At 67.7% G+C, this 115343-nt stretch carries 105 protein-coding genes and 1 tRNA gene (1 of these 106 running past the window's edge); 50 read left to right on the top strand and 56 right to left on the bottom strand.

The genetic code is table 11. The annotated features are described in order from the left end of the window. The 3 genes from FS787_RS17115 to FS787_RS17105 form a co-directional block, all read right to left on the bottom strand. Positions 1 to 280, bottom strand: the 5' end (the start) of a protein-coding gene (locus tag FS787_RS17115) for a vWA domain-containing protein (RefSeq protein ID WP_144674309.1). 389 nt of this gene lie to the left of the window's left edge; 280 of the gene's 669 nt are visible here — the first part of the coding sequence; its start codon is at positions 278 to 280; its stop codon lies beyond the left edge, outside the window. A 149-nt stretch (positions 281 to 429) separates the two neighbouring features. Beyond that, entirely contained in the window at positions 430 to 900 is a 471-nt protein-coding gene (locus tag FS787_RS17110) for an NUDIX domain-containing protein (protein WP_144674307.1), read from the bottom strand. 75 nt (positions 901 to 975) lie between these two features. After that, positions 976 to 1536, bottom strand: coding sequence for an A24 family peptidase (locus tag FS787_RS17105; protein ID WP_144674305.1), 561 nt, complete (start codon positions 1534 to 1536; stop codon positions 976 to 978). Positions 1537 to 1595: 59 nt separating this feature from the next. Between FS787_RS17105 and FS787_RS17100 the strand changes: the two genes are divergently transcribed. The 5 genes from FS787_RS17100 to lepB all read left to right on the top strand — a co-directional run bounded on the left by FS787_RS17100 (position 1596) and on the right by lepB (position 5896). Then, positions 1596 to 2423 (top strand): hypothetical protein, encoded by an 828-nt coding sequence (locus tag FS787_RS17100; RefSeq protein WP_186329232.1) that lies wholly within the window; start codon positions 1596 to 1598, stop codon positions 2421 to 2423. A gap of 44 nt (positions 2424 to 2467) precedes the next feature. Continuing rightward, a complete protein-coding gene (locus FS787_RS17095; RefSeq protein ID WP_144674304.1) occupies positions 2468 to 3118 on the top strand; it encodes a GNAT family N-acetyltransferase in 651 nt (216 codons plus the stop codon). 69 nt (positions 3119 to 3187) lie between these two features. Continuing rightward, the gene (locus FS787_RS17090; protein WP_186329231.1) at positions 3188 to 3718 is read left to right on the top strand and encodes a hypothetical protein; all 531 of its coding nucleotides are present in this window, start codon (positions 3188 to 3190) and stop codon (positions 3716 to 3718) included. An 85-nt stretch (positions 3719 to 3803) separates the two neighbouring features. Then, positions 3804 to 5408, top strand: a complete 1605-nt coding sequence (locus FS787_RS17085; RefSeq protein WP_144674302.1) for a multicopper oxidase family protein — start codon at positions 3804 to 3806, stop codon at positions 5406 to 5408. A gap of 5 nt (positions 5409 to 5413) precedes the next feature. Next, the gene (gene lepB, locus FS787_RS17080; protein WP_260982622.1) at positions 5414 to 5896 is read left to right on the top strand and encodes a signal peptidase I; all 483 of its coding nucleotides are present in this window, start codon (positions 5414 to 5416) and stop codon (positions 5894 to 5896) included. 347 nt (positions 5897 to 6243) lie between these two features. On the opposite strand, the gene FS787_RS17075 is transcribed toward lepB, so the two are convergent. After that, a complete protein-coding gene (locus FS787_RS17075) occupies positions 6244 to 7686 on the bottom strand; it encodes a PhoH family protein (protein WP_144674300.1) in 1443 nt (480 codons plus the stop codon). A gap of 233 nt (positions 7687 to 7919) precedes the next feature. Beyond that, positions 7920 to 8681: an isoprenyl transferase gene (locus FS787_RS17070; protein WP_144674498.1), complete on the bottom strand. Its 762-nt coding sequence runs from the start codon at positions 8679 to 8681 to the stop codon at positions 7920 to 7922. A gap of 214 nt (positions 8682 to 8895) precedes the next feature. Here FS787_RS17070 and FS787_RS17065 point away from each other — a divergent pair, with 214 nt between their 5' ends. Continuing rightward, the gene (locus FS787_RS17065; RefSeq protein WP_186329238.1) at positions 8896 to 9558 is read left to right on the top strand and encodes a hemolysin III family protein; all 663 of its coding nucleotides are present in this window, start codon (positions 8896 to 8898) and stop codon (positions 9556 to 9558) included. 161 nt (positions 9559 to 9719) lie between these two features. Here the strand turns inward: FS787_RS17065 and FS787_RS17060 are convergent, their stop codons facing one another. Then, on the bottom strand, positions 9720 to 10046 hold the full coding sequence (locus FS787_RS17060) for a hypothetical protein (protein ID WP_144674298.1): 327 nt from the start codon (positions 10044 to 10046) through the stop codon (positions 9720 to 9722). 111 nt (positions 10047 to 10157) lie between these two features. Continuing rightward, entirely contained in the window at positions 10158 to 11063 is a 906-nt protein-coding gene (gene mca, locus FS787_RS17055; RefSeq protein ID WP_144674296.1) for a mycothiol conjugate amidase Mca, read from the bottom strand. A 137-nt stretch (positions 11064 to 11200) separates the two neighbouring features. Here mca and FS787_RS17050 point away from each other — a divergent pair, with 137 nt between their 5' ends. Then, positions 11201 to 11659 carry a DUF4307 domain-containing protein gene (locus FS787_RS17050; RefSeq protein WP_144674294.1) on the top strand — a complete coding sequence of 153 codons (459 nt, stop codon included), beginning with the start codon at positions 11201 to 11203 and terminating at the stop codon, positions 11657 to 11659. A 194-nt stretch (positions 11660 to 11853) separates the two neighbouring features. After that, a complete protein-coding gene (greA, locus tag FS787_RS17045) occupies positions 11854 to 12348 on the top strand; it encodes a transcription elongation factor GreA (RefSeq protein ID WP_056433100.1) in 495 nt (164 codons plus the stop codon). A 107-nt stretch (positions 12349 to 12455) separates the two neighbouring features. Here the strand turns inward: greA and FS787_RS17040 are convergent, their stop codons facing one another. From FS787_RS17040 to FS787_RS17025, 4 genes are all read right to left on the bottom strand, one after another. Further along, positions 12456 to 13079 (bottom strand): rhomboid family intramembrane serine protease, encoded by a 624-nt coding sequence (locus FS787_RS17040; RefSeq protein ID WP_144674293.1) that lies wholly within the window; start codon positions 13077 to 13079, stop codon positions 12456 to 12458. A gap of 9 nt (positions 13080 to 13088) precedes the next feature. Then, positions 13089 to 14327 carry a threonine ammonia-lyase gene (ilvA, locus tag FS787_RS17035; RefSeq protein WP_144674290.1) on the bottom strand — a complete coding sequence of 413 codons (1239 nt, stop codon included), beginning with the start codon at positions 14325 to 14327 and terminating at the stop codon, positions 13089 to 13091. Positions 14328 to 14467: 140 nt separating this feature from the next. Further along, positions 14468 to 15712 (bottom strand): AI-2E family transporter, encoded by a 1245-nt coding sequence (locus tag FS787_RS17030; RefSeq protein WP_144674288.1) that lies wholly within the window; start codon positions 15710 to 15712, stop codon positions 14468 to 14470. 74 nt (positions 15713 to 15786) lie between these two features. Continuing rightward, positions 15787 to 16773, bottom strand: coding sequence for an aldose 1-epimerase family protein (locus FS787_RS17025; RefSeq protein ID WP_144674286.1), 987 nt, complete (start codon positions 16771 to 16773; stop codon positions 15787 to 15789). Positions 16774 to 16861: 88 nt separating this feature from the next. On the opposite strand from FS787_RS17025, the gene galK reads away from it, so the two are divergent. Next, a complete protein-coding gene (galK, locus tag FS787_RS17020; RefSeq protein ID WP_144674284.1) occupies positions 16862 to 18022 on the top strand; it encodes a galactokinase in 1161 nt (386 codons plus the stop codon). A 20-nt stretch (positions 18023 to 18042) separates the two neighbouring features. After that, the gene (locus FS787_RS17015) at positions 18043 to 19281 is read left to right on the top strand and encodes an acetyl-CoA C-acetyltransferase (protein ID WP_144674282.1); all 1239 of its coding nucleotides are present in this window, start codon (positions 18043 to 18045) and stop codon (positions 19279 to 19281) included. 167 nt (positions 19282 to 19448) lie between these two features. On the opposite strand, the gene FS787_RS17010 is transcribed toward FS787_RS17015, so the two are convergent. After that, positions 19449 to 20390: a Bax inhibitor-1/YccA family protein gene (locus FS787_RS17010; protein ID WP_144674280.1), complete on the bottom strand. Its 942-nt coding sequence runs from the start codon at positions 20388 to 20390 to the stop codon at positions 19449 to 19451. Positions 20391 to 20910: 520 nt separating this feature from the next. Here FS787_RS17010 and FS787_RS17005 point away from each other — a divergent pair. From FS787_RS17005 to FS787_RS16990, 4 genes are read left to right on the top strand one after another with little or no spacing between them, the layout of a single operon-like run. Continuing rightward, positions 20911 to 22194: a branched-chain amino acid ABC transporter permease gene (locus tag FS787_RS17005; RefSeq protein WP_144674278.1), complete on the top strand. Its 1284-nt coding sequence runs from the start codon at positions 20911 to 20913 to the stop codon at positions 22192 to 22194. A 9-nt stretch (positions 22195 to 22203) separates the two neighbouring features. After that, positions 22204 to 23172 (top strand): branched-chain amino acid ABC transporter permease, encoded by a 969-nt coding sequence (locus FS787_RS17000; RefSeq protein WP_056433086.1) that lies wholly within the window; start codon positions 22204 to 22206, stop codon positions 23170 to 23172. Further along, on the top strand, positions 23169 to 24263 hold the full coding sequence (locus tag FS787_RS16995; protein WP_144674276.1) for an ABC transporter ATP-binding protein: 1095 nt from the start codon (positions 23169 to 23171) through the stop codon (positions 24261 to 24263). The genes FS787_RS17000 and FS787_RS16995 overlap by 4 nt, the downstream gene beginning before the upstream one ends. Next, positions 24260 to 25033, top strand: coding sequence for an ABC transporter ATP-binding protein (locus FS787_RS16990; protein WP_144674273.1), 774 nt, complete (start codon positions 24260 to 24262; stop codon positions 25031 to 25033). Before FS787_RS16995 ends, FS787_RS16990 begins: the two co-directional genes overlap by 4 nt. A gap of 432 nt (positions 25034 to 25465) precedes the next feature. On the opposite strand, the gene FS787_RS16985 is transcribed toward FS787_RS16990, so the two are convergent. The 24 genes from FS787_RS16985 to FS787_RS16870 form a co-directional block, all read right to left on the bottom strand. Next, positions 25466 to 26818: an ABC transporter substrate-binding protein gene (locus tag FS787_RS16985; protein WP_144674271.1), complete on the bottom strand. Its 1353-nt coding sequence runs from the start codon at positions 26816 to 26818 to the stop codon at positions 25466 to 25468. A gap of 223 nt (positions 26819 to 27041) precedes the next feature. Then, positions 27042 to 27115: transfer RNA gene (locus tag FS787_RS16980), tRNA-Leu, on the bottom strand. A gap of 32 nt (positions 27116 to 27147) precedes the next feature. Further along, positions 27148 to 28095, bottom strand: coding sequence for an N-acetyltransferase (locus FS787_RS16975; protein WP_144674269.1), 948 nt, complete (start codon positions 28093 to 28095; stop codon positions 27148 to 27150). 121 nt (positions 28096 to 28216) lie between these two features. After that, on the bottom strand, positions 28217 to 29686 hold the full coding sequence (locus FS787_RS16970) for an NAD(P)/FAD-dependent oxidoreductase (RefSeq protein ID WP_144674267.1): 1470 nt from the start codon (positions 29684 to 29686) through the stop codon (positions 28217 to 28219). Between the two features lie 38 nt (positions 29687 to 29724). Then, positions 29725 to 31131 (bottom strand): S8 family serine peptidase, encoded by a 1407-nt coding sequence (locus FS787_RS16965; RefSeq protein WP_144674265.1) that lies wholly within the window; start codon positions 31129 to 31131, stop codon positions 29725 to 29727. A 138-nt stretch (positions 31132 to 31269) separates the two neighbouring features. After that, entirely contained in the window at positions 31270 to 32217 is a 948-nt protein-coding gene (locus tag FS787_RS16960; protein ID WP_144674263.1) for a Ppx/GppA phosphatase family protein, read from the bottom strand. Continuing rightward, on the bottom strand, positions 32214 to 32957 hold the full coding sequence (locus tag FS787_RS16955; protein WP_260982629.1) for a DUF501 domain-containing protein: 744 nt from the start codon (positions 32955 to 32957) through the stop codon (positions 32214 to 32216). The genes FS787_RS16960 and FS787_RS16955 overlap by 4 nt, the downstream gene beginning before the upstream one ends. A 102-nt stretch (positions 32958 to 33059) precedes the next feature. After that, positions 33060 to 33842 carry a septum formation initiator family protein gene (locus FS787_RS16950; protein WP_144674261.1) on the bottom strand — a complete coding sequence of 261 codons (783 nt, stop codon included), beginning with the start codon at positions 33840 to 33842 and terminating at the stop codon, positions 33060 to 33062. Between the two features lie 225 nt (positions 33843 to 34067). Continuing rightward, a complete protein-coding gene (gene eno, locus FS787_RS16945; protein WP_144674259.1) occupies positions 34068 to 35348 on the bottom strand; it encodes a phosphopyruvate hydratase in 1281 nt (426 codons plus the stop codon). Positions 35349 to 35505: 157 nt separating this feature from the next. After that, the gene (locus tag FS787_RS16940) at positions 35506 to 36168 is read right to left on the bottom strand and encodes a MazG nucleotide pyrophosphohydrolase domain-containing protein (RefSeq protein ID WP_144674492.1); all 663 of its coding nucleotides are present in this window, start codon (positions 36166 to 36168) and stop codon (positions 35506 to 35508) included. 67 nt (positions 36169 to 36235) lie between these two features. Beyond that, positions 36236 to 37393 (bottom strand): adenosine deaminase, encoded by a 1158-nt coding sequence (locus FS787_RS16935; RefSeq protein WP_144674257.1) that lies wholly within the window; start codon positions 37391 to 37393, stop codon positions 36236 to 36238. A 104-nt stretch (positions 37394 to 37497) separates the two neighbouring features. After that, positions 37498 to 38328: a DedA family protein gene (locus FS787_RS16930; RefSeq protein ID WP_144674255.1), complete on the bottom strand. Its 831-nt coding sequence runs from the start codon at positions 38326 to 38328 to the stop codon at positions 37498 to 37500. Positions 38329 to 38425: 97 nt separating this feature from the next. Continuing rightward, complete coding sequence (locus tag FS787_RS16925) at positions 38426 to 39076, bottom strand: DedA family protein (protein ID WP_144674253.1); 651 nt, start codon at positions 39074 to 39076, stop codon at positions 38426 to 38428. A gap of 130 nt (positions 39077 to 39206) precedes the next feature. Beyond that, positions 39207 to 40529: a thymidine phosphorylase gene (locus tag FS787_RS16920; protein WP_144674251.1), complete on the bottom strand. Its 1323-nt coding sequence runs from the start codon at positions 40527 to 40529 to the stop codon at positions 39207 to 39209. Further along, positions 40526 to 40930, bottom strand: coding sequence for a cytidine deaminase (locus FS787_RS16915; RefSeq protein ID WP_144674249.1), 405 nt, complete (start codon positions 40928 to 40930; stop codon positions 40526 to 40528). The genes FS787_RS16920 and FS787_RS16915 overlap by 4 nt, the downstream gene beginning before the upstream one ends. 2 nt (positions 40931 to 40932) lie before the next feature. Beyond that, complete coding sequence (locus FS787_RS16910; RefSeq protein ID WP_144674247.1) at positions 40933 to 42258, bottom strand: ABC transporter permease; 1326 nt, start codon at positions 42256 to 42258, stop codon at positions 40933 to 40935. After that, entirely contained in the window at positions 42255 to 43658 is a 1404-nt protein-coding gene (locus FS787_RS16905) for an ABC transporter permease (RefSeq protein WP_144674245.1), read from the bottom strand. The genes FS787_RS16910 and FS787_RS16905 overlap by 4 nt, the downstream gene beginning before the upstream one ends. Further along, entirely contained in the window at positions 43651 to 45330 is a 1680-nt protein-coding gene (locus tag FS787_RS16900) for an ABC transporter ATP-binding protein (protein ID WP_144674243.1), read from the bottom strand. Before FS787_RS16900 ends, FS787_RS16905 begins: the two co-directional genes overlap by 8 nt. Before the next feature lie 167 nt (positions 45331 to 45497). Next, positions 45498 to 46568: a BMP family protein gene (locus FS787_RS16895; RefSeq protein ID WP_144674491.1), complete on the bottom strand. Its 1071-nt coding sequence runs from the start codon at positions 46566 to 46568 to the stop codon at positions 45498 to 45500. A gap of 330 nt (positions 46569 to 46898) precedes the next feature. Next, positions 46899 to 47930 carry an NADP-dependent oxidoreductase gene (locus tag FS787_RS16890; protein WP_144674241.1) on the bottom strand — a complete coding sequence of 344 codons (1032 nt, stop codon included), beginning with the start codon at positions 47928 to 47930 and terminating at the stop codon, positions 46899 to 46901. Continuing rightward, complete coding sequence (locus tag FS787_RS16885) at positions 47927 to 48358, bottom strand: organic hydroperoxide resistance protein (RefSeq protein ID WP_144674239.1); 432 nt, start codon at positions 48356 to 48358, stop codon at positions 47927 to 47929. The genes FS787_RS16890 and FS787_RS16885 overlap by 4 nt, the downstream gene beginning before the upstream one ends. A 141-nt stretch (positions 48359 to 48499) precedes the next feature. Beyond that, complete coding sequence (locus FS787_RS16880; RefSeq protein WP_144674489.1) at positions 48500 to 48892, bottom strand: MarR family winged helix-turn-helix transcriptional regulator; 393 nt, start codon at positions 48890 to 48892, stop codon at positions 48500 to 48502. A gap of 145 nt (positions 48893 to 49037) precedes the next feature. Continuing rightward, positions 49038 to 50237, bottom strand: coding sequence for an amidohydrolase (locus FS787_RS16875; protein ID WP_144674237.1), 1200 nt, complete (start codon positions 50235 to 50237; stop codon positions 49038 to 49040). A 136-nt stretch (positions 50238 to 50373) separates the two neighbouring features. Beyond that, on the bottom strand, positions 50374 to 51531 hold the full coding sequence (locus tag FS787_RS16870; protein WP_144674235.1) for a mannose-1-phosphate guanylyltransferase: 1158 nt from the start codon (positions 51529 to 51531) through the stop codon (positions 50374 to 50376). Between the two features lie 338 nt (positions 51532 to 51869). On the opposite strand from FS787_RS16870, the gene sdhC reads away from it, so the two are divergent. The 5 genes from sdhC (at position 51870) to FS787_RS16845 (ending at position 56330) form a co-directional block, all read left to right on the top strand. Beyond that, a complete protein-coding gene (sdhC, locus tag FS787_RS16865) occupies positions 51870 to 52250 on the top strand; it encodes a succinate dehydrogenase, cytochrome b556 subunit (RefSeq protein WP_144674233.1) in 381 nt (126 codons plus the stop codon). 2 nt (positions 52251 to 52252) lie between these two features. Continuing rightward, positions 52253 to 52750, top strand: coding sequence for a succinate dehydrogenase hydrophobic membrane anchor subunit (locus FS787_RS16860; RefSeq protein WP_056433014.1), 498 nt, complete (start codon positions 52253 to 52255; stop codon positions 52748 to 52750). 125 nt (positions 52751 to 52875) lie between these two features. Then, positions 52876 to 54684: a succinate dehydrogenase flavoprotein subunit gene (gene sdhA / locus FS787_RS16855; RefSeq protein ID WP_144674231.1), complete on the top strand. Its 1809-nt coding sequence runs from the start codon at positions 52876 to 52878 to the stop codon at positions 54682 to 54684. Position 54685: 1 nt separating this feature from the next. Beyond that, entirely contained in the window at positions 54686 to 55468 is a 783-nt protein-coding gene (locus FS787_RS16850) for a succinate dehydrogenase iron-sulfur subunit (protein WP_144674229.1), read from the top strand. A 97-nt stretch (positions 55469 to 55565) separates the two neighbouring features. After that, positions 55566 to 56330 (top strand): S9 family peptidase, encoded by a 765-nt coding sequence (locus FS787_RS16845; RefSeq protein WP_144674227.1) that lies wholly within the window; start codon positions 55566 to 55568, stop codon positions 56328 to 56330. On the opposite strand, the gene FS787_RS16840 is transcribed toward FS787_RS16845, so the two are convergent. The 11 genes from FS787_RS16840 to glyA all read right to left on the bottom strand — a co-directional run bounded on the left by FS787_RS16840 (position 56293) and on the right by glyA (position 66264). Continuing rightward, positions 56293 to 57459, bottom strand: a complete 1167-nt coding sequence (locus FS787_RS16840; RefSeq protein ID WP_260982621.1) for a YihY/virulence factor BrkB family protein — start codon at positions 57457 to 57459, stop codon at positions 56293 to 56295. The two genes, FS787_RS16845 and FS787_RS16840, sit on opposite strands and share 38 nt — an antisense overlap. Then, a complete protein-coding gene (locus tag FS787_RS16835; RefSeq protein ID WP_260982620.1) occupies positions 57404 to 58069 on the bottom strand; it encodes a 2'-5' RNA ligase family protein in 666 nt (221 codons plus the stop codon). The genes FS787_RS16840 and FS787_RS16835 overlap by 56 nt, the downstream gene beginning before the upstream one ends. A 4-nt stretch (positions 58070 to 58073) precedes the next feature. Then, positions 58074 to 59174 carry a tryptophan--tRNA ligase gene (gene trpS, locus FS787_RS16830; protein WP_144674223.1) on the bottom strand — a complete coding sequence of 367 codons (1101 nt, stop codon included), beginning with the start codon at positions 59172 to 59174 and terminating at the stop codon, positions 58074 to 58076. Positions 59175 to 59191: 17 nt separating this feature from the next. After that, entirely contained in the window at positions 59192 to 60025 is an 834-nt protein-coding gene (locus FS787_RS16825; RefSeq protein ID WP_144674221.1) for an exodeoxyribonuclease III, read from the bottom strand. A 10-nt stretch (positions 60026 to 60035) separates the two neighbouring features. Beyond that, on the bottom strand, positions 60036 to 60611 hold the full coding sequence (locus FS787_RS16820; protein ID WP_144674219.1) for a hypothetical protein: 576 nt from the start codon (positions 60609 to 60611) through the stop codon (positions 60036 to 60038). An 89-nt stretch (positions 60612 to 60700) separates the two neighbouring features. After that, positions 60701 to 61057, bottom strand: a complete 357-nt coding sequence (locus tag FS787_RS16815; RefSeq protein WP_144674217.1) for a VOC family protein — start codon at positions 61055 to 61057, stop codon at positions 60701 to 60703. A 21-nt stretch (positions 61058 to 61078) separates the two neighbouring features. Continuing rightward, the gene (locus FS787_RS16810) at positions 61079 to 61927 is read right to left on the bottom strand and encodes an ABC transporter permease (protein WP_144674215.1); all 849 of its coding nucleotides are present in this window, start codon (positions 61925 to 61927) and stop codon (positions 61079 to 61081) included. Beyond that, positions 61924 to 62787, bottom strand: a complete 864-nt coding sequence (locus tag FS787_RS16805) for an ABC transporter permease (RefSeq protein WP_144674484.1) — start codon at positions 62785 to 62787, stop codon at positions 61924 to 61926. Before FS787_RS16805 ends, FS787_RS16810 begins: the two co-directional genes overlap by 4 nt. Positions 62788 to 62815: 28 nt before the next feature. After that, positions 62816 to 63796 (bottom strand): ABC transporter ATP-binding protein, encoded by a 981-nt coding sequence (locus FS787_RS16800; RefSeq protein WP_144674482.1) that lies wholly within the window; start codon positions 63794 to 63796, stop codon positions 62816 to 62818. Between the two features lie 220 nt (positions 63797 to 64016). Further along, positions 64017 to 64958 (bottom strand): bifunctional methylenetetrahydrofolate dehydrogenase/methenyltetrahydrofolate cyclohydrolase, encoded by a 942-nt coding sequence (locus FS787_RS16795; protein WP_144674213.1) that lies wholly within the window; start codon positions 64956 to 64958, stop codon positions 64017 to 64019. A gap of 4 nt (positions 64959 to 64962) precedes the next feature. Then, positions 64963 to 66264: a serine hydroxymethyltransferase gene (gene glyA, locus FS787_RS16790; protein ID WP_144674211.1), complete on the bottom strand. Its 1302-nt coding sequence runs from the start codon at positions 66262 to 66264 to the stop codon at positions 64963 to 64965. 316 nt (positions 66265 to 66580) lie between these two features. Between glyA and purU the strand changes: the two genes are divergently transcribed. After that, positions 66581 to 67489, top strand: coding sequence for a formyltetrahydrofolate deformylase (gene purU / locus FS787_RS16785; protein ID WP_395940364.1), 909 nt, complete (start codon positions 66581 to 66583; stop codon positions 67487 to 67489). 59 nt (positions 67490 to 67548) lie between these two features. Continuing rightward, positions 67549 to 67974 carry a class I SAM-dependent methyltransferase gene (locus FS787_RS16780; protein WP_144674207.1) on the top strand — a complete coding sequence of 142 codons (426 nt, stop codon included), beginning with the start codon at positions 67549 to 67551 and terminating at the stop codon, positions 67972 to 67974. Between the two features lie 28 nt (positions 67975 to 68002). Here FS787_RS16780 and FS787_RS16775 read toward each other — a convergent pair whose 3' ends face one another. Continuing rightward, complete coding sequence (locus tag FS787_RS16775) at positions 68003 to 68524, bottom strand: DUF2231 domain-containing protein (RefSeq protein ID WP_260982619.1); 522 nt, start codon at positions 68522 to 68524, stop codon at positions 68003 to 68005. Positions 68525 to 68639: 115 nt separating this feature from the next. Here FS787_RS16775 and FS787_RS16770 point away from each other — a divergent pair, with 115 nt between their 5' ends. From FS787_RS16770 to FS787_RS16730, 10 genes are all read left to right on the top strand, one after another. Next, positions 68640 to 69158: a gamma carbonic anhydrase family protein gene (locus tag FS787_RS16770; RefSeq protein WP_144674205.1), complete on the top strand. Its 519-nt coding sequence runs from the start codon at positions 68640 to 68642 to the stop codon at positions 69156 to 69158. 121 nt (positions 69159 to 69279) lie between these two features. Then, entirely contained in the window at positions 69280 to 70470 is a 1191-nt protein-coding gene (locus FS787_RS16765; RefSeq protein WP_144674203.1) for an ROK family transcriptional regulator, read from the top strand. Positions 70471 to 70600: 130 nt separating this feature from the next. After that, a complete protein-coding gene (gene mmsA / locus FS787_RS16760; protein ID WP_144674201.1) occupies positions 70601 to 72157 on the top strand; it encodes a multiple monosaccharide ABC transporter ATP-binding protein in 1557 nt (518 codons plus the stop codon). A gap of 50 nt (positions 72158 to 72207) precedes the next feature. Then, positions 72208 to 73476 carry a multiple monosaccharide ABC transporter permease gene (gene mmsB, locus FS787_RS16755; protein ID WP_144674199.1) on the top strand — a complete coding sequence of 423 codons (1269 nt, stop codon included), beginning with the start codon at positions 72208 to 72210 and terminating at the stop codon, positions 73474 to 73476. 51 nt (positions 73477 to 73527) lie between these two features. Continuing rightward, positions 73528 to 74628 (top strand): sugar-binding protein, encoded by a 1101-nt coding sequence (locus FS787_RS16750; RefSeq protein WP_144674196.1) that lies wholly within the window; start codon positions 73528 to 73530, stop codon positions 74626 to 74628. A 186-nt stretch (positions 74629 to 74814) separates the two neighbouring features. Continuing rightward, on the top strand, positions 74815 to 75885 hold the full coding sequence (locus FS787_RS16745) for a Gfo/Idh/MocA family protein (protein WP_144674194.1): 1071 nt from the start codon (positions 74815 to 74817) through the stop codon (positions 75883 to 75885). Between the two features lie 922 nt (positions 75886 to 76807). Beyond that, positions 76808 to 77314 (top strand): hypothetical protein, encoded by a 507-nt coding sequence (locus FS787_RS16740; protein WP_144674192.1) that lies wholly within the window; start codon positions 76808 to 76810, stop codon positions 77312 to 77314. An 81-nt stretch (positions 77315 to 77395) separates the two neighbouring features. After that, positions 77396 to 77569 carry a hypothetical protein gene (locus FS787_RS18035; protein ID WP_186329230.1) on the top strand — a complete coding sequence of 58 codons (174 nt, stop codon included), beginning with the start codon at positions 77396 to 77398 and terminating at the stop codon, positions 77567 to 77569. Between the two features lie 499 nt (positions 77570 to 78068). Then, complete coding sequence (locus tag FS787_RS16735; protein ID WP_395940365.1) at positions 78069 to 79229, top strand: serine/threonine-protein kinase; 1161 nt, start codon at positions 78069 to 78071, stop codon at positions 79227 to 79229. Further along, positions 79226 to 79795: a mucin-associated surface protein gene (locus FS787_RS16730; RefSeq protein ID WP_260982617.1), complete on the top strand. Its 570-nt coding sequence runs from the start codon at positions 79226 to 79228 to the stop codon at positions 79793 to 79795. Before FS787_RS16735 ends, FS787_RS16730 begins: the two co-directional genes overlap by 4 nt. Before the next feature lie 180 nt (positions 79796 to 79975). Here FS787_RS16730 and FS787_RS16725 read toward each other — a convergent pair whose 3' ends face one another. Next, on the bottom strand, positions 79976 to 82189 hold the full coding sequence (locus FS787_RS16725) for a catalase (protein WP_144674190.1): 2214 nt from the start codon (positions 82187 to 82189) through the stop codon (positions 79976 to 79978). Positions 82190 to 82399: 210 nt separating this feature from the next. After that, positions 82400 to 84619, bottom strand: a complete 2220-nt coding sequence (locus tag FS787_RS16720) for an NADP-dependent isocitrate dehydrogenase (RefSeq protein ID WP_144674188.1) — start codon at positions 84617 to 84619, stop codon at positions 82400 to 82402. A 248-nt stretch (positions 84620 to 84867) separates the two neighbouring features. On the opposite strand from FS787_RS16720, the gene FS787_RS16715 reads away from it, so the two are divergent. After that, a complete protein-coding gene (locus FS787_RS16715; RefSeq protein WP_144674186.1) occupies positions 84868 to 85869 on the top strand; it encodes a serine protease in 1002 nt (333 codons plus the stop codon). Positions 85870 to 86141: 272 nt separating this feature from the next. Here FS787_RS16715 and purH read toward each other — a convergent pair whose 3' ends face one another. Then, positions 86142 to 87827 carry a bifunctional phosphoribosylaminoimidazolecarboxamide formyltransferase/IMP cyclohydrolase gene (gene purH / locus FS787_RS16710; protein ID WP_144674184.1) on the bottom strand — a complete coding sequence of 562 codons (1686 nt, stop codon included), beginning with the start codon at positions 87825 to 87827 and terminating at the stop codon, positions 86142 to 86144. A gap of 151 nt (positions 87828 to 87978) precedes the next feature. Between purH and FS787_RS16705 the strand changes: the two genes are divergently transcribed. Further along, positions 87979 to 89331, top strand: coding sequence for an MFS transporter (locus tag FS787_RS16705; protein ID WP_144674182.1), 1353 nt, complete (start codon positions 87979 to 87981; stop codon positions 89329 to 89331). Positions 89332 to 89452: 121 nt separating this feature from the next. Here FS787_RS16705 and purN read toward each other — a convergent pair whose 3' ends face one another. Then, positions 89453 to 90025: a phosphoribosylglycinamide formyltransferase gene (gene purN / locus FS787_RS16700; protein WP_144674180.1), complete on the bottom strand. Its 573-nt coding sequence runs from the start codon at positions 90023 to 90025 to the stop codon at positions 89453 to 89455. Between the two features lie 39 nt (positions 90026 to 90064). On the opposite strand from purN, the gene FS787_RS16695 reads away from it, so the two are divergent. Next, entirely contained in the window at positions 90065 to 90511 is a 447-nt protein-coding gene (locus FS787_RS16695) for a hypothetical protein (RefSeq protein WP_144674178.1), read from the top strand. Between the two features lie 13 nt (positions 90512 to 90524). Here FS787_RS16695 and FS787_RS16690 read toward each other — a convergent pair whose 3' ends face one another. Continuing rightward, the gene (locus tag FS787_RS16690) at positions 90525 to 91841 is read right to left on the bottom strand and encodes a DUF6350 family protein (RefSeq protein WP_144674475.1); all 1317 of its coding nucleotides are present in this window, start codon (positions 91839 to 91841) and stop codon (positions 90525 to 90527) included. A 251-nt stretch (positions 91842 to 92092) separates the two neighbouring features. Between FS787_RS16690 and FS787_RS16685 the strand changes: the two genes are divergently transcribed. The 10 genes from FS787_RS16685 to fdxA all read left to right on the top strand — a co-directional run bounded on the left by FS787_RS16685 (position 92093) and on the right by fdxA (position 102252). Then, positions 92093 to 92497: a DUF4383 domain-containing protein gene (locus FS787_RS16685; RefSeq protein WP_260982616.1), complete on the top strand. Its 405-nt coding sequence runs from the start codon at positions 92093 to 92095 to the stop codon at positions 92495 to 92497. Positions 92498 to 93026: 529 nt separating this feature from the next. After that, positions 93027 to 93635, top strand: coding sequence for a helix-turn-helix domain-containing protein (locus FS787_RS16680; RefSeq protein ID WP_144674174.1), 609 nt, complete (start codon positions 93027 to 93029; stop codon positions 93633 to 93635). Positions 93636 to 93796: 161 nt separating this feature from the next. Next, positions 93797 to 95140, top strand: coding sequence for an MFS transporter (locus tag FS787_RS16675; protein WP_260982615.1), 1344 nt, complete (start codon positions 93797 to 93799; stop codon positions 95138 to 95140). Between the two features lie 10 nt (positions 95141 to 95150). Continuing rightward, positions 95151 to 96533: an FAD-dependent oxidoreductase gene (locus FS787_RS16670; RefSeq protein WP_144674172.1), complete on the top strand. Its 1383-nt coding sequence runs from the start codon at positions 95151 to 95153 to the stop codon at positions 96531 to 96533. Then, complete coding sequence (locus FS787_RS16665) at positions 96530 to 97798, top strand: CaiB/BaiF CoA-transferase family protein (protein WP_144674170.1); 1269 nt, start codon at positions 96530 to 96532, stop codon at positions 97796 to 97798. The genes FS787_RS16670 and FS787_RS16665 overlap by 4 nt, the downstream gene beginning before the upstream one ends. Before the next feature lie 29 nt (positions 97799 to 97827). Beyond that, positions 97828 to 98649 carry an enoyl-CoA hydratase-related protein gene (locus FS787_RS16660; protein ID WP_260982614.1) on the top strand — a complete coding sequence of 274 codons (822 nt, stop codon included), beginning with the start codon at positions 97828 to 97830 and terminating at the stop codon, positions 98647 to 98649. 50 nt (positions 98650 to 98699) lie between these two features. Continuing rightward, on the top strand, positions 98700 to 99626 hold the full coding sequence (locus tag FS787_RS16655; protein WP_144674168.1) for a dihydrodipicolinate synthase family protein: 927 nt from the start codon (positions 98700 to 98702) through the stop codon (positions 99624 to 99626). Then, positions 99626 to 100411: an SDR family oxidoreductase gene (locus FS787_RS16650; RefSeq protein ID WP_144674166.1), complete on the top strand. Its 786-nt coding sequence runs from the start codon at positions 99626 to 99628 to the stop codon at positions 100409 to 100411. The genes FS787_RS16655 and FS787_RS16650 overlap by 1 nt, the downstream gene beginning before the upstream one ends. 35 nt (positions 100412 to 100446) lie before the next feature. Further along, the gene (locus tag FS787_RS16645; RefSeq protein WP_144674164.1) at positions 100447 to 101925 is read left to right on the top strand and encodes an aldehyde dehydrogenase family protein; all 1479 of its coding nucleotides are present in this window, start codon (positions 100447 to 100449) and stop codon (positions 101923 to 101925) included. Between the two features lie 6 nt (positions 101926 to 101931). Continuing rightward, a complete protein-coding gene (gene fdxA, locus FS787_RS16640; RefSeq protein WP_144674162.1) occupies positions 101932 to 102252 on the top strand; it encodes a ferredoxin in 321 nt (106 codons plus the stop codon). Between the two features lie 206 nt (positions 102253 to 102458). On the opposite strand, the gene FS787_RS16635 is transcribed toward fdxA, so the two are convergent. Continuing rightward, positions 102459 to 102638 (bottom strand): hypothetical protein, encoded by a 180-nt coding sequence (locus FS787_RS16635; protein WP_144674160.1) that lies wholly within the window; start codon positions 102636 to 102638, stop codon positions 102459 to 102461. Between FS787_RS16635 and FS787_RS16630 the strand changes: the two genes are divergently transcribed. The 6 genes from FS787_RS16630 to FS787_RS16605 all read left to right on the top strand — a co-directional run bounded on the left by FS787_RS16630 (position 102637) and on the right by FS787_RS16605 (position 113436). Continuing rightward, a complete protein-coding gene (locus FS787_RS16630; RefSeq protein ID WP_260982613.1) occupies positions 102637 to 103572 on the top strand; it encodes an HNH endonuclease in 936 nt (311 codons plus the stop codon). The genes FS787_RS16635 and FS787_RS16630 overlap by 2 nt on opposite strands. A gap of 385 nt (positions 103573 to 103957) precedes the next feature. After that, positions 103958 to 105124 carry a glycosyltransferase family 1 protein gene (locus tag FS787_RS16625; RefSeq protein WP_222124082.1) on the top strand — a complete coding sequence of 389 codons (1167 nt, stop codon included), beginning with the start codon at positions 103958 to 103960 and terminating at the stop codon, positions 105122 to 105124. After that, positions 105121 to 106632: a UDP-glucose/GDP-mannose dehydrogenase family protein gene (locus tag FS787_RS16620; protein ID WP_144674158.1), complete on the top strand. Its 1512-nt coding sequence runs from the start codon at positions 105121 to 105123 to the stop codon at positions 106630 to 106632. Before FS787_RS16625 ends, FS787_RS16620 begins: the two co-directional genes overlap by 4 nt. Positions 106633 to 106798: 166 nt before the next feature. Beyond that, positions 106799 to 109012, top strand: coding sequence for an EAL domain-containing protein (locus FS787_RS16615; RefSeq protein WP_260982612.1), 2214 nt, complete (start codon positions 106799 to 106801; stop codon positions 109010 to 109012). A gap of 139 nt (positions 109013 to 109151) precedes the next feature. Next, positions 109152 to 111254 carry a bifunctional diguanylate cyclase/phosphodiesterase gene (locus FS787_RS16610; RefSeq protein ID WP_260982611.1) on the top strand — a complete coding sequence of 701 codons (2103 nt, stop codon included), beginning with the start codon at positions 109152 to 109154 and terminating at the stop codon, positions 111252 to 111254. A gap of 295 nt (positions 111255 to 111549) precedes the next feature. Continuing rightward, a complete protein-coding gene (locus FS787_RS16605; RefSeq protein ID WP_260982610.1) occupies positions 111550 to 113436 on the top strand; it encodes a bifunctional diguanylate cyclase/phosphodiesterase in 1887 nt (628 codons plus the stop codon). 463 nt (positions 113437 to 113899) lie between these two features. Here FS787_RS16605 and FS787_RS16600 read toward each other — a convergent pair whose 3' ends face one another. Together FS787_RS16600 and FS787_RS16595 are read right to left on the bottom strand one after the other, a co-directional pair. Next, complete coding sequence (locus tag FS787_RS16600) at positions 113900 to 114202, bottom strand: excalibur calcium-binding domain-containing protein (RefSeq protein ID WP_260982609.1); 303 nt, start codon at positions 114200 to 114202, stop codon at positions 113900 to 113902. Positions 114203 to 114295: 93 nt separating this feature from the next. Continuing rightward, a complete protein-coding gene (locus FS787_RS16595) occupies positions 114296 to 115141 on the bottom strand; it encodes an SDR family NAD(P)-dependent oxidoreductase (protein WP_144674154.1) in 846 nt (281 codons plus the stop codon). Between the last annotated feature and the right edge of the window lie 202 nt (positions 115142 to 115343).

The raw sequence follows: 115343 nt of genomic DNA, 5'->3' as shown, positions 1-115343 counted from the left end.
CCGCACCTGCCTCGCCGATCAGCCGGACCATGGCATCGTGCAGCGCGGTACTGCCGCGGGGCTGCAGGTCCAGGGCAGGCACATCCTGGATGTCCACCGAGGCGTAGACCCGCTCGTAGCTGTCGTCGAACTGGGCCAGCGAGAGCCGGCAGCGGCCCGGAACGGCCTGCTGCTCACGGACGAACGCGGCAAAACCGCCCACGGTGTCGTCGGCGATGGAACTCATGGACCCGGAGCGGTCCAGGAGGACGTAAATGTGCGTCAGCGCTGAATCTGTCATGCTTCCCCATTTCCGGTCCGGGCGCACCCGGGCCAACTTGATCCAGCGGCTGGCTGGACAGGAGCAGGCTACGTCGGGGCACTGACAAAAAGCGCGAAGTCCGCCCCGGGAAGGTGCAGCCTGCCCGCCCGGGCCACTGCCGGCGGCCGTCAGCGATGGAAGTGGGCAGCGCCGTCTTCCTGCCGCGCCCGTTCAATGCTCTCCAGATGCCCGGCCATCAGCTCCGGGAACTCCTCCGGGCCGAACCAGCCCACCGCGAGGGATTCGTCGTCGTTGACCCGCGCCACCCCGGAGACATAGCGGCACCGGAACTCGAGCGTCAGGAAGTGGCACACGTCCCCGTTCGGATACGTGGTGGGTCCGACGGCGTCCACCGAGACCAGCCGTTCCGCGGCGGCCACGACGCCGGTCTCCTCCAGGACTTCCCGCAGCATGCCCGCCGCCGGCTCTTCCCCGGGCTCCAGAATTCCGGTGATCAGCCCCCACTGGCCGTTGTCCGCCCGCTGGCCGAGCAGGACCCGGCCGGCGTCGTCGAACACAACGGCCCGGGCACCGGGGATCCAGAGGGCCTCGTGGCCGATCCTGGCGCGCAGCTTGAGAATGAAATCGGGGGTAGCCATCCGGCCAGCCTAGCCAACGTGCGCCGGGACAACGGACAGCAGCCGGCGGACAGCAGCCCGGCGTCCGGCCGCGCCTCAGGACGCCGGGAGCAGAAGCATGGCCGCGGCGGTGCCGGCCAGCATAAACGGCCCGAAGGGGATACTCGATTTCAAGGTGCCGCGCCGCGAGGCCAGGAGGGCCAGGCTCCACAGCCCGCCGAAGAGGAACGCGGCGAAGGTCCCCGCGAAGACGTGCGGCCAGCCAAGGAAGCCCAGATACATGCCCAGAACGCCCGCCAGCTTGACGTCTCCGAAGCCCATCCCGGGCGGATAGACGGCCCGCAGCAGGAAATAGAACAGCCACAGCGCCGCTCCCCCGGCCACAACGCGGAGTCCGGGGACCCCGAAGAAGCCGGCGCCGCCGTCGGGCACCGCCGCCGCAGCGGTCCCGGACACCGTGTGGACCGCCGCGGCGCCCAGCAGCAGCGCCCCCGCGACGGCGTAGGACGGAAAGACGATCCGGTCCGGCAGCAGATGGTGCCGGACATCAATCACCGTGAGCCGGACGGCCACCACCGCCAGATAGGCACACGCCAGCAGCACCAGCCAGAAGGCCAGCGGGGTCACTTCACCCAGTGCGCCGAGTCGTTGGATCACCCTCGGATGCTACTGGAAATTCCGGCCGCCGGTGCCGGGCCCGCGCGTAAACTGTGGATATGGCCGCATGGGACACCTCGAACCGGCGCGAGCCGCGCCCGCCCCGGGACGCCGCGGAGCAGGCGGCCGCCTTCCGGGACCTGTGCCGCTCCTCCCCGTGGAAGTGGCATTCACTGCGCTTTGAGTACCTGGACCGGCCCCTCTCCGCCGAGCCGGATGCTCCTGAAACAGGACCGGCTCCGGACCTGGTCCGGGCGTGGCTGCGCCGCCCGGGAGCCCTGCGGCTGGAAACCGCGGACGGGCTGGTCCTGCAAAGCACCACCGGGATCAATGATTCCCGCGACGTGTTCTACACCCGCTCCACCAGGAAGACCTGGCTGCTGCCGCCCCACCTCGTGACCCCGGTCTATGACGACCACGGGCTGGTCCGCCGCCGGCCCGAAGCAGCGTACGGCGAACCCGGGTTCGGCAACGGGCGCTTCGCCGCCGCCCTGGACCCCGTGGAACTGGCCGGAAACGCCCCCGTGCCCCTGGAGTTCCCCAACGCCAACCCCGTGGAGCTGGGCCCCATCACCGACGTCGTCCATGAGGGCCGTCCCGCCCTGGAAGCCACCGTGACGCCGAACCCCGGATACCGTCCCAGCGACCCCGGCGCGCCGCTGTGCCGGCCGGGCCGCACAGTGGTGAGGATCGACGCCGGCACGGGCGTATGTGTCGCGAGCCGCTGGCTGGAGGGCGGACAGGAAGAGGACGGGCCGGATGTCTACGGGCACTGGCTCCGGATCCTGGGCGTGGACGAATACATGCTGGATGACCTGTTCCTGGCCGAGTCCATGAACCTGACGGATGTCCGCCGGCACATCAGCTGGGAACTCCCGGCCGGCTGAGCGTGTGACTCGCTGAGAGTCCCCCGCTCGGCTAGGCTTCCCGGATGACTGAGCTCGCCGCCTGCTGGCCTCCCTTCGGCCTCACCCTGACCACACCCCGCCTGGTGCTGCGCCCTATCCGGGACGAGGAGATCCCGGCGGCGGCGGAGGCGGCACTGAGCGGCATCCACGAACCGGGGCGCAGCCCCTTCAGCCGGCCGTGGGCGGAGGCCCCGGCCGGGGAGCTGGGCCCCAACATGGCGCAGTGGTACTGGCGGTGCCGCGGAAATATGTCGCCGCAGGAATGGACGCTGCTGCTGGGCATCTGGCATGACGGCGCGTTCATCGGCTGCCAGGATGTGGGGGCCAAGGACTTCGCCGTCCTGAAGACGGTCAGCACGGGTTCGTGGCTCCGGCAGAGCGTGCACGGCCGGGGTTTCGGCAAGGAGATGCGGGCCGCCGTCGCCCTCTATGCCTTCGACTGGCTCGGTGCGGAGGCCGCGGAATCCGAGGCGGCGGCCTGGAACCGGCAGTCCCTGGGCGTCTCCCGTTCCCTCGGATACGAACTGAACGGCGTCACCCGCGCCGCCTGGGGCGGCAAGTGCCAGGACGTCCAGAACGTCCGCCTGACCCCCGCCACCTTCAACCGTCCCGACTGGGAGCTACAGGTTGCCGGCCACCATGCAACGGCGGAGTTCCTGGGCATCGGGGCCTAGCTCCGGCCGAGTACACCGGGGAACCACCGGTCCCGGCTTTTCCCAAGCCGGGCTGACTTGAATGGCCGCATGTCTGCGACCGAGCTTGAAACCACGCCCGGCCCCAGGGCCAGACGCCGGCGCCTGGTGCTGATTCCCGTCGCCCTGCTCGCCCTTATCGGACTTGTCCTCACGTACCTGTTCCTTACGGCGCAGCCCGAACCGAGCGTGCCCCTGGGCGCGTCGGCTTCCATTCCGGGCGGCATGGCCAGCATCGGGGAGATCGTCCCGGTCGAGGACGACGGCTGGGAACCGGAGGACAACGACGACGCACTCGACGGCGCCCCCGCCGAAGGCAGCCACAGGGTCCGGCTCCTGGTCCAGTTCACGGCGCTGGAGCCCGACGGCCTGCGCCTGGATACCGGCGGCTTCAGCATCTCCGGCCTGGGCCGGGAGCAGTTCCGGCCTATCTGGCAATCACCGCCTGTTGTGGACCTCAAGCAAGGCGCGTCAACCGGCGCCACCCTGATCTTCGAAGTCCCGGACAAGGCAATCGCCCTGGTTCTTGACGGCCCCGGGGGCTCCCGTTTGTCGCTGGGCCTGTCCCACCACACCCCCTAGCAGCTGGGCCATGCCGCAGGTTTTTCCAAGTTCACTGGCCCACGCTGTCGGAAGTACCACCGATGTTGAAAGGAAACCGCTCAACATGACCCTTACACGGCGGCAAGCACTCATCCTTGGCGGAGCTGGAGTGGTCGGAGCGGGCATCGTGACCGTGCCCATCTCCGGCGTCAGCGCGAAGTCTGCCAGCAAACTCAGTGACAGAGACATGCCAAGGCCCTACGGGACACCGCTCACCATCCCCCCGCCGCTGGCCTACCAGACCACCGTCGACGCCGACGGCGTCACCACCCGCCACTACACCATGACGCAACGGCTGGGCAGCGCAAAGATCCTGTCCCGCCTGAGCACGCCGATCCTGGGGTACAACGGCATCTTCCCCGGCCCCACCATCCGGATCGACAGGGGAACCCGGGCCATCGTGCGCGTCCGGAACCAGCTTCCGGCCAAACACCCGACGCTCGGACACGCGCTCCCCACCTCAACCCACCTGCACGGCTCCGCGTCGCTTCCGCAGTACGACGGCTATGCGAATGACCTCACGTTGCCCGGGTTCTACAAGGAGTACCACTATCCGAATTTTCAGCCCGCGAGATCCCTCTGGTACCACGATCACGCGGTCCACTTCACGGCGCAGAACGTCTACTCGGGGCTGGCCGGCCAGTACCTGATCAGCGATCCGGTCGAAAAGGGTCTCCTCCCGCAGGGCCAGTTCGACGTGCCCCTCACCATCAGCGACGCCATGTTCGCGGCCAACGGCGCCCTGGGCTTTGACGACCGCGAGCACTCAGGCCTGTGGGGCGACGTCATCCTGGTCAACGGCAAACCCTGGCCGGTCATGAAGGTCCAGAAACGCGTCTACCGCTTCCGGATCCTGAACGCCTCCGTGTCCCGGTCCTACAACTTCAGGCTCAGCACCGGGGACCCGGTCACCGTGGTGGCCACCGACGCCGGGTTGATGCCCGTGGCGCAGACGGTCGGGTCCTGGCGCCACGGCGGCGCCGAGCGTTACGAAGTCCTGATTGACTTCCGCAAGTACGCCGTCGGGACCCGAATCGAACTGCGCAACACGTCGAACGAGAACAACCGCGACTTTGACCATACTGGAAAGATCATGCGGTTCGACGTTGTGGGGGACACTGTCAACACCGCGGACCCCACCTGGAATTCGATCCCGACCACGCTGGCGACCAGCCATCCCATGGACCTCAAAGCCACCGACGCCGTCAAGACGCGCAGGTTCCGGATCAAGCATGACGACGACACGAATATCTGGACGATCGACGACCTCACCTGGGAGGAGGTCATCGCCAGTGGATTCAAACGGGTGATGGCAAATCCGGCCCTGGACGCCGTGGAAATCTGGGAGATGGAGAACAGCTCGGGCGGCTGGTTCCACCCCATGCACATGCACCTCGTGGACTTCCAGGTCCTCAGCCGCAACGGCAAGCCCCCGTTCGCGTACGAGAAGGGCCCCAAGGACGTGGTGTACATCGGCGAGGACGAAACCGTGCGGTTGCTGGTCCACTTCGGTCCCCACCGGGGACGGTACATGGTCCACTGCCACAACCTGACCCACGAGGACCACTCCATGATGCTCCAGTTCCGGGTGGGACTCGGCGCCGATGAGGAGGACCCGAACGATCCGATCACGGCGGCCCCGGCCGTCTGGGATCCAGTGCAGGGCTGAGCCCGGTGCAGCGGCGCACCATGGCGGCCGCCGCCCTCTGCCTGGGCGGACTGCTGGCGCTCCGGGTCTGGGTGGTCGAACCGATCACGGTCAGCTCGAACAGCATGGAACCGACCGTCGCGGCCGGCGGCATGGTCTGGCTGAACAAGGCTGGACCCCGGCTGGCCGGGGTCCAGCCCGGTCAGTTGGTCGTGTTCAAGGGACCGGACGACGGCGAGATGCCCAACGAAGCCGTGCTGCTCAAACGCGTTGTGGCAACCGAAGGCCAGACGGTCGCCATCCGCGACGGCATCCTCATCGTGGACGGCGCCGAAGCCACGGAACCCTTCCTCGACCAGCGCACCATCGACGGCGTCTACTACGGCACAGTGACGGTACCGCCCGGCCAGCTCTTCGTCCTCGGCGACAACCGCGAATCCTCGGTAGACTCCCGCGACTTCGGCCCGATCCCCGTGGCAGCAGTCCAAGGCACCGTCCTGGGACAGTAGCTAAGAAGTGGGGGCGTCCGGCAAGCGGGTCCACGGCGCCCCGCCGTCGCTTAGACACCTCCCGCCGCTTCACTGCGGTCGCTGGGCGACCTCCGCTTCGCTCTGGTCGGCGATGCGCTCCTCAGCGGGACACCGCGGACCCGCGAAGGTGACCCCCGCGAGGAGCAAACCGGACGCACGCGCCGGACCGCGGTTCTTCGCAGAGGAGCGCATCGCGGCGCTTGAGGTCCCGAAGGTCGCCCAGCGACCGAAGCGGGCCACAAGTGACGTGTCTAAGCGACGGCGAAGGGCCGCGGCCCGGCAAACGGACCACGGCCCCTCACGAAGGCGAGAACGAAGAACCCGACTTAGATCTCCGCCCCCTCGAGCAAATCCGTCACGAGCGCCGCGATCGGCGAGCGCTCCGAACGGGTGAGCGTGACGTGGCCGAAGAGCGGATGCCCCTTGAGCGTCTCGACGACGGCGGCAACGCCGTCGTGCCGGCCGACCCGGAGGTTGTCGCGCTGGGCGACGTCGTGGGTCAGGACGATCTTCGAGTTCTGTCCGATCCGGCTCATCACCGTGAGCAGGACGTTCTTCTCGAGCGACTGGGCCTCGTCCACAATCACGAAGGCGTCGTGCAGGGACCGGCCGCGGATGTGGGTCAGCGGCATCACCTCGAGCATTCCCCGGTCCATAACCTCCTCCACGACCTCCTGGCTGACCAACGCGCCGAGCGTGTCGAAGACCGCCTGCGCCCAAGGGTTCATTTTCTCCGCCTCGGATCCCGGCAGGTAGCCGAGCTCCTGGCCGCCCACCGCGTAGAGCGGCCGGAAGACGATCACCTTGCGGTGTTCCCGGCGCTCCAGGACGGCTTCGAGGCCGGCGCACAGGGCCAGCGCGGACTTGCCCGTGCCCGCGCGTCCGCCCAGGGACACAATGCCCACGGAGGGGTCCATCAGCAGGTCGATCGCCAGCCGCTGCTCGGCCGAACGTCCGTGCAGCCCGAACACGTCACGGTCACCCTTGACCAGGCGGACCTGCTTGTCGGCGCCCACCCGGCCCAGCGCTGATCCCCGCTGGGAGAGGATCACCAGGCCGGTGTTCGTCGGCAACTCGGCCGCTTCCGGGATGAAGACCGGCTCGTGGCCGTAAAGGGTTGACACTTCCTCCTCAGTGGCGTCGATTTCCGCGACGCCGGTCCAGCCCGAGTCCTTGACCAGTTCGTTGCGGTACTCGTCGGCCTGGAGCCCCATGGCCGAGGCCTTGACGCGCATCGGAAGGTCCTTGGAAACCACCGTGACGTCGCGGCCCTCGTTGGCGAGGTTCTTGGCGACCGCGAGGATCCGGCTGTCGTTGTCCCCGCCGCGGAAGCCGGCCGGAAGCACCTCGGCGGAGATGTGGTTCAACTCCACCATCAACGTGCCGCCGTCGTGGCCAAGCGGGATGGGGCGGTCCAGTCCCTCATGCTCCACCCGCAGGTCATCGAGGAGCCTGAGCGCCTTGCGGGCGAAGTAGCCCAGCTCGGGGTCGTGCCGTTTGCCCTCGAGTTCAGTGATGACAACGATCGGCAGGATCACTTCATGCTCCGCGAACCGCAACAGTGCCCTCGGGTCCGAGAGCAGCACCGAGGTGTCGATCACGAAGCTGCGGCCCGGTTCCTTGCTTGCTGTCCCTTCCCCGGAAACAGCAAGACCGGCTGCGGCGTTACTGCCCGCTGCACCGGTCTTTGAGGTGGCTCGCTTGGCGCGAGAGGTAGCTTTCTGTCCCTGGTCGGTCACGACGTCGGGCAGTTGTTCAGAAATAGCCACATCGACTCCAGCCCCGGGGCACATGCCCGGAATTGTTATGGGTGAGGCGGCTCGGCCAGGAGGCCGGACGCGGCCTCCCATACACCCGGTGCGAACTTCCGCTCCATGTACTGGCCTCCCCGATCAGCCGGCGGTTTGCCTGCTGATGGGATTAACGTACGTCCGGGCTGCGGCGTTTCCGCGGCCATTTATCGGCGATTCCTGTTGCCATTGCATGAACAGCGGTTGACGCTTCAGGAGCCGTAGCGGCGCTGCCTGCCGGCGTAGTCGCGGAGGGCCCGGAGGAAGTCCACTTTCCGGAAGGCAGGCCACAGGGCTTCGCAGAAATAAAACTCGCTGTACGCGCTTTGCCACATCAGGAAACCGGAGAGCCGCTGCTCCCCGGAGGTGCGGATCACAAGGTCCGGGTCGGGCTGGCCGCGGGTGTAGAGGAAACGTGAGATGTCGTCGACGCTCAGCTCGTCGGCGAGTTTCCCGATGTCCGCATCGCGCGCGACGGCGTCGTGCAGCAGTTCGCGGACGGCGTCGACAATTTCGCGGCGTCCGCCGTAGCCGACGGCGACATTGACGTGCAGCTTTTCGTGCGCGGGCGTGCGGGCCGTGAGTTTGTTCAGCCGCTCGGCGAGGTAGTCCGGCAGCAGTTCCGGGGCGCCCATGGCGTGGACCGAGATCTCTGCGTCCTCGTCCAGCCGGTCCAGGGTGTTGGCGATGATGCCCATAAGCAGGTCAAGCTCCTCGCCGGAGCGGTTCATGTTGTCCGTGGAGAGCATGTACAGGGTGACAACGTTGACTCCAAGTTCCTGGCACCAGCCGAGGAACTCGTGGATCTTGTCGGCCCCGGCTTGATGGCCCTGGCTGGTGGGCGCGTTGAACTGCCGCGCCCAGCGGCGGTTGCCGTCCACCATCACCCCGATGTGCTTTGGAATACGCTCCGGGTCCAGGGAACGCTGGAGTTTGCGCTCATAGAAGCCATAGAGGAATCCGGGCATTTCCATCCGGAGATTCACCTGGCTTCCTTGAAGTACGACTGTTGTGCACATCCTAGGCTACCCGCCGGAGCGCCGGCCGGGGCCCAGGGACGCCGGCATTCCTGTTGAACGCCTGTGTTACTCGCGGGTAACTTACTGGACCGTAGGTTATTATGGCGGCATGGAAAGCTACACCCCCGAGCCCCGGCCGGAGCAGCCTGCGGACCGCAAAACCGGGCCGATGGACGACGCGGCGGTCCGGCTGGCGGAACTCCTGATGATCAAGCCGAAATGGCGCGGCTGGATCCACACCGTGACTGCCCCCCTGGCCCTGGCCGCCGGCCTGGTGCTGGTGATCCTGGCGCCGACGCCGGACCTGAAGATCGCCTGCGCCATCTACGCCTTCACCGGGGTGCTGCTTTTCGGCGTCAGCGCCATCTACCACCGCGGGAACTGGTCCCCCGGCGTCAAAATCGTACTGAAGCGACTGGACCACACGAACATCATGCTGGTGATCGCCGGAAGCTACACGCCGCTGGCCTGGGCCCTCCTGGACCGGCCCAAAGCCGAACTGCTGCTCTGGGTGATCTGGTCCGGGGCCATCCTGGGCGTGTTGTTCCGCCTGCTGTGGACCGACGCCCCGCGCTGGCTGTATGTGCCGATCTACATCGCCCTGGGCTGCGGCGCGTTGTTCTACCTGCCGGAATTCTTTGCCGCCAACGTGGCCTCCGCCGTCCTAATTTGCGTCGGGGGCGCCCTCTACATCACCGGTGCCGTCTTTTACGCGCTGAAGAAGCCGAACATCAGCTACTCACACTTCGGCTTCCACGAGCTGTTCCACGCCCTGACGGTGTTTGCTTTCGCTGCGCACTACATCGCGATTTCCATCGCCGTCCTGAGCTGATGCCGCCGGGCCAGGGCTGACGCGCCCGCCCTCGCGGATTTTCCCCACCTTTGCGGCAGCAGCGCCGCCACGCCCCGCCGGTTTGCCCGTCGGCCCGGCCCGACCCTCCGGCGCCGGCTGCAAAGCTGGGGATTTTCGGCGTCGAAGACCGGTGCCGCCCGTCAGCGGTTTCCGGGCCCGGCCTCGCCGTTGGCTTCCGGACGGCTGCCGGGCTGGCCGGCGTCGTACGGGAGGTCGGACTGGGCACCCGGTGTTTGCGGAGCATCGTCGGCAGCAGCGCGTTCTTCCTCTACCTGGGCCCGGTAACGGACCCGCCGGATGCGCCGCACCATGTCCACAATCAGCAGGGCCGTCAGCACCACGATGAAGGCGGTCAGGAGGAAACCCAGCAGGCCGGGGGTCACCTGGTCCTGGGACAGTCCGGGGCGCAGCGATGGCGTGGGGGCCGGCGCCGGAGTGGTTGCCAGGGCGAGGAGCAAGGAGTGCACGGTGGGGACCTTCTATGGGACTGGATGGCGGTCCGGCGGAGACTGGCCGCCGGGCTGCGTTGAACTGTTTCCACAACGTCTTCTACACGTCATAGAAATGGCTTGTCGGGTCTATCTTAGCCCGGCGAAGAAGTCCTTCTCCGGCAGGTCGGCCGGGACCCTGGACTGGATCAGCGAGTAATCCTCCCAGGGCCACACCCGGCGCTGCATCGCCGGGGAGACCGCAAAGAAGAAGCCCTCAGGGTCCACCTGGGTGCGGTGCGCCCGCAGGGCGTCATCGCGGGCCTCGAAGTAGTCCCCGCACTCGATCTGCGTGGTGGTGGCGTGGGTGGGCGCCGGCGGGGTGTGGCCTTCCGCGTCAGCTTCCAGCCAGGCCGCGATCCGCTCGGCGTACGGGGACTGTAGCCCGGATTCCTCCAGCGCAAAATGCAGGGCACGGAACCGCTCGGGGCTGAAGGCCCGGTCGTAGTAGAGCTTGCTGGGAGCCCACGGCTCGCCGGTCCCCGGGTAGCGGGCCGGATCCCCCGCGGCCTCGAAGGCCTCGACGGCGACGCGGTGCGCCATGATGTGGTCCGGGTGCGGGTACCCGCCGTTCTCGTCGTAGCTCAGGATGACCTGGGGCTTGAATTCGCGGACCAGCCGGACCAGCGGCGCGGCGGCCCGTTCCAGCGGCAGCGTCGCGAAGGAGCCTGCCGGCAGCGGAGGCAACGGGTCGCCTTCCGGCAGCCCGGAATCCACAAAGCCGAGCCAGCGCTGGCGGATGCCCAGTACCTTGGCGGCCTGCTCCATCTCGAGCCGGCGCGCGCCGGCCATGTCGCGCTTGGGGTGCGGTTCCCCCTCCACTGCCGGGTTCTGGATGTCACCACGGGAACCGTCGGTGCAGGTGGCCACCAGGACCTCGACGCCGGCCGCGGCGTACATGGCCATTGTGGCGGCGCCCTTGCTGGATTCGTCGTCGGGATGAGCATGGACAGCCAACAGTCGAAGCGGCGCTGACGGGCTGGTGGACGCTGTCATCGTGGGACGGCTCCTCTTTCATCTACGGGGTTCATCTTGGGGTAAGGATCTTCAGGCAGGTCTTGAGGCAGGCCTTCAGGCAGGGGTATCCGGCCGGACCGGCGGACACCCCTCCCGATCCACACTAAACTGGACTGGTGACTTCCAAGGATCAGCCTGCCGCGCCCGCCCCGGCACCTCCCAGCCTAGCCAATCGTTACGGCGGCCAAAAGCGAACGCTGAGCGGCAAGGCCAAACGCACCATCCTGGTCCTCGCCCTGGCAGCCGGAATGGCCTTTATGGCCTGGATCTCGACGTCGAACGCGACGGAGAGCATCACCTTCAAGGACATCGGTTACAGCACGCCGGACGCCACAATGGCGGAGATCGATTTCCAGGTCACCAAGGACCCGGCCACCGCGGCCAAGTGCTCGGTCAAGGCGCTGGATTCCAAGTTCGCCGTTGTCGGCTGGAAGGTGGTGGACATCGCCCCCAACGCCGCCGACGCCGGTTCCGACGGCGGCCGCACCACGGCCCACCGGGCCACGGTGCGCACCGAGTCCCAGGCCGTGTCCGGCGTCGTCGACAGCTGCTGGATCCCCGACGCCGGCAACTAGCCGCGCGGCAGCGAGTTGGCCGCCGGCCGCCCGCCGGCCGTAACGCGGTGTGATACACGCCGCAGGGTTCTTTGGTTTATCCACAGGATTGACTACAATGGATCAATACCTTTCCCCCGCTGAGCTGGTTGCTGAGTCCCAAAAGTGGCCACCGTGGCGGGGTCTTTGCTTGTTTGACCATAAAGGAGAAGTCCGTGTCTACCACCAACAGCGCAACTGCAGCTTGGCTCACCCAGGAAGCTTTTGACCGCCTGAAGGCAGAGCTGGACCACCTCTCCGGCCCCGGCCGGGCGGAAATCGTTCAGAAGATCGAGGCCGCGCGCCAGGAAGGCGACCTCAAGGAGAACGGCGGCTACCACGCGGCCAAAGAGGAACAGGGCAAGATCGAAGCCCGCATCCGCCAGCTGACCGCGCTGCTCCGGGACGCCCACGTCGGCGAATCCCCGGCCGACGACGGAATCGTCGAGCCCGGAATGATTGTTGTGGCCAAGATCGCCGGCGACGAGGAAACCTTCCTGCTCGGCTCCCGGGAGATTGCCGGCGACTCGGATCTGGACGTCTTCAGCGAGAAGTCACCGCTGGGTGCCGCCATCGTCGGCCACAAGGAGGGCGACAAGCTCAGCTACACCGCCCCGAACGGCAAGGACATCACGGTGGAAATCGTCTCCGCCAAGCCGTACGCCGGCTAGAACCGTTTTTCTGCACCGCAGCGCACGACGCCGGTCCTCCCCTAGCGGGAGGGCCGGCGTCGTCCGTTGTGGCACAGTTTGTTGTGGCACCGTTTGTAGCGGCGGCGCTACTGCCTGATGCGCGGCCGCCCTGCCCGCGGGACGCTCAGGAGCAGGGCGGCGAGCACGCCGCCGACGGCCCCGCCGAGGTGCGCCTGCCAGGAAACGTAGCCCGCCACCGTGGGCAGGATCCCGAACAGGATCCCTCCGTAGGTCAGGAACAGCACCACGGACAGCAGGATCTGCCACCAGTTGCGGTTGAAGAAGCCACGCACCAGCAGGAACGCGAAGAGGCCAAACACCAGACCGGATGCCCCCACGGTGACGTTGTATCCGCCGATCAGCCACACCACGGCCCCGGAGACCAGCCAGCTCAGTGCCAGGGTTGTGAAGAACACGCGGGTCCCGGACAGCAGCACCAGGAAGCCGAAGATGATCAGCGGCAGCGTGTTGGAGAACAGGTGCGCCAGGTTGGCGTGCAGCAAAGGGAACGTCAGGATGTCCAGGAACCCGTCGAGGCTGCGCGGCCGCAGGCCGAACGTGCCGTTGAGCGAACGGAGCATCAGCGTGTTGATGATCTCGATGACGTACAGCACCAGGACAAACACTCCCACCACCAGCAGTCCCTTGCGGGCGCGCGCGGCGGTGGTATCGGCGGCGCGCGGCCTGCCGTTCCGGGTGGAGTCAAGCATCGCTGCCCCCTAGTGCACCACAATCGGCTGGAAGCCTTCGGCCCGGAGCGCCGCGAGGACCTTTTCGCAGTGTTCGTGGCCCTTCGTCTCCAGGTTCACGGTAATGGACACATCGCCCATGCTGATCGAGCCGCCCACACGGGTGTGGTCCAGCCCTGTGACGTTGGCGTCGTTTTCGGCGATGATCCGGGCGATCGTGGCCAGTGAGCCGGGACGGTCGTCCAGCATCATGCGCACGGTCATGTACCGGCCCGCGGCGGAGAGGCCGCGCTGGATGACCTTGAGCATCAGCATCGGGTCGATGTTGCCGCCGGAGAGCACCACGGCGACGGTTCCCGGGTTTTCGATCTTGCCTTCCATCAGCGCCGCGACGCCCACCGCCCCGGCCGGCTCGACCACCATCTTGGCGCGTTCCAGCAGGAAGATGAGCGCCCGTGCCAGGGCGTCCTCGCTGACGGTCACGACGTCGTCGACGAGTTCCCGGATGATGCTGAAAGGAAGCTGGCCGGGCCGGCCGACGGCGATGCCGTCGGCCATGGTGGAGACGCGTTTGAGCGGCACCAGGGCGTCCGCGGCGAGGGAGGGCGGGTACGCGGCCGCGTTCTCGGCCTGGACGCCGATGATCCGGATCTCCCGGCCCAGTTCCTTGGCCCTGGCCTTCACGGCCACCGCCACTCCGGCGAGGAGCCCGCCGCCGCCGACGCCCATCAGGATGGTGTCGACATACGGGACCTGTTCCAGGATTTCCAGTCCCACCGTGCCCTGGCCGGCAACGACGTCGACGTCGTCGAACGGGTGGACAAAAACGGCGCCGGTCTCGTCCGCATAGCGCTTCGCTTCGGCGAGGGCCTCATCCACGTTGTGGCCGTGAAGCACCACCTCGGCCCCGTGGCTGCGGGTGGCGGCGAGTTTGGGCAGGGCGACGCCCAGCGGCATATAGATCCGGGCTTTGATGCCCAGGCTCTTGGCCGCGACGGCCACACCCTGGGCGTGATTTCCGGCGGACGCGGCCACGACGCCGCGCTTCTTCTCCTCCGGCGAGAGTTTGGCCATCCGGACGTAGGCGCCGCGGACCTTGAAGGACCCGGCCCGCTGCAGGTTTTCGCACTTCAGGAAGACCTCGCCGCCCACCATGCCGCCCAGGGCACGGGAGGATTCAACCGGCGTCCGCGTAATAATCCCGTCGAGCAGCTTCTGCGCCTCCAGGACATCGTCCAGCGTGACGGGCAGGCTCTCAAGGGTGTTCACGAACTAGTCTCCTTTTTCGGATCAGTCTTCGGATCAGGGTGTGGGTCCGGCGCCCCGTCCGGCATCGCTGCCCGGGGAACCGAGGTCGGGTGCGGCACCATCGCTGCGGCCGGAGGCTACGCCCGACAACCGGACATCCCTCACGGGTTTTCCGCGCCGGACGCGGGGTCAGAAGTGTCCTGGTGGCCCCAGGCGGCCGGCGCACTTTCATGTTCCCACGTTCTGCCGGCAATGTAGCGAATCGACGAGTTTGCTACGGCCAGGATGGGAACGGAGAACAGGGCTCCGGGAATGCCGGCCAGGTAGGACCCGGCGGCGACGGCCAGGATGACGGCCACCGGGTGAAGCGAGACGGCCTTGCCCATGACCAGCGGCTGGAGGATGTGGCTCTCCAGCTGCTGGACCAGCAGGACGATCCCCAGCATGATCAGCGCGTTGACCCAGCCGTTGGCAACAAGGGCCAGCAGGACGGCGACGGCACCGGTCACGAGGGCACCGACGATCGGGATGAAGGAACCGAGGAACACGAGCACACCCAGCGGCAGCGCCAGGGGCACGCCGATGATCGCCGCGCCCACGCCGATCCCGACAGCGTCCACAAAAGCGACGACCATCTGGATCCGAACGTAGCTCACCATCGAGGTCCAACCCACCCGTCCGGCTCCGTCGGCGGCCGCCCGCGCCTTCCGGGGCAACAGCCGTACCAGGAAGGTCCAGATGCGTTCTCCTTCCAGCAGGAAGAAGATCAGGATGAACAGCGCCAGGATCATTCCGGCTGCGAAATGTCCGGCGGTGCTGCCGAAGGACAGCGCACCGCTGAGAATGCTGCTGCTGTTGTTCTGCAGCGCCTCGGTGCCCTCCTTCAGGTACTGGTCGATCTGGGCCGCGGAGAGGTGCAGGGGCCCGTCCGCAAGCCAGACCTGGATTTTCTGGATCCCGGTCAGCGCCTCACTCCATAGCTCGGCGAAGCCGGCTACGAGCTGCCGGCCGACGAGGGCCAGTGCCGCGCCGACCACCCCCAGGAAGCCGAGGACGGTGATGGCGACCGCGAGGCCGTTGGGAACCCGGTTCCGACGGAGCCAGTTCTTCACCGGCGCCAGCAGCCCGGCCAGCAGCGCGGCAACCATGACCGGAATCAGCAGGAAGCTGACCCTGCTGAGCAACCACACCAGGGCGCCGGCCATAAGAATGATGAGTCCCAGGCGCCAGGACCACGACGCCGCGATCCGCACGCCGTACGGGATGTCCTGATCGATTTCCCGGTCCGTGACAGCCCGCCCTCCGGCGGAGACTCCGGCGGGGATTCTGGCGGCGGCTGAAGGACTGGCGGCGGCACGGGCTTCGTCGGGATGGTCTCGCGGGGCGGCCGGGTCAGCTGGGGTCATAGCCCCATGATTCACCAGCCCTCCCCTGATGGGAAACTCGGATGGGAAACCCGGATAGGAAACCCTGCCGTTCCTCAGGGCTCAAGGGTCGCGCTGATCCCCCACGTCATGGCGAACCGCTCGCCCGGAGGGAGCCAACGGAGGCCGTCGCCGCTGTTGAAGGCGTTGGCCGGGCCGGTCATCGGCTCGATCGCCACCGCCTTGGTCCTGCCCGGGAACTCCGTGGTGACGAAGACGTGGACGTAGCCGCAGTTCGCGTCCTGCCAGAGGCTCACGCTGCGCCCGTCAGGAGCGCTCAGCGTGTGGCGGGCAATGCCAGCGTCGAACGCCAGGTCGGTGTAGGCGGAATCGAGGTCCAGATCGGCCACCCGCTGCCCGGCACGGAGGTCGAAGTCGCCGCTCACGGGTTCCATGCCGCGCGGGATCAGGCGCTGGTCCGTCACCAGCCTGGTGCCGGCGCCGACCGTGACGGTGAGCTCCTCGCTGGGCACGTCCCCCAGCCGGAGGTAGGGATGGGCGCCGAGGACGAACGGCGCCGGTTCCTGGGAATCGTTGACCAGCTCCTGCCGGACCACCAGGCCCAGGTCGGGGGCCAGTTCGTAGCGCACCCGGTGGCGCAGCAGGAAGGGATACCCGTGCTGCGGGAACACGGCCGATTCGAGGGTGACCGAGAATTCGGATTCGTCCACCAGTTCATAGGAAGCGTTGCGCAGCAGTCCGTGGCTGGCGTTGTTGCGGGACACCTCGGTGATGTCCAGCTGCTGCTTCTTGCCGTTGAGGTACCAGACGCCGTCCTCCACGCGGTTGGCCCACGGCGCCAGCGTGATGCCGGCGGCGCCCGGCGAAATCTCGCCGTCCCCGTAGCTCTCCGTCAGTGCCGTGCCGCCGCGGCTGTACAGCCGCAGCCCGGCGGCCAGTTCAGTGACGACGGCGAGGGCGTCACCGCGCCGCAGCTCATACTGCCGGCCGGTGGCGTAGCGCCGGGCGGAAGAGTCCGGGTCGGGGCTGTCGCTGAAGTTGTCGTGGGGGGATTCCGGGGAAGCGGGGCTCTGCTGGTCCATGGTCACCACCGTACCCAGCCGCGTGCCGCGGCGTATACCGTGGATCCATGACGCGCCATTCCAGGACCGCCACCGCAGCCGGTGCGGCATGACGCCGCGCCCCGATGCCGGGCAGCTGGCCGCCAGGTTTCAGTCCGTCTTCGGCGCTGCGCCGGACGGGGTGTGGCAGGCGCCCGGCCGCGTCAACCTGATCGGCGAGCACACTGACTACAACGAGGGCTTCGTGCTGCCGTTTGCGATCGACAGGACCGCCCGCGTGGCGGTCCGCCGGCGAGCGGACTCCACCATCAGGCTGCTGTCCACCTTCGGGAACCAGGGACTGACCACGGTCGACGCCGGGTCCTTCAGCCGGGCCACGGCGAGGGGCTGGACCAAGTATCCGCTGGGGGTCCTGTGGGCGCTGCAGCAGCGGGGACTCCCCGTGGGCGGACTGGACCTGCTGCTGGACTCCGACGTTCCGCGCGGCGCCGGCCTGTCCTCCTCCCACGCGATCGAGTGCGCCGTCATTACGGCGGTCAACGAGCTCGCCGCGGCGGGCCTCGATACCCGGGACATGGTCCTGGCGACCCAGCGCGCGGAAAATGATTTCGTCGGCGCCCCCACCGGCATCATGGACCAGTCAGCGTCCCTGCGCGGGGCGGCCGGTCATGCCCTCTTCCTCGACTGCCGCAGCCAGGACCTCCGGCTGGTGCCGTTCGACGCCGACAGCGCCGGGCTGGTGACGCTGGTGATTGACACGAAGGTGTCGCATTCCCACGCCGGCGGCGGCTACGCCTCCCGGCGCGCCTCCTGCGAACAGGGTGCCGGGATCCTGGGGGTGACGGCGCTGCGCGACGTCGGCCCGGGCGGCCTGGACGCGGCGGCCGGCCTCCTGGACCCGGAGACATTCCGCCGGGTGCGGCACGTGGTGACGGAGAATGAACGGGTCCTGCAGACGGTCGACGTCTTGGAAACCGCCGGGCCGGCGGCGATCGGACCGCTGTTGGATGCGTCCCACGCCTCACTGCGGGACGACTTCGAGATCTCCTGCCCTGAACTGGACCTCGCTGTCGAGGCTTCCCGTTCCGCTGGCGCGGTCGGCGCCAGGATGACCGGGGGCGGTTTCGGCGGTTCGGCCATCGCTCTCACCCCGGCGGCGGCCGAGCAGCAGGTGCGTGCCGCCGTCGGACGTGCCTTCGCGGCGGCCGGGTACGGGCCACCGGAGATCTTCAGCGTCCGGCCGGCGGCAGGGGCGATGCGCCTGGCATAGGCGGAGCGTAGGCTGGGCGCATGCCAGAAGCCGTCATTGTCTCCACTGCCAGAAGCCCGATCGGACGAGCCTTCAAAGGCTCGCTGAAGGATGAACGCCCCGACGACCTTGCGGCCGCCATGGTGACAGCGGCGCTGGCCCGGATTCCGTCCTTCGACGCGGCGGACGACGCCGGCCGGGGCCTGGACGATCTCTATCTGGGCTGCGCCGAGCCCAGCGGCGAGGCCGGTTCCAACATGGCCAGGGTGGTCACCATCCTGGCCGGGCTGGACAACGTCCCGGGGGCCACGATCAACCGCTTCTGCGCCTCCAGCCTGCAAACGCTCCGGATGGCCTTCCACGCCATCAAGGCCGGCGAAGGGCACGCGTTTGTGGCCGCCGGAGTTGAGGCTGTGTCCCGCTACCGCGGCTGGGCCGGGGCGGGCGAGACGGATGCCAGCACGCACAACCCGCTCTTTGACGCAGCCCGGCAGCGCACAGCCGCCAGGGCTGGGTCCAATACCCCGTGGACGGACCCGCGGCTGGGCGGCCGTATGCCGGACATTTACATCGCCATGGGCCAGACGGCCGAAAACGTTGCGACCAGCTTCGGCATCAGCCGGGCAGACCAGGACGCCTGGGCCGTGCTGAGCCAGAACCGCGCCGAGGCAGCCATTGCCTCCGGATTCTATGCCCGCGAAATCACCCCATACACCCGCAGGGACGGCACCGTGATCGACCGGGACGACTCACCGCGGGCCGGTGTCACCCTGGAGTCGGTCAGCGCCCTGCAGCCGGTCTTCCGTACCGAGGGGACCGTCACCGCAGGGAACGCCTGCCCGCTGAACGACGGAGCGGCCGCCGTCGTGGTGATGAGCGATTCCCGGGCGCGCGAACTCGGGCTGGAACCGCTGGCGAGGATTGTCTCCACCGGCGTCAGCGCCCTCTCCCCCGAGCTCATGGGAATGGGCCCGGTGGAGGCGACCCGGCGGGCCCTGGACCTTGCCGGGCTGGGCATCCAGGACATCGATCTTGTGGAACTCAATGAGGCCTTCGCGGTGCAGGTCGTCGCCAGTGCCAAGGAACTCGGGATCGATCATGACAAGCTCAACGTGCACGGTGGCGCCATCGCGCTGGGCCATCCTTTCGGCATGACCGGCGCCCGGATGACCACCACCCTGCTCAACGGCCTCCGGGAGCGCGATGCGACCCTGGGGCTGGCCACGTTGTGCGTCGGCGGCGGGCAGGGCATGGCCGTGGTGCTGGAGCGGCTGGGCTGAGCGGGCGCCCGCCGCCGTCGGCAAGGCTCCCACGCACCGTCAGCACCGCGCATCATCGGCGCAGCCGCCACGCAACATCACCGCCGCCACAATGGCAAAGAGGAGCCCCGCCATCCGGCGGGGCTCCTCTTGCGTGGTTATCGGGTGCCGGCAGTCAGCCGCCGGTGTTATTCGTCGCCGCGGAGGATCGCCAGGAGGCGGATGATCTCAACGTAGAGCCACACCAGGGTGACCGTGAGGCCGAAGGCCGCGGTCCAGGAGAAGCGCTGCGGGGCGCCGCTGCGGACGCCGGCTTCGATGCTGGTGAAGTCCATGATCAGCGAGAACGCGGCCAGGCCGATCGCCAGCACGCCGATGAACACGCCCAGCGGGATGCCCATGATCTCAAATTCGGTGCGCAGGCCAAACGGGGAATCGACGGCGCCGGTCCACATCATGACCATGTTGATGAGCGCGAAGACGGCGTAGCCGATAGTGGCGATCATAAAGAAGCGCATGGCCTTCGGCGTGGCCCGGACCTTGCCGTTCCGGAAGAGAACCAGGGTCACTGCGAACACGGACAGCGTGCCGATCACGGCCTGCAGACCGACGCCCGGGTACATGGCATCCAGGATGCGCGTCAGGCCACCGAGGAACAGACCCTCGAGTGCGGCGTAGGCCAGGATCAGCGCCGGCGACGGCTGCTTCTTGAAGGTGTTGACCAAGGCGAGGACGAATCCGCCCAGCGCGCCGACGATCATCAGCATGTACGCCAGGCCCTCTGCCACCACGAGGGTGACGGCGGCACCGGCAACCACGGCACCGAGGCAGGCCGCGGTCTTCATGATGACGTCGTCATAGGTCATGCGTCCCGTGTCGGCGGGGCCGGCGGCGGGCCGGTTGTACATGTCCTGGAGCTGGTCCTGGGTCATGCCCTGCTGGGCAGCGCTCCAGCCGGCCTGGCCGTCCATGACCTGGCCCGGGGCGCGGCCCGGAACCTGGCCGTACTGGCCCTGGCCGTAAGCGTTCTGGCCGTAGTGGCCCTGTCCATACGCCTGCGGGGCAGGCGGTGCCTGGGTTGCTCCACGGAAGTTCTTTCCGTTGAAGACTGGGTTTCCGCCAAGTGCCATTGCTGGTGTCCTCCAAATAAGGGGGGTGAGTATTGATCCGGTGGTGATCCGTCAGTGCTGGTAACAACACGCTACCAATTCCAACAGCTGACGTGCAGCGTTAGTTCCCGGGACGCCCCTCCCGCAACCCAACCGTGACCTGCCCGCCGCGTTCCCGCGCCCGCACGCCGCAGGCCGGCGACCGACTGTTTAGGCATACTCCGGATCAACAAAAGTTTACTTTAGGACAGGTAAAGCACCCCGCCGCCCGGGCTTCACGGTTGTTACGCGATCGCGACGTTCCGCCTGCTCGCGACGGCATTCTTTGCCCCCTGCGGGCTGTAACATAAGCCAAACAGGGTGACGGACATCACAAGCCTTACCGCTCCACCGCATCGCATCACGCACCACCTTCCGTCACCCTGACTGTTCGCAGCGGTTGCAATGGCGCAACCCACACCACCCCCATGTGGAGGTTTTCATTTTGAGAAGCACACCGAGAGGCCTGTCGCAGAGACGGCGCGGCAGACTGCTGAAAGTTGTGGGGGCTGTTTTTGCCGCCGTGGCCGCGCTACTGCTGATCGTCGCGCCGGCATCACAGGCCACGACCCCCTCTCCGACACCATCCCCGTCGGCGACCACGTTCCAGAACAGCATCAGCGGCTTCCTGCGCGGCGACGACCGCGCGCCGATCGCCGATGTCACCATCACCGCCACGAGCGGCGACTTCACCGGAACGGCGACGTCGAATGCCAACGGCTCCTGGACCATCGGGGTACCCACCCAGGGAACCTACATGGTCGAGTTGGATGAATCGACGCTCCCGGAAGGCATTCAGCTCGCCGAGGGCCAGCAGAACCCCCGCGAAGTCACCTTCAGCCAGACCTCCAACCTCTCGGTGATCTTCGCCTTCGGCGAAGGCATCGTGGTGCAGCAGCAGGATTTCGGCCAGAACCTGATCAACCGCCTCGTGGCGGGCCTGAGCTTCGGCCTTCTGCTGGCCCTTGCCTCCGTCGGCCTCTCGCTGATCTTCGGCACCACCGGCCTGACCAACTTCGCCCACGGTGAAATGGTCACCCTCGGCGCCGTCCTGGTCTTTTCCTTCAACGCCATGAACCTTCCGTTCTGGCTGGCCATCCTGCTGGCCCTGGTCGGCGGCGGTCTATTCGGCTACGTCCAGGACGCGGGCCTGTGGAAGCCGCTGCGGCGCCGCGGCACCGGCCTGGTTCCGATGATGATCGTCAGCATCGGCCTCGCGCTGGCCGTCCGCTACGTGATCCAGTTCTTCTTCGGCGGCGCCACGCAGCAGCTGCCGTTCGCCCAGAGCTCGGAGATCCAGATCGGCCCGATCTCCATCTCCCCCAACAACCTCTGGTCCCTCGTGATCAGCGCGGTGGTCATTGCCATCCTCGGCGTGGTCCTGCTCAAGACCCGGCTCGGCAAAGCCACCCGCGCGGTGGCCGACAACCCGGCACTGGCGGCGGCCTCCGGCATCGACGTCGACTCCGTCATCCGGATTGTCTGGGTCACCGGCGGCATGCTCGCGGCCCTCGGCGGCATCCTGTGGGCGTACTACCGGCCCGGTGTCACCTTCGACATGGGTTCGCAGATCCTGCTGCTCATCTTCGCCGGCGTCACGCTGGGTGGTCTCGGCACTGTGTGGGGCGCCCTGATCGGGTCCATCATTGTCGGCATCTTCGTGGAGCTGACCACCGTGTTCGGCCTCGCCGCCGACCTCAAATACGTGGGAGCACTGTTCATCATGATTATTGTCCTTCTAATCCGGCCCCAAGGCATCTTGGGCCGGCGCGAGCGCGTGGGTTAGGAGACAGCCATGGACTTCGGATTTATTTTCTCCAGCGCTGCCGGAGAACTGTTCAGCCCGACGACGGCGGCGTACGCGCTCGCGACGCTCGGCCTTGCGGTTCACTTCGGCTACGCCGGCCTGCTCAACTTCGGCCAGGCCGGCTTCATGGCGGTGGGAGCCTACGGCTTCGCCATCTCCACCCTGACGTTCGGTGTTCCGTTCTTCGTCGGCCTGCTGATCGCAGTGGTCTGCTCAGCCATCTTCGCCTTGCTGCTGGGCATTCCCACCCTCCGGCTGCGCGCCGACTACCTCGCCATCGTCACGATCGCGGCGGCGGAGATCGTCCGCTACATCGTCACCACCAACCAGCTGACCGCCATCACCGGTTCCGCCAACGGCCTGGCCGCGTTCGAAGGTGACTTCTACGCGATGAACCCGTTCCCGCCGGGTTCCTACATGGGCATGAACAACCGCGACTTCTTTATCCGGGTAGTCGCCTGGGCCGTTGTGGCCCTGTTCTGCACCCTGGTGTGGCTGCTGATGCGCAGCCCCTGGGGGCGCGTCCTCAAGGGCATCCGTGAGGACGAAAACGCCGTCCGCTCGCTTGGTAAAAACGTGTACGCCTACAAGATGCAGGCTCTGATCATCGGTGGTGTCCTCGGCGCTCTGGCAGGCATGATCTTCACCCTCCCCCGCGGCGCGGTCCAGCCGGCGAACTACGGCACCGAACTGACGTTCTTCCTCTACACCTGCCTGCTGCTCGGCGGCCTGGGCACGGTGCTGGGGCCGGTCGTCGGTGCCATGATCTTCTGGGTCGTGCTGTCCCTCACACAAGGCATCCTGTACGGCCTGATCGAATCCGGCGCCATCACCTGGCTGAACACCGTCCAGGCCGGCCAGCTGCGCTACATCCTTGTGGGTGTCGCGCTGATGCTGCTGATGATCTTCAGGCCCCAGGGTGTCCTCGGCAATAAGAAGGAGCTGGCGTTCGCATGAGCACGCAAAGCGAAGAACCCCGAGTGTCCGCAACCCCGGATTCTGAGGAGAACATCGACTACATGACGGACACGCGTCCGATCGCCGCGGGCGAGGCCGCCCCCGGCTGCAAGAAGCGCGATCCGATCGTGGTGGCTGAGAACGTCACCCGCAGCTTCGGCGGCATCAACGCCGTCGACGTCGAGTACCTCGAAATCCCGCGGCACAAGATCACCGCACTGATCGGCCCGAACGGTGCGGGCAAGACCACCTTGTTCAACCTGCTGACCGGCTTCGACACCCCCAACACGGGCAAGTGGCAATTTGAGGGCAACAGCCTCGCGGGGGTCTCCTCCTACAAGGTGGCCCGTATGGGCATGGTCCGCACGTTCCAGCTGACCAAGGTCATGGGCAAGCTCACGGTGATGGAGAACATGCGCCTCGGTGCCTCCCACCAGTCCGGCGAGCGGCTGTCCAAGGCCCTGTTCAAGGGCATCTGGGGCGGCCAGGAAAAGAAGATCACCCAGGAAGCGAACGTGCTGCTGGAGAAGTTCAAGCTGGACGCCAAGAAGGACGATTACGCGGCGTCCCTGTCCGGCGGGCAGCGCAAGCTCCTGGAAATGGCCCGCTCGCTGATGGTCCGGCCCAAGCTGGTCATGCTCGACGAGCCGATGGCAGGCGTCAACCCGGCGCTGACGCAGTCGCTGCTGGACCACATCAAGAACCTCAAGGCCGAGGGCATGACCGTGCTGTTCGTCGAGCACGACATGCACATGGTGCGGCACATCGCCGACTGGGTCGTGGTCATGGCCGAGGGCAAGATTGTGGCCGAGGGCCCGCCGGTCGAGGTCATGAAGAATCCGGCCGTGATCGACGCTTACCTGGGCGCCCATCACGACGTGGACCTCGGTGACTCGGAAGGCATCAAGGAGCTGGCCGCTGAACTGGTGGCCGATGAGGAATCGATCGTCGGCACCGAAAACGCCGGCATCATCTCGCTCGACGTCGTCGCCAGCGAAACGGATTCGCCCGCGGTCCCGGACAGCAACGGGCCGCCGCGCGGACGGCGCAGCGCCGAGGAGCCGAACCGCACAGAGAAGGACACAGAATGAGCGCCACCAGCGCGGCAGCCGCCGCCTCACCAGTCCACGACGAGGGTTCGGTTGTTAAGGTCACCAACCTGGTGGCCGGCTACATCCCGGGCGTCAACATCCTCAACGGCTGCAGCATCGAGGCCCGCAAGGGCGAGCTGATCGGCATCATCGGTCCCAACGGCGCCGGCAAGTCGACCCTGCTGAAGGCGATGTTCGGCCTGGTCAAGGTCCACTCGGGTTCCGTTGTGGTCCGCGGCCAGGACATCACCGGGCTGAAGGCCAACAAGCTCGTCAGCCGGGGCATCGGCTTTGTGCCGCAAAACAACAACGTGTTCGCCGCGTTGACCATCGAGGAAAACCTCCAGATGGGCATGTTCCAGCGGCCCAAGGACTTTGCGGAGCGCTTCGACTTCGTCACGGGCCTGTTCCCGGAACTCGGCAAGCGGCGCGCCCAGCGCGCCGGCTCGCTCTCCGGCGGCGAACGCCAGATGGTTGCAATGGGACGGGCCCTCATGATGGACCCGGCCGTGCTGCTGCTCGACGAGCCCTCCGCCGGCCTCTCCCCTGTCAAGCAGGATGAGACCTTCCTTCGGGTTCACGAAATCAACCGTGCGGGCGTTTCGGTCATCATGGTGGAACAGAACGCCCGGCGCTGCCTGCAGATCTGCGACCGCGGCTATGTCCTGGACCAGGGCAAGGACGCGTACACCGGCACCGGCCGGGAGCTCATGAAGGATCCCAAGGTCATTCAGCTGTATCTGGGCACCCTCGCCGACACCGTCGAGTAGTTTCCCGCAGCACCGCAACACCAGAGGGCCGTCACCAGCCGGTGGCGGCCCTTCTGCGTGCCCGGGCTCTTTGGGTCAGCGCTCAGCCTCCTCGGAAGCCAACGGGCGCCTCCGGGCGCCTCCGCAGCCGCTTGCTCGGCGCGTGCGCTCGTTCCTCGCGCCAACCACGGCGCTTTCACAAGCGTCTGCCTCCGTCGCCCTCAGCGTTTGTCCCACCGCACGCTTCCCCACCAGAACGACGACGGCGTAACGCGGCGCATTCTTTTGGCCGGGTCGCCGAGCCACGGAGACGGATTGCCGCCGTCGGGCAGTCCTATGCCGCTCAAGAGCCTGTTGTGCGTGACGTCCCGGCCGGTCCCAGTTTGCTCCCCCGCACGCAAAAGACCCCCGCCCGAGGGGCGGGGGTCTTTTGGTGGCTAGGGAAGGGCGGGCTTAGAGCTTGCCGAACTCTTCCTTGGATGCCTTGTAGGTGTTGTCATCCTGGAACTCGTAGATACCGACGTAGGCTTCGGTCGGGTCACCGGCGTCGGAGAACGTTACGGGGCCGGACTGGCCGTCGTAGTCGATGTCCTTACCTTCGCGGAGCAGGGTGACGCAGGTCGGGAAGTCGCTGCACTTCTCGCCGCTTTCGGAGACTGCCTTGAGCTGCTTGGCGATGTCTACGCCCTTGGTGCTCTTGGCGGCTTCGGAAGCCAGTGCGATCAGGTTGGCGGCGTCGTAGGATTCGCCTGCGTAGCTGTAGTCCTTCAGCGCGGGATCGATGGCCAGGAGCTTCTTCTTGAAGTCTTCCTTTGCGAAGGTGCCCGGGATGGTGCCCTGGGCGCCCTTCAGGGTTCCGGCCTCGAAGTCCTTGCTGTAGTCGGACATGTTGCCGTCGACGAGGAAGAGCTGCGTGGGCTTGATGCCCTTGCCCGTCATCAGCGGCACGATGCTCTTGGCCTGGTCAAAGGTGATCAGGGCGATGGCATCCGGCTTCGCGGCGATGACCTTGTCCACCTGGCTGCTGAACTGGGAATCGCCTTCGTTGAAGAGTTCCTCAGCGACAACCTGGCCGCCGGCTGCCTCGAACGCCGACTTCACGTTCTTCGCGAGGCCGGTGCCGTAAGCGTCGTTCAGTACGATCATGCCAACGGTCTGGGCGCCACATGTGGCCATGTAGTTGCCGAGGACCTTGCCCTGGAGCACGTCCGAGGGAGCAGTGCGCCAGTAGAGGCCCTTGTCGTCCCAGTCGGTGAAGTCCGGCGAAGTGTTCGCCGGGGAGAACTGGATGACGCCTGCGCCGGTGATCTGGTTGATCACGGTCTTGGACACGCCGGAGGATGCGGCACCGATGATGGCGCCGACGCCCTGGCCCAGCAGGGCCGTGGTGGACTGGGTGGCGATGTCGGTCTTGGTGTCGCCGGAGTCGCGGTGGATGACCTCTACCGGCTTACCCAGCACACCGCCGGCTGCGTTGATTTCCTTGATGCCAAGGTTGACACCCGCGATTTCGGGCGGGCCGAGGAAGGCCAGCGACCCGGTGGTCGGCAGGAGCGAGCCGATCTTCAGCGGGGTGTCAGTGGTGGTGGTGGAAGCGGGAACCTGCCCGGTGTTGGTCGCCGCCGAAGTTCCGGCGCCAGCGTCAGCGCTGGGTGCCGGGCAGGCGATGCCCGCGGCGTTGGCGGAGGCGGATTCGGTCGACGTCGGGGTGGACGAGCCACCACAAGCCGTAGCCAGAAGGGCGACGCCGATGCTAAGCGCGGTCAGCTTAGCGACGCGGGGCGCCACCTGGGGGAGTGAAGTCATTTACAATCTCCTCGATCTAAAGGTGCGAACGGCCTTTGATGCGAATGATCAGGTGTTCCTGATTTAACTTCAAGCTAGTGCAATTCCGGCCCGATCCAAAGTGACTACGGTCACATCCTTATAACACTCGTTGCATAGAGGAAATCAGAGCACCGGACGCGACTTCCAGCCAACTCCGAAACCGATACAGGTACAAGCGGTTTCTGTTGGGGGTCTTGCTGTGTGCCCCAGGTGGGACTCGAACCCACAACACGCGGATTTTAAGTCCGCGGCCTCTGCCAATTGGGCTACTGGGGCGCCCGGTCAATGGTATCCCGCCGGACCGCCGGCTATGCGACGCCGAACGGCTTGGCGTAGCGGAATGTTCCGCTCACGCCGCCCGGCCAGACAGCCAGCGGCAGCAGCTGGAAATGCCCTGCCCAGGCGGGGTCGGGGGCTTCCACGCCGAGGGAGGTCGACGCCACGAAGCCGAAGCGCGAGTAGTACTCCGGATCGCCCAGCAGGGCGATGCCGCGCTCCCCCGCGGCGTTGGCCCGGGCAATCGTTTCCTTCATCAGCGCGCTGCCGATGCCGTGCCGCTGCAGGCGCGGGACGACGCCGAGGGGGCCCAGGCCCAGGAGCGCCAGCTCCCCCACCCAGCCGCGGGTGCTGATCACGTGCCCGACGATCTCGCCGTCGAGCTCCGCGACGATACTGAACTCCGGCAGGTAGTCCCCGCACTCTAAGAGCGCGGCCAGGAGTTCCACTTCCTCGGGTTCGCCCTGGACCGGCAGCCCGGTGACCGGGGAGACCGCAAAGGCCGCGGCGGTGAGGGCAAGGATGGCAGGCCGGTCCGCGGGCTGCTCACTGCGCAGGACCAGCTCCGGGGCGGGTTTGTGCTCCCCGCTGGCCGCGACCAGCTCGTGCAGCACCTCAAGTGCCCGGTCGGCGTCCGCGACAGGCACCAGAATGTGGTCGTGATGGAAGCCGGCCAGGACGTTGCAGCTGATCTTGGCCTCGGTCAGGGCGGCGCTGACCGCCGCGGTCAGGCCGATGGCCTCGAGGGAGGAGTGCACCTGGAGGGTGATCCATGCTCCGACGAAGTCGTAGGACAGGCCAAGGCTGTCGGCTTCGGACCGTGGCAGGACCACGGTCAGGCCCTCTGCCTCGCGGACGGCCGCGGCGACCGCACCGGCGAGGGGTCTGCCGTGCGGCCAGAGGACGTAGACGAACTCGCCCTCACGGAGTTCCGGGTGCATGGTGGCCAGCAGGGTGTGGAGGTCCTTTTCAGCTGTCATGGGGCAAGTCTAGGCGGGGTACTGCCTGGCCCGGGCCGCGCTCCGGCGCCTGATGCCGCCTTAACGGCGACGGCGGCCGCTCCCCTGCAGGGGAACGGCCGCCGTCGAACGCTGACGCAGGCTACTTGGAGTCGGCCGAAACGGCTTCCTTGGTGGCAGCCTTGCCGGCCCCGGCCGCCGGCTTCTCAGCCGCAGGCGCGGCCGGAGCCGCAGCCGGCTTGGGCGCCGGTGTAGCGGCGGCAACGAAAGCGCCGCGGGGGTTGTCCAGATCGATCAGCTGCGTGGTGTCGCGGCCGACGAAGAACGCCAGGATCCAGCCGAAGATCACGCGGAGCTTGCGTTCCACGGTGGGCATGGCCAGGCCGTGGTAGCCGCGGTGCGCCAGCCAGGCCAGGGGGCCCTTGAGGCCGATGCGGCCGACGATGTTGAGGTTGGCCACACCCTTCCATTGGCCGAACCCGGCGACGGCGCCCAGGTTCTTGTGCTTGTAGTCCTTGAGGGGCTTGTCCCAGCGGGACGCCCACAGGTTCTTGGCGAGGCGCTTGGCCTGGCGCAGGGCGTGCTGGGCGTTGGGGACGCAGGTGCCGTCCGGCAGGCCGCTGCCCGTGAGGTCCGGCACGGCCGCAATGTCGCCGGCCGCCCAGGCGTTCTCGATGATGCCTTCGTCGCCGGCGATGCGCAGATCCGGGAGGACGCGCACACGCCCGCGGGGCTCCAGCGGGAAGTCGGTGGAACGGATCATCGGGTTGGCCTGCACACCGGCAGTCCAGACCAGGGTGTCCGACTCGAATTCCTGGGCCGGGGTCTTGTCCGGCAGGTTGATGAGCTTCAGGGAGCCCTCGGCGTTGTCAAGGGAGGTGTTGAGCAGGACCTCGATGCCGCGGCTGCGGAGGTGCTCGACAACCCACTCGGCCTGGGGGGCGGTGACTTCCGGCATGATCCGGCCCATGGCCTCGACCAGGACGAAGCGGACTTCCTCCTGCTTGATGCGGGGGTTGTTCTTGACCGCGGCGCGGGCCAGGTCTTCCATCTCGGTGATGCATTCGATGCCGGCGAAGCCGCCGCCGACGACGACGAAGGTCAGGGCGCGGGCGCGCTCCACCGGGTCGGTCATCAGCGAGCCGGCTTCGATCCGTTCGAGCACACCGTTGCGCAGGGCGACGGCTTCCTCGATGGTCTTGAGGCCGATGCCCTTCTCCGCGAGGCCCTTGATCGGGAACGTGCGGGTGATCGCGCCTGCGGCCACCACGACGTCGAAGTAGGGAACCTCGAAGTTCTCGCCACCGTCGGCCGGGGCCACGACAGCCGTGCGGCTGGCGTGGTCGATCGACGTGACGCGGCCCTGGATGAGCTCGGTCTGCTTGAGGTGCTTGCGGTGCGAGACGACGGCGTGGCGTGCCTCGATGTTGCCGCCGGCAACTTCGGGGAGGAAGGGCTGGTAGGTCATGTAGGGCAGCGGATCAACGAGGGTGACGATGCCACCGGCATTCGCGATCTTCTTCTGCAGTTTGAGGGCTACGTACAGGCCGACGTACCCGCCGCCGACGACGAGTACCCTGGGACGGTCCTGGAGCTGAGGGGAGGATGCCATTCCCCAAGAATACCGCACTTTGTGAAAAACTTCACTAACTACGGCTTTCCGGTGGAATCCGCGGAATCAAGCACCCCGGTTTCCGGGTTGCCGGAACCATGAGGCCCGGCTTTCGGGTCCGTCCGGACCACGCGCCGGAGCTGGAAGGCGGCGGCCCCCACGATGCACAGGAACAGTCCGCCGAAGCCGATCACCACCAGGGCCGGCACAGCGCTGTCCATTCCGGACGGGGCCTCCGCCACCGGGACAGTGGGCTCCGGAAGGGTGGGCGCGGCGCTGGAGGGGGTCGCCGCGGCGGCGGCCGGTGCGCTGGAGAGGTTGCCCCGCCGGTGGACCCGGATCCAGTCGGAAATCGAACCCAGCGGGTTGACCCGGGTTTCGGGCACGTCGTCCTTGAGCGCGGCCTCGGCGTTGAGGATCCCGAACCCGTACAAGGGATCCTTCCCCGGAGCGCCGGCATCCTTGGCGGTGCTGACGATTCTGTTGATGACCTGGTTGGCCGTCATGTCCGGCCACTTGGAGCGGATCAGGGCGGCTACACCGGCGACGATCGGGGTGGCGCCCGAGGTGCCGGCCCATTCCACGTAGCCGCCGCCGGGCGTGCCCCCGATCAGGTCTTCCGCCGGGGCCGCAACGCCGATGCTGATGCCCTGGGACGAGGAATCGACGCTGGCCTTGCCCTTGCGGTCCAGGCCGGCGACGGTGAGTACCCCGGGGATGGTGGCGGGCGCCCCGACCTGGACGTTGCCGCCGCCACGGTTGCCAGCGGCGCAGACGATCACAACATCATTCTGCTCGGCGTATAGGAAAGCCGCGTCCCAGCTCTGCGGCCATTCCGGTGAGGTGCTGCCGAGGGAGATGTTAATGACCCGGGCCCCGTTGTCGACGGCCCAGCGGACGGCCTCGGGTATCTGGTCCTGGTCGCTCTTGCCGCCCGGGTTCTCCGATCCAAGCCACGTCGACACGGACAGCAGCTCCGCCTCGGGGGCCACGCCGACGATTCCGTCCGGTCCGACGGTCGGGCCGGAACTGGCGCTGGGGCTGGGACTGGGGCTGGCCTTTTCCGTCGATTTCGCGGGCTGGTGGCCCCGGCCTGCCAGCATGGTGGCGACGAGGGTTCCGTGCTCGGGCTTGGCTCCGATACTCTTCTGGCCGTCCGCGCTCCCGGCACCGGACACATCGACGCCGCCCGTCAGCACGCCGGCCAGGTCAGGGTGCTTGCCGTCCACACCGCTGTCGATGACGGCGACCTTGACGTTGGCGCCCTTGGACACCTCCCAGGCCTTGGTGATGCCGGACTCCGCGAGCCAGTATTCCTTTTTACGCCAGTCGTCGGCGTGTGCGGCGGGCGCGCCCGCCAATCCGGCGACAAAGGTACCGCCCGCCAGGGCCAAGGCCATCAACGCGGAGGCGGTCCGGCGTCGCCGGTCTGTTGCTCTGGTCATTCGGGTCCTATCGGCGGGACAGCTGGTGGCGCTGCGGTTGCGGTGGCGCTGCGGAACGCCGAGGGGTGGTCGTGGTGGGGAGGTGTGAACGGGCGCCGTCCGGCCGGGCGTCCGCCGGCCGCGTGGCCGGTGTGCGGCCTAGCTGATACTCAAGGCAATTCCGTCAAGAATATCGTGTTCGCTGGTGACCGCCGTCGTGACCCTGAGGTCGGTGGCATCGGCCAGTCGTTCCAGGACCCGCCGCCAGACGAGGGCGCCTGCCCCGATCACGTCCACCCGGCCGGGATGCATGTACGGCAGGGCGGCCCGCTCCGCGTGGGACATCGCGAGCAGCTCGGTGCAGGCGCGGCGCACGGCGTCGAGGGAAAGTTCGGTGCCGTGGATGGCCTCCGCGGAGTATTCCTGCAGCCGGAGCGCGTGGGCCGTGATGGTGGTGACGGAACCGGCCACACCGACGACGGCGGCGCTGCGGTCCAGCGGGACGGTCCTGGCCGCCTCATCGAGGGCAGCGTCAACGTCCGCCTCCGCTGCGGCGATCTGTTCGGCTGTGGGCGGGTCGCTGCGCAGGTGGCGTTCTGTCATCCGGACGCACCCGACGTCGACGCTCCTGGCGGCGATGACGCCGTCGGCGTTGCCCAGCACGAACTCGGTGCTGCCGCCGCCGAGGTCGACCACGAGGATGGGATCCTCGCCGCGTGAGGGCAGGACGCTGCTGGCGCCGGCGAAGGACAGCGCGGCTTCCGCGTCCCCGGTGATAACTTCGGGTTCGACTCCGAGGAGCCCGCGGATGCCGTCGACGAAGTCCTGCCGGTTGCGGGCGTCGCGTGTGGCCGAGGTCGCGACGAAGCGCACCTTGGTGGCCCCGTGGCTCTTGATCAGTCCGGCGTACTCCGAGGCGGCTGCGAAGGTCCGGTCCAACGCCTCCTGCGCGAGCTCCCCCGTGGCGTCCACACCCTGGCCGAGCCGGACGACGCGCATTTCGCGCACGACGTCGGCGAGCCGGGGAGTGCTGCCGTCCGATTCGACATCGGCGATGAGCAGGCGGATTGAGTTGGTGCCGCAGTCGACGGCGGCCACGCGGGTCACTGGCCGGCCCCGTTGGCGTCGGCGGATCCGGGGGTTCCGGGGGCGCCGGTGCTGCCGGGATCTTCGGTGCGCGGTTTCCGGACCGGGGCGGGCCGGCCCACGATCCCGGGAAGGCCCTGCGGGCCGTGCCGGCTGAGGTCCTGTGAGGGGGCTTCGCCGCCGGTGTCCCACGCGCCGTCGCAGTAGCAGCGGTCTGTTGTCCACCACTCGCTGATGGCTGCGATGGCCTCGTCGCCGAGCGGGTTCACGCCCGGTCCGGCAGCGAGGGAATGGCCCACCAGGACGTGCAGGCATTTTACGCGGGTGGGCATGCCGCCGGCGGAGATCCCGTCGATCTCGGGCACGGCTCCGATGCCGGACCGGGCACCGATCTCGGCCCGGGACGCCAGATAGGCCTCATGGGCGGCGCGATAGTCCGCTGCGAGGTCCGCGTCTCCCCCGAGCCGTTCGTTCATTTCGTTCATCAGGCCCGCCGCCTCCAGCCGTGACACCGCCGAGGTGATGACCGGGTGCGTGAGGTAGAAAGTGGTGGGGAACGGCGTGCCGTTGCTCAGCCGCGGGGAGGTGGCCGCCACCAGCGGATTGCCGCAGACGCAGCGGGCCGGGATCTCGACGACGTCACGCACCGGGCGCCCCAGTTGCCTGCTCAGGACATCGAGGTCGCGGGGCGAGGGCCGCCGGGATTCCGCCGCGGAGGTCGAGGGATCCGGGGTTGCCGGGTTGGCTGCGCTCGGGTCCACTGCCGCGGGTGTCTCGTCCACTCGGTTCTCGTCCACGGGGGCGGCACCTTCCTGCCCTGTCTGGCGTTGTCCGGCGGACAATCCTGCGGCGGGCACCGCTTCTTAGTCTGTTGCCGAGCGCTGGATGGAGTCCCAGAGGGAATCCACCCAGGGCAGCTCGGCCGGGTCTTGGGCTGATCCTGCACCGGCCGCGCCACTGGTTGATCCGGCGGGAAGATCGCTGCCAAAGACCCAGTAGCCCGTCTCGCCGGGCATAACCATGTTAATCCGGTCGCGGGCCTGTTGCTTCACGTAGTTCGGATCCTGCCACCGGGAGACCTGGCGCCTGAGATCATTCTGCTCGGCCTGTTTCGCCGCAATGTCCGCCTGCAGTTCCGCGATTTCGGCACGTTTTTCGAAGAAGATCTTGACGGTAGGTGCCAGCATGATGGTGATGGCAATCATAACGACGAGCAACGCCAGCATCCGGCCGGAGAATGCCTTGGCCGGGACGGGGTGGTCCTCCGGCGCGGCGCCCTTTCCGGAGGACGGGGTGGTGCTGCTGCCGGTTGCACCCGGCGCTGTTGCTTTCTGCGCTGTCGCTTTCGGCGTTGCTGTACCCGGCGCCGCTGCCGCGGGCGTAGCTGCGCCTGGCGCTGCAGGGCGGCTCACCGGGGGGCGGGGCGCCGCAGGGCGGGTCACTGCCGGACGGGTCGCTCCCGGTCGGGCGGATGCGGAGTTGCCGGTGTGCTGGCCGGGCGGCGGAACCGCCGTGCGGGCCGGGTTCGGCTGGGTCCCGCGGGAGTTGCCGAAATCAGCCTGGATGACGTCGCCGCCGTCGCCGGTGTCCGGAGACTTCGGGGCCACAGGCGTGGCCCGGGGAACCTTGGGTCGGCGGGTGGCCATGTCACTCCTGTAATGCCGGGTTCTGATCCGGCTGGCTAGCGGCTTGCTGGTTCAGCACTGTTCAACGCTGATCCCCGTGGCCCGGACCCTCACCGGCGAAAAGCCGGCTGCGCGGCGCTGGCGCGGCGCCCGAAGAGGAACCGTGCCAACAGGAGCCGTGCCCAAAAAGGAACCGGTGGCCATGGTCTTTCAACCATAGCCACCGGTTCGCGGTTCCGGCGGTTACTAGCCGTTGAAACGCGGGAAGGCGCTGCGGCCGGCGTAACGTGCGGCATCGTCGAGCTCCTCTTCGATGCGCAGCAGCTGGTTGTACTTGGCGACGCGCTCGGAGCGTGCCGGGGCACCGGTCTTGATCTGGCCCGCGTTGGTGGCAACGGCGATGTCCGCGATCGTGGTGTCCTCGGTCTCGCCGGAGCGGTGCGAGGTGATGGTGGTGTAACCGGCGCGCTGGGCGAGGGAGACGGCGTCCAGGGTTTCGGTCAGGGAACCGATCTGGTTGACCTTCACCAGCAGCGAGTTGGCGGTCTTCGAATCGATGCCGGTCTGGAGTCGCTCCGGGTTCGTGACGAAGAGGTCGTCACCCACGATCTGGACCTTGTCGCCGATGGCGTCGGTGAGTGTCTTCCAGCCTTCCCAGTCGTTTTCATCCAGCGGGTCCTCGATGGAAACCAGCGGGTAGTCGGCGACGAGTTCGGCGTAGTAGGCGCTCATCTCGGAGGAGCTGAGGGTCTTGCCTTCGAACTGGTAGGCGCCGTCCTTGAAGAACTCGGAGGAGGCAACGTCCAGGGCGAGGGCGATGTCCTGGCCCGGGGTGTAGCCGGCGTTCCGGATGGCTTCCTGGATGAGGTCAAGGGCTGCACGGTTGGACGGCAGGTTCGGCGCGAAGCCGCCCTCGTCGCCAAGGCCGGTGGACAGGCCCTTGGCCTGGAGGACCGCCTTGAGGGCGTGGTAGACCTCAACGCCCCAGCGCAGGCCTTCGGAGAAGGTCTCGGCACCCAGCGGGACAACCATGAATTCCTGGATGTCGACGTCGGAGTCAGCGTGCGATCCGCCGTTGAGGATATTCATCAGCGGCACGGGCAGGACGTGCGCGTTGGGTCCGCCCAGGTACTTGTAGAGCGGCAGGTCGGCGGACGCCGCGGCGGCGTTGGCGACGGCCAGGGACACGCCCAGGATGGCGTTGGCGCCGAGCTTGCTCTTGTTGGCGGTGCCGTCCAGGTCGATCATCGACTGGTCGATGCTGCGCTGGTCCGTGGCGTCGAAACCGATCAGGGCCGGGGCGATCTGGTCAATCACGGCGTCGACGGCCTTCTGGACGCCCTTGCCGAGGTAACGGCCCTTGTCGCCGTCGCGGAGTTCTACGGCCTCGTGCTCGCCGGTGGAGGCGCCGGAGGGAACTGCTGCGCGGCCGATCTGGCCGTCCGAGAGCAGGACTTCAACTTCTACGGTGGGGTTGCCACGGGAATCGAGGATCTCGCGGGCGTGGATGGCATCGATAAGCGCCATGGATAGGCTCCTTTGGGTGAAGCGATCTGCTGGGAATCTGATGGGAAATCTAGCTGGGAATCAAGCTGAAAGATCGACGTCCTCGTCGCTACCCAGCCTAGTCGAGAGTGGGATAAGTTACAGAAACCTATCCAGTCCCCGGACGTCATTTGGCGGATTACGGGGACGGTTCATGCGGCGGAGCCGCTGGCCGGCCCGCCTGGAAGCGGCGGTTCGCGCCGCGGAGGGCGCGTTCGGCGTCCAGCCCCTGGGCCCGTGCGGCTGCCGCGATGGCGAACAGCAACTCCCCGAGGTCGGCCTCCGACGCCGGGATGTCAACCGGCCCGGCGGAGGCCGGCAGTCCGGCCCGCTCGGCGCGGTCGAGAAGTTTCTGCGCCCGGGCCAGCGCCGGGAGTGCGCCGGGGACGCCGCCGAGCGCCCCCAGCCGGGAAGGATCGGCGCGGGACAGTTCAGCACCGGAGGGTTCCGCGCCCGCGTCCGCGGCCCCGGAGTGCAGGACCTGCTCCGCGCGTTTGACGGCGTCCCAGGTGCGGACGATTTCCTCCACCGTCGCCGGGAAGGACTCCTGCAGGGATCCGTCAGGACGGAACACATGCGGGTTGCGCCGGACCATTTTGGCAGTGAGGCCGCGGGCGACGTCGTCGAGGCCGAAGGCTCCCCGCTCCTCGGCGAGGCGGGAGTGGAGGACCACCTGGAGCAGGACGTCGCCCAGTTCGGCCTTCAGCTCGGCGTCGCCGCCGGCCGTCTCGATGGTTTCCGCCACCTCGAAGGCCTCCTCGAGGAGGTACTCCACAAGGGATTCGTGGGTGAGGGCACCCATCCAGGGGCAGTGGGCGCGCAGCTCGCTGATGCAATCGACCAGCGCGCCCACCGCGTTGGAGTCCGTGTTAGCCAAGATCGGCGTAGGCCTCGTTGATGTATTCGACCAGGGCTTCCTTCTCCTCGAGCGGCAGGAACGCGGCCTCGGCGGCGTTCAGGGTCAGCTCCAGCAGGTCGTCGAGGTCGTAGTCGAACGTCTCGACCAGCAGTTCGAACTCGTCCGTGAGGGTCACGCCGCTCATGAGCCGGTTGTCCGTGTTGATCGTGACGTTGAAGCCCAGCTGGTAGAGCATGTCCAGCGGGTGGCTTTCGATGCCCTCGCCGAAGCCGGCAACGGCACCGGTCTGCAGGTTGGAGGAGGGGCAGATCTCCAGGGCGATGCCCCGGTCCCGCACCCAGCTGGCCAGCTCGCCAAGGGTCACCATGCCGATGTTGTCGTCGAGTTCATCGCCGTCACCGTTGGCGTCTTCATCCGACTCGAATTCAACGGTGACGTCCTCGGCGATGCGGACGCCGTGGCCCAGGCGCAGGGCGCGTCCGTCCACCAGGGCGGACTGGATGCTTTCGAGTCCCGCGGCTTCGCCGGCGTGGACCGTGGCCGGGAAGTTGTGCTGGGCCAGGTAGGTGAAGGCGTCCTTGAACCGGGACGGCAGGAAGCCGTCCTCGGCGCCGGCGATGTCGAAGCCGACGGCGCCGTTGTTGCGGTGGCGGACGGCCAGCTCGGCGATTTCCTGGCCGCGGTCGGCGTGCCGCATGGCGGTGATCAGCTGGCCGACCTGGATGTCGCGGCCGGTCTCGGCGACGGCATCAACACCGGCTTCAAGGCCCGCCTGCACGGCCTCGACAACCTCGTCCAGGCTCAGACCCTTCGTCAGGTGCTGTTCGGGGGCCCAGCGCACTTCACCGTAGACAACGCCGTCATCGGCGAGGTCTTCGACGAATTCCTTGGCGACGCGGAACAGCCCGTCCTTGGTCTGCATCACGGCGATGGTGTGGTCGAACGTCTCGAGGTAGCGGACCAGCGAGCCGGAGTCGGCGGATTCGCGGAACCACTCCCCCAGGGCGACGGGGTCCGTGGACGGCAGCGTGTGTCCCACGGCCTCGGCAAGTTCAATGATGGTGGCCGGACGGAGTCCGCCGTCCAGGTGGTCGTGAAGGGAAACCTTGGGGAGGCCCTTCAGGTCGAAGTCGAGGTCAGGGGCAGCGTCAAGAATTATCTCAGTCACGTTCCAACCTTAGGGTCGGAGGCCGGGCAACACCAGCCGGTCCGACGGCGGACGCCCCGCGCCGGCATCAGGCCGGGCCCGCCGGTGCCACACGGGCGGCGGAATCAGGCCTCGACGTCGGCCGATGCGGCCAGCGGTCCGGCCAGCGGGGCGGTCCCGGGGCCGTGCCGGTGCCCCGGTGCAGCGGCCGCTTCCGCGCGCGCTGCGTTCTTCTGCGGGGCTTGGGTGTGCGGGGTTTGGGTGTGCGGGCCCTCGGCGTGCTGGGTTTGGGCGTGTGCCATTTTGGCTTCGGCCGCGAGCGTGGCGGCCCGGCTGGCGGCCGCGGCAGCACCGCGGGTGTCGCGCCAGCGGTGCAGCCAAGTCAGCAGGTGGTCGATCACAATGCCGAGGACAACAGCAAAGGCGATGGCGATGCCCACGCCGAGCAGCGGGTGTTCATGGACCCAGTTGCCGGCGACGATGCCGACTCCGGCCGAGTAGGCCACCCACGTGATGGAGGCGAAGACGTCCAGGATGACAAAGCGGCGGCGGGGGTACGCGGTGGTGCCGGCGATCCAGTTCACGGCCACGCGCCCCACCGGGATGTACCGGGCGGTGAAGATCAGCATGGCGCCGCGCTTGTCGAGCTCGTAGCGTGCCCAGTTCAGGGCGCGGCGGACCTTGGGCTTGCGCATCCAGCGGAACCGTTCGACGCCGATGTGACGGCCCAGCATGTACGCCATGTTGTCCCCGGCAATGGCCCCGAGGGCTGCCGCGGCCATGACCCACCACATGTTCGGCTGGCCGGACGTGACAGAGAGGGCACCCAAGGCGACGATCAGGGTTTCGCTCGGGAGAATCGGAACGAAACCGTCGATGAAGCAGAAGATCGTAAGAATCGGGTAAATCCACCACTGTCCCGCGGCATGGAGGATAGCCTCATTGATAAATTCCACGCGGGCGTTGCTCCTAGGAAAGTGACGAAAAGCGCTCTTCAGTGTCCCATGACGGAATGGGATGCGCTACGTTCCGTCAGGATAAATCTGACGAGTTTCAGGGCTCCGTCTTTTTAGGCACGGCCGGAGGAACCGGCTGTCCGGCGTCCCCGGGAAGCGGCCCCCGGACCTTGCCGATGACCACGTCCACCAGGATGCCCAGACCCACCGCGCAGATGACCGCGACGATGACGCCGAGCAGGTGGTTCGCTTCAAACCATTGGCCGAAGAAGAGTCCGATCGCGACCGAGTAGGCGGCCCAGAGCACCGCGGACAGGACGGTCAGGGCAACGAAGCGTGACTGCGCGAAGTGTGTGGCGCCGGCCGTCAGGTTAACGGCGACGCGGCCGATCGGCACAAAGCGCGCCACGAGGATCAGGGAGGCTGGCCGTTTGCGCAGTTCCGCACCCGCCCACCGGAAGGCCCGCTGCATCCGGTGGCCGCGCATCCAGGCCCAGCGCCGGGTGCCCACACGGCGGCCGATTACGTAGGCGATGTTGTCGCCGATGAAGGCGCCGGCGGCGGCGGTCATGGCCAGGAGCGCAGGGTTGGGAACGTCGGCGGTGGCGGCCACGGCGGCGAGTCCCACAACCACCGATTCGCTCGGAACGGGCGGGAAGAAGCCGTCTATCACGCAGCACGCGAACACCAGGGCAAGGACCCAGGGTTGCCCGGCCGCGGCCAGGATGAAGTCGTTGATTGCCTGCACGGTTTCCTAACAAACAACGGGAGGACGGCTGTCGTGCCAGTGTACTGCGGGGCAGGCCGCAGTTTGCCCTGTCACCTGCGGTCGCTGACCCGGGGGTTGAGCGACCACAAGTGACAGGGCAACGGGCGGTTTAGGCGATGCGGTCGATGATGAGCTGCTGCGCCGGGCGGGAGCCTTCCGGGGCAATCACGACGGCGTGCTCCAGCGCTTCCCGGGCCCGTTCGAACTTCTCCGGGGTGTCGGTCAGGAGCGTCATGAGCGGCTCGCCGGCCTTGACCGTGGCGCCCGGCTTGGCGTGCATACGCACCCCGGCACCGGCCTGGACCTGGTCCTCCTTGCGGGCACGTCCGGCACCGAGGCGCCAGGCCGCGACGCCGACGGCCATCGCGTCGAGTTCCACCAGCACGCCGTCGGCCGGCGCGTAGATGACCTCGGATTCCCGGGCGACCGGAAGCTTGGCGCGCGGGTCCCCGCCCTGCGCCTCGATCATCCGGTTCCAGACGTCCATGGCCCGGCCGTCGCGGAGCGCGGCCCGCGGGTCGGCGTCGCGGACGCCGGCGCAGGCCAGCATTTCCTCTGCGAGCCGGACAGTGAGCTCGACGACGTCTTCCGGTCCCCCGCCGGCCAGGACCTCCACCGATTCCTCGACCTCGATCGCGTTGCCGGCGGTGAGGCCCAGCGGTGTGTTCATGTTGGTGAGCAGGGCCACGGTGTTGACGCCGGCGTCCTTGCCCAGTGCCACCATGGTCTCGGCCAGTTCGCGGGCGCGTGCCTCGTCCTTCATAAAGGCGCCGCTGCCCACCTTGACGTCCAGCACCAGCGAACCGGTGCCTTCGGCGATCTTCTTGCTCATGATCGAGGAAGCGATCAGCGGGATGGCCTCCACCGTGCCGGTGACGTCCCGCAGGGCGTAGAGCTTCTTGTCCGCCGGGGCCAGTCCGGCGCCGGCGGCGCAGATAACCGCGCCCACGTCCTGCAGCTGGGCCAGCATCTCCTCGTTGCTCAGCGCCGCGCGCCAGCCCGGAATCGCTTCGAGCTTGTCCAGGGTGCCGCCGGTGTGGCCCAGGCCGCGGCCGGAGAGCTGGGGCACGGCAACGCCGAAGACCGCCACCAGCGGTGCCAGCGGCAGGGTGATTTTGTCCCCTACCCCGCCGGTGGAGTGCTTGTCGGAGGTGGGCTTCACGCTGCCGTCGGGGCGGCGCAGGCTGGAGAAGTCCATCCGTTCGCCGGAGGCGATCATCGCCGCCGTCCAGCGGGAGATTTCGGTCCGGTCCATGCCGTTGAGCAGGATCGCCATGTTCAGGGCGGCCATCTGCTCGTCGGCGATGGCGCCGCGGGTATACGCGTCGATGGTCCAGTCGATCTGGGCCGGACTGAGGACGCCCTTGTCCCGCTTGATGCGGATGATGTCGACGGCGTCGAATGCTTCAGTGGTGCTGGTGGTCTGGGTCACCGGGGTTCCTCCAGGTGTTGGGGGCCAAAGGCATCGGGAAGGACCTGGTCCATGGTCTTGATTCCCTGGGTGGTCATGAGCTCCATGTCGGGAGCCCTGAATTCGTAGAGCAGCTGCCGGCACCGTCCGCAGGGCATGAGGACGTTGCCGGCCGCATCGACGCAGTAGAAGGCGCGGAGCAGGCCGCCTCCGGTCATGTGCAGGTTGCCCACAAGGGCGCACTCGGCGCACAGCGTGAGTCCGTAGCTGGCGTTTTCGACATTGCAGCCGCTGACGATCCGGCCGTCCGCGGTGAGGGCTGCTGCCCCCACCGCGAACTTCGAATACGGCGCATAGGCGTTTTCCATGGCGGCGACCGCGGCGGCCTCGAGGGCGGCCCAGTCGACGTCGGCGCTCTCCATCGTCAACCCTTTACGTACGGTATGCCGCTCGCGGCCGGGGGCCGGGAACGGCCGACGAGCCCGGCGACGGCGAACACGGTCACGAGGTACGGCAGCATCGCCATGAACTGGCTCGGCACCGGGGTGCCGATGATCGTCACAATGCTCTGCAGGTTGTCGGCGAAGCCGAACAGCAGCGCGGCGAAGAACGCCCCGATCGGGTTCCAGCGGCCCAGGATCATTGCGGCGAGGGCAATGAAGCCGCGGCCACCGGAAATCTCCTTCGTGAAGCTGTCAATCGCCACGAGCGTGAAGAACGATCCGCCGATTCCGGCGACGGCGCCGCCGAGCGTGACGTTCCAGAAACGGGTCGCGTTGACCTTGATGCCCAGCGTGTCGGCAGCCTGCGGGTGTTCACCGACGGAGCGGACGCGCAGGCCCCACTTGGTCTTGAACAGCCCGATCCATACAACAATCACAGCGATGTACATGAGGTAGCCCACGACGGACTGCTTGAACAGGATGGGGCCGAGGACCGGAATGCTGGACAGGACCGGGATTTCGATGATCGGGAGCCGGCCGGGCGAATTGAACATTTCCTTGTTCGCCTGCATCACGGTGCTGAACAGGAAGCCGGTGAGGCCTGAGACCAGGACGTTGAGCACCACACCGACGATGATCTGGTTGACGACGTACTTGATGCTGAACACGGCCAGTACCATCGACACGAGGGCGCCTGCCACGGCGGCCGCGAGCAGGCCCAGGTAGGGGTTGTCGGTCACGCTGGCGACAATCGCGGCCGTGAAGGCGCCGCCGAGGAGCTGGCCTTCGATGGCGATGTTCACGACGCCGGCGCGTTCGCACAGGACGCCGGACAGGGAGCCGAAGACGATCGGGACGGCGAGGGTCACGGACCCGGCGATGAGGCCGGCCAGCGAGATGCTGGGAGTCCTGGCGCCGCCGACGACCCAGATCAGGAAGGCAATCACGAAGATGACGGTGAACACCACCGGCAGCCAGCGCGGGGTGTGCCGGTTGTTAGTTTTCCGGACCATGGAGTAGCCGGCAAGGCCGAGCAGGATCACGGAGAGAACGATGCCGGACAGGAAGGCGGGCAGTTCGATCGCGGGCAGCTGGAAGAAGTCCCCGCCGGAGGACACGCCGAACTTGGCGGTCGTTTGGGGGCCATACAGGCCGAAGAAGATGAACGCGACGACTGCCAGCACCATCAGTGTCACGGGCAGTTTCCACGTCACGGGTTTGGCGGACACAGTCTGCTTGCGTTCCGTTGCCTGCTCCGGCTTGCCCTGCGGGCCACCCGGTACGGGCGCTGTTGCTGTTGTGCTCATGCTGCACCTCCGGTGGTTGCTGCCTTCTGGGTCTTGCCGGCGGTTGCGGCCTTCTTCTTGCGCGGGTTCATTCCGAAGATCGCCCTGACCAGCGGCGGCGCCGCGATGAACAGCACGATGAGTGACTGGACCACCAGCACGATGTCGATCGGGGTGCCGGTCTGAATCTGCATCTGGACCGCACCGGCGCGGAAGGCGCCGAACAGGATGCCGGCGGCAAAGGTGCCCCACGGCGTCGAACGTCCCAGCAGTGCCACGGTGATGGCATCAAAGCCGTAGGTTGCCGCAACACCGTCGGTCAGGACCTTTTCGGTACCCGCCACCTGCGCGACGCCGGCCAGGCCGGCCAGGCCGGCAGCCAGGGTCATCACCAGGATGGTGGCGCGGGGAACGTTGATTCCGGCGGTCAGGGCTGCCTTGGGGTTGGCACCGACGGCGCGGAATTCGAAACCGATCGTGGACCGGTTCAGCAGCCACGAGACAAACACTGTTGCCGCGATGGCCAGCAGGAAACCAAGGTGCAGCCGGTACTGGCTGCCGAAGATCTGCGGGTACAGGGCAGACGCTTCCAGGATCGGGGAAATCGGGGTGGTCTCTCCCGGGCGCTGGAACAGGTCCGTGTCCAGCAGGTACCGCAGGAAGTAGAGGGCGATGTAGTTGAACATGATGGTCACGATGACCTCATGGGCTCCCGTCCTCGCCTTGAGCACGCCGACGAGGCCGCCCCAGACGGCACCGCCGATGATGCCGGCGACCAGGACGAGCAGCAGGTGGAGGCCCACCGGCAGGTCCAGGGCGAAGCCCACCCAGGCGGCCAGGATGCCGGCCATGATGATCTGGCCCTGCGCACCGATGTTGAACAGGCCCGCGCGGAAGGCCAGTGCGACGCCGAGGCCGGCGGTGATCAGCGGGGTGGCGATGGTGAGGGTTTCCATCAGCGGGGCGAACTGTCCGGCGACGCCGCTGGCCCGGGGGTTGAAGACCGCTCCCTGGAACAGCGCGACGTAGGAGCCGGTGGCCGCCGACCAGACCGCGGAGAGGAAGTCGGTGGGCCGGGCGAAGAAGTAGCTCGACGTGGCCGCGACCACCTTGTCCGTGGCGGCAATGAGCAGGCCGCCAAGGAACAGGGCGAGGAGGACGGCCAGGATGGTGACGATGCCGTTGCCCGTGAAGATCTTGCGCAGCACCGAATCCGGTTCCTCAGCGCCGGGGATCTTCCCGCTCTGGGCGGAGACCGGGACGGCCGATGGCCGCATCGCCCCGCCGGCGGTGTCCAGCGTGGTGACGAAGTCGGCGTCGTCCTCCAGGGGGTCCTGGGGCGCCGCGTTGGGGGACTGGGTTGTGGGGATCCGCTCCGGATCCGGTGCAGCCGAGTGTCGCGGCGGGTTGTTTTCACTCATGGTCGTCTCCTACAGCGCCGGAGCTGGACTCCTGCACGGGGTGGGCGGCGGGCGCCTGGTTCGATTCTTTGGTTGCGGCGGGGCCTGCGGCAGTATCTGCGGCAGCGCCTGCGGCGGCCGCTCCCCCGGGTTCCCGGGCCGGCTGCCTGCTCGCGGCGTCGGCGAGGGCGTCCTGCGGGGACAGCCCCGCCATCATCAGGCCGAGGACGTCGCGTCCGGTGCCGGCCGGGACGATCCCGACGAGTTTGCCCTTGTAGAGCACGGCGATCCGGTCGGCGAGCTCGATCACCTCATCCAGTTCGGTGGAGACGATCATCACCGGAGTGCCGTGGTCGCGCTCTGCCACGATGCGCTTGTGCAGGAACTCGATGGATCCGACGTCCACGCCGCGGGTGGGCTGGGAGGCGATGAAGAGCCGCAGCGGCCGGGAGAGTTCCCGGGCCATCACGACTTTCTGCTGGTTGCCGCCGGACAGCGTGCCGGCTGCGAGCGATCCTGACGGGGTGCGCACGTCGAACTCGTCGATCCGGGTCTTGGCGTTCTCCAGGACCTTGGCCGGGCTCATGCTGATGCCCTTGGCGAACGGGGCCTGGTCATAGCGGTCCAGGATCAGGTTCTCGGCGATCGAGAAGGTGCCGATCAGGCCGTCGACCGAGCGGTCCTCGGGGACGAAGCCGACGCCGGCGTTGAGGACGTCCTTGACGCTGCGGCCCAGGAGTTCCTCGCCGTCCAGCAGAATCGATCCCTGGGCGCGTTCATGGAGGCCCAGGATGGCCTCGGTCAGTTCAGTCTGACCGTTGCCCTGGACGCCGGCGACGGCGAGGATCTCGCCGCGTGCGATGTCGAAGCTGATGCCGTCCACCACGTGCTGGCCGCTCGGGGCGATCACGGTGAGGTCCTTGACCTGGAAGGTGGTCTCCTGGGGCTTGGCCGGGGCCTTGTCCAGGGTCAGGTTCACGGCCCGGCCCACCATCAAGGAGGCCAGTTCGGTCGTCGAGGCGCCGGGATCGGCGCTGCCCACCACCTTGCCGCGCCGGATCACCGTGATGGTGTCCGAGACGGCCTTGACCTCACGGAGCTTGTGCGAAATGAAGACGATTGAGGTGCCGTGGCTCTTGAGCTGGCGCATGATGTCCAGCAGCTCATCGGTGTCCTGCGGGGTCAGCACGGCCGTGGGTTCATCGAGGATAAGCACCTTGGCGTCGCGGACCAGCGCCTTGATGATTTCCACGCGCTGCTGCACACCGACCGGGAGGTCCTCGACCATCGCATCGGGGTCGACGTCGAAGCCGTACCGGTCCGAGATCTCCTTGATCTTCCGGCGGGTGTCGTCCAGGTTCAGGAATCCGCCGGTCTTGGTGGTTTCCGCCCCGAGCGCGACGTTCTCGGCCACGGTGAATACCGGGACCAGCATAAAGTGCTGGTGGACCATGCCGATGCCGGCGGCCATGGCGTCGCCCGGGCCGCGGAACGTGACGGGTTTGTCGTCGATGAGGATCTGGCCCTCGGTGGGCTCGTAGAGTCCGTACAGGACGTTCATCAGCGTGGACTTGCCCGCGCCGTTCTCGCCGAGCAGACAATGAATCTGCCCGGGTTCAACAACCACGTCAATGTGATCGTTGGCTACCAGGGAGCCGAAGCGTTTGGTGATCCCCTTGAGTTCAAGTTTCAAAACTCTGACCAATCTCGAAGTGTCCGGCAGTTGTGGCGCGGACGGATGATGGGGCTGCAGACCCAGCCTAGTGCCTGCAGCCGGAAGCGGAGCCGGCCCGCTCAACGAAAAGCGCCACAGCCCGTGCGGTGGTGACCGGACGGGCCGTGGCGCTTTGCGAAAGGAAGTTAGACCTTCGGGCTGGCTGCGGATTCAACCTTCAGCTTGCCCTCGGCGATGTCCTTCTTGATCTGATCCAGCTCGGACTTCAGTTCCGCGGGAACCTGGGAGTCCAGGTCGTGGAACGGGGCCAGCTGGACGCCTTCGTTCGCGAGGGTGCCAACGTACGGCGTGTTGTCGAAGTTGCCGTCCTTGTCTTCCTTCACAACGGTGTAGACAGCCTCGCCCATCTGCTTCATGACGGAGGAGAGCATGATGTCCTTGTAATCCGGTGCCGTGAGGAAGCCGTCGGAGTCAACCCAGATGAGCTTGACGTCCTTGCCTGCTGCCTTGGCTTCCTTCAGGGCCGCGCCGGCGCCCTTGCCCACCGGACCGGCGACGGGCATCACGATGTCCGCGCCCTGGTCCAGGAAGTTCTGGGTGAACTGCTTGCCCTTGTCCTGCTTTTCGAAGTCACCGGTGAAGGAGCCGTCCTGCTTGGCCTTGTCCCAGCCAAGAACCTTGACGTCCTTGCCCTTCTGCTCGTTGTAGTACTTGACGCCGTCGGCGTAGCCGTCCATGAAGATGGTGACCGTGGGGATCTTGATGCCACCGAACGTGGCGACCGTTCCGGTCTTGGTGGTGCCGGCGGCGAGGTAGCCCGCCAGGAAGGCAGCCTGGGCCGTGTCGTAGATGATCGGCTTGACATTGCTGATCGGGGTCTCGTAGCCGAAGTCGACAATGGCGAAGTGGCTGTCCGGGTTGGCCGTGGCCTGGGCCTTGGTGGCGTCGCCCAGCAGGAAGCCCACCGTGACGGTCAGGTCGCAGCCTGCGGTGACCATGGCGCGGAGGTTCGGCTCAAAGTCGTTGTTGGTCTTGGACTCGGCCTCGTTGACCTTGATGCCCAGCTCCTGCTCAGCCTTCTTCAGTCCCTCGTAGGAGGACTGGTTGAACGACTGGTCGTCGAATCCACCCGAGTCGGAAACGATGCAGCCTGAGTAGTCGCTGGCCGTGGGGGCCGCGCTGCTGCCGGTGGTCGGGGCGGCGCCGCAGCCGGTCAGCAGAAGTGCAGCCGCACCGGCGGTGGCAACTCCGGCCATCGAACCGCGCTTGAAGGTTGCACGCAGAGAGTTCTTCAATGTTCCTCCAGGAAGAAAAAGTAGGCGCTACGACGGGTGCTCAATGAGTGTCTGTTGGCGGGGTTGCCGCTGAAACGCTGTTTTCACTGATGGATTTCGCAGCACTGCGCCGAGGCGCACTGATGCAAGACACTTTAGTGGCCTGAGACACGTCCAAGTAGCACAGTTCACAGCGATTCCACAGATTGTTGAGAACTTGTTACCAAGCGGTAGACGCCGAAAGCCCCGCACCGGCAATCCGGTGCGGGGCTTTGCGCGTATAGGGCGCGGTGCGCGGACGGGGTGCGCGGCTTAGACGCGGACCAGCATCTTGCCGGTGTTGGCGCCGTCCAGGAGATCCATAAACGCCTGCGGGGCGTTTTCCAGCCCGTCCACGATGGTCTCGTCGTAGCGGACGGTGCCGTCCGCGAGCCAGCCGGACATGGTCCCGACGAACTCGGCCATGTGCTGCCAGTAACCGCCGACCAGGAATCCCTTGAGGGTCAGCTGCTTGCCGATGGCCTGCATGAGGTTCCGCGGAGCCGGTGTGGGCTCGGTGGAGTTGTACTGCGAGATGGCACCGCACATGGCCACGCGTCCGCCGACCGTGAGCGCCGACAGGGCGGCTTCGAGGTGTTCCCCGCCGACGTTGTCGAAATACACGTCGATCCCGCGGTCGCCGGCGGCCGCGGCGAGCTGCTCGGTAACCGGGCCGTCGTGGTAGTCGAACGCCGCATCAAAACCGAGCTCCAGCAGCCTGGCCACCTTCTCCGGCGAGCCGGCGCTGCCGATGACGCGGGAGGCGCCCATGGCCTTGGCGATCTGCCCCACGAGGGAGCCGACGGCACCCGCTGCGCCTGAGACGAACACGACGTCACCGGCTTTGAAGTCCGCGACCTTGAGCAGGCCGGCATACGCCGTCAGCCCGGTCATGCCCAGGGCGCCGAGGAAAGCCTGCGCAGGGGCCAGATCGGTGCGGGCGGGGGTGGTGGCGCCGGCGTCGAGCACGGCATATTCACGCCAGCCCAGGGAATGGACGACGACGTCGCCCACCTGGCGGTCCGATGACCGGGAGGCGATGACCTCACCGACGGCGCCGCCGTCCAGCGCGGCGTCCACGGCGAACGGCGCCGAGTAGGACTTGACGTCGTTCATCCGGCCGCGCATGTACGGGTCCACCGAGATGAAGAGGTTGCGGACCAGGACCTGGCCGTCCTGGAGTTCAGGCAGTGCGGTCTCGGCCAGGCGGAAGTTCTCCGGCACGGGGCGGCCGTGCGGACGCGATGCCAGCTGGATCTCGCGGGTTGTGGCGGGAAGGGCGATGGTTCCGGTGTTGGCGCTCATGCGGCGACCTCCAGGATCTTGATGTCGACAGTGATGTTTCCACGGGTGGCGTTGGAGTAGGGGCAGACTTCGTGCGCCTGGGCGACCAGGGCTTCCGCCGTGTCCCGGTCCACGGCGGGCAGGGCGATCTCGAGTTCAGCGGCGATGCCGTAGCCGGCTCCGTCGGCGAGGGCGCCAAGGTGGATCCGGGCGGCGACGGCGGAATCCGTCAGGTCCGCCTTCTGCTGGCGCCCGACGAGGCGCAGCGCGGAGTGGAAGCAGGCTGCGTAGCCGGCGGCGAAGAGCTGTTCCGGGTTGGTGCCTTCGCCGCTGCCACCGAGTTCCACCGGGCTGGCCAGGGCCACGCTGAGCCGGCCGTCTTTGGTGACGGCGGTGCCGTCGCGGCCCTCGCCGGAGGCTAGGGCTTCAGCTGTATAGAGAGTCTTCATGGGACATCCAATCTGTTGGGAAAAATCTGGTGGCCGGCGGCGAATTCGCCGGCGGCCTGCGCAGGCGCCGTAAGCTTCCGGCGAGCCGGCGCGCCTGCCGCGATTTCGACGTCGGGGGCGGGCTTCGCTGGGGGGCGGGCCTTAGTGGGAGGCGTGCAGGGCGGCGGTAAGCCGGCCGAGGGTCTCGCGGAGCTGTTCGAGTTCGGCGGGCGAGAGCCCCGCGGCGTCGGCCAACCGCTGCGGGATCGCGGCCGACCCCGTGCTGAGTGCAGTGCCGGCTTCGGTCAGGAAAACCTCCACCCGGCGCTCGTCCTCGGCGGACCGGCGCCGTTCCACGAGGCCCAGCGACTCGAGCCGCTTGAGCAGCGGGGAGAGGGTACCGGAGTCGAGCCCCAGCTCCTCCCCCAGTTCGCGGACGCTGCGCGGCTCGTCTTCCCAGAGCACCAGCATGACGAGGTACTGCGGGTACGTCAGGCCGAGCTCGTCGAGGAGGGGCCGGTACGCCGCCGTCGCGGCCCTCGAGGCCGAGTACATGGCGAAGCACAGCTGCTTGTCCAGCCGGGGGGCGTTGTCACGGGGCGAGTTGGTCACGTAAATACGATAGCCCACAATTAGATTGTGCACAACTGAAATACGCCGCGAAGTCTCACCTGGGCGGGGCGTGCCCGCGGGCGGCGGCTTAGAGGTCGCGGATGGTGCGCAGGGCTGCGGCGGTAAGGACCTGCACGCCCAGGCCCAGGGCACGTTCGTCCAGGATGTAGTCGCCGCGGTGCAGGTCGTACTCCTCGCCGCCGGGGGTCTTGGTGCCGAGGCGCATCATGGCGCCGGGGAGGTCCGCGAGGAACCAGGCGAAGTCCTCCCCACCCATTGACTGCGGGGTGAGGACCACAGCCCCTTCGCCGATCTCGGCACGGGCTGCGGCCTCGATCAGCGCGGTCTCGTGTTCGGAGTTCACCACGGGCGGCACGCCGCGGGTGTGCTCCAGGTGCACGTCGACGCCGTACGGTGCGGCGATCTGCTGCACCACCTCGTCGAGGATCTTGCCGGCGCTGTGCCAGGCGTCGCGGTCCAGGCAGCGCATGGTGCCGGCCATGTAGCCGCTGGCCGGGATCGCGTTGGGGGCGGAGCCGGCGGAAATGTGGCCCCAGACGACGGAGACGCCGCTGCGGACGTCCACCCGGCGGGACAGGACCGCCGGGACGTTGACCGCGATCTGGGCGAGGGCGAACACGAGCTCTTCCGTGAGGTGCGGGCGGGAGGTGTGGCCGCCGCGCCCTGTCAGCTCGATCTTGATGGTGTCCGAGGCGGAGGTGATGGCGCCGATCCGGGTGCCGATCTTCCCCACTTCGATGCGGGGGTCACAGTGCAGCGCCAGGATCCGGGGAACACCCTCGAGGACTCCCTGCTGGATGCAGCTCTGGGCGCCGCCGGGCATGGTTTCCTCGGCCGGCTGGAAGATGATCCGCACGGAACCGCCCAGCGGCGACTGCTCGTGCATGCGCTGCAGGACCAGGGCCGCGCCGAGCATGGTGGCGGTGTGGACGTCGTGGCCGCAGGCGTGGGTGACGCCGTGGTTCTTCGAGGCGAACGGCAGGCCGGTTTCCTCGATGATGGGCAGGGCGTCAATGTCGCCGCGCAGGGCGGTGGCGATCGGGCCGTCTCCGATATCAACCGTCAGGCCCGTCCCGTCGAGGCGCCGGGGTTTGAGGCCGGCTTCCTCGAGTCGCTGGAAGAGCTTGTCCGTGGTGCGGAATTCCTTGAAGGAGAGTTCCGGGTGCGCGTGCAGGTCCCGCCGGAAGGCGATCAGCTCGGGCAGGAGAGGCTCGAGCCACGGCCCCACCAATGTGGTGGGCTCAGCTTCAGTAGAGTAATTGCGCACAGAATAACTCTAGCGAGCGGACAATAAATAGCGGCATCGCGTACGGCGCGTTACGAACCGGGAAACACTTCCGGCGCCCCCGCTAGGGCCGAAGGGCCCGGACGACGCCTCACCGGGACCAGACGCCTCGCCGGAACTAGAGAACGTCGGTGTCGCCGCTGGCCTTGAGCGCATCGACGGCCTGCTTCACGCGCTGGGAGTGCTCCTTGTGCATCACCAGAAGGGCATCCGGGGTGTCCACCACAACGATGTCCTTGATCCCGATCAGCGCGATCACACGCTTGGTATCGGACACCACCACACCGCTCGCATCCTCGGTAAAAACGCGGGCGCCTTCCCCGATCACGGTGACGTCCTTGACTTCCTTCGCGCTGTGGAGCCGGCCCACCGAGGCGAAGTCCCCGACGTCGTCCCAGCGGAAGGTGCCTGGTACAACGGCGACATCGCCGGCGGCGGCGGCCGGCTCGGCCACGGCGTAGTCAATCGCGATCTTGGGCAGGGTGGGCCAGACACGGGCCTTGACCTCGTCGCGCTCCGGGGTGTCCCAGGCCCGGGCGATCTCCTGGACCCCGGCGAAAAGCTCGGGTTCGTTGGCTTCGAGGTGCTTGAGCATCAGCGAAACCGGCGCCACGAACATACCGGCGTTCCAGACATAGTCCCCGCTGTCTAGGTACTCCTGGGCGATCTCCTCGCTGGGCTTTTCCACGAACTCGACGACGGCCTGGGCACTGGGGGCGCCGTCCACGCCGAGGTTCTTCCCCGCGCGGATGTAGCCGAAGCCGGTGGACGGGTGGGTGGGCTTGATGCCGATCGTGACGATCTTGCCGGCCGCGGCCGCGTGGATGGCCTCCCGGACGGCGTCGTGGAACAGCTCATCGGGGCTGATCACCTGGTCCGCCGCGAACGAGCCCATGATGGTGTCCGGGTTGCGCTCGTGCAGGATCGCCGCGGCCAGGCCAATGGCGGCGCCGGAATCTTTGGGTTCGCTCTCAAGCACCAGGTCGGCGTCGTCAATCTCGGGGAGCTGGCTGCAGACAGCGTCGCGGTGGGCCGCGCCGGTCACCACGAGGATGCGCTTGCCGGCGAGCGGCTCCAGCCGGTCGTAGGTGGAACGCAGAAGGGTGCTGCCCGATCCCGTGAGGTCGTGGAGGAATTTGGGGGCTGCCGCCCTCGACAGCGGCCAGAGCCGGGTGCCCACGCCGCCGGCGGGAATCACTGCAATAAAGCGGCCCAGCGCCGAATCTTGCGCCGGTACCTGCGGCGAGTCCTGGCTTGTCACATTGTCTGTAGTCATCACCGCTACTTTAGCGGACCGTGATGCGGCAGCCCCTGATCCCGTGGCGGACACGGCACCGCACTCTGCATTCTGTCCTCCGCTCCGAAGGGCCCACACTCCCCGGGTGCCAGGTCCGGCAACGGTGCTCCCGGGGAGCCCAGCGCCCCAACGAATGTGGCGTTCGTCTCAAAACCCGCGAAAATCCCCGCCGGGCGCCGTCACCCAGGAGTGGCTGAATTGAATAAGCTGTGAGCGAAGCCTAGATTTAGGCTTGAGCTTACGAGTGCTCTCGCAGCAGGCGTTCCCCCCGCGTGGATCCCATGCCAGCGCCGCTGTGTTGCAGGGAGGTTTATTCAGTGCCGACAAAACCAGCTGGCACCTTGTACCGCGGCCGTGAAGGCATGTGGTCCTGGGTTGGACATCGCATTACCGGTGTAGTGATCTTTTTCTTCTTGTTGGTCCATGTGCTGGACACCTCACTGGTGCGTGTGTCCCCCGAGGCCTACACCGCAGTGATCGGTGCCTACAAGAACCCCCTGATGGCCCTGGGTGAAACGGGCCTTGTCGCAGCGATCGTGTTCCACGCCTTCAACGGCCTGCGGATCATCGCCGTCGACTTCTGGAAGAAGGGCGCCAAGTACCAGCGCCAGATGCTGTGGGCGGTGCTCATTCTCTGGGCAGTCGTCATGGTGGGCTTCTCCATCCGCCACCTTTCCCTCGCCCTTGGAGGACACTAGCCATGAGTGCAACTGAGATTCAGAGCCCGCGCAGCGCAAAGGCGCCCGCCGCCAAGGTAGGCAGTAACCGGATCGCTCCCCAGTACCGCCGCAACGGCAGTTCCAAGGGGAACTTCGAAATGCTCGCATGGCTCTTCATGCGGCTCTCCGGCGTGGTCCTGGTGGTGCTGATCTTCGGACACCTGTTCGTCAACCTCCTGGTGGGCGAAGGCATCCACGCGATCGACTTCGGCTTTGTGGCCGGCAAGTGGGCAGACCCGTTCTGGCAGATCTGGGACCTGGCGATGCTGTGGCTCGCCATGCTGCACGGCACCAACGGTGTGCGCACCATCATCAACGATTACGCCGAGAAGGACGCCACGCGCCTGTGGCTGAAGATCGTGCTCTACGCGGCCACCACCGTCATCATCATCCTGGGCACCCTGGTCATCTTCACGTTCGACCCGTGCCCGGTGGTAAACGGCGTCCAGCTGCCCGGCGGCTTCTGCCCCGCGCCGTAGCAGCGCTGCCCAGCGGCAACCGATCCCTGCCTGCCCGGTGCAGGCCAGGGATTTCCACGAGGTTTCACCGGGCTGGCTCCGCCGGCCGGTGTTGTTAGCGAATTTTGAGAGAAAGAGCGTCTGGTATGCAGGTCCATAAGTACGACGTCGTCATCGTCGGTGCCGGTGGCGCCGGGATGCGCGCGGCGATCGAATCCGGTCAGCGCGCCCGAACAGCAGTACTGACCAAGCTGTACCCCACCCGCTCCCACACCGGCGCGGCGCAGGGCGGCATGTGCGCAGCCCTGGCCAACGTCGAAGAGGACAACTGGGAGTGGCACACCTTCGACACCATCAAGGGCGGCGACTACCTGGTTGACCAGGACGCGGCCGAGGTCATGGCGAAGGAAGCGATCGACGCCGTCCTGGACCTGGAGAAGATGGGCCTGCCGTTCAACCGCACGCCCGAGGGCCGGATCGACCAGCGCCGCTTCGGCGGGCACACCCGCGACCACGGCAAGGCTCCGGTCCGCCGCGCCTGCTACGCCGCGGACCGCACCGGCCACATGATCCTGCAGACCCTGTACCAGAACTGCGTCAAGCACAACGTCGAGTTCTACAACGAGTACTACGTCCTGGACCTGCTGACCGTCGAGGAAGACGCCGTCCGCGAGGACGGAACGCCGTACAAGCAGAAGCGTGTTGCCGGCGTCGTCTCCTACGACCTCGCCTCCGGTGAACTGCACGTCTTCCAGGCCAAGTCCGTGGTGTTCGCCTCCGGCGGCGCCGGCAAGGTCTTCAAGACCACGTCCAACGCGCACACCCTCACCGGCGACGGCATGGGCATCGCGTTCCGCCGCGGTATCCCCCTGGAGGACATGGAGTTCTTCCAGTTCCACCCGACAGGCCTCGCGGGCCTGGGCATCCTCCTCTCCGAGGCTGCCCGCGGCGAAGGCGCCATCCTGCGCAACTCCGAGGGTGAGCGCTTTATGGAGCGCTACGCGCCCACCATCAAGGACCTCGCCCCCCGTGACATCGTGGCCCGCTCCATGGCCAACGAAGTCCGCGAAGGACGCGGCTGCGGCCCCAACAAGGACTACGTCCTGCTGGACCTGACGCACCTTGAGCCGGCGCACATCGACGCCAAGCTGCCGGACATCACCGAGTTCGCCCGCACCTACCTCGGCGTCGAGCCCTACACGGAGCCGGTTCCGGTGTTCCCGACGGCGCACTACGCCATGGGCGGCATCCCCACCAACATCAGCGCCGAGGTGCTCCAGGACAACGACACCGTGGTCCCGGGCCTCTACGCCGCCGGTGAGGTGGCCTGTGTGTCCGTGCACGGCTCCAACCGCCTGGGCACCAACTCCCTGCTGGACATCAACGTCTTCGGCAAGCGCGCCGGCATTGCCGCCGCGGAATACGCCAAGACCGCGGACTTCGTGGAGCTCCCCGCTGACCCGGAGGCCTACACGCTGAACCTGCTGGACCACGTCCGCACCGCCGACGGCACCGAGAAGGTCGCTGCGATCCGCAAGGAACTGCAGGACACCATGGACGCCAACATGCAGGTGTTCCGCACCGCCGAGACGCTGAACCAGGTCCTGAAGGACATCGCGTCCTTCGAGGAGCGGTACCAGCGGATCAGCGTCCAGGACAAGGGCAAGCGCTTCAACCTTGACCTCCTCGAAGCCGTGGAACTGGGCTTCCTCCTGGAACTCGCCAAGGTCATGACCGTGGCGGCCCTGCACCGCGAGGAATCCCGCGGCGGACACTTCCGCGAGGACTTCCCCGAACGCGACGACGAGAATTTCATGAAGCACTCCATGGCGTACAAGGATGAGCATGCTCCGGCGGATGGAACTGCCGGGACGGCCAAAACAACGGCCGGCATCCGGCTTGCCACCAAACCGGTGGTCTTTACGCGCTACGAGCCGATGGTGAGGAAGTACTAAGATGACCGCTGAACTCGCTGAGCCAGCCTCCAAGATCGAACTGCCCGCCCACGTCGGAGGCGGCGGGGAGATCCCGTCCTTCGATGTGACCCTGCGCGTGCGCCGCTACAACCCCGAGGTCTCCGAGGACGCCACGTGGGATGACTTCAAGGTCACCATGTACGGCACCGACCGTGTCCTCGACGCCCTGCACAAGATCAAGTGGGAGATGGACGGCAGCGTTTCCTTCCGCCGGTCCTGTGCCCACGGTGTCTGCGGCTCCGATGCGATGCGCATCAACGGCCGCAACCGCCTCGCCTGCAAGACCCTCTTGAAGGACCTGGACACGTCCAAGCCCATCACGGTCGAGCCGATCAAGGGCCTGCCGGTGGAGAAGGACCTGATCGTGGACATGGAGCCGTTCTTCCAGTCCTTCCGCGAGGTTATGCCCTTCCTGATCAACCGGGGCCACGAGCCCACCAAGGAACGCCTGCAGTCCGCCGAGGACCGCGAGCGGTTCGACGACACCACCAAGTGCATCCTGTGCGCCGCGTGCACGTCGTCCTGCCCGGTGTTCTGGACCGACGGCCAGTACTTCGGCCCGGCCGCGATCGTCAACGCACACCGCTTCATCTTCGATTCCCGCGATGACGCCGGCGACATGCGCCTGGAGATCCTCAACGACAAGGAGGGCGTGTGGCGCTGCCGCACCACCTTCAACTGCACCGAGGCGTGCCCGCGCGGCATCCAGGTCACGCAGGCAATTGCCGAGGTCAAGCAGGCCATTCTGTCCCGCAAGATCTAGCCACCGGCACCCGCAAGATTCATCACGACGACGGCGCCTCTCACCTCACGGGTGGGGGCGCCGTCGTCGTCCTCCCGCACTCACGAAAGGGGACACCGTGTCCCGCTCCGAAAAAGTCAATTTCCAGGGTTCCACCGGCGAACTGCTCTCCGGCATCGTTGATGTCCCGGAGGGCCCCGTGAAGGGCTGGGGGGTGTTCTCGCACGGTTTCACCCTGGGCAAGGACAGCCCCTCGGCGTCGCGGATCTGCAAGGCCCTGGCGGACAACGGCGTGGGAATGCTCCGGTTCGACAACCTGGGCCTCGGCGAGTCCGCGGGGCTGTGGTCGGAGGGGTCTTTCAGCCACAAGGTGGCCGACACCGTCAAGGCGGCGGAGTTCATGCGGGACTCGGGACGGCCGGTCTCGCTGCTGGTGGGCCATTCCTTCGGCGGGGCTGCCGTCCTGGCCGCCGCCGGTGCCATCCCGGAGCTCGACGCCGTCGCCACGGTGGGGGCGCCGTTTTCGCCTAAACACGTGGCCCACGTGTTCGACGCCGCCCTGGACCGGATTCTCAGTGAGGGAAGCGCGGAAGTGGACCTGGGCGGCAAACGGGTGGAGATCCGGCGGCACTTCGTGGAGGACCTGGAGAACGCGGACCTCACGGACTGCATCAAGCGGCTCGGCAAGCCGCTGCTGGTGATGCACTCCCCCACGGACAACACGGTGGGGATCGAGAATGCCAGCACCATCTTCCAGACCGCGCGGCATCCGCGCAGCTTTGTGTCCCTCGAGGGCAGCGATCATCTGTTGACGGCCAAGGGCCAGGCGGCCCGTGCCGGGAAGATTATTTCGGCGTGGGCCGACCAGTACCTCGACGCCTGAACGCGGCGGACCATGAGGCCCGCCGGGGCCGGGGTTCCGCCGGCGTTTTGCCCGGCTGGACGCGCCGGGCGCCCCACCCCGTGGTGGTGGTGCCCGGCGCCGAGTTGCGGTCCTGCTCCCGGATGGCCACCCACGCGGCGCAGATGACGTAGACCTGGCTGACCAGGTTGAACCAGATCAGCAGGCCGATGATGATGGCGAAGGGCGCCAGGATGGGGTTCTTTCCGGCACTGGCCAGCAGCTGGGTGCTGAAGATCTGCAGCACAGTGGTGCCCACTGCGGCGAGGATGGTGCCTTCCAGCAGGGCGCGGCGGGCCGGTTTCAGCCCCGCCGCCACCCGGAACATGATCAGGGCGGTACCCCAGCCGAGCAGCAGGGGCACGAGGATCGTCACGGAGGTGGTCAGGGGGCCGGCCAGCAGCGGATCGAGGCTCAGCTGCTCGGTCACCCAGTCGGCGGCCGTCCCGAACACCAGGGACGCTGCCGCGCTGATCACCAGGGCGATTCCCAGCAGGATCAGCGTGCCGACGTCGAGCAGTATCTGCAGGACCGGGTTCATGCCCCGCGGGCCGAGCTGCATCATGCCGCGCACGCCGTCGCGGATGCCGCTGATCCAGCCCAGGGACGTAAATACGGTCACGGCGGCGGCGATCACGGCCGCCCAGCCCAGGCTGGTGGGATTCAGCAGCGCGTACGGGTCCACCAGGCCCTCGCTGCCGTCCACCTGCAGGAGGCCGGGTGCGGTCATGGCCACACTCTTGATGATTTGGTCCAGCAGCGCCGGCTGGCCGCTCAGGAAGAGGCCGGCCAGGGAGAGCCCCGTGGCCAACAGACCAGTGATGGAGAAGAACATCCTGAACCCGATGCCGGCACTCATCAGCGGGCCGTGCTGGCGGCCGTAGTGCTGGAAGGCCCGCAGGGGCAACAGCGTGTTGAGCCGGGCCAGCAACCACCCGACCATGGCCATGACCGATGCCAGTCCCCCGCCGCCGGCCCGTCGGGCCCTGCCCCAGTCGACGCGCTTGCGGATGACCTCCAGCTTCAACCCGGCCAGGTCGGTGGGAAGGGGCGGCTTACCGGGCGCCTGCGGTGCCGTCCTGGCCTCTGTCGTCGTCAGGTTTGGTCCCAAAGTCAAGCTCTTCCCGTAGCTGCCAAATGCCGTTGTCATCGTGCTCGTAGAGTCCCATGCTAGCCACCGGGAACGTGGCCCGGTAATCCTTGAGGACCGTTTCGGCTTCGTCGAGGCTTTCCGGGGCGACGTCGTGGGCCACAGTGACGTGCGGGTGGTAGGCAAATGGCAGCTCCCGCTCCAGGGGGCCGGACTGCAGTTGGCGGTGCAGGTTCACGCAGTCCCCGAAACCGTCCTCGACGTTCAGGAAGACCACCGGGGAGACCGGCCGGAAGGATCCGGTGCCCGCGATGGTCACGTTGAACGGCTCCTGCTGGCTGGCGATCTCGCGGACATGGCTGCGGGTCGCTTCCCAGTCCTGGGTCATGGTGGTGGTCACCAGCGTGATGTGGGCCGGGATGACCTCCGCCATGGGATCTCCGAACGACGCGCGCCAGCGCTGGAGCTCCTCGGCGATCTCGTCCGGGAATCCCAGGATCACGCCGATGCTGATGCCCTCGCTGCCCTGTCCGTTGTCCCCGGCGTCCGCGGCGTCCGGAGCGGCGCTCCCGACGGCGCGCGTGCTGGCGCGTTTCGGCTCGCTGGCGGTGACTCTGCTGACGGAGGACATTGGCCTAGCGGACTCCCCGGGTTCCGGCGTAGGGCAGGAAACCCACCTTCGCGTAGACGTCGGTCAGGGTGACCGCAGCGATCTGGCGGGCCTTGTCAGCGCCGAGGGCCAGCAGCCGGTCAAGCTCCGCGGGGTCATTGAGCAGTTCGTTGGCTCGGTCGCGGATGGGGGTCAGGTGCTCTGCCACCACCTCGGCCAGGTCAACCTTGAGGTGGCCGTACATTTTGCCCTGGTAGGCAGCGACAAGGGCCTCAACGCTCTGCCCGGTAATAGCCGAGTAGATGGTCAGGAGGTTGGAGACCCCCGGCTTGGCCTCGCGGTCGAACCGGATCTCCGTTTCCGCGTCCGTAACCGCGGATTTGATCCGTTTGGTGATGACCTTGGGATCGTCCAGCAGGTTGATCAGGCCCGCCGGTGATTCCGCCGACTTGGACATCTTCGCGGTCGGGTGCTGCAGGTCGTAGATCTTCGCCGATTCCTTCTGGATGAAGGGCGCCGGAACGTTGAACGTCTCACCGAAGCGTGTGTTGAAGCGCTGGGCAAGATCGCGGCTGAGCTCCACGTGCTGGCGCTGGTCCTCGCCCACCGGAACGCCGTGCGGCTGGTAGAGGAGGATGTCCGCGGCCTGCAGGATGGGGTAGGTGAACAGCCCGACGCTGGCCTGGTCCGAGCCGTGCCGTGAGGCCTTGTCCTTGAACTGGGTCATCCGGGAGGCCTCGCCGAAGCCGGTGATGCAGTTCAGGACCCAGGCCAGCTGGGCGTGTTCGGGCACCTGGGACTGGACAAAGAGCGTGCACTTGTCCACATCCACGCCGCCGGCGATGTACTGCGCGGCCGTGACGCGGGTGCGGTGGGCCAGTTCGGCCGGATCTTGCGGGACCGTGATCGCGTGCAGGTCCGGGATGAAAAAGACGGCGTCGTACTCGTCCTGCATGCGGACCCAGTTCACCAGGGCGCCGAGGTAGTTGCCCAGGTGCAGGGAATCCGCGGAGGGCTGCATGCCGGAGAGGATGCGCTGGCGCGTCCCTGTTGAGGGAACGGGGGCCGCAGCGGCGGGTTCGGCGTCGGCGTCGTTCACGGGAGTCACAGTGGAAGAAGAGGTCATTCGTGGAGGCCTTAGGGCTAGAGCCGGTAGTCCACTACCAGCGGGGCATGGTCGGAGAAGCGGGTGTCCCAGGACGGTGCCCGGTCAACAACGGCCGACACTGCGGCTGCAGCGAGGCCGGGCGTGGCCATATGGTAATCAATGCGCCAGCCGGTGTCGTTGTCGAAGGCCTGTCCCCGTTGCGACCACCAAGTGTAGGGGCCGTCGACGTTACCCGCCAGGCCCCTGTGAACATCCTTCCAGCCAATCTCCTCGCCAAAGAAGCGGTCAAAGTAGGCGCGCTCCTCGGGCAGGAAGCCGGCACGTTTGACGTTGCCTTTCCAGTTCCTGATGTCCAGCTCCGTGTGGCCGACGTTGAGGTCGCCCACCACCAGGGCATGGTCGCTGTGTTTGGCCAGTTCGGGGAGCCTGCTGACCATAACGTCGAGGAAACGGAATTTGTCGTCCTGCTTGGGGGTGCCGGCCTCGCCGGAGTGCACATACGCGCTGGCCACGGTTAACTGCGAGGCCTCCCCCGCCGCGTTGCGGACAATGTAGTCGGCTTCGACCCAACGCCCGGCGGTGGCGAAATAGTCATCGCCGATGCCCACCCGGGTGGCCTGCGGCTCTTCGCGGGAGGCGATCGCGACGCCGGCGCGGCCCTTGGCCTCGGCCTCGGCGTGCAGGATGTACCAGCCCTCGCCGAGCAGTTCCTGGACGATCGCGTCAGGCGCGCGGACTTCCTGCAGGCACAGGATGTCCACTCCGCGCGGCTCCAGCCACTCCGCCATGCCCTTTTTGTAGGCGGCACGTAGGCCATTGACGTTGACTGATGCGATGCGAAGGTTGTCCTTCTTCAATGCCGAGCTCACCCGATCCACTCTAGTCGACAATGGTTCCGGATACGGGCTCGTCCCTGCCGCCGGAGGACTTGATCATGTCCCGGGCGTTGGTGGCGGTGATCTCAATGGTCTCGAGTGCGCGCCGGATGGTGTCCTGGTCCGAGGCCGCCCCCTTCGCCCGCTCCTGCTCGACGACGCGGACCTGCACCTGCACAATCTTGAATGAGTGGTCCAGCTTCAGGTCCCGGACCTCGTCCGCTTCCCGGCGGACCTCCACGACGCGGGTGCTGCCGTGGTCAACACTGCCCGACGACGGCGCCCGGCCGGCCGCCGCGTTGAAGGCGTTCTGCGCTTCGGTGAGTTTGGCGCCGGCCTTCCGGGCCGCCTTCTGGATGCTGAAGACGACGAAGGCGGCCAGGGCAAGCCAGAAGCCGGCGATGATCGCCACGATCCAGCCGACGACGTCGTTCTGGTTCGCGGCAAAGATGACCGCCACGACGAAGGCGATGATAAAAACCATCATTCCGGGTCCGCTGATGCGGAGCATGGAGAACTTGCCCGTGGCGGTGTTGTACGCGGACGGCTTGGAAGACTCGGAGTTGCCCAGAGATTGCATGAGCCCATTATCGCAAACCCCCGCGGCGGCCCCGCCCGCTTCCACCCCGGGCGAACAGCCCCGGGCGACGGCGATCCCGACAACAGGCCCTACGACAAAACGAGGCAGAACGGGTGGCCGCTGGGGTCCGCGTAGACGCGGAAGGTTTCGGTGCCGGCGTCGAGGCTGGTGGCGCCGAGCCGGAGGACCGCCGCTTCGCCGGCGTCGAGGTCGTCCACCAGCACGTCCACGTGCATCTGCTGCGGATGGTCGGCGTCGGGCCACTGCGGACGGACCAGCCGTTCGACGCGCTGGAAGTCCACGGACGGCACGCCGGCGGCATCGCCGATCGAGATGAAGCCGTCCTCCTCGTGGACCCGGGTCATGCCCAGCAGTTCCTGGTAGAAGGCGGCCAGGGTGTCCGGGTCCTCGCAGTCGATCACAAGGGCGTGCAGTTTGCCGATCATGGGTTCTCCGTCTCCTGAAGGCTATTTGAGGAACAGCTTGCGCAGCCGCCCGGTGGTGAGCAGCACGCCGAGGGCGATCATCACGAGGTAGTAGCCGATATGCACGGCGGTGGCCGGGGTGAAGACGCCCACGCTGATCTGCCGCAGCAGCTCGACGCCGTGCCACAGCGGCATGGCCTGGATGAGCCACTGGATGTACTGCGGGTAGACGCTGAGCGGGTAGAACGTGGCGCTGAACAGGAACATGGGCAGCATCACGAAGTTGATCCAGTCCATCTGCTGGAATGTCTTCATGTAGCTGGTGATGCCCATGCCGAAGCTCGCGAAGCCGAAGGCGATCAGCACCGCGGCTGGGATCATCAGGATGGCCCACGGTGTGGTGATCAGCCCCATCAGGCCCATCACCGCGGTGAATCCGGTGGCGTACATCAGGCCGCGGAGCAGGGCCAGGAAGATCTCGCCCATGGCGACGTCCAGCGGGCCCAGGGAGGTGTACAGCATGCCCTGGTACAGCTTGGCGAAGTTCATCTTGAAGAACACGTTCCAGGTGGAATCGTAGACGGCGCCGTTCATCGCGGACACGGCCAGCAGCGCCGGGGCGATGTACGCCGCATAGGAAATTTCCCCGCCGCCGGGACCCTGCACCGAGCCGACGATCGCGCCCAGGCCCACGCCCATCGAGATCAGGTACAGCACCGGCTCAAAGAAGCCCGAGAGCATGACCATCCAGTTGCTGCTTTTGGTGGCCATCAGCCCGCGGGCGACGACGGCGCGGACGTTGCGGGAGTAGAGCGAGCCGAAGTGCCGGTTGCGGGCCGCCTCGGTGACACTGCTGCTCCCCGGCCCCCGGCCGGTGGTGATGGCGCTCATCCGCCCATCCTTTTGACGAACTGGCGTTTGGTCAGGATCCAGCCGACGACACAAAGCGCCAGCAGGAACACGAGGTGCGCGATGGTCAGCAGCGGCGGCTCCTCGTAGCCGTAGCTGAGCACGCGGCCCAGCTCCGTGCCGTGCCAGATCGGGGAGGTCCAGCCGATCCAGCGCACGGCGAGGGGCAGGGTGTCCAGCGGGAAGAAGGTGCCGGAAAACAGGAACAGCGGCATCACGATGAAGCGCATCACCATGGCGAACTGGCCTTTGTCCTCCTTGATGGAGGCCGCGTACGCCATCAGCGGCAGGCCGAAGGACAGCCCGGCGAGGGTGGCGACCAGGATGGAGGCCCAGCCCCAGGGGCTCGGGGACGCGCCGAACAACGCCACCACGCCGAAGTAGATGGCGGACTGCAGCAGCAGGCGCACCGTGACGGCGATGATCTGACCTAGCGCGATCTGCTCCGGGGTCAACGGCGAGGCGTGCGGCCCGTAGTAGACCCGGCGCCATTTGAATCCGTCCATCACCGGGAAGGTGAACTCGTTCGCGGCGGTCATCACGGCAGCCGAGATCAGCAGGGCCGGGGCGATGAACACGAGGTAGCTGACCCCGCCGAACGCCGCCGTGCTGTTGGTGTCCACGAGGGTGGCCAGACCGACGCCCATCGCAAAGAGATACGCGACCGGCTGCCCGACGCCGTACATCACGATGGTCCAGCCGTAGCCCTTCATCACCCGCAGGACCTGCTCGGCGTAGTAGAACGCGCCCCACTTCCGGGCCTTCGCCGCGGAGACCTCCGGCGAGTGCGCGCGCAGGGCGGGGGCCGCCGTCGCGCCGGCCGCTTGAGTTGATTCCGTCAACTCTGCCTTCTTAGCCAGCTCCACCTTCTTAGTCAACGAGGCTCCTGCCGGTCAGGCGCAGGAAAACGTCCTCCAGCGAGGACCGGCGCACCAGCGAGGTCACCGGGCGCAGTCCGCGGGCGGAGACTTCCTCAAGGGCGGCCTCGCCGTCGTGCGCGTAGATCAGGACGCGGTCCGGCAGGGTTTCCAGCCGATCGCCGATCCCTTCCAGTTCGGCACCGACGGTGGCGTTGCGTTCCGAGCCGAAGCGCAGTTCCAGGACTTCGCGGGTGGAGTACTCGCGGATCAGGCTGGCGGGCGACCCCTCGGCCATGATCCTGCCCTTGTCCACCACGATCAGCCGGTCGCAGAGCTGCTCGGCCTCGTCCATGTAGTGGGTGGTGAGGATCAGGGTGACACCCTGTTCCTTGAGCCGGAACAGCCGGTCCCAGAGGATGTGCCGGGCCTGCGGGTCCAGCCCGGTGGTGGGCTCGTCCAGCAGCAGGATCCTGGGTTCGTTGATGAGGGAGCGCGCGATGGTGAGCCGGCGCTTCATGCCGCCGGAGAGCGCGTCGACCTTGGATTTGGCCTTGTCCGTGAGCTGGGCGAACTCCAGCAGCTCATCGGCCTTCGGCTTGAGGTAGCTCATGGGCAGGCCGAAGTAGCGGCCGTAGACCAGCAGGTTGTCCCGGACCTTGAGTTCCTCATCCAGGTTGTCCTGCTGCGGGACGACACCCAGGTGCGCGCGGACTTCCGGGCCATTCTGGTCGGGGTCCAGGCCCATGATGCTGAGGTTTCCGGAGGTCCGCTCGGACACTCCGCCGATCATCTTCATGGTGGTGGACTTGCCGGCGCCGTTGGGACCGAGCAGGCCGAAGGCCTCGCCGGCGGGCACGGAGAAGGAAATGCCGTCGACGGCGGCGACGTCGCCGTAGCGCTTGGTCAGGTTTTCGGCAGTGATGACGTACTGCGGAGCGCCGGCAGCGGAGGGGCTGCCGGCGCTTGAGGGACGGCTTTGGTGGGCGGCCATGGGGGCGGCTTCCGAGGGTGGGGTTTGCTTTGAGGCGAGTTCAGGCACCCGAACACGGTAATGGAAACGGCCGAACTATGAAAGAGTCTTTTCGTAAAAAATCCAGACGTTTGCCATTCCGTTACCTCCCGGGCTTAAACGCCGCAGGGCGCCGCCTCCTTCACAGGAGACAGCGCCCTGCGGTCAGCCCAGGCATTGGAAGACTCAGGCGTTGGACGACTCAGGCGTCGCCAGTCCCAGCGCCGGAGGTGCTGCCTGCTGCGTGGCGTTCCGCGGTTTCCACCACGTTGGCCAGCAGCATCGCGCGGGTCATGGGGCCCACTCCCCCGGGATTCGGGGAGAGCCAGGCGGCGACGTCGGCCGCGGCGGGGTCCACGTCTCCGGTGACCACCGCCTTGCCGGAGCCGTCCTCGACGCGGCTGACGCCGACGTCGAGCACAATCGCACCCGGCTTGAGGTCCGCCGCCTTGATCATGTGCGGCTGCCCGGCCGCGGCGATCACGACGTCGGCCTGCCGCAGTTCGGCGGGCAGGTCGACGGTGCCGGTGTGGGCAAGGATCACCGTGGCGTTGACATCCTTGCGGGTGAGCAGCAGCCCCACGGGACGGCCGATGGTGACGCCGCGGCCCACCACCAGAACGCGTTTTCCGTTGAGGTTGATGCCGTGCCGGGTGAGCAGCTCCACGCAGCCCTTCGGCGTGCAGGGCAGCGGGGACTTCATGGGGCCGCTGACGTTGGCCACCAGCCGGCCGAGGTTCATCGGGTGCAGGCCGTCGGCGTCCTTGTCGGGGTCCATGGCCTCCAGGATGACGTCCTGGTCAATGTGCTTGGGCAGCGGAAGCTGGACGATGTAGCCGGTGCATTCCGGGTTGTCGTTGAGCTCCCGGACCACGGCCAGCAGCTCCTCCTGGGTGGTGTCTTCCGGCAGGTCGCGGCGGATGGACGTGATGCCCACCTCGGCGCAGTCCTTGTGCTTACCGCCCACGTACCAGGTGCTCCCCGGGTCAGAGCCCACCAGGATGGTGCCGAGGCCCGGAACGATCCCCTGGGCCTTGAGGGCGGCGACGCGTTCGGTCAGTTCGGCCTTGATCGTGGCGGCAGTGGCTTTGCCGTCAAGGATCCGGGCGGTGTTGGCGTGGACGTTGGTGGTCTCCGTGGTCATCCGTTCACCACTGCTCGTGCTGCGGGTACAGCGGGAAGTCGGCGGCGAGCTTGTCCACCCGGGACTGGAGGGCCTCCACATCCGTGGCGGAGCCGGCCTTCAGCGCGGTGGCGATGATCTCCGCGACCTCCGTGAACTCCCCGGCGCCGAAGCCCCGGGTGGCCAGGGCGGGCGTGCCGATGCGCAGGCCGGAGGTGACCATCGGCGGGCGGGGGTCGAACGGGACGGCGTTGCGGTTGACGGTGATGCCCACGGAGTGCAGGAGGTCTTCGGCCTGCTGGCCGTCCAGCTGGGAGTTGCGCAGGTCCACCAGGACCAGGTGCACGTCGGTGCCGCCGGTGAGGACGGACACGCCGGCGTCGGACACATCGGCCTGGTTCAGGCGGTCGGCGATGATCCGGGCGCCTTCCAGGACGCGTTCCTGGCGCTCCTTGAATTCCTCCGTGCCGGCGATCTTGAACGCCACGGCCTTGGCGGCGATGACGTGCATGAGCGGTCCGCCCTGCTGGCCCGGGAAGACGTTGGAGTTGATCTTCTTGGCCCACTCCTGCTTGGCCAGGATCACGCCGGAGCGGGGACCCGCGAGGGTCTTGTGCACCGTGGAGGTGACGACGTCGGAGTGCGGGACCGGGCTCGGGTGCAGTCCGGCGGCCACGAGGCCGGCGAAGTGCGCCATGTCCGTCCACAGCAGGGCGCCGACCTCGTCGGCGATGGAGCGGAACGCGGCGAAGTCCAGGTGGCGCGGGTAGGCGGACCAGCCGGCGATGATCACCTGGGGCTTCTCGGCGATGGCCTGCTCGCGGAGCTTGTCCATGTCGATGCGGAAGTTGTCTTCCTCCACCTGGTAGGCGGCGACGTCGTAGAGCTTGCCGGAGAAGTTCAGCTTCATGCCGTGGGTCAGGTGCCCGCCGTGGGCCAGCGACAGGCCGAGGATCTTGTCGCCCGGCTTGATCATCGCGGACAGGGCCGCGGCGTTGGCCTGGGCGCCGGAGTGCGGCTGGACGTTGGCGAATTCGGCGCCGAACAGCTCCTTCACGCGGTCGATCGCCAACTGCTCGGCGATGTCCACGTATTCGCAGCCGCCGTAGTAGCGGCGGCCGGGGTAGCCCTCGGCGTACTTGTTGGTCAGGACCGAGCCCTGGGCCTCCATGACTGCGCGCGGGGCGAAGTTCTCGGAGGCGATCATTTCCAGGGTGCCGCGCTGGCGGCCCAACTCCTGGGCGAGGACGGCGGCGATTTCAGGATCGAGGTCGGCCAGCGGCTGGTTGCTCACGGCGGCTGACGAAAGGCTAAGAGAGGTGGTCACGGGGAACTCCTGGCTAGGCAACGGGCTACTGCTTAAGGTCAGGTTACCGGCTGGCCCGCGGCGGCGCCCCTAGATTACGGCTCCGGATGACGGGGCGTACCAAGGGACCGGCACCCGTTTCCAGGTGCCGACGCGGGCCGGCAGCGGGTGCTGCCGACCGGAAAACATGACCCTCGGCCCAGGCGTACGATCCGTGGTCTTCGTGATTGCCGCTCCCTGGTGGTTAGCCACCCAACGCCAGTTGCGACCTGTCCAGACTACCCCAGGCCGGCGCCCGGCCACAGCCTGCGCACAGCCTTGCGCGGAGCCGCTGCGCATGGGCCCTGCGCACGGGTCCTGCGCCGCCGCGGGTAGGCTATCCTCCGTGACTGACCACCAGCTGACTGCCTCATACATCCTCACTCTCTCCTGCCCGGACCGCCCCGGAATCGTGCACGCCGTCGCCGGCGCCCTGCTCGTTGCGGGCTGCAACATTACTGACTCACAGCAGTACGGCAGCCAGAGCACCGGCACCTTCTTTATGCGCGTGGAGGCCACGACGCCGGCGTCCCAGCTGGAGCTGCAGGCCGCCCTGGAGCCCGTGGCCCAGGCCTTCGGCATGCAGTGGAGCCTCAACCCGGCCGGCCGGAAGGTCCGCACCCTGCTGATGGCCAGCACGTCGGCGCACTGCCTCAACGACCTGCTGTTCCTGCAGCGCTCCGGCACCCTGCCGATCGAGATCCCGGCCATCGTGTCCAACCATCGCGGCCTGGCGGGACTGGCCGAGTTCTACGGCATCCCCTTCCACCACATTCCGGTCACGCCGGAGACCAAGGTCCAGGCCGAGGACCAGCTCCGGGCACTTATGGCCGAGCACGACGTCGAGCTCACGGTCCTGGCCCGCTACATGCAGATCATCTCCGACGAGCTGTGCCAGGAACTGACCGGCAAGGCCATCAACATCCATCACTCCTTCCTGCCCTCGTTCAAGGGGGCCAAGCCGTACCACCAGGCGCACGCCCGCGGCGTGAAGCTCATCGGCGCCACCGCGCACTACGTCACCGCGGCCCTGGACGAGGGCCCGATCATCGAGCAGGAAGTCATCCGCGTGGACCACCGGCGCACGGCCGAGCAGTTCGTCCAGATGGGCCGCGACGTCGAGGGCCGCACGCTGGCCCAGGCCGTGCAATGGCACGCCGAGCACCGGGTCCTGCTGGACGGGAACCGGACGGTTGTCTTCAACTGACCCTGTTGTCTTCAACTGAGGCTGTTGTATTCACCTGACGCCAGTCATTGAATAGGTGTATGGCACTTTCCCCAAAAGATCCGCTCCCGGAATTCGTGGACCTGCTCAAATCCGAGGGCCGCACCGGTGTGCTGGGCCTCGAGTGCGGCCAGGGCGCTGACGGGCTGCGCTTTGTGCGCTCCGGCATCCACTTCACCGGCGTCGACCGATCCGAGGAGAACATCCACTCCGCCCGGGCCCATGGGCTGGAAGCCTCCGTGGCCGGTGCCCCGTCGCTGCCGTTTGCCGACTCGGCCTTCCCTTCCGTGTGGGCGGTGGACGCACTGGCCGGCCTGGCGCCGGAGGACTGGGGCGACGTCGTCCGCGAGCTCGAGCGGGTGGCGGCACCAGGCGCCCCGATCGCCGTCGTGCTCCCGGAACCGGGTTCTGCGGGACAGGGACCAGACCAGGGACCGGGCTTCACGGTCCTGCGCTCCCCCGCCTAACCCTCTCCCTGCTGCCAGCTGGTTGGGCTCAGCGGCGGCGCGTACGGCCCATGTACCCACCCAGGAAACCCCCGACGATCAGCAGGGCCCCGCCCGCGCGGGCCAGCCCCACGCCCAGACGGTGCCGGTCCCGGGTCCGCGCGGCCCAGGACGCCACGAAAATGAGCGTGGCAGCGAGGTTGACAGCGGCATGGACGACGCCGACCCGCCGGGTGCCGCGGTCCGCCCGGGCCCATTCGGCCCAGCCGCTGATTCCGGTGGGCGTCGCGGCGACGACACCGAGGGCCACCAGCCGCGTCGCTGCCCGACGGGCGCCGGCGTCGGCGTCGGGAAAAAAGTCCAGGAAGATCGCCATGAACCAGGCGCCGAAGGGCACATCCTTGGCGATGACGTGCGGCGGGATACCGGTGGCGTCGCCCCGGAAAAAGCGCCGCAGCCGGCGGTCGGCCACGAGCCGGCCCGCGAGCGGGTCCGCAGCCCGGACGGCCGGGTCCAGGCGGTCCGCGTTCTCCAGCCGCCGCATCGTTCGCAGGAACACATTCTCGGTCACCACGGAGCACCTCCCGGACGGCGCATTTGATGGCCCGATCCTACTCAGCTCCGGTCACGGTTCAACCCCCGCCCGGAACCAGCCCGCAACATGGAGTGTGTCCTAGGCTGGAGGCATGGCTCCCATTTACGCTTTCGCCGGGGACACCCCGGCCGTCCACGAATCCGCCTTCATCGCACCGAGCGCCTCGGTGATCGGCAAGGCCACCCTCGCCGAGGACTCCAGCGCCTTCTACGGCGTCTCCGTCCGGGCCGACACCGCCGCGATCACCGTGGGGGCCGGCACCAACCTGCAGGACAACGTGGTGCTGCACGCGGACCCGGGCTTCCCCTGCACCGTCGGCGCCCGGGTCAGCGTCGGGCACAGCGCGGTGGTGCACGGCTGCACGGTCGAGGACGACTGCCTGATCGGCATGAGCGCCACCATCCTCAACGGTGCCGTGATCGGCGCCGGGTCCCTCATCGCGGCCGGCGCCGTGGTCCTGGAAGGAACCGTGGTCCCGCCCCGCTCGCTGGTGGCCGGGGTGCCGGCCAAGGTCCGGCGCGAACTGAGCGACGAGGAATTCGCCGGCGTCCAGCAGAACGCGGCGCATTACCGTGAGCTGGCCAGGGCGCACCGGGACATGCACGGCTGACGCCCAGCCCGGTCCCGTTCGGCGGCCGACGACGGCGGCGCCCGGCCGCCGCCGCGACGACACGGGCGGCCAGTTGCGTTAACTTCTTGACTACAAGCGTCCGATGCGGGACGCTTCATGCATGCCCTCACCAACGCGCTCAACGAGGAGCCGCACTAAAAATCCCGGATCACAGTCCGCCCTCCGGCATTTGAACCAGCAGCGGATCATAGAATGCCTTCTCGCCGGGCCCTCCACGCAAGCGGAACTGGCACGGCAGACCGGCCTCTCCACGGCCACGGTCTCGAACATCGTCAAGATTATGCAGGACGCCGGACTGGCCTCCACCGAACCGACCACCAGCTCCGGGCGGCGGGCCCTGAACGTCCGGCTCAACAGCAACGGCGCCGTGGCGGTCGGCATCGACTTCGGCCGCCGGCACCTGCGCGTTGTGCTGGCTTCGCTGAGCTATCACGTGATCGCCGAGGAATCGATCCTGCTCCCCCTGGGCCACCATGCCGAAGAAGGCATCGTCGCCGCCGTCGGGCTCCTTGACCGGCTCCTGGCCGGCAGCGGCGTGGAACGCAGCGCCGTCGTCGGTGCCGGCGTGGGCATCCCCGGCCCCATAGACCGCCGCACGGGCACCGTGGCGCAGGGCGCCATCCTGCCCGAATGGGTGGGCATCAACATCTTGCAGCGCCTCGAAGATGCGCTGGATCTCCCGGTTTTCGTGGACAACGACGCCAATCTGGGCGCCCTCTCCGAGGTGACCTGGGGGCCGCACACCGGTATCAGCAACCTGATGTTCCTCAAGATCGGCTCCGGCATCGGCGCGGGGCTGATCCTGAACGGGATGCCCTACTACGGCAACGTGGGCATCACCGGCGAAATCGGGCACGCAACCATCCACGAGCACGGGCTCATCTGCCGCTGCGGCAACCGCGGATGCCTGGAAACCATCGCCTCCACCACCACCATGATCGAGCTCCTGAGCCGCGGCGAGGACAAGCCGATCACCCCGGAAGACATCGTCCGCAAGGCCGTTGCTCGGGACTCCGCGACCCTGCGCGTCGTCGACGACGCCGGGCTCGCCGTCGGCCGCGCGCTGGGCAATGTGGCCAACCTGATCAACCCCGAAGTGATTGTGGTCGGCGGACCGCTGGCAGGGCTCGGCGAACTGCTGCTGGACCCGATCCGGCGGGGCCTGATCCGGCACGCGGTGCCCGTCATCGGTGAAACGACAACGCTCACCATGTCCTCATTGGGTGACCGGGCCGAGGCGCTCGGAGCCACCGCACTGGTCTTCCAGCACGCCGGAATCCGGCGGAACTAAGTTTTCGTTACCGGGCCGTTGCGTTAAAGACTTGACGACAATGCCTGTGATCCAGTTTACTTTCTCATCAGACGGCCTTGCGGTTTGCAGGGGCGGACAACGAAGTCATGCATTGGAGGCGTAAGGGCAGATGACGTCCCTCAACACGCACAGCGATCCGATTATTCTCGAGATGCGCTCCATCACCAAAGAGTTCCCCGGCGTTAAAGCCTTGTCCGAGGTGAACCTGCGGGTGAAGGCCGGTGAGATCCACGCGATCTGCGGTGAGAACGGCGCCGGCAAGTCCACCCTGATGAAGGTGCTCTCCGGGGTTTACCCGTTTGGCAGCTACGACGGCGACATTGTGTACCAGAGCGAAGTCCAGCAGTTCAAGGACATCCGGGCCAGCGAGCACGCCGGCATCGTAATCATCCACCAGGAACTCGCCCTGATCCCCGAGCTCTCCATCATGGAGAACATCTTCCTGGGCAACGAGCCCACCAAGCGCGGCGTGATCGACTGGGCCGAGGCCCGGGTCCGCTCCACCGAGCTGCTGGCCCGGGTGGGGCTCCGGGAGGACCCGGAAACCCCGATCAAGGAAATCGGCGTCGGCAAGCAGCAGCTCGTCGAAATCGCCAAGGCCCTGAACAAGTCGGTGAAGCTGCTCATCCTCGACGAGCCCACGGCGGCGCTGAACGAATCCGACTCCCAGCACCTGCTGGACCTCATGCTCGGCCTCAAGGGCCGCGGCATCACGTCCATCATCATTTCCCACAAGCTGAACGAGATCGAGCAGATCGCGGACTCCATCACCATCATCCGCGACGGCAAGTCGATCGAGACTCTCAACGTCAAGGCCGACGGCGTCGACGAGGACCGCATCATCAAGGGCATGGTGGGCCGGACCCTGGAATCCCGGTTCCCGGACCACGAGCCGAAGATCGGCGAGGTCTTCTTCGAGGTCAAGAACTGGAACGTGGGCCACCCGCAGATCCAGGACCGCATGGTCTGCAAGAACTCCAACTTCTTTGTCCGGCGCGGCGAGATCGTCGGCTTCGCCGGGCTGATGGGCGCGGGCCGCACCGAGCTGGCCCGCTCTGTCTTCGGCCGGTCCTACGGCCGGTTCCTCTCCGGGCACGTCTATCTGGACGGCAAGGAGGTGGAGCTCAAGAGCGTCCGCCAGGCCATCGACGCCGGACTGGGCTACGTCACCGAGGACCGCAAGATGCTCGGGCTGAACCTGCTGGACGACATCAAGGCCACCACGGTCTCCGCAAACCTGCGCAAGGTCAGTAAAAACAACGTCATCGACGCCAACAAGGTCTTCACCGTGGCCGAGCAATACCGCAAATCCCTGCGGACCAAGGCACCGTCCGTGGAGGAAGGCGTCGCCAAACTCTCCGGCGGCAACCAACAGAAGGTGGTGCTGGCGAAATGGATGTTCACCGACCCTGAGCTGCTGATCCTGGACGAACCCACCCGCGGGATCGACGTCGGTGCCAAGTACGAGATCTACGGCATCATCCAGGAGTTGGCCAACCAGGGGAAGGGCGTAATTGTCATTTCCTCGGAGCTGCCCGAGCTCCTGGGCCTCTCGGACCGCATCTACACCATCTTCGAAGGCGCCATCACCGGCGTGCTCAACAAGGACGAAGCAAGTCAGGAAAACCTGATGAAGCTCATGACCTCTGCCCGCAAGACCGCCTGACCCGCTGTGGCTAACCGCTCCGAACACTGACGGAAACAAGGACTGAAACAATGAACGCGCTCAAGAAGCTCTTTGGCGGCAACACCCGCCAATTCGGCATGATCTTCGCCCTGGTGGCCCTGATCATCTTCTTCCAGATTGCAACCGACGGCCGCACGCTCACCCCGGGCAACGTCATCAACCTCTTCAACGGCAACTCCTACATCCTGATCCTCGCCATCGGTATGGTCCTGGTGATCATCGCCGGCCACATCGACCTGTCCGTCGGCTCGGTGGCGGCGTTCGTGGGCGTCTGTGTGGCCCTGTTCATCAGAGACTGGGGCATTCCCTGGTACCTGGGCATCCTCATGGGGCTGCTGCTGGGAGTCCTGATCGGAGCCTGGCAAGGATTCTGGACGGCCTACGTCGGCATCCCGGCGTTCATCGTCACGCTGGCCGGCATGCTGATCTTCCGCGGCGCCAACCAGTTCGTCGGCAAGTCCAACACCATCCCAGTTCCCGCGGACTACCAGTACATCGGCTCGGGTTACCTCCCCGAAATCGGGCCCAACACCGGCTACAACAACCTCACCGTGCTGCTGGGCCTGGCCGCCGTCGCCTTCGTGATCTTCAGCGAGATCCGCTCCCGCCGCAACGCCAAGGCCCTCGGCGCCGACGTGCCCGAGCCCTGGGTCAGCGTCGTCAAGCTGGTGCTGATCTGCGGCGCCATCCTCTACGCAACCTACCTCTTCGCCACCGGCCGGCCGGGCACGTCCTTCCCGATCCCCGGGCTGATCCTCGCCGTCCTGGTCATCGTCTACGGTTTTATCTCCTCCAGGACCGTCATCGGCCGCCACATCTACGCAGTCGGCGGCAACCGTCACGCCGCAGAGCTCTCCGGTGTGCAGTCCAAGAAGGTCAACTTCCTGGTCATGATGAACATGTCCATCCTCGCCGGCCTCGCCGGCATGATCTTCGTCGGCCGTTCCACCGCGTCGGGCCCGTTCGACGGCGTCGGCTGGGAACTGGACGCCATCGCGGCCGTGTTCATCGGCGGCGCCGCGGTGACCGGCGGCGTCGGCACCGTGATCGGCTCGATCGTCGGAGGCCTGGTGATGGCCGTGCTGAACAACGGCCTGCAGCTCCTCGGCGTCGGCGCCGACCTGACCCAGATCATCAAGGGCCTGGTGCTCCTGATCGCCGTCGCCTTCGATGTCTACAACAAGACCCAGGGCAAGAAGTCCATCATCGGCCTGATGTTCAAGAACTTCGGCCGCAGCAGCGAGATGAAGCCTGACGAGACCACCTCCACCAAAGAGGTCATCTCCCGCGGCGCGTAGTCCGCTCCTTCACGATTCTCCGCACACCATCTAAAGAAAGTGAACCAAGCAATGCGAATGATTGGTAAAGCAGGAAAGGCAGCAGCAATCGCTGCTATTGCGGCACTGGCGCTGACAGCCTGCGGCCGCTCCGACAGCGGGGCGACCGGCGGTTCCACCGCCGGCGGCGAGGCCTTCCCGAAGGACTCCCTGATCGGCGTCGCACTCCCCCAGAAGACCAGCGAAAACTGGGTACTGGCAGAGACGCTCTTCAACGACGGACTCACCGAAGCCGGCTTCAAGCCGGATGTGCAGTTCGCCAACGGCGGCGTTTCCGAACAGCAGAACCAGATCAGCGCCATGATCACCAAGGGCGCCAAGGTCATCATCGTCGGCGCCATCGACGGTGCGCAGCTGGGCACCCAGCTTCAGCAGGCCAAGGAATCCGGCGCCACGATCATCGCGTATGACCGGCTGCTGCTGAACACCCCGAACGTGGACTACTACGTGGCCTACGACAACTTCAAGGTGGGCGAACTTCAGGGCCAGGCCCTGCTGGAAGGCATGAAGGCCAAGAAGCCGGAAGGCCCGTACAACATCGAGCTCTTCGCCGGCTCCCCCGATGACGCCAACGCAAAGGTCTTCTTCGACGGCGCCATGAGCGTCCTGAAGCCGAAGATGGACGACGGCACCTTGAAGGTGCTCTCCGGCCAGACGTCCTTCGAGCAGGCCGTGACCCAGGGCTGGAAGGCAGAAAACGCCCAGAAGCGCATGGACACCCTGCTCGCCGGAACCTACGCGAGCGCACCCCTTGACGGCGTGCTCTCCCCGAACGACACCCTGGCCCGCGCCATCATCACCTCGGTCAAGGCCGCCGGCAAGCCGATTCCGGTAGTCACGGGCCAGGACTCCGAGGTTGAGTCCGTGAAGTCGATCATGGCCGGTGAGCAGTACTCCACCATCAACAAGGACACCAGCAAGCTCGTGGAGCACACGATCACCATGGTCAAGGATCTCCAGGCCGGCAAGACGCCTGAGATCAACGACGACAAGTCCTACGACAACACGGTCAAGGTTGTTCCCGCGTACCTGCTGGAACCGGTCATCGTGACGCAGGAAAACGTCAAGACGGCCTACGTCAACGATCCGGTCCTTGGACCGCTGACGCAGTAGTTCCTGTTTAGACAGCACCTCAGGGAGCCCCGGCTCCGCCTCCTGGCGGGCCGGGGCTTTTTGCTGCCCTCACCCCATGGCCGCTCCCTGGCAAACAAAACCGACCGGCGGCTCCCTCCCCGACGCTCCCTCAGCTTCGGCGGCTCCCTCCCCGACGCTCCCTCCCCCGGGTGAGAGGATGGCACCATGACCGCCCTCATCGCCAAGCCCTGGTTGTTCAGTCAGACGGACACCGATCCCCGGACTGCAACAGGCGCCAGGCTGCGCTGGGGCGTGATCGCTACGGGAGGCATCGCGGCGTCCGTGACCCGCGACCTGGAACTCCTGGCGGACGCCGAGCTCTACGCTGTCAGTTCGCGCACGCAGGCGGCCGCGGATGCCTTCGCCTCTGATTTCGGCTTCGCGCGTGCTTACGGGGACCAAAACGGGCAGACCGGTTACGAACGGCTGCTCGCCAACGACGCCGTCGACGTCGTCTACGTCGCCACGCCGCACGCCCACCACCACGAGATCGCGCTGGCGGCCCTGACCGCGGGCAAGCACGTCCTCTGCGAGAAGGCGCTCACCGTCAACGCCCGGGAGGCCTCGGAGCTCGTGTCGCTGGCGCGCGCCAAGGGCCTGTTCCTGATGGAGGCCATGTGGAGCCGCTTCCTGCCTGCCATGCAGCGGGCCTTCGAGATCGCCGCCTCCGGCGAGATCGGAGAGGTCAAGTGGGTAGGGGCGGATCTGGGCTTCCCGGCGCCGTACTCGCCCGCCTCGCGCCTGTGGGCCCCTAAGGACGGGGGCGGCGCGCTGCTGGACCTCACCGTTTACCCGCTGCTCTGGGCCCTGGGCACGCTGGGCTTCCCGCAGACCGTCAGTGCCACCGGCTGGCTGAACGACGACGGCGTGGACGCCCAGAACGCGCTGACGCTCGGTTACCACCACGGCGCCCAGGCCCAGCTGACGTCCTCCCTCCTGGCGCACGGACCCCGCACCGCGACGGTGGCCGGCAGCCATGGCTTCCTGCAGTCCCTCGGTTCGATCAACAACCCCAAGGAGCTCCTGGTCCGGGTGGGCTTCGATGAGCCGCGCAGTGAATCCTTCGACGTCGTCGGGCGCGGCTACAGTTATGAACTGCGCGAGGTGACCCGTTGCATCCAGCAAGGACTCACCGAGAGTCCCGTGATGCCGCTCGAGGATTCCCTCAACACCATGCGGCTGTTCGACGGCGTGCGGGCGCAACTGGGTGTTATTTATCCCAACGACGCCCGGTAAGGGCCGTTTTCGGCGACTGAGGCCGACCGAGTTACCTTCGACTCTGGACTCGCCCCCGCGCGCGGACTTACCCTATAGGGAATCATCGAGCGTTCGGGGAATGGGGTGTGCAGTGGACCCAGCAGCTGTCCCGCTACGCGCGCGCCGCACATTCCGGCGGGTGATTCTGGGCGGTGTCGCCGGAATTGCCTGGCTGACGCTCGCGGCGACAGCCGCCAGCGCTGACGAGGCCGCCTCTCCCCCTCCGACGGCGGCCGCCGCAGTCATGACGGTTCCTGTGGACGCAGCGCCCGCGGTAGCGAATCCGGTGCCGACTCTTTTGGCCGTGGCCCAGGTCGCCGCCGTGCCGGCGGCCGCGGAAACCACCTGGGCAGCTGTTCCGGTTCCAACCCCCGACGGCGAGCCAGCACCCGCCCCCTCACCTCCGGACCCCCCGATCCCGCCGCCACCGCCCGCGCCTGCTGTCCCCGCGCCCGTTTTGGCGCCCGATCCTCCGGCCCCTGTTGTTCCTCCCGCTCCACCGGCCCCTCCCACTCCACCCGTTCCTGAACCTGTGCTGGATCCCGGCCCTCCCGCCCCTGTACCCGATCCGGCTCCGCCCGTGACCACTCCGGCGCCCGATCCCGCACCGCCGGTTGGCGCTCCATCCCCTCCCGTGACCACGCCGGTCCCGGATCCCACGCATCCGGCCACCGCCCCGGCCCCGACGCCCGCCGAGCCGGCGGCGCCGACCCCGCTGCCGTCAGGGCCGCCAGTGACGGGCCCGGCACCGCCCGTTGACCCGGCCAGTCCCGGGCCGGCCGTTCCCGGGCCGGTGCTCCAGGATGCTGTCCTCCCCGAATCGCCGCCCCCGGCCCCCGCTCCCCCGGACCCCGTCGTCGCACCGGGAACGGTGGCCTCTCCGGTGTCTGTGGCCGCTCCGGTGTCTGGGCCCACTCCGGTGTCCGTGGCCTCTCCGGCCTCCGTGGACGCACGGACGTCTGGAATTCCCCTCGGCTGCCTGGTCGGCGGCGAGGCCTTGCGTGACCTGCAACACTCCGAGTGGCCGTCCGGCGCCGAGTTCCTGGGAACGGTCCTATCCCTCCCCGTGCTGGCAGAAGAGGTTGGTCTGACAGCGAAGGGCCAGCAGGCCGGCAGCGCACCCCCGCAAGAAGCGGCACCGGCAGAGACCGCACCGCCGGCCCCCAGCGGCAACGACCGCCCGGGGCCCATGCCCAACGGGACAGGTCTGCCCACCCCCAACGCGCTGCCCGCGGCCCCCGGCTCCGGAACCGGAAATACGGCCTCGTCCGGCGGCCCCGGATGTGGAGCCGCCTGGCTTCCCAACCAATACTTGGTCATTCCCACCGCCGGCGCGGAACCAGTCCGTGGCCCGCTTCAGCACGTCCATTCCGCCGACGCTGCTGACCCCGGTTCCTCCCCTGACTAGTTAGCCGTCTCTGCCTTCCACAGAGCACGGCCACTCGGGCTGCCTTGGAGCGCCCGTCAACAGTCATTCAGGAGATTCCCAATGGACGCCACCGTCCACTGCCGGTACTCCGGCACCCCTTTTGCTTCTGCCACCTCCTCCGCCACGGGCCTGACGTCGTCAGCCCCGGCAGGACCGGACAGCGCGCCGGCCAGGCCCGACGGCCTCCTTCCGCGCCGCAAACCCTGCCCCCAGCAGGAGGAACGCCCGCCGTAAGCACCCCGCCGCCGCCAGGTCTTGTGGGGCCGGAGCGAAGTCGTTGGGTCCGCTGGGGGACTCAACGGCCCCGCAGCTCCGGCAAGGCATTCCATCGTTGGGTCCGCTGGGGGACCCAACGGTGAACCCGCTCCGACAAGGCATTCCATCGTTGGGTCCGCTGGGGGACCCAACGGTGAACCCGCTCCGACAAGGCAATCCATCGTTGGGTCCGCTGGGGGACCCAACGGTGAACCCGCTCCGACAAGGCAATCCGTCGTTGGGTCCGCTGGGGGACCCAACGGCAGAGAGGCTGCGGAAGCTTCTGCCCCGCACAGCGTCCCTCTGTCACTGGACGCTGTGCGGGAAGCGATACCCGTCCCGGTATCATTCAGGAGGTGTGCCGCCGTGGCGCATGGAAAAGGGACGGGGGACATACGTGGACAGTGCGCCCAAAATCGTCACGGCCGAGCTCCTGGGCGGCCGCTACCAACTGGGGGAAGTGATCGGCCGGGGCGGCATGGCTTCCGTCTACTCCGCCAAGGACATGAACCTGGGCCGCGATGTGGCACTCAAACTCTTTGCGCCGCAGTCCGCTGATGCCGACGAACTCAAACGTCAGGAAGCCGAGATTCAACTCCTGGCAACCCTGAACCACCCGAGCCTGGTCACACTGTTCGACGCCGGCACGGACACCCGGATCCCCGGGGAACCCCGCCCCTTCCTCACGATGGAACTCGTTGATGGCCAGGACCTGCGGACGCGGATCCGGCACAGTCCCCTGCCGCTGGCGGAGATCGCAGTTATCGGCGCCGGAGTGTCGGACGCCCTGGCCTACGTGCACTCGCTCGGGATCATCCACCGGGACATCAAGCCGGCGAACATCCTGCTGGTTCCGGTCCGTCCCGGGGAACCGCTGCGGCCCAAACTCACGGACTTCGGGATCGCCCGCATAATGGACGGCACCCGGCTGACCGCGACGGGCACCATGGTGGGGACCGCAGCGTATCTGAGCCCGGAACAGTCCCGGGGAGCCGACCTGGGTCCGGCAAGCGACATTTATTCCCTGGGCCTGGTCCTGCTCGAATGCATCAAGGGTGAGGTCGAATTTCCCGGCAGCGCCGTGGAATCCGCCGTGGCGAGACTACACAGGGCACCCGGCATCCCCGACGCCGTCCCGGCAGAGTGGGCCGCCCTGATCCGGGCCATGACAGCGCTGGACCCCCTGGACCGTCCGTCCGCAGCGGACCTCGAGGTGGCGCTGCGGCAAGCCCTGGTCTCCCCCGGGGCCCTTCCCGGCATCCTGGCAGAAGAGCGCACCCGGGTGCTGCCCGCCCCTCCGGCCCGGCCCCCACGGTTATCTTCCGCGGGACCGGCACCCGGGGACACCTCCCCCACGGGCCCGGGTGGAGGGACGCTGACCCTGCACCCGTCCCACGCGGAGGCAGTGGCCGTCCCGCGCCGGGAGTCTCTCCCGGTCCGGACTGCTGCACGCTTCCGGCGGGCCCGCCGCCGCACCCGGATCCTGCTGTCCCTCGCTTTGCTGGCCGTCGTCACGGGTGGTGTAGCCGCCGTCGTCGCCCTTGCAACCCCTGAACCGCCCGCCGTCGTCCCCTATCCGGCTGTCCCCGGGGACCTTGGAAAGCACCTGAAAGAGCTGCAGGAGAGTGTGGAACCATGAGCCTGACCAACCGGCTGGCCCGCGGCGCCGGGCGCAACAACCGTCGTGGGCGTCTCGCCGGCGCGGTCCTCGGCATGGCGCTTGTCACCGCTTCCCTTGGCGGCTGTGCTGCCACCCCTGATCTGGACCGCAATGCCGCCCGCCAGTTGCAATCCAGGGTCCTCGCCGTGACCGGGGCCGCCGCCGCCAACGATCCGGCCGCATCACTGAAGCACCTGGACGCCTTGGTGCTGGACCTGGACGAGGCGGCCGCCCGCGGGGACGTGTCCTTCAAACGGCACCAAAGCATCAGCAAGTCCGTCGACGCCGTCCGGGCGGACCTCAAGGCCCGGCAGGCCGAAGCCGAAGCCGCCCGGGTCGCCGCCGAGCAGAAGGCCAAGGCCGCTGCAGACAAGGCGGCAGCAGATAAGGCGGCGGCAGAAAAAGCGGCAGCGGACAAGGCGGCAGCGCAGGCAGCAGCCGCGCAGGCCGCCGCAGCGGCAGCGGCTCCCCCGCCCGCCGTCGCGCCCGCGCCGGCCGACAAAGGCAAGTCCAAGGGCAAGGGCAAGGGCAAGGACGACGACTGAAGCTGCGCTGGCCCCGGCCGCGTACAGAAGCAGGGAGGCGTGCAGTAGGACGGCCGGCAGAAGGCCGACGGGCGTAAGGACGGGGCCAAGACTTACAGGGTGCAGAAGGAGGGAGGAGCCCGCGGGCTCCTCCCTCCTTCGTCTTCGGCCGGCCTGCCGGCTCCCCAGTCGTCGTTCGGGCTACGCGCCGGTGGCCGGGAACCGCTCCCAGGCCCGGTGTGCCGCGAGCAGCTCACTGAGCTGCGCCACGACGTCGTCCGGCCCGTACCCCAGGGCAATGCCCGCGGCGTCCTGCGGGATGCTGGCCCCGTCCAGGCACGTGACGGCCGGACCCCAGCCGCCGATTGCCTTGGCGTGCCGGAACATCTCCGAAAGCAGGAGTACGACGCGCGGATCCAGCGACGCCCCCGGCTCGCCGGCCTTGGCGTCCCGTCCCTGCACAGCATCGGGGGCAGCAGCGCCTGAACCGGCGATCAGCACGGCGTCGAACTCGGTGGAGCGGGCCGTCAGGTAGGTGCGCTGGACCGGGACGCCGCCGTCGGTCCCCCAAAGGAAGCCGCCGGACGGTGCGATAACGAGCGGGACGATCCCGGCGGCGTCGAGCGCGGTCCGGGCGGCCTGGACGGCATCCAGGTCGCTGTCCTCGTCGGCGATGATGCCCACAACACGTCCGGCCACCGGCCACGACCCTCCCAGCTGGGACACCGCCGGGCTCGGGGCTGCGTCCTCCACCTGTGCACTGGCCTGCGGAGCCGGCATACCGAGCCCGGCTGCCACGGCCGCGCACAGGGCGGAGTCGATGTTCGCCAGCGCCAGCAGCTGCCGCTGACGGATGGCCTCCTCGCGGCACTTCCCCAGTTCGAAGGTATATGCCTGGATCACGTGGTCCTGTTCCACAGGGGTCAAGCTGCGGAAGAACAGCCGCGCCTGGCTGTAGTGGTCATCAAAGGACGCGGGCGACTTCCGCTCCTTGACCGCGGCTGCGAGTTCTTCCGGGACATCGATAAAGGCCCCGAGGTCGGCCCCGGCCAGGAACGGGCAGCCGCCGTCGAGCGAGTTCGGGTGGTAGGGCGCCGCTCCCCCGTGCACCGCGGTCTGGTGCATGCCGTCCCGCAGCATGTCGTTGACGGGTGCGTGCGGCCGGTTGATCGGAAGCTGGCTGAAGTTGGGGCCGCCCAGCCTGCTGATCTGCGTATCAATATAGGAGAACAGCCGGACCTGCAGCAGGGGATCGTTGGTCACGTCGATGCCCGGGACAAGGTGGCCGGGGTGGAAGGCCACCTGCTCGGTTTCCGCAAAGTAGTTCACCGGGTTGGCGTTCAGGGTCATGAGTCCGATCGGCTGCACCGGCGCCAGTTCCTCCGGGACGAACTTGGTGGGGTCGAGCAGGTCGATCCCTTCGAAGAACTCCTCCTCCGTGTCCGGGAAGACCTGCACACCGAGCTCCCACTGCGGGTAGGCGCCGGCCTCGATCGCGTCCGCCAAGTCCCGGCGGTGGAAGTCCGGGTCCATGCCGTTGATGAGCTGCGCTTCCTCCCAAACCAGCGAATGGACGCCCTGTTTCGGCTTCCAGTGGAACTTCACCAGGCTGGTCTTGCCCTCGCCGTTGACGAAGCGGAAGGTGTGGACACCGAAGCCTTCCATGGTGCGGTAGGAGCGCGGGAGGGCCCGGTCGGACATGTTCCACATGGTGTGGGCCTGGGCCTCGGTGTGCAAGGAGACGAAATCCCAGAAGGTGTCATGAGCGCTTTGCGCCTGCGGGATTTCGCGGTCCGGATGCGGCTTCCCGGCGTGGATGATGTCCGGAAACTTGATGCCGTCCTGGATGAAGAACACCGGGATGTTGTTGCCGACCAGATCGAAGGTGCCCTCGTCGGTGTAGAACTTGGTGGCGAACCCGCGGGTGTCCCGGACGGTGTCCGCCGAACCGCGCGAGCCCAGGACGGTGGAGAAACGCACGAAAACGGGCGTCTCCACGTCCTTGGCCAGGAACCCGGCGCGGGTGATGTTCGACGCCGACCCGTAGGACCGGAAAACGCCGTGCGCGCCGGCGCCGCGGGCGTGCACCACGCGTTCCGGGATGCGCTCGTGGTCGAAGTGGGTGATTTTCTCCCGCAGGTGGTGGTCCTGGAGCAGCACGGGTCCGCGCCGTCCTGCCTTCAGCGAGTGGTCCGTGTCGGAGAGCCGGAGCCCCTGGGCCGTGGTGAGGTACGCACCGGACTGTGACCGGGAGTTGACCGGCGCGCCGGTGGGGGCGCCGGTCGGCGACACGGCCTCGGGTCCCTGCTGGTCAGGCTTGGGCGGAAGCGGTTCCCGCGGTGTGGTGGGCTCCTCCACTGTTGGCGGCTCCACGGAGGGTGCACCGGGGATCTGGATGTTGCTCTCTTCTGGCATGGGAAGACTCCTCAGGATAGGCAACCTCAGCTCCAAACCGGCGGCCTGCGGCCCTCCGGTCGAAACTAAGCTTGCTTAGTACCCTAGTTGCCGCCCTTCGGAGAGACAACACCGCCCGCCGCCCGAAACGGAAAAGCCGAACGGCGCAACGGAAGGGTTCCGCTGCGCCGTTCGGCGTTGCCTGTCGCCGACTAGGCGGCGTGCCGGGTCCTAGCCCAGCATCGACAGCACTTCGCCGAACTTGGCCGAAGGCCGCATGACAGCGGTGACCTTGGCCTCGTCCGGGTGGTAGTACCCGCCGAGATCCACCGGGGAACCCTGGGCGGCCAGGAGCTCGCCGACGATGGTTTCCTCGCCAGCATCCAGCGCGCCGGAGACAGCGGCGAAAGCCGCGGCCAGCTCGGCGTCGTCGGTCTGGCGGGACAGTTCCTGGGCCCAGAACTTGGCCAGGTAGAAGTGGCTGCCGCGGTTGTCCAGTTCGCCGGCCTTGCGCTTCGGGGACTTGTCCTCCAGCAGGAAGGTCCCGGTGGCGCGGTCCAGGGTGTCGGCGAGGATCTGCGCGCGGGCGTTGCCCGTAGACGTGGCGAGGTGCTCGAAGCTGACGGCGAGGGCCAGGAACTCACCCAGGCTGTCCCAGCGCAGGTGGTTTTCCTTGAGCAGCTGCTGGACGTGCTTCGGGGCAGAGCCGCCGGCGCCGGTTTCGAAGAGGCCGCCGCCGTTGATCAGCGGAACCACGGAGAGCATCTTGGCGCTGGTGCCGAGTTCCAGGATCGGGAACAGGTCCGTGAGGTAGTCGCGCAGCACGTTGCCGGTCACCGAGATGGTGTCCTCGCCCTTGCGGATGCGCTCCAGCGTGAAGGCCGTGGCCTCCACCGGGGACAGGATGGCGATCTCCAGGCCCTCGGTGTCGTGTTCCTTGAGGTATTCCTCCACCTTGGCGATCATCTGGGCGTCGTGGGCGCGGCTCTTGTCCAGCCAGAAGACGGCCGGCGTGGCGGAGGCGCGGGCGCGGGTGACGGCCAGCTTGACCCAGTCGCGGACCGGGACATCCTTGGTCTGGCAGGCGCGCCAGATGTCGCCCGGGGCGACCTGGTGTTCGATCAGCACGGTGCCGTCGTCGTCGATCAGCTGCACGGTGCCGGCGGACTGGATCTCGAAGGTCTTGTCGTGGCTGCCGTATTCCTCGGCCGCCTGGGCCATCAGGCCGACGTTCGGGACGGTGCCCATCGTGGTGGGGTCGAAGGCGCCATGGGCACGGCAGTCGTCGATGACCACCTGGTAGATGCCGGCGTAACTGCTGTCCGGGAGGACGGCGAGCGTGTCGGCTTCCTGGCCGTCGCGGCCCCACATGTGGCCGGAGCTGCGGATCATGGCCGGCATGGAGGCGTCCACGATCACGTCGGAGGGGACGTGCAGGTTGGTGATGCCCTTGTCGGAATCGACCATGGCCAGCTCGGGGCCCTCGTTGAGGCCCTTCTGGATGGCGGCCTCGACGTCGGCGCGGATCTCCTCGGGAAGGTCTTCAAGGCCGTTGAGGATGGAGGCGAGGCCGTTGTTCGGGCTCAGGCCAGCGGCGGCGATCTGGGCGCCGTACGTGTCGAAGAGCTCAGCGAAGTACGCCTTGACGACGTGGCCGAAGATGATCGGGTCCGAGACCTTCATCATGGTGGCTTTCAGGTGGGCGGAGAACAGCACGCCCTCTTCCTTGGCGCGGGCCACCTGTGCGGCGAGGAACGTATCCAGCGCGGCGGCGCGCATCACGGTGCCGTCGATGACTTCGCCGGCGAGGACGGGGAAAGCCCGCTTGAGGACCTTGACCGTGCCGTCCTCCTTGACCAGCTGGATCTTGAGGTTGCCGTCGGCCTTGATGACCAGGGACTTCTCGTTCGAGCGGAAGTCATCGGCGTCCATGGTGGCGACGTTGGTCTTGGACTCGGGGGTCCAGGCGCCCATGCTGTGCGGGTTCTGGCGGGCGTAGGCCTTAACCGAAAGCGGGGCGCGGCGGTCCGAGTTGCCCTCGCGGAGCACCGGGTTGACGGCGGAACCCTTGATCTTGTCGTAGCGGGAGCGGATGTCCGTCTCCTCATCCGAGGAGGGGTTGTCCGGGTAGTCCGGGAGGGCGTAGCCCTGGCCCTGGAGTTCCGCGATGGCGGCCTTCAGCTGCGGGGTCGAGGCGCTGATGTTGGGCAGCTTGATGATGTTGGCCTCGGGCTCCTTGACTAGGCCGCCAAGCTCGGCCAGCGCGTCACTGACGCGCTGCTCTTCGGTGAGGTAGTCGCCGAAGGCGGCGATGATGCGGCCGGCCAGCGAAATGTCTCGGGTTTCCACCTCCACACCGGCCGTCGAAGCGTAGGCTTCGACAATCGGCAAGAACGAATAGGTTGCCAGCATCGGCGCTTCGTCGGTGTGGGTATAGATAATCTTTGCCATTGCTCGGGCGTCTCCCTGAAGGTCTGGGTATTTCCGGAATTTTGTGTTATCTCAACATCACTAACTTACCCGAGGGAGCCGGGTTGCCGCCTACCGGCGTCGCCCGTCCCCGACTCCATGAAGCCCACAACGCCGCAATGACAAGAATTGACAAGATGCTTTACAGATTGGTCAATGTCCCGTAGTTTCGTTCCCATCACAGCGGACGCCTCCGGCAGCCGCACCGCTTTCCACCGGTTAGGACAACCATGAGAACACCCAAAACTCTGGCCACCAGCCTTTTGAGCCTCTCGGCCGCAGCACTGCTGGCGCTCAGCGCTGCGGGCGCGGCCAGCGCAGCCCCGGCACCCGGCAAGGCACCGACGGAGACGTCGGGGGTCAGCAGCCACACCGTCGTCGAGACCGGCGGAGCGGAGTACTGGACGGCGGAGCGGATGCGCAACGCCATCCCCGGTGATGTGCTGGCCGAAAAGGCCAAGCAGCGGAGCGCCAACTCCACAGCCGTCATCAACCGGCCGGCCGAAGCCGGGGCGCCCAGCACGGTGGAGGCCCAGAGCCCGGTGCGCCAGGCCAAGGAAGTCCAGCCCAATGCGAATGCCAGCGAGACTCCGGTCAAACACATCGGCAAGGTCTTCTTCACCCTGGGCGGCGCCAACTACGTCTGCTCCGGCAACTCAGTCTCCTCCACGAACAAGAGCACCGTCTCCACGGCCGGCCACTGCCTCAACGAGGGCCCGGGCGCCTTCGCCACCAAGTTCACGTTCGTCCCGGCCTACCTCAACGGCTCCGCGCCCTACGGCATGTGGACGGCCAAGTCCCTCCACGCCCCCACCCAGTGGAGCTCCGGCGGCGACATGACGTACGACACCGGCTTTGCGGTCATGAACACCCTCAACGGCCAGACTCTCGCGGATGTTGTGGGGGCCTCGGGCGTGCAGTTCAACGCCGCCCGCGGCCTCACCTACAAGGCCTTCGGCTACCCCGCGGCACGGCCCTTCGACGGCGAGTCCCTCAAGAGCTGCAGCGGCACCGCCACCAACGACCCGTACAACCCGCAGTTCAACAGCCAGGGCATCCCCTGCAACATGACCGGCGGGTCATCGGGCGGTCCGTGGTTCATCGGTTCCAGCTCCACCGGCTACCAGAACTCGGTCAACAGCTACGGGTACGGCAGCAAGTCCACCACGATGTACGGCCCGTACTGGGGCTCCGTCATCCAGCAGGCCTACAGCACCGCGGCCGCTTCCTAGGCATCCACCGGCAACACAGACGCGGGGTCACTCGAGGCCCATCTCCAGCAGCGGGGATGGGCCCAGGTGGCCCCGCTTTGGCGTGCGGCTCCGTCTTGTACGCCTAACCCGCGGGACATGCCCTCCCCCGGCGGCGAAGACTGGGCACAATCCCCATATGCCCACCCGTGGCCACAAAAAATGGACATGCCCTCCGCGAGGGGAGGACATGTCCATTCCTTATGCAGCACCGGGACAGCGACCGCGTGACGAGCGACCCCGCCGGCGGCTAACTAGTGGAAGAAGTGCCGGGCGCCGGTGAAGTACATCGTGATGCCCGCGGCGTTGGCTGCGGCGATGACCTCGTCGTCCCGGACCGAGCCGCCGGGCTGGACGACGGCGCGGACGCCGGCGTCGATCAGGATCTGCAGTCCGTCGGCGAACGGGAAGAACGCGTCCGACGCCGCGACGGCACCGCGGGCACGCTCCGGCGACCCGGCCGCGTCGGCGTTCGAGGCACCGCCGGCACCCTCCACATCGGAGTCCACCGAAACGCCCAGCGAGTTGGCCCGCTCGACGGCCAGCTTGCAGGAATCGAGCCGGTTGACCTGGCCCATGCCGATGCCCACGGCGGCGCCATCCGACGCCAGCAGGATGGCGTTGGACTTGGCCGCGCGGCAGGCGGTCCAGGCGAACGCGAGATCGGCCAGGGTGCCGGCGTCGGCGGCGTCACCGGCGGCGAGGGTCCAGTTGGCGGGGTTGTCGCCGTCGGCGTCCACCCGGTCCGACATCTGCACCAGCACGCCACCGGACACCTGGCGGATCTCGGAGGGGTAGCGGCCGTAGCCCTCGGGCAGGGCGAGGAGGCGGATGTTCTTCTTCTTGGAGAGGATCTCCACGGCCTCGTCCTCGAAGCCCGGGGCGATGACCACCTCGGTGAAGATGCCCGCGACGGTCCGGGCCATGCCGGCGGTGACCGTGCGGTTCGCCGCGATCACACCGCCGAACGCGGAGACCGGGTCGCAGGCGTGCGCCTTGGCGTGGGCGTCAGCGATGGGATCCACCGCGGAGGCCGAGCCCACGGCCACGCCGCAGGGGTTGGCGTGCTTGATGATCGCGACGGCGGGCTCGGCGAAGTCGAAGGCGGCGCGCAGCGCGGCGTCGGCGTCGACGAAGTTGTTGTAGCTCATGGCCTTGCCGTGCAGCTGGTCGGCCTGCGCGATGCCGGCCGGGGCGGCCTTGTCCACATAAAGTGCGGCCTGCTGGTGCGGGTTTTCGCCGTAGCGGAGCACCTCGGAGCGCTCCAGGGCGAGGCCGGCGTAGGCGGGCCAGTCGATGACGCCGTCGCCGTCCTCGTCGAGGAACTGGCTCGCGGTCCAGCTGGCTACGGCGGTGTCATAGGTCGCCGTGTGCGCGAAGGCCTTGGCGGCCAGCCGGCGTCGGGTCTTCAGGTCAAAGCCGCCGGAAGCGGCGGCGGCCACGACGTCGTGGTACGAGGACGGGTCCACCACAATCGCGACGGCGGCGTGGTTCTTCGCGGCGGAGCGCACCATCGCGGGGCCCCCGATGTCGATCTGCTCGACGACGTCGTCCTGCGCGGCGCCCGACTTCACCGTTTCCACGAACGGGTAGAGGTTCACAACGACGAGGTCGAACGGCTCGATGTCCATCGACGCGAGCGTGTCCATGTGGGCCGGGACGCGGCGGTCGGCGAGGATGCCGCCGTGGACGCGCGGGTGGAGGGTCTTGACGCGGCCGTCCAGCATTTCCGGGGAGCCGGTGACTTCCTCGACTTCCTGCACCGGGATGCCGGCGGCGGCGATCTTCTTGGCGGTGGAGCCGGTGGAGACGATCTTGACGCCGGCGTCGTGCAGGCCCCTCGCGAGCTCCTCCAGACCGGTCTTGTCGTAGACCGAAATAAGGGCCCGGCGGATGGGAACGCGGTCGATGGATACACGGTCAAGCTGCGTGAAGCTCACAAAAGTCTCCGTCTTATATCGCGGCGGGGCCGCGGGTGGTGGGGATGCGGCCAGTTTATCGCGTCAGCGCGCAGGCCCTGCCCGCGCGCCGGAGTATGAAGCGCACCGCACCCCCGCGCCCGGGCACGTAGAGTTTTCCCAGGAGGCTGAGATGAATACGTACACCACTGTGCCCAGCGGCGAACAGGTGGTCCAGGAACTGCCCTGGCGCTGGAAGGTGCAGGGCCGGATCTTCCTGATCGGCGGCCTGGGCTTTATGTTCGACGCCTGGGACGTCACGCTCAACGGCATCCTGATTCCGCTGCTGTCCAAGCACTGGTCCCTCAGCCCGGGCGAGGCCGCCTGGATCGGCGCCTCGAACCTGATCGGCATGGCCCTGGGCGCCTTCATCTGGGGCACCATCGCGGACACGATCGGGCGCAAAAAGGCCTTCACCGCCACGTTGCTGATCTTCTCGCTGTTCACCGTGCTGGGTGCCTTCTCCCCCGACTTCCTCTGGTTCGTCGCGTTCCGCTTTATGGCCGGCTTCGGCCTGGGCGGCTGCATCCCGGTGGACTACGCGCTGGTGGGCGAGTTCACGCCCCGCAAGCAGCGCGGCAAGGTCCTCACCGCGATGGACGGCTGGTGGCCGATCGGTGCCGCGCTGTGCGGCTTCGTGTCCGCCGGGCTCGTGGCCCTGTACGGGGACTGGCGGCTGACCATGCTGGTCATGGTGCTGCCGGCGCTGCTGGTGTTCTGGGTCCGCCGCAGCGTCCCCGAATCCCCGCTGTTCCTGATCCGCAAGGGCCGCCGGGACGAGGCCGCCAAGGTGATTGACGACCTCGTCGCCGCGACCGGGGCGGAACCCCGCGTCTACAGCCTGCCCGAGGCGCAGGACGCGCCCCGGCTCTCCGCCGGAAGCGCCTGGACCCAGCTGCGCCTGCTCTGGCAGTACGACTGGAAAATCACGACGGCGGCCTGGTCCCTGTTCTTCAGCATCCTGCTGGTGTACTACCTGTCGCTGACGTGGATGCCGCGGATCCTGATCGGCGCCGGCTTCGAGGAGTACAAGGCGTTCCTCACCACCGCCTCCATGGCCGCCGTCGGGCTCCTCGGCGTGGTGGTGGCGGCCCTGCTGGTGGAACGCGTGGGACGCAAGTGGATCCTGGCGATCACCGGCCCGCTGTCCGCGCTGACCCTGGTGATCGTCGCGATCGTGGTGGACATCCCGACGGCGGCCGTGTTCTGGCTGCTGGTGTTCGGCTTTGTGGTGCAGGTGGCCATCCCGGTGCTCTACGCCTATGTCTCCGAGCTGTATCCGACGGAGCTGCGCGGTTCGGGCTTCGGCTGGGCCTCGACGTTTTCCCGGATCGGCGCCGGCTTCGGCCCGCTGGTGTTCGCGGCGTTCCTCTGGCCGGAGCTGGGCCTCGCGACGTCGTTCGCGATCGCCGGTGTGCTGGTGCTGCTGAGTGTGCTGTGGATGGCGTTCTTCGCACCCGAAACCAAGCAGCGCCACCTGGCTTAGGCCGGCCGCCACTTTCGCACGCACCTCCCCGCCGTTGCGCTATCATTTTTGGTGCTCCTGAGCCTCTAAGAAGCACCAAAAGTGATAGGGCAACGCGGGGTTCAGGCGGGCTACTCGGTGGTCAGGGCGTCTTTGCGGCGGCGAGGGTTGCCAGTGTGGAGACCAGGAGCCGGCGTTCCACCACCTTGATCCGTTCGTGCAGGGAGTCCTCGGTCTCGCCGTCCCCGACCGTCACGGCTTCCTGCGCGATGATCGGGCCCGTGTCCACCCCTGCGTCGGCCCAGTGCACCGTGCAGCCGGTGACCTTCACGCCGTACGCCAGCGCGTCGCGGACGCCGTGCGCGCCGGGGAACGCGGGCAGCAGGGCCGGGTGCGTGTTGAGGTATTTGCCGCTGAACGCATCGATGAAGTCCGCGCTGACGATCCGCATGAACCCTGACGACACGACGACGTCGGGCGCGTACGCGGCCACGGCTTCGGTAAGCGCGGTGTTCCACGCGGCCCGGTCCGGGTAGGCCTTGAAGTCCACCACGAACGTCGGGATGCCGGCGGCGGCGGAGCGCTCCACCCCGTACGTGCCGGGCCGGTCCGCGCCGACGGCGGCGATCTCGACGTCGAGCCTGCCCTCTTTCACGGCGTCGATGACGGCCTGGAGGTTGGAGCCGGTGCCGGAGACGAGGACTACGATGCGCATGGTCTTAGCTTATGGGGCCGCTCGCGTAGGCTGGAAAACATGAATCCCCCGAACGACTCCGGCAGCCAGGGCGGCCTGGGCGGCCAGCCGCAGGGCCAGCATCCGCTCAGCGACGCGGCCAAGGCCTCGCAGGCGAAAACCCACATTCTGTTCCGCAGCTTCATCGTGGCGGTGCTGGGGTCGTTCTTCGTCTACCAGCTGGACATCAATTACCTCTGGCTGAGTGCACTCCTGACGGTGGCCGCGATCGTGCTGGGCATCATGGTGCTGGTCCGGTACGCGAAGTTCAAGGAATCCAAATTCGTGCTGTTCGGGACGATTTCCGGGCTGGTGGTCGTTGCCGTGCAGGTGCTGCTGCTTGTGTCCTCGGCCCTGTTCTTCAACCAGGTCCGGGATTACCAGCAGTGCAGCCGCCAGGCCCTGACGCAGCAGGCGGCCTCCAAGTGCCAGACCCAGCTGGAGGAATCGCTGCCGCGGTTCCGCTAGGCGCGGCGCCGCGTCACAGGGACGCCGGCTCCAGGTCCGCTTCGCGCAGTTTCTGCTGGCGTTCCAGCCACGGCCCGGCGGCGTAACCTATCACGACGCCGATCCCCACTTCCGCGGCCACGAACAGTGCCGTCCGGAGCGGGTCGGGCCCGATGTCTGTGAGCCTCCCGATGCCGGCGGAGCCGCGGGCCAGCCAGGCCAGTCCTGCCGCGAGCAGCCCGGCCACGCCGCCCACCATCACGCCGAGCGCCAGGGTGGACACCGTGGCGGTGAACCAGCGGGCACGGATCTTGATGGAGAGCCATTCGTCGAAGTGGTTTTCGCCCTCGCGCAGGAACCACCAGCCGGCCAGGACCCCTGCGAGGACCGGCACCACCAACGCCACGGCACCAAAGTCCAGCGACCCGGCCGGCAACGCCGCAAACACCGGGATCGATGGCAGCGGCCCGACGGCAGTGCCGAGCGCCCCGGCCTGGGAGCCGACGCCGAGGGCGAAGCCCGCGCCGGAGGTCCACGCGAGCGCGAAGACCGCCAGGTTGGGCAGGAAGCCGAGCTGCGCGATGGTGAGCACGGCGCCGCCCCAGGCTCCGGCGTCGAGCGCTTCATAGACCGCGATCACGAGGTTCCAGTGGATGAACAAGGTGGCGGCGAGGAGCACGCAGGACATCGCCAAACTGGCCATCAGCGCCACGAAGCCGGCTTTGATCGCCGACACGAGGTAGGAGCCGGCCCAGCGAGAGTGCTGGCTGGTGCGGGAGAGCCAGGCGACGGCGTCGACGCCGATCAGCCGGCTCCAGGAGCCGGCCTCGCGGCGGGCACCGATCACCATGCCGAGCGCGAACGGGATCAGCGGGATCAGGGCGGCGGACCACAGGCCCACGCCGACGTCGTGGGTGCGGCAGACAAAGCCCGTGGTCAGGCCGAAGGCGGCGTACATCAGCCACGACCCGAGCAGCGCCTGCCAGAGCTGGTCGGTGTAGGACGCCCGGGCGAGCCGCCGGCCCGCGCGCCAGGCGAGCAGGAACGGGATGAGCGTCAGCCCGAGTGGGAACAGCGAGAGGACGCCGGATTCGGGCTGGGCCGCGGACCCGGCGCCGGCGGTGTCCAGAAGCAGCGGAACGCCGTGGATCAGCAGCCAGGCCTGGCCGGCGAGGCGGGCCATGGCGTCGGGCGCCCCGTTCAGGAAACCGGCGGTGGCCCACACGGCCAGAATCGGAGCGGCCACCACCAGGGCGGAGATGAAGGCTGCCTGCGCGGACTCGATGGCTCCCTGCAGCCACAACGGCATCGGAAGTCCACGTTCCCCGGTCTGATCAGCGCGCAGTTTCATCGTGTTCCATCGTGCCATGTGGCGGGGTTCCTGCCCGGGACGACAGGCTCAACCGGCCGATTTGGCCGGGATTTTTCCCCGTTCCAGGTAGTGCGCCCTCAGTTCAGCTGTTCCCCTTTCCAGCGCTTTTTTCCCTACCCGGCCGTAAAATTGGAATGTCCGCAATCAGTGGTTGGAGGCAGAAAATGACTACCGCATCTCCACATGCACATGGCGTTCATTTCGGACGGACGGATGTCCAGAACGTCGGCATGGGTGTAGGTATCGTCCTTATAGTCGTGGGCATCCTGGGGTTCATCCCCGGCGTCACCTCGCAGTACGACTCATTGGCGATCGTTGGACCGAATTCCACGGCCCTGTTCCTGGGCCTGTTCCAGGTATCGATGCTGCTTAACATCATTCAGGCCCTCATCGGCACCATCGGCGTGGTGATGTCCCGGAGCAACCCCATGGGCGCCCGGAACTTCCTCATGGGCTTTGGCCTGCTGTACGTCGTCCTAAGCGTCTACACGCTCATCGTCGGTGTGGGAGCGGCGGCCAATTTCCTGTCGCTGAATGTCATGGGTGCGTGGGGTTTTATGATCTTGGGCGTAGCAATGGTAGTCGCCGGCTGGCTGATGTCGAGGCATCTGGCCGACGATGCACAAACCCGGTAAGCGAACACCGGGAAAAAGGGAGCCGCGAATGAGTAACGTTTCATAGCAATCTGAAAATTCGTACTACCTGCTGGTGCAGTCGCCTCGCGGAAACGCAGCGGCTGCACCAGCTTTTTTGTGGTTGGGGGTTGGGCTTGAGGGGGGCGGGGGTCTCGGTGGTCCTGGTGGCGGGTGCTGTGGTCGGGGGTGGTGGTGGCTGCGGGTCTTGGTGGCCGGGGGTGTCCGCACGAAACGAGAACGGTCGAAAATCTCATCCATTCGCCACAAATGGCCGCTACGAGCCGCCCACGCCCGCCTATTTACCACGAATGGCCGCTATGAGCCACGGAATAGCGGCCACTTGTGTCAGATCGCTGCGACCGCGCGACCGGGGACGACGCCCCGCGCCCGCCCAATCGCCCCGCGCAACCCCCACCCCAAGAAACCGCACTCCTGTAAATATTTTCACTTTACTTAAGACAGAATCATTGACCTGCTAAAAATCTTCACTATAGTTATGTGAGTCAGCTCACCAAGTGAAGGACATCGAATGACCGCCGAGAGCACCACGAGCAGTGCCCCGCTTGCCACCAGCGCCCTGCTGGCCACGGTAGGCAACAAGGTGCGCTCCATGCGCAAGGAAAAGGGCATGACGCTCGCCAAGCTCTCGGAGATCACGGGCCTCAGCCCGGCAATCGTCAGCCAGATTGAACGCGGCCTGGCGAATCCGTCCTTCACCACCCTGGCGCAACTGGCCCACGGCCTGGACATCCCGGTCGGGAAATTCTTTATCGGCCAGGAAGAAACCAGGTCCCCCGTGGTCCGCAAGGCCGATCGGCGCAACCTGAAGGGCGTCACCAAGAAATCCGTGGGCGAGGCAGTCTATGAACTGCTCACGCCCGACCTCAACGGCGCCTTGGAAGCCCAATGGATTGTCAGCCCGCCCGGCCATGACACGAGCGCCACCCCTTTCCGCCACAGCGGCGAGGAATTCGGCATCATCCTCTCCGGCCGGAAGGACATTTTCCTGGACGGCGAGTGCTACACGCTCGAGGAAGGCGATTCCATCACTTTCTCCTCGGACACCCCGCACTGGTACAAGAACAGCTACGAAGAGGTATGCGTAGCGATCTGGGTTAACGCACCTCACGCGTGGTAGCGGCGCCGACCCCAAGCGGCCCCTATCGTTCCCCACTGTCGCGGTCCCCCACGGCCCGCTGACAGTCCTTGCCACCTTCGCAGCCACCGCCCCTTAACCCCGGACGGCGATGCGTCATACCCTCCCTCGCCTCCCAATGGCGTCAGCGTAAGGACAATTCCATGCTCGACACCCCCATGCTCGACAACACCCGGCCGGACAGCGCAGTCACGGCCCAAGACACCAACAAAAACACCAAAGACAGCAAGAAATTCACCCCCGAGGTCCGCAAAGGCCTCCTGGGCCTCGGCCTCGGCAACGCCCTGGAATGGTACGACTGGATGGTCTTCGGCCTCCTCTCCGCCTTCATCGGCCCCAACTTCTTCCCCAACACCGATCCCCTCTCCGCCACGCTGAACGCCCTCGCCGTGTTCGCCGTCGGCTTCGCGTTCCGGCCGCTGGGCGGCATCATGCTCGGCACCCTCGCGGACCGGATTGGTCGGCGCCGCGTGATGCTGATGTCGATCATGCTGATGGCCGGCACCACCCTGGTCATCGCCGTCTGCCCCAGCTACGAACAGATCGGCGTCTGGGCCGGCATCATCCTCGTGGCGTGCCGCATCCTGCAGGGCATCTCCACCGGCATCGAAGCCCCGCTCTCCACCTCCCACGCCGTCGAACTGGTCCCGGACGGCCGCGAAGGCTACGTCGCCGGCATCATGTCCTTCTACGTCAACATCGGCATCCTGCTCGCCTCGCTGGTCAGCTTCCTCTGCAGCCTCACCCTCGGCGGGGCCGTCATGGCCGAATGGGGCTGGCGTGTGCCGTTCATCATCGGCGCGGCCTTCGGCTTCGTCGTCGTCTACCTCCGCCGGGCCCTCCCGGAAACCCTCAAGCCCGAAGAAATGGCCAACAACTCCTCCGGCGCCGTCTGGACCGGGGTCCGCAAGCACTGGCTCTCCGTCCTGGCCATCATCTTCGTCGTCGGCGCCGCCCAGGCCTACAACTACGCCTGGAACGTCGGACTCCCCAGCGCCGCCCGCAGCGGCTTCAAGGAAGACCCGACGGCGGTCTTCGCCCTCACCACCGCGCTGGGCGTGATCCTCGTGGCCGGCAGCTGGATCATCGGCAAGCTGGCCGACGGCAAGTCGATGTCCCGCTGGTTCCTGATCACCCGCATCCTGGCCATCCCCTCCGTGTTCCTCATGCTGATGTACGTCCAGCCCGGCATCGGCGGCTTCGCGGCGGTCCTGCTCGGCGGTTCCCTGGTCCTGGTCCTGAACATGACCCTCTACAACGTGGTCAGCACGTCCCTGATGCCCAAGAACTGCCGCGGCACCGGTGTGGCCCTCGGTTACGGGATCGGCGTCGCCCTCTTCGGCGGCACCGCCTCCTACCTGCTGGTCTGGCTCCAGTCCATGAACCTCAGCTGGGTCTTCCCGGTCTACGTCGCCGTCCTGTCCATCCTCAGCATCGTTTTGTACCTCGCGGCCCGCCGCACCAACGGCATCTTCGTCGGAAAGTAAGGATCCCTCCATGAACTCCCTTGACCCCCAAATCTCCCTGGACCTGCGCACCACGACGGCGGACCTCACCGCCCCGGTCATCTCCCGATCCGACGTCCTGGTGGTGGGCGGCGGCCCCGCCGGTGTGGCCGCCGCCGTCACGGCCGCCCGCTCCGGCGCCTCCGTCACGCTGCTGGAACGCTACTCCTCGCTCGGCGGCCTCGCCTCCGGCGGTATGGTCCTGGTGCTCGATGACATGATCAACGGCCAGGAAATCACCGTCACCGGCATCGTCTCCGAGTACGTCGAACGGCTCCAGAAGCTGGGACTGGCCATTGTGCCGCCAGCCGATGACCGCAAGACCTCCGAGGAACTCTGGAACAAGTGGGGCCGCTACGGCACCTTCGACTTCCACTCCCACACCACCCCTAAGCCGGTCTGCTACGCCGCAGCGTTCGACCCGGACGGCTGGAAGCGCGTCTCCAACGACCTCGTCCGCGAAGCCGGCGTCAACCTCCGCCTGCACTCCTGGTTCTCCCGCCCCATCGTGGACAACGGCGTGATGAAGGGCGTCATCTGCGAGACCAAGTCCGGCCCCCAGGCGTTTATGGCGGACATCGTCATCGACACCACCGGCGACATCGACGTCGCCTCCCGGGCCGGCGCCAGCTACGTCAAGGACAGCTACCTCACCACCCTCGTCTTCCGCCTCGGCAACGTGGACACCAACGCCGCCGAAGCCTTCGAACAGGCCAACCCGAAGGAAGCCCGCGCCATCAACCGCAAGATCAAGCGCCTCCTCGGCGGCGCCTGGGAACTGTGGTGGCTCAAGACCCCCATCGACGGCGTCGTCTGGTGCAACGCCCCGCACATGACCGGCTTCGACGGCGTCGACCCGGCGGACATGACCGCCGCCGAGTTCGCCGCCCGCGACCGGATCTCCGAGGCCGTGGACTACGTCCGCGCCAACCTCCCCGGCTTCGAGAACTGCTACATGCTGGACGTCGCCTCCCAGATGGGCGTCCGGCAGACCCGCCTGCTCGAAGGCGAGTACGTCATGACCAAGGACGATGTCACGTCCCGCCGGCACTTCGCCGACACCGTGGCCCGAGGCCGCGACTACTACTACCCGTACCGGTCGCTGCTGCCCAAGGAAGTGGACCAGCTCCTCGTCGCCGGCCGGCACTACTCCGCCACCCCGGAAGCGCAGAAGATGTCCCGCGAGATCCCGCCCTGCATGGCCATGGGCCAGGCCGTCGGCGTGGCCGCCGCCATCGCCATCGAACAGGGCACCACCGTCCGCGAAGTCTCCCCGCTGGAGATCCAGCAGGGCATGCGCCGGCACGGCGCGGACCCGGGCGACGTCCCGTCGTCGAACGCCACGCTGGACCTGGACGCGGTGGTGGGGGTATGAGCACCGTGATCGAGGAACTCCTGTCACGCACGACGGCGGTCCCGGCCGCCGCCGGTCCCGAGACAAACGCTGAACGCCCCGGCACACCCCTGCCGCTGGACGGCATCAAGATCGTGGACTTCACCCAGGTGTTTATGGGCCCGTCCTGCACCCAGCTGCTGGGCGACTACGGCGCGGACATCATCAAGGTGGAACGCCCGGGCGCCGGGGACATCTCCCGCAACTCGTTCCCGGACAAGGACGGCCAGGACAACCCGATCTTCCTGTCCATCAACCGCAACAAGCGCAGCATCTCCGTGGACACCCGCACGGACGAGGGCAAGGACGTGCTCCGCCGCCTGCTGGCCGACGCCGACGTGGTGGTCAGCAACTTCCGCTCCGGCGTGATGGAACGGATGGGCTTCGGCTACGAGGACCTCAAAGAGCAGAACCCCGGCATCATCTGGGCCTCCGGCACGGGCTTCGGCCCCGCGGGCCCGTACTCGCACAAGGGCGGCCAGGACGCGATCGCCCAGGCGTACTCCGGCGTGATGTGGCGGCGCGAATCCGACGACATGAAGCCGTCGATCTACCCCACCACCCTCTGCGACTACATCACCGGCATGCACCTCATGCAGGGCATCCTGCTGGCCCTGCGCACCCGGGAGACCGCCGGTGTGGGCCAGAAGGTGGAGGTGACCATGTACGACTCCATGCTGCACCTGCAGATGCAGGAGGCCTGCATGCAGCTCAACCGCGGCTACGAGGTCAACTGGGGCGCCATGCCGCTGAGCGGTGTCTTCGAAACCACCGACGGCGCCGTGTGCATGGTGGGCGGTTTCACCCCGGACCCGTTGCTGCGCATTTCCGAGGCGTTGGGCCTGGACGAGGACCTCACGCAGCGCCCCGAATTCGCGACCCTGGCCGAGCAGTTCAAACACAAGCCGGCGCTGCAGGCGATCTTCCGCGAGCGCATCGCCACCAACACCACCGAATACTGGACCACCCGCCTCGAGGACCAGGGCCTCCTGAACGCCCCCGTGCACACGCTGGAGCAGGCCCTCGCCGACGCGCAGACGGAAGCCAACGGCATGGTGGTGGAGGCCGAGCACCCCGGCGTCGGCACGGTGCGTATGCTCAACGCCCCGATCCGGCTCTCCGCCACCCCGCCCACCGTGCGCCGCGTGGCGCCGCGGCTCGGCGAGCACAACGTGGAGGTCCTGCTGGAGAACGGCTTCGACGCCGAGACCATCGAGCGCCTGCAGCAGTTGGGGGTGCTCCGGTGACCGCGGTGTCAGTGGAAGGCACGGTGTCAGTGGAAAGCACGGCGGCCGCCTCATCCAACGCCGCGCCGGTGGATCAGGTCACCCTGACCATCGATAACCACGTCGCGACCGTGGTCATCGACCGCCAGCACGTGCTCAACGCCGTCGACGGCGGCGCCCAGGCTCGGCTCAACGGGATCTGGGATCAGCTGGAAGCCGACCCCGACGTCCGCGCCGTCGTTATCACCGGCGCCGGCACCCGGGCGTTCTGCGCCGGGGCGGACATGTCCTCCTCCGCCGTCGACAAAACCGGGCTCGAGTACTGGGCCGGGCTGGACCCGAACGGGTTCGGCGGGCTCAGCCTGCGTACCACCCTGGATATTCCGGTGATCGCCCGGGTCAACGGCTACGCCCTGGGCGGCGGCATGGAGATGGTGCTCGGCGCGGACATCGTGATCGCCGCGGACACCGCCCGCTTCGGGCTGACGGAACCGCGCGTCGGGCGGCTGGCGCTCGACGGCGGCATCCACCAGCTGGTGCGGCGCATCCCCTACACCCAGGCGATGGGCATGCTCCTTACCGGGCGGAAGGCCGAGGCCGCGGAGATGCAGTCCATGGGCCTGGTCAACGAGGTGGTCCCCGCGGAGGAGCTCGACGCCGCGGTGCAGCGCTGGCTGGACCAGATCCTCGCCTGCGCCCCCACCTCCGTCCGGGCCGTCAAGCAGATGGTCACCCGGACCGGGCACCTGACCGCTACCGAGGCCCGCGGCCTCCGGCTGCCCGCGCTCATGGCGTCGCTGGACAGCGAGGACTCGGCCGAGGGCGTCCGCGCCTTCCAGGAAAAGCGCCCGCCCGTGTGGCCGGGACGCTGACCATGCAGGAACAACCAGTTAAGCCGGAACAACCAGTTAAGGAGAATCCGATGCGGGAGTCACTGGCACCCGGAGTGTGGGGCGTTGTCGCCACCCCGTTCCAGGGCAGCACCCTGGACGTCGACACCGACAGCCTGGCCGGACTCGTGGAGTACTACGAATCCATCGGCGCCACCGGCCTCACGGTCCTGGGCGTGTTCGGCGAGGCCGCCGCGCTGACGGCAGCCGAACGCAGCCTGGTCCTCGAGGTCGCCGTCGAGGAAACGGCACTTCCCCTCGTGGTGGGCGTGACCTCGCTGTACACCGGCACCGCCGTCGAGGAAATCCGCGCGGCGCAGGCGGTGGCCGGCGAGCGCCTGGCCGCCGTGATGGTGCAGGCCAACTCCGCGAACCCCGCCGTGGTGGTGGCGCACCTGAACGCGATCCACCAGGCCACTGGCGCCAAGGTGGTGCTGCAGGACTATCCCTTGGCCAGCGGCGTCAGCATCAGCACCGAGTCCCTCATCAACGTGGTGCAGGCCTGCCGCTTCGTCATCGCGGTCAAGGCGGAGGCCCCGCCCACGTCCGTGGCCATCGCGCAGCTCACCGCGGCGCTCGACGTGTCCGTGTTCGGGGGACTCGGCGGCCAGGGGCTGCTGGACGAGCTCCTGTCCGGGGCGGCCGGGGCCATGACCGGCTTCTCCTGCCCCGAAGCGCTCATCGCCTGTGTCCGCGCCTGGCAGACCGACGGGTACGAAGCCGCCCGCGATGCCCTGCTGCCCTACCTGCCGCTGATCAACTTCGAGCAGCAGGCCAGGATCGCGCTGCCCGTCCGGAAGGAGTGCCTGCGCCAGCGCGGACTCATCGCCGACGCCGGCGTCCGCGCCCCCGGGGCACAGTTCCCGGAGGTCCTCCGGCTGAGCATGCTCAATCATCTGGCGGAAGCCGCCGCGGCCTTGGACGCACGCTGGTCCCTCACCACGGCGGGGAGGTTCTGATGGATCTCGGAATCAGTGGCAAGACTGCCCTCGTCGCCGCCTCCACCGGCGGCCTGGGACTCGCGATCGCCCGCGCCCTCGCCGCGGAAGGCGTGCGCGTCGCCGTCACCGGGCGCCGGCTGGACCGTGCCAAGGAGATCGCTGCGGGCCTTGAAGCCGACGGGCACACCGCCGTCGGAATCGAGGCCGACCTGAGCACCCCGGACGGGGTGGCGACCGCCGTCGAACGCTCTGTCGAAGCGCTGGGACCCATCGACATCCTGGTGCTCAACGGCCCGGGCCCCAAGCCCGGTGCGGCGGCCACCCTCAGCGCTGACGACATCGCCGCGGCATTCGAGCTGCTGGTCAAGCCGCACCACGCGCTCGTTTCGCACGTGCTGCCCGGCATGCGGGAACGGCGCTGGGGCAGGATCCTGGCCGTCGGCTCCAGCGGGGTGGTGGCTCCCCTGCCCAACCTGGCCGTGTCCAACACCGGGCGCGCGGCCCTGGCCGGTTACCTCAAAACCCTCGCCGCCGAGGTGGCGCTGGACGCCGTCACGGTGAACATGCTCCTCCCCGGCCGGATCGCCACCGACCGCGTGGCCGAACTGGACCAGGCCGCCGCCAAACGCCGCGGCACCACGGTCGAGGAAATCCAGCTCGAGTCCCGCAAGACCATTCCCGCCCGCCGCTATGGGGAACCCGAGGAGTTCGGCGCCGCCGCCGCGTTCCTCTGCAGCGCCCCGGCGTCGTACATCACCGGCGTCGCGCTCCGGTGCGACGGCGGCCTGATCCGCAGCCTCTAAACGTCCCGCCCTCTCCCACGACCCGAAGGAACCCCATGACTTCCACGGCAACAGACCACACCACCGCCACGTCCGCCGACCGTGCGCTCATCACCGCCCGGCACCTCATCAACGGCGAATGGCTCGGCGAGGCGGACACCGAGCGGATGAACCCGGCCCGCCCCGGCGAGCTCGCCGCCCTCTCCCCCAGCGGCACCGCCGCCGACGTCGACGCCGCCATCACCGCGGCCGCCGCCGCCCAGCCGGCCTGGGCCGCCCTGCCTGCTCCGTCCCGCGGCGCCATCCTGATGGCCGCCGGCAACCTGCTCCTGGACCGCCAGACCGCCATCGCCGAGGACCTCGTCCGCGAGGAAGGCAAGACCCTCGCCGAGGCCAAGGGCGAGGTCAAGCGCGCGTCCGACGTGCTGCGCTTCTTCGGCTCCCTGGGCTGGGCCGCCACCGGCGAAGTCCTGCCCAGCGGCCTGCCGGACACCACCATCACCACCCGCCGCGAGGCGCTCGGCGTCGTCGGGCTCATCACCCCGTGGAACTTTCCCATCGCCATCCCGGCCTGGAAATCCGCCCCCGCGCTGATCAGCGGCAACGCCGTCGTTATCAAGCCGGCCGAACTCACCCCGCTCTCCGCCACGCACCTCGCCCGCGCCCTGCAGGACGCCGGGCTGCCGGCCGGCGTGTTCAACGTGGTCCACGGCAAGGGCCGCGTGGTGGGCGACGCCCTGGCCCGCGACCCGCGCATCGCCGGGCTGTCCTTCACCGGCTCGACGGCGGTAGGCCTGGGCCTGCAGGAGATCCTGAACGCCCGCCGCGCCCGGGTGCAGCTGGAGATGGGCGGCAAGAACGGAGTGCTGGTCCTGGACGACGCCGATCCCCGCAAGGCCGCCAAGGTGGTCGCCGCCGGCGCGTTCGGGCTCACCGGCCAGGCCTGCACCGCGACGTCGCGGGTCTACGTCACCCCCGGCATCCGTGCCGCGTTCCTCGAGGCCCTCACCGGGGAAGCCGCGGCCTACACCCCCGGCGACGGCATGGACGCGGCCATGGGGGCCGTGGTCAGCCCGCAGCAGTTCGAGCAGAACCAGGCAGCCGTGCGCTCCGCCGTCGAACGCGGCGCTGTCCTTCTGGCCGGTGCGTACGACGGCGACCCCGCCGGGCCGCTGCTCTTCCCGGCCGCCGTGCTCACCGAACTGCCGTTCGACGACGCCGCCGTGACCGAGGAGATCTTCGGGCCGGTGGTGGCCGTGCTGGAGGTCGCCGACTACGAGGCCGGCCTGGCCGCGATCAACGATTCCCGCTACGGCCTCACCGCCGGCATCTGCACCGACTCCCTGGCGTTGTCCACGGACTTCGCGGCGCGGGCGCAGGCCGGCGTCATCAAGGTCAACCGTCCGACGGCGGGCCTGGACCTCAACGTCCCGTTCGGCGGGGTGAAGGACTCCTCCACCAACACGTTCCGGGAGCAGGGGAAGTCCGCGCTGGACTTCTTCACCTGGGGCAAGACCGTCTACACGGGTGTATAGCGCGCCGTGACGTACGTGATCGCGCAGCCCTGCGTGGATGTCAAGGACAAGGCCTGCATCGACGAATGCCCGGTGGACTGCATCTACGAGGGCGAACGCGCGCTCTATATCCACCCGTCCGAGTGTGTGGACTGCGGCGCCTGCGATCCGGTCTGCCCGGTGGAGGCGATCTACTACGCGGACGATGTGCCGGACGAGTGGGCCGACTACGTCCGGGCCAACGTGGAGTTCTTCGAGGAGCTGGGGTCGCCGCAGGGCGCCTCGGCGCTCGGGAACTTGGGCCGCGACCATGCCGTGGTAGCGGGCGAGCCGGTGCTGGCACGTTGACTGCGCGCTGACCGGCACGCTGGCTGCGCTGACCCGGCCTTCTTCCCGCCATTCGACACAAACGGCCGCTAAGCCTCCTCGCTGAGGGGCCGTTTGCGTCCAATCGCAGCACTGCACCACACCACTTCCCACGAATGGCCACTCAGCACCATCGCTTGGCGGCCATTCGCGTCGAAGCGCCCATGTTTCGGGCGGCTAGGCATCGGTTAGAAGCGGATCAGGGAGTACGGCAGGCTCGGCAGGTTCCCCGCGGTCCAGGGGCGCTCGGACTTCTCCACCGGAAGGTGCCCCCGGCCGTCGCGGGCCACCAACACCACCGTGCCAACGATGGCGTACAGGGCAACCGCCGCCAGGATGATCAGCAGAACTGCAAAGGATCCGGTCATGTCCAACACCTCTAAGGTCCATTTTACTGCGGTCCGCGCCTGCGAGAATGGCCGGATGACCGCCATCATCCTGGGCTGGAACCCCGACCGCTGGAACGAATGGAACTATGCCGCCGTCGTCGACCGGGTGGCCGCGACCGGGCTGCACCTCGAGCGGTGGAGGGTAGGAAGCCCCGGAGACATCGCCGCGGGAACGGACGCCTGGTTGCTCCTCCAGGGAGACCGCGGCCGCGGACTGATCGGCCACGGCGTTGTGCTTTCGGAGCACCCCGAACCCGGTGTCCGCTCTCCCGCGTCGAGCGAAGCCGTGCCGGAGCTGACGGCGATGTACGTGCAGGTGGCGTTCGATTCCCTCCTGCCGCCCGGCGAGCAGATCGCCGTCGACGTTCTGGCGGAGGCGCTGCCCGGGGTCCCGTGGGACAGTGATGATGCCACCGAACTGGCCGTCGACCCGGCTGAGGAAGCAATCATCAGGGCTGTGTGGCGCGACTTCGGGCCGCCGCCGGGCCCGGACCCCACACACCCCGGCCCCGGCACCTACCCGCGGGACGCGGTCACCCGGGTGGAGGTGAACCGCTACGAACAGGACCCGGATGCGCGGCGGGCCTGCATCGCCCACCACGGCACCAGCTGCGCCGCCTGCGGGTTCTCCTTCGAACAGAAGTACGGCCAGATCGGCAGGGACTTCATCCCGGTGCACCACCTCGTCCCGGTGTCCCAGCTTGGCAGCGGCTACCAGCTCGATCCCATCTCCGACCTCGTGCCGCTCTGCGCCAACTGCCACGCTATGGCGCACCAGGGTGTCAGCACACCGCGGACCGTGGCCGAGCTGCGCCGCATCATCGGCGATTCCGGATTCCTCCACGGAACCACCGTCAGCCCCGAGGAACTGGAAGCCCAGCGCGCCGCCCGGGAGCTCCTGGGGCCGCAGTAGCCTTCGCCGTTCGCCGGGCTGCGGCCAGGGTGGACATGCTCATCCTTCGCGGCCACGAGTGAGCATAAAGCACTATGTCCACGCCTGGGCCCGGCCGGAGGGCATGCCCCGTGACCCAGGTGGCCAGGCAGCAATCAACGGCGTGCGTACCCGGTGGACATGCCCATTCTTCGCGGCCACGAGCGAGCATAAGGCACCATGTCCACGCCTTGGCCCAGCAGGAGAGCATGTCCAGTGGTTCGCATCCGCATGGCCAGCACGCACGCCCTAACCCCCGCTCCCACCCAGCACCCCAGCCCCCGGCACACACCCCGTTAACCCACTCTTCGCCCGGCCGCCACCCTGCCCACCCCGCGCCGCAAGCCGGCCCCCGCAGGGTGGAGGGGTGAGGATCGCAATTGTTGCTGAGTCATTCCTGCCGCTGATGAACGGGGTAACCCACTCGATCCTGCGGGTCCTGGAGCATCTGCAGGAGCGCGGGGACGAGGTGCTGATAATCGCGCCGTCCACACAGGACACGGAAACCCCCGGCGAGGTCTACGGGGCGCATGTCCACCGGCTGCCCTCGGTGCCGCTGGCCGGCTACGCGAACGTCCGGGTGGCGATGGGCGGTGTTTACCGGGTCAAGCGAATCCTTGCCGAGTATGCACCGGACGTGGTCCACCTGGCGTCGCCGTTCGTGCTCGGCTGGCGCGCGGCGCAGGCCGCGCACCAGCTGGGGATCCCCGCCGTCGCCATCTACCAGACCGAGGTCCCGGGCTACGCCGGGCGGTATGGCGTCCCCTTCCTGGAAAACTGGGCCTGGAACAGGGTGGAGAACATCCACCTGCTCGCGGCCCGGACGCTGGTGCCCTCCAGCTTCGCGCTCAACCAGCTCCGCGGCCGCGGCATTCCGCGCGTTGAGATGTGGCGGCGAGGTGTGGACACGCAGCGGTTCTCCCCGGAGAAGCGCGACGCCGGATGGCGGGGCAGTGTCGCCCCGGCCGGCGAGCGCATCATCGGCTACGTGGGCCGGCTCGCGGTCGAAAAGCAGGTCCAGGACCTCGCCGTGCTGGCCGATGTTCCCGGCACCCGGCTGGTGATTGTCGGCGACGGACCCCAGCGTGCGGCCCTCGAGGACGCCCTGCCGGACGCGGTCTTCACCGGGTTCCTCGGCGGCGACGAGCTGGCCCGGGCGGTGGCGTCCTTCGATCTCTTTGTGCACCCGGGCGAGTTCGAGACCTTCTGCCAGACCATCCAGGAGGCGATGGCGTCGGGCGTGCCGGTGGTCGCCACGGGCCGCGGCGGCCCGCTGGACCTCGTCGAGAACTCCCGCACCGGCTGGCTGTACGAGCCGGGCGACCTGGCCGCGCTGCGCGCCCGCGTGGCGGACCTGATGGGCGACGACGCCAAGCGCCGCGCGTTCGCAGCGGCGGCCCACGCATCGGTCCAGGGCCGGACGTGGTCCGCCCTGGGCGCGGAGCTGGTCCAGCATTACGAGGCGGTCCTGGCCGCCAACGTTCCCCGTGCAAGCCGTCCAGCCAGCACCACCCGTCAAGGAGTCGCCCTGTGAAAATTTCCGTGATCGGCTGCGGGTACCTGGGAGCCGTGCACGCGGCCACCCTCGCGTCGATGGGCCACACCGTGGTGGGGATTGACGTCGACGCCGGCAAGGTCGAGCAGCTGGGCCGCGGCGCCGCGCCGTTCTTCGAGCCCGGGCTGGACGAGCTGCTGCTCGATGGCGTCACCACCGGCCGGCTCAGCTTCTCCACGGACTTCGCCGACGCCGCCGGCGCCGAGCTGCACTTCCTTTGTGTGGGCACGCCGCAGGCCAAGACGTCCGACGGCGCCGACCTCAGCTACCTCGTCGCCGCCACGGAGGCGCTGCTCCCCCATCTGGCCGCCGGGTCGGCGGTGGTGGGCAAGTCCACGGTTCCGGTCGGAACGGTGGACATGCTCCGCGGTGTGTTGTCCCCGCGGCCGGACGTGCTCCTGGGCTGGAACCCCGAATTCCTGCGCCAAGGCACGGCGGTCAAGGACTCTCTGGTCCCGGACCGTCTGGTCTACGGCGTCCCGGACGACGGCGTCCCCGCCCGCCCGGGCAACTCCGACGACGGCGCCGCCCGCCCCGGTAACTCCACCGACGGCCTCACCCGCCACAGCACAACCGACACCCCCACAGCCGCGACGGGCCCCGCCGACCCCGACCCCGCTCGCACCCGCCCAGCCGACTCCGGCGCAGCAATCACCGCGGCCCTCGACGCCGTCTACGCTCCCCTGCTGGCCGCCGGCATTCCGCGGCTGGTCTGCAACTTCGCCACGGCGGAACTGATCAAGTCGGCGTCGAACGCGTTCCTTGCCACCAAACTCAGTTTCATCAACGCGATGGCCGAGCTCTGCGACGCAACCGGCGCCGACGTGAAACAGCTGGGCGCGGCCATGGGCCTGGACCCGCGCATCGGCAGCCGGTACCTCCACGCCGGGCTGGGGTTCGGCGGCGGCTGTCTGCCCAAGGACATCCGCTCGCTCCGGGTCCAGGCCGCGGGCCTGGGCGTGGATTCGGTGGACCGGTGGATGGACGTGGTGGATTCCATCAACCGGGACCAGCGCTCCCGCACGGTGGGGGTGGCGCGGGACCTGTGCGGCGGCCAGCTCGGCGGCCGCCGGGTCACCGTGCTCGGCGCGGCCTTCAAACCGGACACGGACGACATCCGAGACTCCCCGGCCCTGGACGTCGCCCTGCAGCTGGCGTCGGCCGGCGCCCATGTCACCGTGACGGACCCCGCCGCGATCAACAACGCGTGGCTGCGCTTCCCGCAACTGCGCTTCGAGCCATCCACGGCCCAGGCGCTGGACGGCGCGGAACTTGTGCTGCTGCTGACCGAATGGGACGAATACGCCGGGCTCTCCCCGGCCGACGCCGGGGCGCTCGTCCGGCGCCGGACCCTCCTGGACGCGCGGAATGTTTTGGACGCCTCCGCCTGGGCAGCGGAAGGCTGGACGGTCCGCGGCCTGGGCCGGGGGCGCACCGCCGGCACCATCACCACCCGCCTAAGCACCGCGGGACACCGGCTGGCGTAACGCCGACGCCGGCCCGCCGCCACCACCGAATCCCGCCGAAACCCAGCCGCCAAAACGCCGCGCGCCCAGCTTGGACTCCGCCTGGCGGCGCGACCCCTATGATTTCCTGAGGGGAGGGCTTGTCCATGAAATACCGGTGGTCTCACATTCGCTCGGCGGTTGCCGCGTGACAGCTTCCCCATACCCGCCGCCCGGCGCCGAGGCGGTGCTGGAATCCTGCCCGGACGCCCTCCTGGTGGTCACCGAGGACGGCACCATCCTCCGCGTCAACGCCGCCACTGAACGCATGTTCGGCTACACCCGCGACGAACTCCTGGGCCGGGACCACCGGATGCTCCTCGCCGAAGGCTTCCGCAGCGGCCTCCAGCGCATCTTCTTCGCCCTCCGCAGGGACGCCGACGCCGGTCACGTCATCACCGCGGCCACCCACCACGACGCCGGCCCGGCCGCCACCGCGCTCCCCCACGCCGCCGCCCCCGCTTTCCACCCGGTCGAGGCCTACGGGCTGCGGCGCGACGGCACCGAGTTCCAGGGCGAGGTGGCCTGCTCGCTGCTGGCCCAGGACAGCGGCGACGCCCCCCTCAGCATGGCCGTCGCCGTCCGCGACACCTCCCACCGGCAGGCCGCGGACGCGGGACTGCGCGAAGCCATGTCCCTGCTCAGCGCCACGCTGGAATCCACGGCGGACGGCATTCTCGTGGTCAGCGGCGACGGCCGGATCGCCGGTGTCAACAACCAGTTCATTTCCATGTGGGGCATCCCGCGTGGGCTCCTGGCCACCCAGGACGACGAAGCCGTACTGGACTTCGTCCTGGACCAACTGGTGGACCCCGGGAAGTTCGTCGACAAGGTCACCGCGCTCTACGCCGACCCCTCCGCGGAAAGCCACGACGTCCTGGACTTCCGCGACGGCCGGACCTTCGAACGCTACTCCCGCCCGCAGAAAGTCGCGGACAAGGTGGTGGGCCGCGTCTGGAGCTTCCGGGACGTGACCCCGGCCCGGGTCGCCCAGGACCGGATCACCCAGGCCATGGCCGACCTCGCCGAGCAGGCTGCGCAGCTCAAGGACCTCGCGTTCAAGGACCCGCTGACCGGCCTGTCCAACCGCCAGCTCTTCAACGACCACCTCGCGGCGGCACTGCTCGGGCCGTGCGGCACCGCCGTCGACGTCCTGCTCCTGGACCTGGACGATTTCAAGGAAGTCAACGACATCCTGGGCCACCACGCCGGCGACCAGATGCTGATCGAGGTGGGCCGGCGGCTGCGCGAATGTGTCCGCCCCAACGACGTAGTAGCACGCCTGGGCGGTGACGAATTCGTGGTGCTGCTGGTCGGCTCGCTGGACGCCGAGGCGGTGGCCGCGCGGATCGTCGACTCGCTCCGGGTCCCGCTCTGGATCGACGGGACCATGCTGCGCCCCAGCCTGAGCCTGGGGCTGGCGTCCATCAACGAGGACGCCGTGGACGCCTCGGAGCTGCTGCGCCGCGCCGACGTCGCCATGTACGCGGCGAAATCCGCCGGGAAGAACAGATACCTGCGGTTCCGGCCGGAAATGATGAAGAGCCTCGTCCAGCGCACCGAACTGGAGGCCGGGCTCCGGCTGGCCGTCGACGCCGGGCAGATCGCCGTGCACTACCAGCCGATCATCTCGACCCGGCGCGGCGTTGTGGTGAAGGTCGAGGCCCTGGCCCGTTGGGAGCGCGACGGCGAAACCGTCCCGCCGCAGCAGTTCATCCCGGCGGCGGAGCGCAGCGGCCTGATCGTCGAGATCGGCACCGAGGTCCTTCTGAAGGGCTGCACCGAGCTGAAGCCCTGGCTCGCGGAAGACCCCGCGCGGTCCCTCGCCGTCAACGTCTCCGGGGTCCAGCTGCAGCACGGCGACTTTGCCGAGCTGGTGCTGGCCGTCACCGAATCCTGCGGCGTGGATCCGCGGCAGCTGGTCCTGGAGGTCACCGAGAGTGTGTTCTTCGACGACGACTGCCACGTCATCCAGCAACTGGTCGCGCTCCGCCAGGCCGGTGTGCGGGTTGCCCTGGATGACTTCGGCACGGGGTACTCCTCCCTCGGCCGGCTCCAGGACCTGCCCGTGGACACGCTGAAGATCGACCAGTCCTTCACGTCCATGATCCGCTCCGGCAACGAGAACCTGCCAATCCTCAGCTGCATGATCAGCATGGCCCACGGCCTGGGCCTGACCGTCACGGCGGAGGGTGTGGAGACGGCGGAGCAGGCCGAATACCTGATGAACCTGGACTGCGATTCGCTGCAGGGGTTCCTGTTTTCCGGCGCCGAAGCCGCGCCCGCCCTGCCGCCCGCGATGGCCCGTTCCGCCGGGGTATTCGCCGCCCTCCGCGGTGAGCGGGTGGCCGGACACCGCTGACCTGCGAAAAGTCGGGCCCTGTGATGCTGGACACAGGCGCCACGGACCCTATGATGCAGGAAACACTTTGTCCGCGGCGCCGCCGCCGGACCGCTAGTCATGTCTGTCAACATCCGTCGCTTTGGGGGCCCGTATCGCCGTGGGAACTGGGATTGAAGAAAGCCTGCTGGAGCAGGGCCCCGATGCGTATCTGCTGCTGACCGCGGACGGAACCATCGCGTTCGTGAATTCGGCGGCCGAGCGGCTCTTTGGCTATCCGCGCGAGCAGCTGCTCGGCGTCGGGCACACCATCCTGCTCTCCGAGGACGAGCGCGGCGGGTTCCTGCGGGTCTTTGGCCGGCTGGGGCGCGGCAGCGCGGCGGGCCGGCGGCCGTTCGCGGCGGCAGGCCGGCGTCGGGATGGCAGCGAACTGGCGCTGGAAATCACGTGCTCGCTGGTAACGGTCGACGGCGGCCCGGCCATGGCGGTTGCCGTCCGGGACGGCAGCCACCGGGAGGACACCGATTCGGGCCGCCGGCTGGCGGTCTCGCTGCTCGATGCCACGCTGGAGACCACCGCCGACGGGATTGTGGTGATCTCCAACGACGGCCAGATCACCGGGGTCAACGACCAGTACCTCAGACTGTGGGGTATGCCGCCGGAGCTGATCGCCGCGGAGGACCCGACGGCGCTAGTCACCTTCATCTCCCGGAAGCTGGCCAACCCGGACTACTTCCTGCAGAAGGTCGCGGAGCTGAAGACCGACCGGGGGAAGCAGAGCCACGACGTGCTGGAGTTCAAGGACGGCCGCAGCGTGGAACTCTACTCCCGGCCGCAGAAGGTCGCGGACGTGATTGTGGGCCGGATCTGGAATTTCCGCGACGTCACCACGCGTCAGCGCGCCCAGGACCAGGCACGCCGCGCCATGGAGGAACTCGCCGAACAGACGGACAAACTCAAGGAGCTGGCCTTCCAGGACCCGCTGACGGGCCTGGCCAACCGGATGCTCTTCAACGAACGCGCCGCCGCCGCGCTGCTGACCCCCGGGCCGGTGCACGTGCTGCTGCTGGACCTGGACGATTTCAAGGAAGTCAACGACGTCCTGGGCCACCAGGCCGGGGACCAGATGCTCGTGGAGGTCTCGCGACGGCTGCAGAACTGCGTGGGGCCGCACGGCACCGTGGCGCGCCTGGGCGGGGACGAGTTCGTTGTCCTGCTGGTCGACTGCAACGATTCCGACGCCGTCGCCCAGCGCGTGGTGACCGCGCTGAACGCCCCGGTGTCCATCGAGGGCGCGCTCATGCGGCCGGGACTGAGCCTGGGGGTGGCCTCGCGGGGTCCGGGGACCATGACGTCCTCGGAGCTGCTGCGCCAGGCGGACCTGGCCATGTACGCGGCGAAGGAGGCCGGCAAGAACTGCTACGTGCACTTCCGGCCGGAGATGCTGGCAGCGCTGCTGGAGCGCACCCACCTGACGGCCGGGCTGCGGCGGGCCGTGGAACTGGGGCAGATCACCGTGCACTACCAGCCGGTGGTCTCCACCGATCAACTGGAAGTGGTGCAGTTCGAGGCCCTGGCCCGCTGGCAGTGGGAGGGCCAACTGATGCCACCGGACCAGTTCATCCAGACCGCGGAGCGCAGCGGCCTGATCCGGGAAATCGGGGCGGAGGTGCTGCGGCGCAGCTGCACCGAGCTGCAGCCCTGGCTGGCCGAGGACCCGCGCCGGACCCTGGCGGTGAACGTCTCCGGTGTGCAGCTGCAGCACCCGGACTTCGCCGAACGGGTCCTGGACATCGCGGCGTGGAGCGGCGTGGACCCGCACCAGCTGGTGCTGGAAGTGACGGAGAGTGTCTTCTTCGACGCGCAGTGCCACGTCATCACCCAGCTGGTGACCCTGCGCGGGGCCGGGATCCGGGTGGCGCTGGACGACTTCGGCACCGGCTACTCCTCTCTGGGCCGGCTGCAGGAGCTCCCCGTGGACATCGTCAAGATCGACAAGTCCTTCGTCTCCATGCTGCGCACCGGGACCGAAAAACTGCCCATCCTGACCTCCATGATCCACATGGCCCGGAGCCTGGGCCTGAAGGTCACGGCCGAGGGCATCGAAACCCCGGAGCAGGCCCGCTACCTGATGGATCACGGCTGCGACGCCCTGCAGGGCTACCTGTTCTCCCGCCCGCAGCCCGAGTCGGGGCGCGAGCTCGGCATCCGCACCTCCGCTGCCGCCATCGCTGCGCTGGAGGGTGTTCCGCAGTCCGTGTAGGTGGCTTGGTTTCCGTGGGCGGCGCGTTGCTGGTGCCGGCGGGCTGGGTGCCCGCTGGTTCCGTGGGTGCCGCTGCCCGGTGGGCCGGCCCTCCGGTGGCCCGCTCGTTGGCCCGCCCGCTGGGCCGCCCGCTGGGCCGCTCGCTGGCCAGCAGGGGCGACACAAAATGGCGGCTGAATGACGCGTATCACGTGCAGCGCCCGAACCACATATGATTCAGTGAGCGCAGCCGGCCTTGTTCTCCGCAAGGGGTGGCTGCCACTTCACTTTCGGCGCTTGGGGGCAGGCAAAACACATGGAATCCGGACTCGCACAACTCCTGCTGGAGCACAGCCCCGACCCTTTGCTGCTGCTTGATCCGGACGGCGCCATCTCCTTCCTGAACGCCGCCGCCGAGGAGTTCTTCGGCTACTCCCGGGCACAGTTGCTGGGCGCCGATTCGTCCCTGATCCTGGCCGAAGCCTCCCGCGAACCCTTCCATGGTGTCCTCGCCGGTCTGGGCGCCTCCGCGCCCCGGTCCCCCCATCCCTTCGCCGGTTCCGGTCGCCGCGCCGACGGCACCGAGCTGCCGGTCGAAATCACCTGCTCACTGCTGCCGCCCGACGCCGGCGCGGGGCCGGCTGCGCGGTCCGTTGCACTCTCTGTCCGTGGCGCCGGGCACCGTCCGGTTACAGCCTCCGGGAGCGGCCCGGCCGGGTCTGCCGGCACCCGCACCGCCGGCAGCAGTTCAGCACACAGTGCAGTCCAGGGTGCGGCCGACGCCGGCCCGGCCGGCACGCTACACAACGCCGCGGGGACAACAGCGGATGCCGCGACGCACCGCCGTCGTACCCTGGCGGCGTCGGCGGCCGTTCCCGCCGCGTTCGCCGCGCATGACGACCAGCTGCGCGCCGGGGTGCTGCGTGATCCGCTGACGTCCCTGCCCAACGGCACGCTGTTCAACGAGCGGCTCGCGGCGGCGCTGCGCCGGCCGGACCCGGTGGACGTGCTGCTGTTGAATCTGGATGACTTCAAGAACTTGAACGACATGCTGGGCCGCTCCTCCGCGGACGAGCTCCTGGTGGAGGTCGCCAGCCGGCTGCGTAACTGCGTGCGGCCGCACGACACCGTGGCCCGGCTCGGCGGCGACGAGTTTGTGGTGCTCCTGACCGAATGCCTCAACGCCGACGCCGTGGCCAAGCGGATCGCCGAGTCGCTGTACGAGCCGCTGCGGGTGGGCGGCTCCCTGGTCCGGCCGGGCGTCAGCATGGGCCTGGCGTCCAGGACCGCCCAGACGCTCGACGGCGCGGAGCTGCTGCGGCAGGCCGACGCGGCCATGACGGCGGCGAAGACCGGGGGCAAGAATGCGTGGCTGCGGTTCCGGCCGGAGATGCTGAACACCGTGGCTGCCAAGGAGGACGGCCAGGCGGGGCTCCGGCAGGCGGTGGAGCTGGGCCAGATCTCGGTCCACTACCAGCCCGTTGTGTCCCCCGGGCTCGGGGCCGTGGTGCAGTTCGAGGCGTTCGCGCGGTGGGAGCGGCACGGCCGGCTGGTCCCGCCCAACCAGTTCCTGCCCGTGGCCGAGCAGAGCGGCCTGATCCGCGAGATCGGCGACGAGGTCATGCGCCGGGCCTGCGCCGAAATCCGCCCCTGGCTGGCCGGCGACGCCGCGTACAGCGTCGCGGTGAACGTCTCGGGCCTGCAGTTCCAGAACCGCGACTTCGCCACCGACGTGCTCGCGATCGTGGCGTCCACCGGGGTGGATCCGCACCAGCTCATGCTGGAGCTGACCGAAAGCGTGTTCTTCGAGTCGGACTCGGATGTGCTCCGGCAGCTTCGCCAGCTCCGGGAGGCCGGGGTGCAGATCGCGATGGACGACTTCGGCACCGGCTACGCGTCCCTGGGCCGGCTCAAGGAGCTGCCGCTGGACAAGGTCAAGATCGACCGCTCCTTCGTGGCCATGATCAAGACCGGCCAGGAACAGCTCCCGTTCTTCGGCACCATGATCAACGCTGCGCATGCCCTGGGCCTGAAGGTCACGGCCGAGGGCATCGAAACGCCGGCGCAGGCCCGGTATCTCGTAGAGCGCGGCTGCGACTCCCTGCAGGGCTACCTGTTCGCGAAGCCGGCTCCTGCCAGCGAGCTGGCCGGGACGATGGAGAGCGCGCTCACGGCGATCGACAGGGTCGACGCCGGGCGCTAAGTCCAGCGACGCTCCCGCAGATCCGGCGCTCCAGCCACGACGCTCCTGCCCACTGACTGCGCCGCGCAGCACATCGGACGCCCGGTCTGCCGCGTCATGGCACGGCTGTCCCCGTGCTCCCCCGCCAGGAACTGGGCTGGAACGTCGCCCTTTGCTGAACAGCACGGGGCGTCTGCGGGGGCGCCGTGGCGCCGGTCTGCCAGTCACCCTCCGCGACCACCGCTGCGCGCCCGACATTCCTGCCCACTTGTACTGCTGCAACCCGGTGTCAGCCCGTTGCACCGCGACCTGGCGCGGACGTCTCCGTGCGCCCTAGCCAGGAATTGGGCTGGAACATCGTCGCTGACCGATAGCGGGGGCACGCGCACCCAGAGCCTGTCCCGGCCACGCCCGACCCCGCTTAGGCCACTTTTAAGCACGAAGGGCCCCGGCCAGTGGCCGGGGCCCTTCGTGCGCATTCGATTCAGCGCTTTTCGCAGGCGATGCCGTCGTTGTCACGGTCGAGGTCGTACTCGCCGCGGTGCCGGACCGCGCCGCCGTCGTTGTACCCATAGAGGGTGTTGTCCACGCGGAAGTTGGTGACCCGCTTGCCGGTGGTCTTGTCCTTGGCGCCCTTGCGGCCCACGCCGTGCGGGTAGACCTTGTTGAGCTCAGTGCAGTTCTTGTAGGACTTTGGCGCGGGTGCAGCAGATGCCGGCACGGCCGTGCCGCTCAGCACGACGGCGCTGACCGCGAGCGAGACAATCAGCAGTTTTTTCAGGCGCACGTTCGAGAGCCCTCCCCCAATAGAAGCCCTCGGCCGCGTGTCGGCGAGGCGCAACGAAATGCTAACCCAGATTTCCGCCCTTGCCGGACAAGGTCAGCCGCGCGGATCCAGCTTGTCGAGCTCCTGCGCCACCATAGCCGCGCTGCGCTCCCACAGCTCCCGTGCCAGTTCGGCATCGTAGGCCTGCTTGTTGGCCTTCGCCAGCGCGCGTTTGGCGTAGTAGGCGCCGGAGATCCAGTCCTGCCCGGGCGTGGCCGTGGCGAGCCACACAAGCGTGTCCGCGCCCTGTTCGGGGCTCAGCAGGAAACGGTTGAGGATCGTCTTGTACGCGTGCCGCATTGGGCTGGTGGACTCCGCCGCAAAGTTGGTGGCTACGACGCCGGGGTGGAACGCCGCAGTGCTGATCCCTTCGGCCCCGAAGCGACGGTGGAGTTCGCTGGTGAAAAGGATATTCGCGAGCTTCCCGGTGCCGTACGCCCGGTTGGTGGAGTAGCTCTGGGCCGAGTCGAGGTCGAACAGGTCCAGTTTGCCGAATCCGTTGGCGGCGCTGGAGGTGTTGATGACGGTGGCGTTGCTGGCGGTGAGGACGTCCATCAGCTCGGTGGTCAGCAGGAATTGGGCAAGATGGTTGACCTGGAAGGTCTTCTCGTGGCCGTCCACGGTGAGTTCACGCTTGCCCATGATGCCGCCGGCGTTGTTCGCCAGGACGTCTATCCGCGGGTACTTTTCTTTGAGCTGCGCTGCAAGCTGGCGCACCTGTGCCAGCTCCGCGAAGTCCGCGATGAAATGGTCCGCACCGATCTCTGCCGCGATCCGTTGAGTCTTCTCCGCGGAGCGCCCGACCACCACCACCTGCTCCCCCTGTTTGCTGAAGGTCCGCGCGGCGGACGCGCCGATGCCGTCACTGGCGCCGGTGATGACAATGGTCCGTGCGGTCATGAAGGGGTCCTTTGTGAGGAAGCGGTAACTGGCTGTCGAAATCGAGCCTACCGAACCACAACGACGCCGGGCTGACCAACGTTCCCTATTTGGTTTGGTGGGTTAAATGCGGGAGGACCCCCAACATGGTTGGGGGTCCTCGACCTTAATGATGTTCCGGCGGTGACCTACTCTCCCACACCCTCCCGGGTGCAGTACCATC

Source organism: Arthrobacter sp. U41 (assembly GCF_007679325.1).
Lineage (GTDB): Bacteria > Actinomycetota > Actinomycetes > Actinomycetales > Micrococcaceae > Arthrobacter.
Note: the sequence above shows the minus strand (reverse complement) of the source record. Positions and strands in the feature narration are given on the sequence as shown.

Coding starts and splice junctions, on each gene's coding strand:
- FS787_RS17110 (WP_144674307.1), bottom strand. CDS start 900: ATGGCTACCCCCGATTTCATTCTCAAGCTGCGCGCCAGGATCGGCCAC.
- FS787_RS17100 (WP_186329232.1), top strand. CDS start 1,596: ATGGCCGCATGGGACACCTCGAACCGGCGCGAGCCGCGCCCGCCCCGG.
- FS787_RS17095 (WP_144674304.1), top strand. CDS start 2,468: ATGACTGAGCTCGCCGCCTGCTGGCCTCCCTTCGGCCTCACCCTGACC.
- FS787_RS17090 (WP_186329231.1), top strand. CDS start 3,188: ATGTCTGCGACCGAGCTTGAAACCACGCCCGGCCCCAGGGCCAGACGC.
- FS787_RS17085 (WP_144674302.1), top strand. CDS start 3,804: ATGACCCTTACACGGCGGCAAGCACTCATCCTTGGCGGAGCTGGAGTG.
- FS787_RS17070 (WP_144674498.1), bottom strand. CDS start 8,681: ATGGAAATGCCCGGATTCCTCTATGGCTTCTATGAGCGCAAACTCCAG.
- FS787_RS17065 (WP_186329238.1), top strand. CDS start 8,896: ATGGACGACGCGGCGGTCCGGCTGGCGGAACTCCTGATGATCAAGCCG.
- mca (WP_144674296.1), bottom strand. CDS start 11,063: ATGACAGCGTCCACCAGCCCGTCAGCGCCGCTTCGACTGTTGGCTGTC.
- FS787_RS17040 (WP_144674293.1), bottom strand. CDS start 13,079: ATGCTTGACTCCACCCGGAACGGCAGGCCGCGCGCCGCCGATACCACC.
- FS787_RS17030 (WP_144674288.1), bottom strand. CDS start 15,712: ATGACCCCAGCTGACCCGGCCGCCCCGCGAGACCATCCCGACGAAGCC.
- FS787_RS17025 (WP_144674286.1), bottom strand. CDS start 16,773: ATGGACCAGCAGAGCCCCGCTTCCCCGGAATCCCCCCACGACAACTTC.
- galK (WP_144674284.1), top strand. CDS start 16,862: ATGACGCCGCGCCCCGATGCCGGGCAGCTGGCCGCCAGGTTTCAGTCC.
- FS787_RS17015 (WP_144674282.1), top strand. CDS start 18,043: ATGCCAGAAGCCGTCATTGTCTCCACTGCCAGAAGCCCGATCGGACGA.
- FS787_RS17010 (WP_144674280.1), bottom strand. CDS start 20,390: ATGGCACTTGGCGGAAACCCAGTCTTCAACGGAAAGAACTTCCGTGGA.
- FS787_RS17000 (WP_056433086.1), top strand. CDS start 22,204: ATGGACTTCGGATTTATTTTCTCCAGCGCTGCCGGAGAACTGTTCAGC.
- FS787_RS16995 (WP_144674276.1), top strand. CDS start 23,169: ATGAGCACGCAAAGCGAAGAACCCCGAGTGTCCGCAACCCCGGATTCT.
- FS787_RS16990 (WP_144674273.1), top strand. CDS start 24,260: ATGAGCGCCACCAGCGCGGCAGCCGCCGCCTCACCAGTCCACGACGAG.
- FS787_RS16985 (WP_144674271.1), bottom strand. CDS start 26,818: ATGACTTCACTCCCCCAGGTGGCGCCCCGCGTCGCTAAGCTGACCGCG.
- FS787_RS16975 (WP_144674269.1), bottom strand. CDS start 28,095: ATGACAGCTGAAAAGGACCTCCACACCCTGCTGGCCACCATGCACCCG.
- FS787_RS16970 (WP_144674267.1), bottom strand. CDS start 29,686: ATGGCATCCTCCCCTCAGCTCCAGGACCGTCCCAGGGTACTCGTCGTC.
- FS787_RS16965 (WP_144674265.1), bottom strand. CDS start 31,131: ATGACCAGAGCAACAGACCGGCGACGCCGGACCGCCTCCGCGTTGATG.
- FS787_RS16950 (WP_144674261.1), bottom strand. CDS start 33,842: ATGGCCACCCGCCGACCCAAGGTTCCCCGGGCCACGCCTGTGGCCCCG.
- eno (WP_144674259.1), bottom strand. CDS start 35,348: ATGGCGCTTATCGATGCCATCCACGCCCGCGAGATCCTCGATTCCCGT.
- FS787_RS16940 (WP_144674492.1), bottom strand. CDS start 36,168: ATGGGTGCCCTCACCCACGAATCCCTTGTGGAGTACCTCCTCGAGGAG.
- FS787_RS16915 (WP_144674249.1), bottom strand. CDS start 40,930: ATGGAGAGCGCCGACGTCGACTGGGCCGCCCTCGAGGCCGCCGCGGTC.
- FS787_RS16910 (WP_144674247.1), bottom strand. CDS start 42,258: ATGAGCACAACAGCAACAGCGCCCGTACCGGGTGGCCCGCAGGGCAAG.
- FS787_RS16905 (WP_144674245.1), bottom strand. CDS start 43,658: ATGAGTGAAAACAACCCGCCGCGACACTCGGCTGCACCGGATCCGGAG.
- FS787_RS16895 (WP_144674491.1), bottom strand. CDS start 46,568: ATGGCCGGAGTTGCCACCGCCGGTGCGGCTGCACTTCTGCTGACCGGC.
- FS787_RS16890 (WP_144674241.1), bottom strand. CDS start 47,930: ATGAGCGCCAACACCGGAACCATCGCCCTTCCCGCCACAACCCGCGAG.
- FS787_RS16885 (WP_144674239.1), bottom strand. CDS start 48,358: ATGAAGACTCTCTATACAGCTGAAGCCCTAGCCTCCGGCGAGGGCCGC.
- FS787_RS16880 (WP_144674489.1), bottom strand. CDS start 48,892: ATGTACTCGGCCTCGAGGGCCGCGACGGCGGCGTACCGGCCCCTCCTC.
- FS787_RS16870 (WP_144674235.1), bottom strand. CDS start 51,531: ATGACTACAGACAATGTGACAAGCCAGGACTCGCCGCAGGTACCGGCG.
- FS787_RS16860 (WP_056433014.1), top strand. CDS start 52,253: ATGAGTGCAACTGAGATTCAGAGCCCGCGCAGCGCAAAGGCGCCCGCC.
- sdhA (WP_144674231.1), top strand. CDS start 52,876: ATGCAGGTCCATAAGTACGACGTCGTCATCGTCGGTGCCGGTGGCGCC.
- FS787_RS16850 (WP_144674229.1), top strand. CDS start 54,686: ATGACCGCTGAACTCGCTGAGCCAGCCTCCAAGATCGAACTGCCCGCC.
- FS787_RS16835 (WP_260982620.1), bottom strand. CDS start 58,069: ATGTCCTCCGTCAGCAGAGTCACCGCCAGCGAGCCGAAACGCGCCAGC.
- trpS (WP_144674223.1), bottom strand. CDS start 59,174: ATGACCTCTTCTTCCACTGTGACTCCCGTGAACGACGCCGACGCCGAA.
- FS787_RS16820 (WP_144674219.1), bottom strand. CDS start 60,611: ATGCAATCTCTGGGCAACTCCGAGTCTTCCAAGCCGTCCGCGTACAAC.
- FS787_RS16815 (WP_144674217.1), bottom strand. CDS start 61,057: ATGATCGGCAAACTGCACGCCCTTGTGATCGACTGCGAGGACCCGGAC.
- FS787_RS16810 (WP_144674215.1), bottom strand. CDS start 61,927: ATGAGCGCCATCACCACCGGCCGGGGGCCGGGGAGCAGCAGTGTCACC.
- FS787_RS16800 (WP_144674482.1), bottom strand. CDS start 63,796: ATGGCCGCCCACCAAAGCCGTCCCTCAAGCGCCGGCAGCCCCTCCGCT.
- FS787_RS16795 (WP_144674213.1), bottom strand. CDS start 64,958: ATGACCACGGAGACCACCAACGTCCACGCCAACACCGCCCGGATCCTT.
- purU (WP_395940364.1), top strand. CDS start 66,581: ATGGGCCCTGCGCACGGGTCCTGCGCCGCCGCGGGTAGGCTATCCTCC.
- FS787_RS16780 (WP_144674207.1), top strand. CDS start 67,549: ATGGCACTTTCCCCAAAAGATCCGCTCCCGGAATTCGTGGACCTGCTC.
- FS787_RS16770 (WP_144674205.1), top strand. CDS start 68,640: ATGGCTCCCATTTACGCTTTCGCCGGGGACACCCCGGCCGTCCACGAA.
- FS787_RS16765 (WP_144674203.1), top strand. CDS start 69,280: ATGCCCTCACCAACGCGCTCAACGAGGAGCCGCACTAAAAATCCCGGA.
- mmsA (WP_144674201.1), top strand. CDS start 70,601: ATGACGTCCCTCAACACGCACAGCGATCCGATTATTCTCGAGATGCGC.
- mmsB (WP_144674199.1), top strand. CDS start 72,208: ATGAACGCGCTCAAGAAGCTCTTTGGCGGCAACACCCGCCAATTCGGC.
- FS787_RS16750 (WP_144674196.1), top strand. CDS start 73,528: ATGCGAATGATTGGTAAAGCAGGAAAGGCAGCAGCAATCGCTGCTATT.
- FS787_RS16745 (WP_144674194.1), top strand. CDS start 74,815: ATGACCGCCCTCATCGCCAAGCCCTGGTTGTTCAGTCAGACGGACACC.
- FS787_RS18035 (WP_186329230.1), top strand. CDS start 77,396: ATGGACGCCACCGTCCACTGCCGGTACTCCGGCACCCCTTTTGCTTCT.
- FS787_RS16735 (WP_395940365.1), top strand. CDS start 78,069: ATGGCTTCCGTCTACTCCGCCAAGGACATGAACCTGGGCCGCGATGTG.
- FS787_RS16730 (WP_260982617.1), top strand. CDS start 79,226: ATGAGCCTGACCAACCGGCTGGCCCGCGGCGCCGGGCGCAACAACCGT.
- FS787_RS16725 (WP_144674190.1), bottom strand. CDS start 82,189: ATGCCAGAAGAGAGCAACATCCAGATCCCCGGTGCACCCTCCGTGGAG.
- FS787_RS16720 (WP_144674188.1), bottom strand. CDS start 84,619: ATGGCAAAGATTATCTATACCCACACCGACGAAGCGCCGATGCTGGCA.
- FS787_RS16715 (WP_144674186.1), top strand. CDS start 84,868: ATGAGAACACCCAAAACTCTGGCCACCAGCCTTTTGAGCCTCTCGGCC.
- FS787_RS16705 (WP_144674182.1), top strand. CDS start 87,979: ATGAATACGTACACCACTGTGCCCAGCGGCGAACAGGTGGTCCAGGAA.
- purN (WP_144674180.1), bottom strand. CDS start 90,025: ATGCGCATCGTAGTCCTCGTCTCCGGCACCGGCTCCAACCTCCAGGCC.
- FS787_RS16695 (WP_144674178.1), top strand. CDS start 90,065: ATGAATCCCCCGAACGACTCCGGCAGCCAGGGCGGCCTGGGCGGCCAG.
- FS787_RS16690 (WP_144674475.1), bottom strand. CDS start 91,841: ATGAAACTGCGCGCTGATCAGACCGGGGAACGTGGACTTCCGATGCCG.
- FS787_RS16685 (WP_260982616.1), top strand. CDS start 92,093: ATGGGTGTAGGTATCGTCCTTATAGTCGTGGGCATCCTGGGGTTCATC.
- FS787_RS16680 (WP_144674174.1), top strand. CDS start 93,027: ATGACCGCCGAGAGCACCACGAGCAGTGCCCCGCTTGCCACCAGCGCC.
- FS787_RS16675 (WP_260982615.1), top strand. CDS start 93,797: ATGCTCGACACCCCCATGCTCGACAACACCCGGCCGGACAGCGCAGTC.
- FS787_RS16670 (WP_144674172.1), top strand. CDS start 95,151: ATGAACTCCCTTGACCCCCAAATCTCCCTGGACCTGCGCACCACGACG.
- FS787_RS16665 (WP_144674170.1), top strand. CDS start 96,530: ATGAGCACCGTGATCGAGGAACTCCTGTCACGCACGACGGCGGTCCCG.
- FS787_RS16655 (WP_144674168.1), top strand. CDS start 98,700: ATGCGGGAGTCACTGGCACCCGGAGTGTGGGGCGTTGTCGCCACCCCG.
- FS787_RS16650 (WP_144674166.1), top strand. CDS start 99,626: ATGGATCTCGGAATCAGTGGCAAGACTGCCCTCGTCGCCGCCTCCACC.
- FS787_RS16645 (WP_144674164.1), top strand. CDS start 100,447: ATGACTTCCACGGCAACAGACCACACCACCGCCACGTCCGCCGACCGT.
- FS787_RS16630 (WP_260982613.1), top strand. CDS start 102,637: ATGTCCAACACCTCTAAGGTCCATTTTACTGCGGTCCGCGCCTGCGAG.
- FS787_RS16635 (WP_144674160.1), bottom strand. CDS start 102,638: ATGACCGGATCCTTTGCAGTTCTGCTGATCATCCTGGCGGCGGTTGCC.
- FS787_RS16605 (WP_260982610.1), top strand. CDS start 111,550: ATGGAATCCGGACTCGCACAACTCCTGCTGGAGCACAGCCCCGACCCT.
- FS787_RS16595 (WP_144674154.1), bottom strand. CDS start 115,141: ATGACCGCACGGACCATTGTCATCACCGGCGCCAGTGACGGCATCGGC.